This is a genomic window from Stenotrophomonas sp. 28608_Sma, from assembly GCF_056486185.1.
In genome coordinates this window covers 3686785-3802127 of record NZ_CM151308.1, presented here as the reverse complement: position 1 = coordinate 3802127, position 115343 = coordinate 3686785, and the positions used below count along the sequence as shown (strand labels likewise).

Annotated in this window: 96 protein-coding genes and 1 riboswitch (2 of these 97 only partly in view); of the genes, 56 read left to right on the top strand and 40 right to left on the bottom strand. The window is 66.5% G+C overall.

Annotated features, from left to right (window positions below; all coding sequences use genetic code 11):
• The 4 genes from mrcB to ACZLHH_RS17920 form a co-directional block, all read left to right on the top strand.
• On the top strand, positions 1-1712 hold the 3' portion of the coding sequence (mrcB, locus tag ACZLHH_RS17935; protein ID WP_180844975.1) for a penicillin-binding protein 1B. It extends 727 nt beyond the left edge of the window; only the last 1712 of its 2439 coding nucleotides appear in the window; its start codon lies beyond the left edge, outside the window; its stop codon occupies positions 1710-1712.
• A complete protein-coding gene (locus tag ACZLHH_RS17930; protein ID WP_428999591.1) occupies positions 1709-2248 on the top strand; it encodes a hypothetical protein in 540 nt (179 codons plus the stop codon). The genes mrcB and ACZLHH_RS17930 overlap by 4 nt, the downstream gene beginning before the upstream one ends.
• A gap of 159 nt (positions 2249-2407) precedes the next feature.
• A protein-coding gene (locus tag ACZLHH_RS17925; RefSeq protein ID WP_132809301.1) for an IS3-like element ISStma2 family transposase occupies positions 2408-3759 on the top strand; the annotation gives its coding sequence in 2 pieces (ribosomal slippage) (positions 2408-2855 and positions 2855-3759; 1353 coding nt in all).
• A 449-nt stretch (positions 3760-4208) separates the two neighbouring features.
• Positions 4209-5171: an IS110 family transposase gene (locus tag ACZLHH_RS17920; RefSeq protein WP_440977487.1), complete on the top strand. Its 963-nt coding sequence runs from the start codon at positions 4209-4211 to the stop codon at positions 5169-5171.
• 151 nt (positions 5172-5322) lie between these two features.
• On the opposite strand, the gene ACZLHH_RS17915 is transcribed toward ACZLHH_RS17920, so the two are convergent.
• A protein-coding gene (locus tag ACZLHH_RS17915) for an IS3-like element ISStma2 family transposase (protein WP_440566552.1) occupies positions 5323-6674 on the bottom strand; the annotation gives its coding sequence in 2 pieces (ribosomal slippage) (positions 5323-6227 and positions 6227-6674; 1353 coding nt in all).
• A 192-nt stretch (positions 6675-6866) separates the two neighbouring features.
• Between ACZLHH_RS17915 and ACZLHH_RS17910 the strand changes: the two genes are divergently transcribed.
• Entirely contained in the window at positions 6867-8915 is a 2049-nt protein-coding gene (locus ACZLHH_RS17910) for a DNA repair helicase YoaA (protein WP_049461889.1), read from the top strand.
• A 9-nt stretch (positions 8916-8924) separates the two neighbouring features.
• The gene (tsaB, locus tag ACZLHH_RS17905; protein WP_134950714.1) at positions 8925-9638 is read left to right on the top strand and encodes a tRNA (adenosine(37)-N6)-threonylcarbamoyltransferase complex dimerization subunit type 1 TsaB; all 714 of its coding nucleotides are present in this window, start codon (positions 8925-8927) and stop codon (positions 9636-9638) included.
• Between the two features lie 500 nt (positions 9639-10138).
• Here tsaB and ACZLHH_RS17900 read toward each other — a convergent pair whose 3' ends face one another.
• Both ACZLHH_RS17900 and gshB read right to left on the bottom strand, forming a co-directional pair.
• Positions 10139-11023 carry an energy transducer TonB family protein gene (locus ACZLHH_RS17900; RefSeq protein ID WP_049422140.1) on the bottom strand — a complete coding sequence of 295 codons (885 nt, stop codon included), beginning with the start codon at positions 11021-11023 and terminating at the stop codon, positions 10139-10141.
• Positions 11023-11970, bottom strand: a complete 948-nt coding sequence (gshB, locus tag ACZLHH_RS17895) for a glutathione synthase (RefSeq protein WP_049400397.1) — start codon at positions 11968-11970, stop codon at positions 11023-11025. Before gshB ends, ACZLHH_RS17900 begins: the two co-directional genes overlap by 1 nt.
• Before the next feature lie 240 nt (positions 11971-12210).
• Between gshB and pilG the strand changes: the two genes are divergently transcribed.
• From pilG to ACZLHH_RS17860, 7 genes are all read left to right on the top strand, one after another.
• Positions 12211-12612 carry a twitching motility response regulator PilG gene (pilG, locus tag ACZLHH_RS17890; protein WP_005418455.1) on the top strand — a complete coding sequence of 134 codons (402 nt, stop codon included), beginning with the start codon at positions 12211-12213 and terminating at the stop codon, positions 12610-12612.
• 18 nt (positions 12613-12630) lie between these two features.
• On the top strand, positions 12631-12993 hold the full coding sequence (locus ACZLHH_RS17885; RefSeq protein WP_005410717.1) for a response regulator: 363 nt from the start codon (positions 12631-12633) through the stop codon (positions 12991-12993).
• On the top strand, positions 12993-13523 hold the full coding sequence (locus ACZLHH_RS17880; RefSeq protein ID WP_005410716.1) for a chemotaxis protein CheW: 531 nt from the start codon (positions 12993-12995) through the stop codon (positions 13521-13523). Before ACZLHH_RS17885 ends, ACZLHH_RS17880 begins: the two co-directional genes overlap by 1 nt.
• Before the next feature lie 41 nt (positions 13524-13564).
• Positions 13565-15601: a methyl-accepting chemotaxis protein gene (locus ACZLHH_RS17875; RefSeq protein WP_032130100.1), complete on the top strand. Its 2037-nt coding sequence runs from the start codon at positions 13565-13567 to the stop codon at positions 15599-15601.
• A gap of 100 nt (positions 15602-15701) precedes the next feature.
• On the top strand, positions 15702-22394 hold the full coding sequence (locus ACZLHH_RS17870; protein WP_180845172.1) for an Hpt domain-containing protein: 6693 nt from the start codon (positions 15702-15704) through the stop codon (positions 22392-22394).
• Entirely contained in the window at positions 22381-23721 is a 1341-nt protein-coding gene (locus ACZLHH_RS17865) for a chemotaxis protein CheB (RefSeq protein ID WP_132810643.1), read from the top strand. The genes ACZLHH_RS17870 and ACZLHH_RS17865 overlap by 14 nt, the downstream gene beginning before the upstream one ends.
• Complete coding sequence (locus ACZLHH_RS17860; RefSeq protein WP_032130103.1) at positions 23718-24182, top strand: chemotaxis protein CheW; 465 nt, start codon at positions 23718-23720, stop codon at positions 24180-24182. The genes ACZLHH_RS17865 and ACZLHH_RS17860 overlap by 4 nt, the downstream gene beginning before the upstream one ends.
• 108 nt (positions 24183-24290) lie before the next feature.
• On the opposite strand, the gene ACZLHH_RS17855 is transcribed toward ACZLHH_RS17860, so the two are convergent.
• Complete coding sequence (locus ACZLHH_RS17855; RefSeq protein WP_164081220.1) at positions 24291-25028, bottom strand: 16S rRNA (uracil(1498)-N(3))-methyltransferase; 738 nt, start codon at positions 25026-25028, stop codon at positions 24291-24293.
• Positions 25019-26410 carry an adenosylmethionine--8-amino-7-oxononanoate transaminase gene (gene bioA / locus ACZLHH_RS17850; RefSeq protein ID WP_071228212.1) on the bottom strand — a complete coding sequence of 464 codons (1392 nt, stop codon included), beginning with the start codon at positions 26408-26410 and terminating at the stop codon, positions 25019-25021. Before bioA ends, ACZLHH_RS17855 begins: the two co-directional genes overlap by 10 nt.
• 77 nt (positions 26411-26487) lie before the next feature.
• Between bioA and nudE the strand changes: the two genes are divergently transcribed.
• From nudE to ACZLHH_RS17830, 4 genes are read left to right on the top strand one after another with little or no spacing between them, the layout of a single operon-like run.
• Positions 26488-27051 (top strand): ADP compounds hydrolase NudE, encoded by a 564-nt coding sequence (nudE, locus tag ACZLHH_RS17845; RefSeq protein WP_005418435.1) that lies wholly within the window; start codon positions 26488-26490, stop codon positions 27049-27051.
• Positions 27048-27851, top strand: a complete 804-nt coding sequence (gene cysQ / locus ACZLHH_RS17840; RefSeq protein WP_032130106.1) for a 3'(2'),5'-bisphosphate nucleotidase CysQ — start codon at positions 27048-27050, stop codon at positions 27849-27851. Before nudE ends, cysQ begins: the two co-directional genes overlap by 4 nt.
• A 13-nt stretch (positions 27852-27864) precedes the next feature.
• Entirely contained in the window at positions 27865-28704 is an 840-nt protein-coding gene (gene mazG, locus ACZLHH_RS17835) for a nucleoside triphosphate pyrophosphohydrolase (protein ID WP_071228211.1), read from the top strand.
• Complete coding sequence (locus ACZLHH_RS17830; RefSeq protein WP_032130110.1) at positions 28701-29030, top strand: YnfA family protein; 330 nt, start codon at positions 28701-28703, stop codon at positions 29028-29030. The genes mazG and ACZLHH_RS17830 overlap by 4 nt, the downstream gene beginning before the upstream one ends.
• 94 nt (positions 29031-29124) lie before the next feature.
• Here the strand turns inward: ACZLHH_RS17830 and ACZLHH_RS17825 are convergent, their stop codons facing one another.
• The gene (locus ACZLHH_RS17825) at positions 29125-30087 is read right to left on the bottom strand and encodes an IS110 family transposase (protein ID WP_107314971.1); all 963 of its coding nucleotides are present in this window, start codon (positions 30085-30087) and stop codon (positions 29125-29127) included.
• 388 nt (positions 30088-30475) lie between these two features.
• On the opposite strand from ACZLHH_RS17825, the gene ACZLHH_RS17820 reads away from it, so the two are divergent.
• The 5 genes from ACZLHH_RS17820 (at position 30476) to gcvH (ending at position 34330) form a co-directional block, all read left to right on the top strand.
• Complete coding sequence (locus ACZLHH_RS17820) at positions 30476-30778, top strand: Mpo1-like protein (protein WP_049422150.1); 303 nt, start codon at positions 30476-30478, stop codon at positions 30776-30778.
• Positions 30779-30844: 66 nt separating this feature from the next.
• Positions 30845-31804 (top strand): SPFH domain-containing protein, encoded by a 960-nt coding sequence (locus ACZLHH_RS17815; protein WP_005410704.1) that lies wholly within the window; start codon positions 30845-30847, stop codon positions 31802-31804.
• A 1-nt stretch (position 31805) separates the two neighbouring features.
• Positions 31806-32240 carry an NfeD family protein gene (locus ACZLHH_RS17810; protein ID WP_180845392.1) on the top strand — a complete coding sequence of 145 codons (435 nt, stop codon included), beginning with the start codon at positions 31806-31808 and terminating at the stop codon, positions 32238-32240.
• A gap of 488 nt (positions 32241-32728) precedes the next feature.
• Complete coding sequence (gene gcvT, locus ACZLHH_RS17805; RefSeq protein ID WP_107431345.1) at positions 32729-33841, top strand: glycine cleavage system aminomethyltransferase GcvT; 1113 nt, start codon at positions 32729-32731, stop codon at positions 33839-33841.
• A 93-nt stretch (positions 33842-33934) separates the two neighbouring features.
• Positions 33935-34330 (top strand): glycine cleavage system protein GcvH, encoded by a 396-nt coding sequence (gene gcvH / locus ACZLHH_RS17800; RefSeq protein ID WP_005410701.1) that lies wholly within the window; start codon positions 33935-33937, stop codon positions 34328-34330.
• A gap of 292 nt (positions 34331-34622) precedes the next feature.
• Here gcvH and ACZLHH_RS17795 read toward each other — a convergent pair whose 3' ends face one another.
• Positions 34623-34922: a hypothetical protein gene (locus ACZLHH_RS17795; protein ID WP_125895567.1), complete on the bottom strand. Its 300-nt coding sequence runs from the start codon at positions 34920-34922 to the stop codon at positions 34623-34625.
• Between the two features lie 183 nt (positions 34923-35105).
• On the opposite strand from ACZLHH_RS17795, the gene ACZLHH_RS17790 reads away from it, so the two are divergent.
• Positions 35106-35624 carry a hypothetical protein gene (locus ACZLHH_RS17790; RefSeq protein WP_032130057.1) on the top strand — a complete coding sequence of 173 codons (519 nt, stop codon included), beginning with the start codon at positions 35106-35108 and terminating at the stop codon, positions 35622-35624.
• A 119-nt stretch (positions 35625-35743) separates the two neighbouring features.
• Here the strand turns inward: ACZLHH_RS17790 and ACZLHH_RS17785 are convergent, their stop codons facing one another.
• The gene (locus ACZLHH_RS17785; protein WP_049463542.1) at positions 35744-36637 is read right to left on the bottom strand and encodes a LysR family transcriptional regulator; all 894 of its coding nucleotides are present in this window, start codon (positions 36635-36637) and stop codon (positions 35744-35746) included.
• 114 nt (positions 36638-36751) lie between these two features.
• Here ACZLHH_RS17785 and ACZLHH_RS17780 point away from each other — a divergent pair, with 114 nt between their 5' ends.
• Positions 36752-37510, top strand: a complete 759-nt coding sequence (locus ACZLHH_RS17780; protein ID WP_180845390.1) for an SDR family NAD(P)-dependent oxidoreductase — start codon at positions 36752-36754, stop codon at positions 37508-37510.
• A gap of 36 nt (positions 37511-37546) precedes the next feature.
• On the opposite strand, the gene ACZLHH_RS17775 is transcribed toward ACZLHH_RS17780, so the two are convergent.
• Positions 37547-38509 (bottom strand): IS110 family transposase, encoded by a 963-nt coding sequence (locus ACZLHH_RS17775; protein ID WP_132808894.1) that lies wholly within the window; start codon positions 38507-38509, stop codon positions 37547-37549.
• A gap of 312 nt (positions 38510-38821) precedes the next feature.
• Entirely contained in the window at positions 38822-40219 is a 1398-nt protein-coding gene (locus tag ACZLHH_RS17770; protein WP_032130059.1) for a serine hydrolase domain-containing protein, read from the bottom strand.
• Between the two features lie 286 nt (positions 40220-40505).
• Between ACZLHH_RS17770 and ACZLHH_RS17765 the strand changes: the two genes are divergently transcribed.
• Positions 40506-41834 carry an NTP/NDP exchange transporter gene (locus ACZLHH_RS17765; RefSeq protein WP_180845389.1) on the top strand — a complete coding sequence of 443 codons (1329 nt, stop codon included), beginning with the start codon at positions 40506-40508 and terminating at the stop codon, positions 41832-41834.
• A 78-nt stretch (positions 41835-41912) separates the two neighbouring features.
• Positions 41913-42260 carry a DUF1304 domain-containing protein gene (locus ACZLHH_RS17760; protein WP_180845388.1) on the top strand — a complete coding sequence of 116 codons (348 nt, stop codon included), beginning with the start codon at positions 41913-41915 and terminating at the stop codon, positions 42258-42260.
• 29 nt (positions 42261-42289) lie between these two features.
• Here the strand turns inward: ACZLHH_RS17760 and ACZLHH_RS17755 are convergent, their stop codons facing one another.
• The 4 genes from ACZLHH_RS17755 to ACZLHH_RS17740 form a co-directional block, all read right to left on the bottom strand.
• On the bottom strand, positions 42290-42673 hold the full coding sequence (locus tag ACZLHH_RS17755) for a hypothetical protein (RefSeq protein WP_256200917.1): 384 nt from the start codon (positions 42671-42673) through the stop codon (positions 42290-42292).
• A gap of 27 nt (positions 42674-42700) precedes the next feature.
• Positions 42701-43180: a hotdog fold domain-containing protein gene (locus ACZLHH_RS17750; RefSeq protein WP_180845387.1), complete on the bottom strand. Its 480-nt coding sequence runs from the start codon at positions 43178-43180 to the stop codon at positions 42701-42703.
• 75 nt (positions 43181-43255) lie between these two features.
• The gene (locus tag ACZLHH_RS17745; RefSeq protein WP_032130064.1) at positions 43256-45733 is read right to left on the bottom strand and encodes an acyl-CoA dehydrogenase; all 2478 of its coding nucleotides are present in this window, start codon (positions 45731-45733) and stop codon (positions 43256-43258) included.
• The gene (locus tag ACZLHH_RS17740) at positions 45730-46647 is read right to left on the bottom strand and encodes an alpha/beta fold hydrolase (RefSeq protein WP_071228205.1); all 918 of its coding nucleotides are present in this window, start codon (positions 46645-46647) and stop codon (positions 45730-45732) included. The genes ACZLHH_RS17745 and ACZLHH_RS17740 overlap by 4 nt, the downstream gene beginning before the upstream one ends.
• 141 nt (positions 46648-46788) lie before the next feature.
• On the opposite strand from ACZLHH_RS17740, the gene ACZLHH_RS17735 reads away from it, so the two are divergent.
• The gene (locus tag ACZLHH_RS17735) at positions 46789-47391 is read left to right on the top strand and encodes a TetR/AcrR family transcriptional regulator (protein ID WP_006464233.1); all 603 of its coding nucleotides are present in this window, start codon (positions 46789-46791) and stop codon (positions 47389-47391) included.
• A gap of 150 nt (positions 47392-47541) precedes the next feature.
• Here ACZLHH_RS17735 and ACZLHH_RS17730 read toward each other — a convergent pair whose 3' ends face one another.
• From ACZLHH_RS17730 to hslO, 3 genes are all read right to left on the bottom strand, one after another.
• Entirely contained in the window at positions 47542-50295 is a 2754-nt protein-coding gene (locus tag ACZLHH_RS17730; RefSeq protein WP_049401415.1) for a TonB-dependent receptor plug domain-containing protein, read from the bottom strand.
• Positions 50296-50677: 382 nt separating this feature from the next.
• On the bottom strand, positions 50678-51526 hold the full coding sequence (locus ACZLHH_RS17725; RefSeq protein ID WP_049420960.1) for an XOO1806 family protein: 849 nt from the start codon (positions 51524-51526) through the stop codon (positions 50678-50680).
• Positions 51527-51642: 116 nt separating this feature from the next.
• The gene (gene hslO, locus ACZLHH_RS17720; protein WP_032130068.1) at positions 51643-52536 is read right to left on the bottom strand and encodes an Hsp33 family molecular chaperone HslO; all 894 of its coding nucleotides are present in this window, start codon (positions 52534-52536) and stop codon (positions 51643-51645) included.
• 77 nt (positions 52537-52613) lie between these two features.
• Between hslO and mtgA the strand changes: the two genes are divergently transcribed.
• The 4 genes from mtgA to ACZLHH_RS17700 all read left to right on the top strand — a co-directional run bounded on the left by mtgA (position 52614) and on the right by ACZLHH_RS17700 (position 56440).
• Positions 52614-53363, top strand: coding sequence for a monofunctional biosynthetic peptidoglycan transglycosylase (mtgA, locus tag ACZLHH_RS17715; protein ID WP_032130069.1), 750 nt, complete (start codon positions 52614-52616; stop codon positions 53361-53363).
• 57 nt (positions 53364-53420) lie between these two features.
• Complete coding sequence (locus ACZLHH_RS17710; protein ID WP_049401430.1) at positions 53421-54440, top strand: glycosyltransferase family 2 protein; 1020 nt, start codon at positions 53421-53423, stop codon at positions 54438-54440.
• The gene (locus tag ACZLHH_RS17705; RefSeq protein WP_019336409.1) at positions 54400-54831 is read left to right on the top strand and encodes a CBS domain-containing protein; all 432 of its coding nucleotides are present in this window, start codon (positions 54400-54402) and stop codon (positions 54829-54831) included. The genes ACZLHH_RS17710 and ACZLHH_RS17705 overlap by 41 nt, the downstream gene beginning before the upstream one ends.
• 694 nt (positions 54832-55525) lie before the next feature.
• Positions 55526-56440, top strand: a complete 915-nt coding sequence (locus ACZLHH_RS17700) for an IS110 family RNA-guided transposase (RefSeq protein ID WP_180844144.1) — start codon at positions 55526-55528, stop codon at positions 56438-56440.
• Between the two features lie 187 nt (positions 56441-56627).
• Here ACZLHH_RS17700 and ACZLHH_RS17695 read toward each other — a convergent pair whose 3' ends face one another.
• The 4 genes from ACZLHH_RS17695 to ACZLHH_RS17680 all read right to left on the bottom strand — a co-directional run bounded on the left by ACZLHH_RS17695 (position 56628) and on the right by ACZLHH_RS17680 (position 62092).
• A complete protein-coding gene (locus tag ACZLHH_RS17695) occupies positions 56628-58601 on the bottom strand; it encodes an AsmA family protein (protein WP_180844182.1) in 1974 nt (657 codons plus the stop codon).
• Between the two features lie 83 nt (positions 58602-58684).
• Positions 58685-59323: a PAQR family membrane homeostasis protein TrhA gene (gene trhA / locus ACZLHH_RS17690; protein WP_005410682.1), complete on the bottom strand. Its 639-nt coding sequence runs from the start codon at positions 59321-59323 to the stop codon at positions 58685-58687.
• A gap of 213 nt (positions 59324-59536) precedes the next feature.
• Positions 59537-61141, bottom strand: a complete 1605-nt coding sequence (locus tag ACZLHH_RS17685) for a peptide chain release factor 3 (RefSeq protein WP_014038155.1) — start codon at positions 61139-61141, stop codon at positions 59537-59539.
• Between the two features lie 66 nt (positions 61142-61207).
• On the bottom strand, positions 61208-62092 hold the full coding sequence (locus ACZLHH_RS17680) for a M23 family metallopeptidase (RefSeq protein WP_071228094.1): 885 nt from the start codon (positions 62090-62092) through the stop codon (positions 61208-61210).
• Between the two features lie 149 nt (positions 62093-62241).
• A riboswitch (SAM riboswitch) is annotated at positions 62242-62360 on the top strand.
• Between the two features lie 77 nt (positions 62361-62437).
• Here ACZLHH_RS17680 and metX point away from each other — a divergent pair.
• From metX to ACZLHH_RS17665, 3 genes are read left to right on the top strand one after another with little or no spacing between them, the layout of a single operon-like run.
• Positions 62438-63469, top strand: a complete 1032-nt coding sequence (gene metX, locus ACZLHH_RS17675; RefSeq protein WP_049401407.1) for a homoserine O-succinyltransferase MetX — start codon at positions 62438-62440, stop codon at positions 63467-63469.
• Complete coding sequence (locus ACZLHH_RS17670) at positions 63466-64701, top strand: O-succinylhomoserine (thiol)-lyase (RefSeq protein ID WP_049401406.1); 1236 nt, start codon at positions 63466-63468, stop codon at positions 64699-64701. Before metX ends, ACZLHH_RS17670 begins: the two co-directional genes overlap by 4 nt.
• Positions 64698-65765 carry a homoserine dehydrogenase family protein gene (locus ACZLHH_RS17665; RefSeq protein ID WP_180844183.1) on the top strand — a complete coding sequence of 356 codons (1068 nt, stop codon included), beginning with the start codon at positions 64698-64700 and terminating at the stop codon, positions 65763-65765. The genes ACZLHH_RS17670 and ACZLHH_RS17665 overlap by 4 nt, the downstream gene beginning before the upstream one ends.
• A 48-nt stretch (positions 65766-65813) precedes the next feature.
• On the opposite strand, the gene ACZLHH_RS17660 is transcribed toward ACZLHH_RS17665, so the two are convergent.
• Both ACZLHH_RS17660 and ACZLHH_RS17655 read right to left on the bottom strand, forming a co-directional pair.
• Positions 65814-66809, bottom strand: a complete 996-nt coding sequence (locus ACZLHH_RS17660; RefSeq protein ID WP_180844184.1) for an alpha/beta fold hydrolase — start codon at positions 66807-66809, stop codon at positions 65814-65816.
• Between the two features lie 122 nt (positions 66810-66931).
• Positions 66932-68314 carry an L-serine ammonia-lyase gene (locus ACZLHH_RS17655; protein WP_024956918.1) on the bottom strand — a complete coding sequence of 461 codons (1383 nt, stop codon included), beginning with the start codon at positions 68312-68314 and terminating at the stop codon, positions 66932-66934.
• A 100-nt stretch (positions 68315-68414) separates the two neighbouring features.
• On the opposite strand from ACZLHH_RS17655, the gene ACZLHH_RS17650 reads away from it, so the two are divergent.
• Positions 68415-68645 (top strand): glutaredoxin family protein, encoded by a 231-nt coding sequence (locus ACZLHH_RS17650; RefSeq protein WP_032127830.1) that lies wholly within the window; start codon positions 68415-68417, stop codon positions 68643-68645.
• A gap of 99 nt (positions 68646-68744) precedes the next feature.
• Here ACZLHH_RS17650 and ACZLHH_RS17645 read toward each other — a convergent pair whose 3' ends face one another.
• The 3 genes from ACZLHH_RS17645 to ACZLHH_RS17635 are packed head-to-tail and all read right to left on the bottom strand — an operon-like array spanning position 68745 to position 70536.
• Positions 68745-69317 carry a YceI family protein gene (locus ACZLHH_RS17645; protein ID WP_010482754.1) on the bottom strand — a complete coding sequence of 191 codons (573 nt, stop codon included), beginning with the start codon at positions 69315-69317 and terminating at the stop codon, positions 68745-68747.
• A 3-nt stretch (positions 69318-69320) separates the two neighbouring features.
• A complete protein-coding gene (locus tag ACZLHH_RS17640; protein ID WP_005410672.1) occupies positions 69321-69893 on the bottom strand; it encodes a cytochrome b in 573 nt (190 codons plus the stop codon).
• A 10-nt stretch (positions 69894-69903) separates the two neighbouring features.
• Positions 69904-70536 (bottom strand): YceI family protein, encoded by a 633-nt coding sequence (locus ACZLHH_RS17635; RefSeq protein WP_110713196.1) that lies wholly within the window; start codon positions 70534-70536, stop codon positions 69904-69906.
• Positions 70537-70701: 165 nt separating this feature from the next.
• Between ACZLHH_RS17635 and ACZLHH_RS17630 the strand changes: the two genes are divergently transcribed.
• Complete coding sequence (locus ACZLHH_RS17630; RefSeq protein WP_197573203.1) at positions 70702-74247, top strand: sensor histidine kinase; 3546 nt, start codon at positions 70702-70704, stop codon at positions 74245-74247.
• Between the two features lie 96 nt (positions 74248-74343).
• Complete coding sequence (locus ACZLHH_RS17625) at positions 74344-77871, top strand: hybrid sensor histidine kinase/response regulator (RefSeq protein ID WP_107431908.1); 3528 nt, start codon at positions 74344-74346, stop codon at positions 77869-77871.
• A gap of 698 nt (positions 77872-78569) precedes the next feature.
• Here the strand turns inward: ACZLHH_RS17625 and mdtD are convergent.
• From mdtD to ACZLHH_RS17600, 5 genes are all read right to left on the bottom strand, one after another.
• Positions 78570-79979 carry a multidrug transporter subunit MdtD gene (mdtD, locus tag ACZLHH_RS17620; protein WP_010482759.1) on the bottom strand — a complete coding sequence of 470 codons (1410 nt, stop codon included), beginning with the start codon at positions 79977-79979 and terminating at the stop codon, positions 78570-78572.
• Positions 79980-80071: 92 nt separating this feature from the next.
• Positions 80072-81154 carry a uroporphyrinogen decarboxylase gene (gene hemE / locus ACZLHH_RS17615; RefSeq protein WP_032127799.1) on the bottom strand — a complete coding sequence of 361 codons (1083 nt, stop codon included), beginning with the start codon at positions 81152-81154 and terminating at the stop codon, positions 80072-80074.
• A 26-nt stretch (positions 81155-81180) separates the two neighbouring features.
• Positions 81181-81420, bottom strand: coding sequence for a WGR domain-containing protein (locus ACZLHH_RS17610; RefSeq protein WP_032127800.1), 240 nt, complete (start codon positions 81418-81420; stop codon positions 81181-81183).
• A gap of 143 nt (positions 81421-81563) precedes the next feature.
• Positions 81564-82676, bottom strand: a complete 1113-nt coding sequence (gene aroB, locus ACZLHH_RS17605) for a 3-dehydroquinate synthase (RefSeq protein ID WP_180844185.1) — start codon at positions 82674-82676, stop codon at positions 81564-81566.
• Positions 82673-83215: a shikimate kinase gene (locus ACZLHH_RS17600; protein WP_180844186.1), complete on the bottom strand. Its 543-nt coding sequence runs from the start codon at positions 83213-83215 to the stop codon at positions 82673-82675. Before ACZLHH_RS17600 ends, aroB begins: the two co-directional genes overlap by 4 nt.
• 98 nt (positions 83216-83313) lie before the next feature.
• On the opposite strand from ACZLHH_RS17600, the gene ACZLHH_RS17595 reads away from it, so the two are divergent.
• Positions 83314-83517 carry a dodecin family protein gene (locus ACZLHH_RS17595; RefSeq protein ID WP_005410663.1) on the top strand — a complete coding sequence of 68 codons (204 nt, stop codon included), beginning with the start codon at positions 83314-83316 and terminating at the stop codon, positions 83515-83517.
• A 6-nt stretch (positions 83518-83523) separates the two neighbouring features.
• Here ACZLHH_RS17595 and ACZLHH_RS17590 read toward each other — a convergent pair whose 3' ends face one another.
• A complete protein-coding gene (locus ACZLHH_RS17590) occupies positions 83524-84351 on the bottom strand; it encodes a kinase (RefSeq protein WP_125431738.1) in 828 nt (275 codons plus the stop codon).
• 40 nt (positions 84352-84391) lie between these two features.
• Between ACZLHH_RS17590 and pdxH the strand changes: the two genes are divergently transcribed.
• The gene (gene pdxH, locus ACZLHH_RS17585) at positions 84392-84991 is read left to right on the top strand and encodes a pyridoxamine 5'-phosphate oxidase (RefSeq protein WP_049401396.1); all 600 of its coding nucleotides are present in this window, start codon (positions 84392-84394) and stop codon (positions 84989-84991) included.
• 9 nt (positions 84992-85000) lie between these two features.
• On the top strand, positions 85001-85348 hold the full coding sequence (locus ACZLHH_RS17580) for a YqfO family protein (protein WP_125895329.1): 348 nt from the start codon (positions 85001-85003) through the stop codon (positions 85346-85348).
• A gap of 78 nt (positions 85349-85426) precedes the next feature.
• On the opposite strand, the gene prpR is transcribed toward ACZLHH_RS17580, so the two are convergent.
• The gene (gene prpR, locus ACZLHH_RS17575) at positions 85427-87010 is read right to left on the bottom strand and encodes a propionate catabolism operon regulatory protein PrpR (RefSeq protein WP_180844187.1); all 1584 of its coding nucleotides are present in this window, start codon (positions 87008-87010) and stop codon (positions 85427-85429) included.
• Positions 87011-87163: 153 nt separating this feature from the next.
• On the opposite strand from prpR, the gene prpB reads away from it, so the two are divergent.
• From prpB to ACZLHH_RS17540, 7 genes are all read left to right on the top strand, one after another.
• The gene (gene prpB, locus ACZLHH_RS17570) at positions 87164-88057 is read left to right on the top strand and encodes a methylisocitrate lyase (RefSeq protein ID WP_180844188.1); all 894 of its coding nucleotides are present in this window, start codon (positions 87164-87166) and stop codon (positions 88055-88057) included.
• A 36-nt stretch (positions 88058-88093) separates the two neighbouring features.
• Positions 88094-89251 carry a bifunctional 2-methylcitrate synthase/citrate synthase gene (gene prpC / locus ACZLHH_RS17565; protein ID WP_014038133.1) on the top strand — a complete coding sequence of 386 codons (1158 nt, stop codon included), beginning with the start codon at positions 88094-88096 and terminating at the stop codon, positions 89249-89251.
• Positions 89252-89348: 97 nt separating this feature from the next.
• Entirely contained in the window at positions 89349-91967 is a 2619-nt protein-coding gene (gene acnD / locus ACZLHH_RS17560; RefSeq protein ID WP_180844189.1) for a Fe/S-dependent 2-methylisocitrate dehydratase AcnD, read from the top strand.
• 100 nt (positions 91968-92067) lie between these two features.
• Positions 92068-92325, top strand: coding sequence for a type II toxin-antitoxin system ParD family antitoxin (locus ACZLHH_RS17555; protein ID WP_006384133.1), 258 nt, complete (start codon positions 92068-92070; stop codon positions 92323-92325).
• Complete coding sequence (locus ACZLHH_RS17550) at positions 92312-92638, top strand: type II toxin-antitoxin system RelE/ParE family toxin (RefSeq protein WP_180844190.1); 327 nt, start codon at positions 92312-92314, stop codon at positions 92636-92638. Before ACZLHH_RS17555 ends, ACZLHH_RS17550 begins: the two co-directional genes overlap by 14 nt.
• Before the next feature lie 23 nt (positions 92639-92661).
• Positions 92662-93840, top strand: a complete 1179-nt coding sequence (gene prpF, locus ACZLHH_RS17545; protein ID WP_180844191.1) for a 2-methylaconitate cis-trans isomerase PrpF — start codon at positions 92662-92664, stop codon at positions 93838-93840.
• A 151-nt stretch (positions 93841-93991) separates the two neighbouring features.
• Positions 93992-95452: a bifunctional 2-methylcitrate dehydratase/aconitate hydratase gene (locus ACZLHH_RS17540; RefSeq protein WP_180844192.1), complete on the top strand. Its 1461-nt coding sequence runs from the start codon at positions 93992-93994 to the stop codon at positions 95450-95452.
• 196 nt (positions 95453-95648) lie between these two features.
• On the opposite strand, the gene ACZLHH_RS17535 is transcribed toward ACZLHH_RS17540, so the two are convergent.
• On the bottom strand, positions 95649-96671 hold the full coding sequence (locus ACZLHH_RS17535) for a WD40 repeat domain-containing protein (protein ID WP_049463112.1): 1023 nt from the start codon (positions 96669-96671) through the stop codon (positions 95649-95651).
• A 503-nt stretch (positions 96672-97174) separates the two neighbouring features.
• Here ACZLHH_RS17535 and ACZLHH_RS17530 point away from each other — a divergent pair.
• Both ACZLHH_RS17530 and pbpC read left to right on the top strand, forming a co-directional pair.
• Positions 97175-102082 (top strand): alpha-2-macroglobulin family protein, encoded by a 4908-nt coding sequence (locus ACZLHH_RS17530; protein ID WP_180844193.1) that lies wholly within the window; start codon positions 97175-97177, stop codon positions 102080-102082.
• A 64-nt stretch (positions 102083-102146) separates the two neighbouring features.
• Positions 102147-104528 carry a penicillin-binding protein 1C gene (gene pbpC, locus ACZLHH_RS17525; protein WP_180844194.1) on the top strand — a complete coding sequence of 794 codons (2382 nt, stop codon included), beginning with the start codon at positions 102147-102149 and terminating at the stop codon, positions 104526-104528.
• Positions 104529-104642: 114 nt separating this feature from the next.
• On the opposite strand, the gene ACZLHH_RS17520 is transcribed toward pbpC, so the two are convergent.
• Positions 104643-105218 carry a ferritin-like domain-containing protein gene (locus ACZLHH_RS17520; RefSeq protein ID WP_049421227.1) on the bottom strand — a complete coding sequence of 192 codons (576 nt, stop codon included), beginning with the start codon at positions 105216-105218 and terminating at the stop codon, positions 104643-104645.
• Between the two features lie 29 nt (positions 105219-105247).
• Positions 105248-105730, bottom strand: a complete 483-nt coding sequence (locus ACZLHH_RS17515) for a peroxiredoxin (RefSeq protein WP_032127816.1) — start codon at positions 105728-105730, stop codon at positions 105248-105250.
• Between the two features lie 260 nt (positions 105731-105990).
• On the opposite strand from ACZLHH_RS17515, the gene ACZLHH_RS17510 reads away from it, so the two are divergent.
• The gene (locus tag ACZLHH_RS17510) at positions 105991-106884 is read left to right on the top strand and encodes a DnaJ C-terminal domain-containing protein (protein WP_032127817.1); all 894 of its coding nucleotides are present in this window, start codon (positions 105991-105993) and stop codon (positions 106882-106884) included.
• An 88-nt stretch (positions 106885-106972) separates the two neighbouring features.
• Here the strand turns inward: ACZLHH_RS17510 and pilH are convergent, their stop codons facing one another.
• Together pilH and ACZLHH_RS17500 are read right to left on the bottom strand one after the other, a co-directional pair.
• The gene (gene pilH / locus ACZLHH_RS17505) at positions 106973-107344 is read right to left on the bottom strand and encodes a twitching motility response regulator PilH (RefSeq protein ID WP_005410644.1); all 372 of its coding nucleotides are present in this window, start codon (positions 107342-107344) and stop codon (positions 106973-106975) included.
• An 88-nt stretch (positions 107345-107432) separates the two neighbouring features.
• Complete coding sequence (locus tag ACZLHH_RS17500) at positions 107433-108428, bottom strand: YhdH/YhfP family quinone oxidoreductase (RefSeq protein ID WP_180844195.1); 996 nt, start codon at positions 108426-108428, stop codon at positions 107433-107435.
• 153 nt (positions 108429-108581) lie between these two features.
• Between ACZLHH_RS17500 and hflK the strand changes: the two genes are divergently transcribed.
• From hflK to ACZLHH_RS17475, 5 genes are all read left to right on the top strand, one after another.
• The gene (hflK, locus tag ACZLHH_RS17495; protein WP_049401370.1) at positions 108582-109715 is read left to right on the top strand and encodes an FtsH protease activity modulator HflK; all 1134 of its coding nucleotides are present in this window, start codon (positions 108582-108584) and stop codon (positions 109713-109715) included.
• Entirely contained in the window at positions 109712-110575 is an 864-nt protein-coding gene (hflC, locus tag ACZLHH_RS17490; RefSeq protein WP_010482785.1) for a protease modulator HflC, read from the top strand. The genes hflK and hflC overlap by 4 nt, the downstream gene beginning before the upstream one ends.
• 67 nt (positions 110576-110642) lie before the next feature.
• Positions 110643-110828, top strand: a complete 186-nt coding sequence (locus ACZLHH_RS17485) for a DUF2065 domain-containing protein (protein ID WP_005410640.1) — start codon at positions 110643-110645, stop codon at positions 110826-110828.
• A gap of 444 nt (positions 110829-111272) precedes the next feature.
• Positions 111273-112565, top strand: coding sequence for an adenylosuccinate synthase (locus ACZLHH_RS17480; protein ID WP_049421231.1), 1293 nt, complete (start codon positions 111273-111275; stop codon positions 112563-112565).
• A gap of 117 nt (positions 112566-112682) precedes the next feature.
• The gene (locus ACZLHH_RS17475; protein ID WP_180844196.1) at positions 112683-113351 is read left to right on the top strand and encodes a hypothetical protein; all 669 of its coding nucleotides are present in this window, start codon (positions 112683-112685) and stop codon (positions 113349-113351) included.
• On the opposite strand, the gene ACZLHH_RS17470 is transcribed toward ACZLHH_RS17475, so the two are convergent.
• Both ACZLHH_RS17470 and ACZLHH_RS17465 read right to left on the bottom strand, forming a co-directional pair.
• Positions 113287-113964, bottom strand: coding sequence for a M23 family metallopeptidase (locus tag ACZLHH_RS17470; RefSeq protein ID WP_180844197.1), 678 nt, complete (start codon positions 113962-113964; stop codon positions 113287-113289). The two genes, ACZLHH_RS17475 and ACZLHH_RS17470, sit on opposite strands and share 65 nt — an antisense overlap.
• Before the next feature lie 4 nt (positions 113965-113968).
• Positions 113969-114931, bottom strand: a complete 963-nt coding sequence (locus ACZLHH_RS17465) for a L,D-transpeptidase family protein (protein ID WP_180844198.1) — start codon at positions 114929-114931, stop codon at positions 113969-113971.
• Between the two features lie 234 nt (positions 114932-115165).
• Between ACZLHH_RS17465 and ACZLHH_RS17460 the strand changes: the two genes are divergently transcribed.
• Positions 115166-115343, top strand: partial view of a methyl-accepting chemotaxis protein gene (locus ACZLHH_RS17460; protein ID WP_180844199.1) — the start only. Its footprint extends 1949 nt past the window's final position; 178 of the gene's 2127 nt are visible here — the first part of the coding sequence; the start codon lies at positions 115166-115168; the stop codon falls past the right edge of the window.

The following is a 115343-nucleotide window of genomic DNA, read 5'->3' as shown; positions in this document are numbered from 1 at the left end:
TCGGCATCGGCAAGGAGCAGACGGTTACCCGCAAATTCAACGAAGTGCTCTACGCGCTGATCATGGAAGCGCGCTACGACAAGCGCACCATCTTCGAGGCCTACCTCAACCAGGTGTACCTGGGCCAGCGTGGCAGCCAGGCGATCCATGGCATGTCCTCTGGCGCCGAGTTCTGGTTCGGTCGCGACCTGCAGTCGCTGGAGACCGAGCAGATCGCTCTGCTGATCGGCCTGGTCAAGGGCCCGTCCTTCTACGACCCGCGGCGCAATCCGGAACGCGCGCTGGATCGCCGCAACTTCGTGCTGGGCAAACTGCACGAAGCCACGCTGATCGATGACGCCGAGTACCAGCGTGCGTTGAAGGCCCCGCTGGGCGTGCCCAAGACGCCGGGCCTGGTTGCCGCCAACCGCTTCCCCGCCTATGTCGATCTGGTCCGCCGCCAGCTCGGCCATGACTATCCGGAATCTGCCCTGCAGGGCGCCGGCCTGAGCGTGATGACCGGTATGTCGCCATCCGCGCAGGCCTATGCCGAAGGCGCGGTGACCCGCACCATCAAGTCGCTGGAGAGCAAGCGTCGCCCCGAACTGCAGGCCGGCATGGTGCTGACCGACGTGCACAACGGTGACGTGCTGGCGGTGATCGGCAGCCGTGAAGTGTCCGAAGTCGGCTTCAACCGCGCCATCGAGGCACAGCGCCCGGTCGGCTCGTTGCTCAAGCCGTTCGTGTACCTGCTGGCGTTGGCGCAGCCGGACCGCTACTCGCTGGCCAGCTGGGTCGACGATTCACCGGTGACCGTCCAGCTCGGCCGCGGCCGCAACTGGAGCCCGGGCAACGCGGACAACCGCAGCCACGGCACCGTGCGCCTGATCGACGCGCTGGCGCATTCCTACAACCAGGCCACGGTGCGCGTGGGCATGCAGGTCGGCCCCGAGCGTGTGACCCAGCTGATCCACGTGCTGGCCGGCATCAAGGCCGAAGCGAATCCGGCGGTGATTCTCGGTTCGACCGACCAGAGCCCGTACGCGATGGCCCAGCTGTACCAGTTCCTCGCGTCCGGTGGCGAAATCCAGCCGCTGCATGCGGTGCGTGGCGTGCTCGATCCGCAGGGCAAGCTGCTCAAGCGTTACGACAAGACCCCGGCACCGGCCCAGGAAGGCGACTCGATTGCCGCCAACCTGATCAGTGTCGGCCTGCAGCAGGTGGTTGCCAGCGGCACCGCGCAGCGGCTCAACGCCGATGGCCTCGGCCGCCTGCAGCCGGCCGGCAAGACCGGTACCACCAACGATGGCCGCGACAGCTGGTACGCCGGTTATACCGGCGATCATCTGGCGGTGATCTGGATCGGCAACGACCAGAACGAGCAGGCCGGCCTGTACGGTGCCACCGGCGCGATGCGGGTCTGGTCGGGCATCTTCCAGCGCCTGCCGAGTGCGCCGCTGCGGGTCAGTAACAAGGGCCTGGACTGGCAGTCGGTGGCGCCGACCGGACTCAACAGCACGGATGAAGGCTGTCCGGGCGCGCGTCGTTTCCCGTTCGTGGTGGGCTATGCGCCGGCCTATGCACCGTGTGCGCCGGCGGTGTCGCCGGACGGGCAGGGTGCCGAAGGCGAGGGCGGTGGCTGGCGTAGCTGGTTCGGCCTGGACCGCAAGCCTGAGCCGCCTGCTGAACCTGCCGCGGCGCCCGCCGCCGCCACTCCTCCCCCGAGCCGATGATGCCGATGAACATGCGATCCCTGCTGCAGCCCCTGGCCCTGACCGGCCTCAGCCTGGCCCTGGCCGCCTGCGTCAGCAGCGCACCGCCGGTGGCCAAGCCGCCGGTTGATACCACCACGCCGGCACAGCGCCTGGCTGCGGTGGAAGCGGCCGCAGGTCCGGACGACAAGGAGCTGTCGGTGCAGCCGCTGCGTGATTCGCAGGTGGAGGACCTGCGGGTGACTGCACAGACGCAGCGTCAGGCCAACGACCTGGCCGGCGCCGCCAGCAGCCTGGACCACGCGCTGGAAATCGTGGCCGGTGACCCGGCGGTGTTGCAGGAGCGTGCCGAGCTGGCGCTGCTGCAGGGCCAATGGGCACAGGCTGAGACGTTCGCGCGCAAGGCGGTGGATCTGGGCTCGAAGACCGGGCCGCTGTGCCGCCGGCACTGGGCGACGATCGAGCAGTCGCGTCTGGCGCGCGGCGAGAAGGAGAACGCGGTGTCCGCGCATGCGCAGCTGGAAGGCTGCACGGTGCCGGGGATCAAGCGGTACTGAGGTATTCCACTCCATCGGGCGCTGCCCCCTCTGCGGCGCGCGCTCGCACTGATGGATACAGGTGATGGGCCGGGTAGGTGGGGCGTGCAGGACACGCCGTAAACCCATCCTTGAAGTGACCCCCGGGAGTTGGACGCTAGATCCAACCCCGAGGGATACATGAACAAATACGACGCGCGTTTCAAACTGCAGGTCGCCAAGGAGGCCTGCAAGACCTCCACATCGGTCAAAGCCATTGCCCGTCGCCACGGCCTGGAGTTCTCCACGGTCAGGCGCTGGGTGGCGACCTATCGGCTGCATGGTTGGCGGGGATTTCATCGCCAGGCCCGGTCCTATGACCTCCCGTTCAAGCTGGCTGTCCTGGAGAAGATGAGCCAGGACGGCCTGTCCGGGCGCGAGGCCACCACCTACTTTCAAATTGGCGATGCCGGCGCGGTGGGGCGATGGCGGCGCCTGTATGCTCAAGGCGGTGCCCAAGCGTTGGCACCCCCTCCGCCGCCGCCCCGAAAGCCGATGAAGAAGACCCGTTCGTCCAAGCCGCCTGAAGATATGAGCCGCGATGAGCTGCTCAAGGAAGTCGCCTATCTGCGTGCGGAGACCGACTACCTAAAAAAACTCGATGCCTTGATCCGGGAAGAGCAGGCGGCGCAGGACGCAAAGCGCAAGCCGTCCAAGGATTGAGGCAGGTTCATACGCTGTCGCTTCTGCTCGAAGCAGCTGAGCTGTCACGCAGTACGTTCTATTACCAGAACCATGTCCTGGCCCATCCGGATCAGGATGAGGCAGCCCTGTGCGAGCGCATCCGTGCAATCTACGATCAAAGCCAAGGGCGCTATGGCTATCGCACGGTGACGCTGGAATTAGCCAATCAGGGTCATCGGACCAATCACAAGCGGGTTCAGCGCCTGATGGGGGAGATGGGGCTGAAATCGCGGGTGCGTGTGAAGCGCTACCAGGCCTTCAAGGGGGCGGCCAATGTTGTGGTTGGCAATGACCTCAATCGCCAGTTCCATGCAGAGCGGCCCAACCAGAAGTGGGTGACTGACGTGACCGAGTTCAAGGTGCAGGGTATGAAGCTGTACCTGTCGCCGATCATGGACCTCTACAACGGCGAAATCGTGGCTTATCAGATCAAGCGTCGGCCCGTATTTGATCTGGTGGGTCAAATGCTGGAGGAGGCCATCAAGAAGCTTTCCCCGGATGAGCGCCCCATGATCCACTCCGACCAGGGCTGGCAGTACCAGCATGAAAACTACCGGCACATGCTGGAAAAGCACTCGTTGAAGCAAAGCATGTCCCGGCGCGGCAACTGCCTGGACAATGCGGCGATGGAGAGCTTCTTTGGAACGCTGAAGTCGGAGTTCTTCTACCTGAACAGCTTTGACAGCCTCGAGAGTCTGGAGGCTGGGCTGGTGGAATACATCCAGTACTACAACGAAGAACGCATCAAACTGAAACTGAAAGGTCTGAGCCCGGTAAAGTACCGGGAGCAGGCCCAATCGGCCGCCTGACCCCGTCCAAGTCTCGGGGGTCACTTCACCTTGGGGGCTCGATGGCGCCATCCATGGCGCCAACGGTCCTGCACGCCCCACCCACCCGGCCCGCTATACATCGCGCGGGCCGCAGGCAAGAACAAAATCAAAATCAAAAGCGGGTCGCGCGCTGCGCGCGCTCGCGGTAATTCGTCCTCTTTTCCCGTTCCCTCAACCGCTTTTGACATCCCAGTCGAGCAAGCTTGTATGTTCCTCCCGGCTCCTACGAGGTATGTAGGAGCCAGGGTGGAGGGACCGTCAAGCATGCATCTGCGGATACTAGCCGACAGACGAGTCGAGCGATCCCCATCCCGCACACGAACGTCGATAAAGGATCGTACGGCCCCCAAAGGGGATCGTCGATGTAGGCAAGCTAACGTCGGTGCGGTACCACCCCAGCCCCTTAAAGATAGCTGGGAGCCGTACAAATGTCTGATTCTCTCGATATTGGCGTGGACGTGGACTCCAAGGAGTTCGTACCGGCAGTGGCCGACCGCAAGGCCGGCGACAGGATCGCCAACACCCGGGCCGGCATAGCCCAGTGGCTCAACACCTTGCCCCAGCGATGCCGGATTGGCATGGAGGCGACGGGGCGGTACTACGAGTTGTTGGCTCGGATGGCTGGCCAGGCAGGCCACGTTGTCTATGTGATCAATCCACGTCTGATCAAGCACTACGGCCGGGCGACGGGCTCGCGTGGCAAGACGGACGCCATGGACGCCGAAGCGATCGCCCGATACGTGAAGAAGGAGAACGATCGCCTGCGTGAATACGTACCGCGTACCGACGAGCAGCAGCAAATGCACGATTTGCTGCGCAAGCGGCAGACGCTGGTAAAGACACGCGCGCGCCTGGAGCAATCCTTCGGGGTAAGCAAAAGTGCCCCCGGGGAGCTGTCAGATCTGTTCTGCGCTCTGGCTGGGACGCTGTCCGAGCTGGAAAGCGAACTGCAGCGCTTGGGTCGCGATGGAGAGCATGGCGCGCTCTACAAGCGCCTGTTGACCATCCCTGGTATCGGCCCTGCCGTCGCCGCTCACCTGATTTACTACATGACGCGCTGGCCGTTGGCCAACGCCAACGCGTGGATCGCCTGCACGGGCCTGGATCCCCGGCCCAACGAGTCTGGCGGCAGAACGGGACGGCGTCGGCTGTCCAAACAGGGCGCGCCAGTGCTGCGCCAGATGCTCTACATGGCCGCCATGGGGCTCAAGCGGTGTCGCCGGGGGCAACCGCTCTACGACGAGCTGTCAAAACGCGGTCACCCCAGCACCGCCGTCTTCAACATCCTGGCCAGAAAGCTGGCCAGGATCGCCTGGGGTCTCTTCAAAAGCGGCCGGGACTTCGATCCGGCCATGCTGAAGGTGGGTCAAGCCTGCTTCCAGCAGGCTTGACCACGAACATAGGATCTCGACTCTACGAAGCGCGTGCCTCCGTCACCGGGGCACTGTCGAAGGTGGGGGACTGTGGGTTTGCGGGGTGTCCGCGGCATGGATGCCGCGGCCAAGCCCCCAAGGTGAAGTGACCCCCGAGACTTGGACGGGGTCAGGCGGCCGATTGGGCCTGCTCCCGGTACTTTACCGGGCTCAGACCTTTCAGTTTCAGTTTGATGCGTTCTTCGTTGTAGTACTGGATGTATTCCACCAGCCCAGCCTCCAGACTCTCGAGGCTGTCAAAGCTGTTCAGGTAGAAGAACTCCGACTTCAGCGTTCCAAAGAAGCTCTCCATCGCCGCATTGTCCAGGCAGTTGCCGCGCCGGGACATGCTTTGCTTCAACGAGTGCTTTTCCAGCATGTGCCGGTAGTTTTCATGCTGGTACTGCCAGCCCTGGTCGGAGTGGATCATGGGGCGCTCATCCGGGGAAAGCTTCTTGATGGCCTCCTCCAGCATTTGACCCACCAGATCAAATACGGGCCGACGCTTGATCTGATAAGCCACGATTTCGCCGTTGTAGAGGTCCATGATCGGCGACAGGTACAGCTTCATACCCTGCACCTTGAACTCGGTCACGTCAGTCACCCACTTCTGGTTGGGCCGCTCTGCATGGAACTGGCGATTGAGGTCATTGCCAACCACAACATTGGCCGCCCCCTTGAAGGCCTGGTAGCGCTTCACACGCACCCGCGATTTCAGCCCCATCTCCCCCATCAGGCGCTGAACCCGCTTGTGATTGGTCCGATGGCCCTGATTGGCTAATTCCAGCGTCACCGTGCGATAGCCATAGCGCCCTTGGCTTTGATCGTAGATTGCACGGATGCGCTCGCACAGGGCTGCCTCATCCTGATCCGGATGGGCCAGGACATGGTTCTGGTAATAGAACGTACTGCGTGACAGCTCAGCTGCTTCGAGCAGAAGCGACAGCGTATGAACCTGCCTCAATCCTTGGACGGCTTGCGCTTTGCGTCCTGCGCCGCCTGCTCTTCCCGGATCAAGGCATCGAGTTTTTTTAGGTAGTCGGTCTCCGCACGCAGATAGGCGACTTCCTTGAGTAGCTCATCGCGGCTCATATCTTCAGGTGGCTTGGACGAACGGGTCTTCTTCATCGGCTTTCGGGGCGGCGGCGGAGGGGGTGCCAACGCTTGGGCACCGCCTTGAGCATACAGGCGCCGCCATCGCCCCACCGCGCCAGCATCGCCAATTTGAAAGTAGGTGGTGGCCTCGCGCCCGGACAGGCCGTCCTGGCTCATCTTCTCCAGGACAGCCAGCTTGAACGGGAGGTCATAGGACCGGGCCTGGCGATGAAATCCCCGCCAACCATGCAGCCGATAGGTCGCCACCCAGCGCCTGACCATGGAGAACTCCAGGCCGTGGCGACGGGCAATGGCTTTGACCGATGTGGAGGTCTTGCAGGCCTCTTTGGCGACCTGCAGTTTGAAACGCGCGTCGTATTTGTTCATGTATCCCTCGGGGTTGGATCTAGCGTCCAACTCCCGGGGGTCACTTCAAGGACGGGTTTACGGCGTCCCCGCAAACCCACAGTCCCCCCCAGCCCTCAGTGCAACCCAGAGCCATGACCGCTGTTGCCGTTGCTTGTGCTCTGGCTTGAAACGGGTGCCGGGCAGCGCCCGGCCGGGTATCCTTTCCCTCTGATGTCCGACCTTGTCCATGCCAGCCGCGAAGCCCTCAGCGACGGCGGCGCGCTCGCCTCGCACCTGGATGCATTCGTCCCGCGTCCGGCACAGCTGCACCTGACCGAAGCCATCGCCGATGCGCTGCAGCAGCGTGATCTGCTGCTGGCCGAGGCCGGTACCGGCACCGGCAAGACGTTTGCCTATCTGGTGCCGGTGCTGCTGTCCGGGTTGCGCACCATCATCTCCACAGGCACCCGCGCGCTGCAGGACCAGCTCTACCACCGCGATCTGCCACGGGTGCGCCAGGCACTCGGGGTCGGCCTGCGCAGTGCGCTGCTGAAAGGGCGTGCGAACTACCTGTGCCGCTATCGCCTGCAGCAGGCGCGCGGCGAACCGCGGTTTTCCAGTCCCGAGCAGGCCGCGCAGTTCCAGCGCATCCTGGCCTGGTCCGGTCGCTCGGAGTTCGGTGACATCGCCGAGCTCGACGGGCTGGCCGACGACTCCCCATTGCTGCCGATGGTCACCTCCACCGTCGACAACTGCCTGGGCACCGATTGCCCGTTCTGGGATGACTGCTTCGTGGTGCGTGCGCGGCAGCGTGCACAGGCTGCCGATGTGGTGGTGGTCAACCATCACCTGCTGCTGGCCGATCTGGCCCTGAAGCAGGATGGCTTCGGTGAACTGCTGCCGGGCGCCCAGGCCTTCGTCATCGACGAGGCACACCAGTTGCCCGAACTGGCCGCGCAGTTCTTCGGCGAGGGTTTTGGCATGCGCCCGTGGCAGGAGCTCGGGCGCGATTGCCTGGCTGAAGCACGCGGTGTGGGCGGCGCGCAGTCGGCGCTGCAGGAACCGGTCGACCAGTTGCAGCAGGCGCTGCTGGCGCTGCGTTCGGCGATGGAGGGACTGCCGCCGCGTGGCACGCAATGGCGCGCGCTGGCGATGCCACAGGTGCGCGACGGATTCGATACGGTGATGGCAGGGTTGGTGACCCTGGAGCAGGCATTGCAGCCGCTGCGCGAAGCGGCGGCGGGTCTGGATGCCTGTCATGCGCGGGCGCGCGAGGCGGTCTCGCGGCTCAGCCGCTGGCTGGGCGATGACGAACCCACTCTCGATTTCGACACCGATCCGTCGGAAGCGAGCAGTGCGGCCGATGTGCTCTGGTACGAGCTTACGCCGCGTGGTTTCCGTTGCCAGCGCACGCCGATGGATGTGTCCGGTCCGCTGCGTGAGCATCGCGAGCGCAGCCGTGCCGCGTGGATCTTCACTTCGGCAACGCTGACCGTTGGCGGTGGTTTCGATCACATCGCCACCCGCCTGGGCCTGGACGATCCGCACACGCTGGTGCAGCCAAGCCCGTTCAATTGGCCCGAGCAGGCGCTGTGCTACCTGCCCGAAGGCCTGCCCGATCCGGCGGCGCGCGGGTTTGGCACCGCGCTGATCCAGACCTTGCGGCCGGTGTTGCAGGCCTCGCAGGGCAGGGCCTTCCTGTTGTTCGCCTCGCACCGTGCATTGCGTGAGGCCGCCGAGGCATTGCGCGACGGGCCATGGCCGTTGTTCGTGCAGGGCGAGGCGCCTCGCGCGACGCTGCTGCAGCGCTTCCGCGAATCCGGCAACGGCGTGCTGCTCGGCTCGGCCAGCTTCCGCGAGGGTGTGGACGTGGTCGGCGAAGCGCTGAGCGTGGTGATGATCGACAAGCTGCCGTTCGCGGCGCCGGACGATCCGGTGTACGAGGCGCGGCTGGAGGCGATCCGCAGCCAGGGCGGCAATCCGTTCCGCGACGAGCAGTTGCCGCAGGCGGTGATCGCATTGAAGCAGGGTGTCGGCCGCCTGATCCGCAGCGAGAGCGACCGTGGCGTGCTGGTACTGTGCGACCCGCGCCTGCTCAACCGGGGCTATGGCCGGGTCTTCCTCGATTCGCTGCCGCCGTTCCGGCGTACCCGCAGCCTGGCCGATGTGCAGGCCTTCTTTACGCCACAATGGGCGCCCGTGTCCGATGATGCGGCTGCCCCAGTCGCTGTTGCGACCGGCCCTGAGCCGGCGCCCGGTGCCACGTTCCCCCTGTTTTGACCCGATCCGATGAAACTGCTCGCCTTTGAAACCGCCACCGAAGCCTGTTCCGTTGCCCTGCATGTCGATGGGCAGGTGCTGGAACGCTTCGAGATCGCCCCGCGCCGGCACGCCGAACTGAGCCTGCCGTGGGCGGAGGCGCTGCTGGCCGAAGCCGGCATCAGCCGCCGCCAGCTGGACGGCATCGCGCTCAGCCGCGGCCCCGGCGCGTTCACCGGCGTGCGTCTTGCGATCGCGATTGCCCAGGGCATTGCGCTGGCCCTGGACCGTCCGCTGTTGCCGGTCTCGACGCTGCAGGTGCTGGCGTTGCGGGCACCGACGGAAGAAACGCAGATCCTGTCAGCGATCGATGCGCGGATGGGCGAACTCTACGTTGCCCGCTTCGAGCGCGTGGACGGCCTGCCGGTGGCGCGTGATGCCGAGCGCGTATGCGCACCCGCTGCGGTATCGCTGCCGGAAGGGCTGTCCGCTTACGGCGTTGGTACCGGGTTTGGTGCGGCCGAGGGCGCGCTTGTTACGCAGTTGGGCGCTGGCCTGCGCGGCGTTGATGCCACTGCGTTGCCGCGGGCATCGGACGTGCTGGCGCTCGCGGTGCCGGCCTTCGCGCGCGGTGAAGCCATCGCACCGGAGAAGGTCGAGCCGGCGTACCTGCGTGACAACGTGGCACTGACCCTGGTCGAGCAACAGGCCGCGCGCGAGGCGAAGGCGAAGGCCAACGGCTGAGCCCCTCGTGGCGGGGGTGGTTGCGTAGATCAAAAGCCGTGGTTTGGCCGGGCGGGTGGGCTGCGCAGGGGGCGCTGCAAGTACGTCCCTGTAAGCTCGGTCGCCGCATCCATGCGGCTCACGCCCCTGCGCAGCCCACCCGCCCGGCCTCTGACAGTTCCCGTGTGCGTCCGCCACGGAAAATCAAAAAAAGAAAAGTCAAAGTCAAAAGCGGGTCGCTTCGCTCGCATCCACGCGTGGCGTGGATGTGTGTCGACCAAGGTCGACACCTACCAATAGCAAAAATGCGCCGCGATCTGTCAAAGGTGGGGCGGTGTGGGCTTGCAGGACCGTTGGCGCCATGGATGGCGCCATCGAGCCCCCAGGGACGGGTTTACGGCGTGTCCTGCAAGCCCACACCGCCCCGCCAAACCCAAAGCCCAACCGCAGCTCTTGATCCTGCTTTTGCAGTTGCTTGGGCTTGCAGCGGGTCCCGGGCCGCAGGCCCGGGCAACAGAACCCTATCGATCGTCGTGCAGGGTGCCGCCCGGCAGGAACACCCACGTGCGGGTGACCTGCAGGATATCGATCTCATCCTCGGTCTTCGGCAACGGCGGGAACGGCTGCGCCAGCTTCACCACCCGCAGCGCCGCCTCATCCAGCAACGGCGTCCCGCTCGAACGCAGGATCCGGCTGCTTTCCACGCTGCCATCGCGGCGCACACCCACGCTGATCACCACCTGGCCACCCAGGCGGCGCTGCCGGGCCTCGTCCGGGTAGTTCAGGTTGCCGACGCGCTCGGCGCGATCGACCCAGGCACGCAGGTAGTTGGCATAGGCATATTCGCGCGTGCTGGCCGACACGAACTTGCGGTTCGGACGCTTGGCGTACTGCGCCGAGCGCAGGTGCACTTCGGCGGCCAGGCGCGCCATCTCCACGTCGCGCTGTTCGCGTGCGCTCAAGGGCGCATCCGGTTCGGGCTGATCCGGCGTGGGCCGGGACTGTGCCTGCGCGACCACCTCTTCGCCATTGCGGCTGCTGACCACCCGCGCCTGCGGCGGCGGAACCGGTGCGGCCGATTGCTGCTGCTGCGGAATCGGGCTGATTCCGGACTGGGCCTGCGGCACGATGCCGGCCTGGTTGTCACGCGGACGCTGTGCGCGGTCGTGTTCGCCACCGCCTTCCTGGTTGGCTGCGGCCAGGAAATCAGCCTGCTTCGGCGTCAGTGCGGTGCGGGTCTGGCTGAAGATCACTTCCAGCGTCGGCACCAGCGGCGCATCGCCCTTCACGGCGAAGCCCACGCCCAGGATCAGCAGGGCGTGGACCAGCACCGACAACGCGATGGTCGCCCCCAGCCGTTGCGCTTCGCGCGGCGGCGGGGGCAGGACGGCAGGGGCGGACGGCATCAGCGCAGGCCGGCCTCGAGTGCGTCGAACAGGGTGCCAGCGATGTTCAGCCCGTACTGGGCGTCCAGTTCGCGCACGCAGGTCGGGCTGGTCACGTTGACCTCGGTCAGGTAATCACCGATCACGTCCAGGCCGACGAAGCGCATGCCGCGACGCTTCATCTCCGGCCCGACCTGGGCGGCGATCCAGCGGTCGCGCTCGCTCAGCGGGCGGCCTTCGCCGCGGCCACCGGCGGCGAGGTTGCCGCGGAATTCATCACCCTGCGGGATGCGCGCCAGGCAGTAGTCGACGGGCTCGCCATCGACCAGCAGGATGCGCTTGTCGCCGGCGGTGATGTCGGGAATGAACTTCTGTGCCAGCGCCATCCTGTGGCCGCCGTCGGTCAGGGTTTCCAGGATCACATTCAGGTTCGGATCGCCCTTGCCGCTGCGGAAGATCGAGCGGCCGCCCATGCCATCCAGCGGCTTCAGCACGGCCTGGCCGTGTTCCAGGGCAAAGGCCTTCAGCGCCTTGGCATCGCGGCTGACCAGGGTCGGCGGGCAGCACTGCGGGAACAGCAGGGCGGCCAGCTTCTCGTTGTAGTCGCGCAGGCCCTGCGGGTTGTTGACCACGCAGGCACCGGCAGCGGCGGCCACGTCCAGCACCTGGGTGTCGTAGATGTACTCGGCGTCGACCGGCGGGTCCTTGCGCATCAGCACGATCTGGCCGGGACCGAACTCGGTACGGCTGAACGCACCCAGCTCATACCAGCCGGCCGGGTCGTCGCGCACCTGCAGCGGTGCGGTCTGGGCCACCGCCACGCCACCTTCCAGGGCCAACCCGCCCGGGCGCACGTAGTGCAGGGCATGGCCGCGGCGCTGGGCTTCCAGCAACATGGCGAAGGTGGTGTCCTTGGCGATCTTGATGTGGGCGATGGGGTCCATCACCACGATGACGTTCAACGGCATGGGCGCACCTGTCTGGCAAGGCGTTGATGGTAGCGGCAACGTCGGTCGCGCGCCTCCCCGCCGTACTGCAACGCAGCGTCCGCCCGGCGGTCGCGCACGCATTGCGAAACCCGTCACGTTCAGGAGGGTGCCATGCCCCGCGCCATGGGGCGGCCTTGAAGCGGGCGCGGAAAGTGCGATATAGATACGCTTTCGTAGCGGCCCCCGCCAGAGATCGGGCCGTGCGCTTGGGGATAGGCAATGACTGAAAACACGACTGCGGGCGGGGAACTCGCAGGACTCCGGGTGATGGTCATCGATGATTCGAAGACCATCCGCAGGACTGCGGAAACGCTGCTCAAGCGCGAAGGCTGCGAGGTGGTCACCGCCACCGACGGCTTCGAAGCGCTTGCGAAGATCGCAGACCAGCAACCGCAGATCATCTTCGTCGACATCATGATGCCGCGCCTGGACGGCTACCAGACCTGTGCGCTGATCAAGGGCAACCAGCTGTTCAAGGCGACCCCGGTCATCATGCTGTCGTCCAAGGATGGCCTGTTCGACAAGGCGCGGGGACGCATCGTCGGCTCGGAGCAGTACCTGACGAAGCCTTTCACGCGTGAAGAACTGCTGGGTGCCATCCGCACATACGTCAACGCCTGACCAGGGGGGAAAGGCACAATGGCTCGTATCGTTCTGATCGAGGATTCACCGACCGACCGCGCGGTGTTCACCCAGTGGCTGCGCCGTGCCGGCCATGAGGTGCTGGAAGCGGACAACGCCGAGGATGGACTGCAGCTGGTCCGCGACCAGGTGCCGCAGCTGGTGCTGATGGACGTGGTACTGCCCGGCATGAGCGGCTTCCAGGCCACCCGCGCGATGGCCCGTGACGCAGCGATCAAGCACATCCCGGTGATCATCGTCAGCACCAAGGCGATGGAAACCGACAAGGCATGGGGCCTGCGCCAGGGCGCAGCCGATTACATCGTCAAGCCGCCGCGCGAGGATGAACTGATCGCGCGGATCAACGAACTGGTGGCCTGATGCGCTCGCCCTTCGACATCCTCGAAGCCTATGAACGGCGCAGCCTGGCCCATGCGGTGCAGCTGCCCGAGCGGCAGTTCGCCCAGGACCTCTGGCGTGGCGTGGGCTACCGCGTCGGCCAGCGCCGGCTGGTATCCGATTTCCGCGAAGTGGTGGAAATCGTGCCGATGCCGCCGGTCACCCCGGTGCCGTGCGCGCAGCCGTGGCTGCTGGGCGTGGGCAACCTGCGCGGCAACCTGTTCCCGGTGGTCGACCTGAAGTACTTCCTGGAAGGCACGCGTACCGTGCAGCAGGAAGGCCAGCGCGTGCTGATCATGCGCCAGGCCGGCGGCGACGTCGCGCTGACCATCGATGAACTGTTCGGCCAGCGCAGCTTCGAACTGGACCAGCAGATCGCGGCCGGCACGCTGGCCGAAGGACGTTACGGCCACTTCGTCGATCGCGCCTTCCACGCCGACGGCCACGACTGGGGCGTGTTCTCGCTCTCGCTGCTGTCGCGTACCCCTGAATTCCGGCAAGCCGCGGCCTGAGGCCGGGCATCGCCCCCTGCATTGAAGATCGAGGTTGAACGATGAGTACTGCTTCGGACGCCACCAAGACCGGCAAGCTGCGGCTGGGCGGCAGCAACCTCTGGTTGTTCCTGCTGCTGGCATCGATGATCCTGTTCGGCGTCAACACCGGCGTCGCCACCTGGCAGGGCAGTCGCCTGGCCGATGCCGGCTCCAAGGCGGCCGACCTGCAGGTGCTGTCACAGCAGCTGGCCAACCAGGGCCGTGATGCGGTGGGCGGCAACGCGCAGGCGTTCACCGCCTTCAAGGCCACCCGCAACGCGATCGAACAGAACGTGTCGACCCTTCAGGGGCGCTACGGCAAGGAACCGGGCGTGTCCGGTGCGATCGCCACCCTGGCCGAGACCTGGGCGCCGCTGGGCAAGCAGGCCGGGCAGCTGGTTGCCAGTGAACCGGCGGTGCTGGCGCTGGCCGGCAATGCCAACAACTTCACCGGCGCGGTGCCGGGCCTGCAGGCCCAGCTGAACGAGCTGGTGCGCGCGATGTCCGCCTCGGGCGCGCCGTCGTCGCAGGTGTACAGCGCACTGCAGCAGGTCGTGGTGGCCGGTTCGATGGCCCGCCGCGTGACCGAAATGCGTGCCGGTGGCAGCGCCGCTGCCACCTCGGGCGATGCACTGGCACGCGACATCACCGTGTTCTCGCAGGTGCTCGACGGCCTGCGCAACGGCAACGAGGAACTGGGCATCACCGCCGTGCGCGGTGCCGCCGCCGTGGCCGCGCTGGAGCAGTCGCAGCAGAAGTGGGAAGCGATGAAGCAGGACGCCGATGCGATCCTGGCCAGCTCGCGCCAGCTGTTCGCCGCCCAGTCCGCCGCCACCGCGCTGGGCCAGGGATCGGCGCACATGCTGGACGACAGCCGCAAGCTGTTCGAGGCGTTCTCCTCGTTCGGCTCGGTGTCCGATACCCGCCTGTTCCCGAACTTCTGGATCGGCGTGGTCTCCGGTGCGCTGTCGCTGATCGCGATCATCGGCTTCGTCTCCACCAACGTGCGCAGCCGCTCGCGCGAGCAGGAACTGCGCTACCAGACCCAGGTGGAATTCAACAGCCGCAACCAGCAGGCGATCATGCGGCTGCTGGACGAAATCTCCTCGCTGGGTGAGGGCGACCTGACCGTGAAGGCCTCGGTGACCGAGGACATGACCGGCGCCATCGCCGACGCGATCAACTACGCGGTGGACGAGCTGCGCCACCTGGTGACCACCATCAACGACACCTCGGCCAAGGTCGCGCTGTCCACCCAGGAAACCCAGGCCACTGCCATGCAGCTGGCAGAGGCGGCGGGCCATCAGGCCAACCAGATCACCTCGGCCTCGGACCGCATCGGTGAAATCGCGGCGAGCATCGAACAGGTGTCGCGCAACTCGGCCGAGTCGGCCGACGTGGCACAGCGCTCGGTGGTGATCGCTGCCGAAGGTGCCGGCGTGGTGCGCGAGACCATCCAGGGCATGGACCAGATCCGTGACCAGATCCAGGAAACCTCCAAGCGCATCAAGCGCCTGGGCGAGTCGTCGCAGGAAATCGGCTCGATCGTGGAACTGATCAACGACATTTCCGAGCAGACCAACATCCTGGCATTGAACGCGGCGGTGCAGGCGGCTTCGGCCGGTGAAGCGGGCCGCGGTTTCGCGGTCGTGGCCGACGAAGTGCAGCGCCTGGCAGAACGCACCTCGGGCGCAACCCGACGCATCGAGAACCTGGTCCAGGCCATTCAGGCCGATACCAACGAAGCGGTCACCTCGATGGAACAGACCACCGCCGAAGTGGTGTCCGGTGCACGCCTGGCCGAGGACGCCGGCACCGCACTGACCGAAATCGAGCGCGTGTCCAATGCACTGAACACCCTCATCAAGAACATCTCCATCGCCGCCCAGCAGCAGTCGGCTGCGGCCTCGGACATCACCCGCACCATGGGCGTGATCCGGCAGATCACCGGCCAGACCTCGCAGGGTGCCGGGCAGACCGCCGAATCGATCGGTCACCTCGCGCAGCTGGCGGCCGACCTGCGCCGTTCGGTCGCCGACTTCAAGCTGCCGGCGTGACGCGGGCAGGGCGGCGAGCAAGGAACCAGTCGATGAAGCATTTCCATTTCCCACGCCAGAACTCGCGCGGCCACCGCGCGGCGGCGAACGGAGCGCGTCCATGAGCAGTCTGCGCGATGCGATGAGCCACGCAGCGCTGGGCTGGGTCAAGCCCGAGCTGGACGAGACCCTGCGCCAGGTGCGCAACGAGGTCGAGTACTACGCGGAAGACCCGGCCGATGCCAGCCGCATGCGCATCTGCGCCGGCTACCTGCACCAGGTGCAGGGCACCCTGCGCATGGTCGAGCTGTATGCCCCGGCGATGGTGGCCGAGGAGCTTGAACAGCTGGCCAATGCCATCGGCGCCGGTAGCGTGGCTGATCGGGATGAAGCCTGCGCGACCCTGATGCGCGGCAGCGTGCTGCTGCCCGATTACCTGGAGCGCCTGCAGAACGGTCATCGCGATATTCCGATCGTGCTGATGCCGCTGCTCAACGAGATCCGTGCCGCGCGAGGCGAGGAAGGTGTGCATGACAGCGTGCTGCTGGCGTTCGCGCCGGACAGTGTCAGTGCCACCGAGGCCGAGCTGGACCATGCCCGTGGCAGCCTGAGCGGGCGCAACCGCGAGCTGCTGGATACCGTGGGCAGCGCGGTGAAGGAAGAACTGCTGCGCATCAAGGATGCGCTGGACCTGCACCTGCGTACTGGCGGTGCGCCCGAACAGCTGCAGACCCAGGCCAACGAACTTGGCGCCGTGGCCGATACGCTGGGCATGATGGGCCTGGGCGTTGCCCGCGGCGTGGTCGTGCAGCAGCGCGATGCGCTGCGTGGCGTGGTCGAAGGGCGCCAGCAGATCGACGAGAACCTGCTGCTGGATATCGCCGGAGCATTGCTCTACGTGGACGCGTCGCTGGACGACCAGGTCGCCCATCTGGGCGCCGGCGGCAGTGGCGAAGATGACCCCAGCGCGGTGGAGAACCGGCGCACGGTGGAGGTGCTGGCACATGAGGCCATCGCCAACTTCGCCGCCGCCCGCGAGCATTTCGTCGCTTTCATTGAAACCAGCTGGAACCATGCCGAGCTGCAGGACGTGCCGCGCCTGCTGGGCGATGTCTCCGGTGCGCTGCGCATGCTCGACCTGAACACCGCCGCCGATTACCTGCGCGGTGTGCAGCAGTACATCGAAGCCGAGCTGATCGGTCGCCAGCGCGTGCCCAGTGGCCGCCAGCTGGACACCCTGGCCGATGCCATGGCCAGCCTGGAGTACTACCTCGAGGCTCTGCGCGACCGCCGCCCGGGCCGCGAGGACATCCTCGACATCACCCGCAGCAGCCTTGAAGCGCTGCGCTATTGGCCGTTGCCGGACCGCAATGCGGTGGAGCCTGTTGCCGCCGCGCCGATTCCGTTCGCATCGCTGCTGGTGGACCGCGAGCCGATCGCACTGCAGGCCGAGCCGGTGCAGCCGGAGCCCATCGAGATTCCAGTGCAGCCGGCCGCGCCCGCCGCCGGCACGGTGCCGGTGCCGCTGCCGGACTTCACCTTCGATCCGCCACCGGCCACGCCTGCACCGGAGGTGGTGGACAACCGCCTGATGTTCGGGGCGCTGGGGAGCGTCGCCTCCACACCGCTGTCGCTGCATGACGACGCGGATGCACCGCTGGTCTTCGCCGCCTCCAGCGCGCCTGCGCCCGAGGTACCGCAATGGGATCTCGCACCGTTCCATCCGGACTCCGAGCCGACCGCGAGTGCCGAAGACGAGCGCAGTCCGACCTTCGCCAGCTTCGACCCGGTCAGTTTCGAACGGGCCGAAACCAGCGTGGAACCGGCGCCGCAGTGGACACTGTCGGAGGCAACACCGCCGGCATTGGCCGATGTGGCTGTGATGGATGTCGAGGACGACGTCGACGCGTCGGTGCCCTTCGACACCGCTGACGTTGCCGCGCCCGTGTTCGACCCGGTGGCTGCCGAGCACGATGTGGTCGCCGCCGGTGACGACGTGGTGTTCCGTTTCGACGCCGATGCGCTGGACAATGCCGACGACGTGCTGTCGCTGCACGCGATGGAGACGCTGTCGCTGGACGACGACGCCGGATTGCACCCGGCGCTGGAGATCGTCGATCCCGCGGCATCCGTGCGGGTGGACGAAAGCCCTGTGGTTGCCGAAGCGGACGCGGTTCCGGCGGATGTGCAGGAGGACGTGCCCGCGCCGATGGCCGAGGTGCTGACGCCGGTCTCCGATGCACCGGCACCGGCGGTGTCGGTGATTGATATCGACACCATCGCGCCCATCGACTTCAGCGAAGCCGACGCGCAGTTCTTCGCCGAGCTGAGCGCCGCGGCGGCCGATTTCAATCCGCAGGCCATGGCGGCTCCACCCGCTGCGGACATCCCGGTCGTGGCCGGCACCGAGACCGGCTTCGAGGCCGGCTTCGACGACGATGCCGAGAACATCGACGAGGACATCCGCGAGGTGTTCCTGGAAGAGTTCGACGACGAGCTGGCCAACCTGGGCACGCTGCTGCCGGCATGGCGCATGCAGCTGGACAACATGGACCGGCTGCGGCCGATCCGCCGCATCTTCCACACCCTCAAGGGCAGTGGCCGCCTGGTGGGTGCACGCACCCTGGGCGAGTTCGCCTGGAAGATCGAAGGCATGCTCAATCGCGTGCTCGATGGCAGTCGCCCGGCGACTCCGGCGGTGCTGGCGATGGTCGACAACGCCCATGCCGCGCTGCCGCAGCTGAACGCCGCGCTGCGCCATGGCCAGCGCATCAGCGTGGACCTGCAGGCGATGCAGGCCATTGCCGATCGGGTCGGTGCCGGCGAGGAGACCTTCTACGTGCCGTTGCCGGCTGCGGCCGCACCGGCAGCGACACTGGCCGAGTCCGAAGGCGAAGACGAAATCAGCCGCCTGCTGGAAGCCGAGGCCGCTGCGTCGGCGCAGGCCGATGCCACGGCGGTGGCGGAAGACGCCGGTACCCCGGCCAACATCGACAGCGTACTGCGCGAGATCCTCGAGGCCGAGGTCGAAGTCCACCAGGCGACCCTGCAGGAATGGCTGCGTTCGGCGCAGCAGGCACCGCAGCCGGTCAGCGACGCACTGCTGCGTGCGGTGCACACCATGAACGGCGCCTTCGCGATGACCGAAGTGCCGGAAATCACGGCGGTCACCGGCGGTGCCGAGTCCTACATCAAGCGTGCACTGGCCGCCGACGTGGTGCCTGGCGACGAGGGCGTAGCCGCACTGGATGCGACCGCGCAGGCGATCACCGCGACCATGGAGGCGCTGCAGGAGGAACAGCCGCGGATTGTTCCGCAGGGCGCGCTGGTGCAGCGGCTGCAGGCATTGGCCGGCGAGCTGCCGGAAGCGCGCTGGCCGCTGTTCGCGCTGGAAGACGAGGACGAAGAGGGCGTCGAGCTGGCGCCTGATGCCGAGCAGGCATCCGCGGCCGAAGCGCCGCTGGCCGGGCTGGACACGCTGGACGAAACCAGCATGCCGTCCGCTTTCGATGCGGCGACCGATTTCATTGCCGAGCCGCAGTCGCATGCCGAAGATGCGCTGGAACCGGTTCCAGCTGCAACCGGGCTGGAGGCGCTGGACGTCGCAGCCGACAGCGGCCTGGACGTGGGTGAGCTGACCGCCAGCGACGATCTTTCGCGTTACTTCGACGCCGGCTGGCCGTCGGTGCCGGGCGAGGGTGAACCTGCCGCGGACGACACCGGCGCGATTGAATCGATCCAGCCGATTGAAAGTGCGCCTGATGTTGCCCAGCACGAATCAGATGCCGTGCCGGCGATCGCGACGGTCGACGACGCTGACCTGACCATGGCGGACGATCTGTCGCCGTACCTCGACGCCAGTGCGCTGCCGGTGGATGACCGCGACGCGGAAGAGTTGCCGGTGTCTGCGGAAGTTGACGCGATCGACCTGAATACGCCGTTGCCGTTTGATTCGGACAGTGACGATGACAACGTCATTGACGACGCTGCTGCACTGCCACTCGACAGCGAGCTGTCGAGCCTGCAGGATGAAATGGCTGTGCCGGGTTTTGCAGAACCGGTCACGCTGGCAGCCGCGCTCGAGGCCGGCCTGCACGTGATCGAGGAGGAGCAGACCCTGGACGACGACGGGCAATGGCCCGTGATCGGCCTCCAGGCCAGCGAACTCGCGCCGGGCGAGGCAGATGCCTTTGCCGAGGATGCGGACGTCGGCGGGGAGGCGGCGGTCGGTGAAGGAGAGAGCGCCGATCAGCCGTCCCCGGCGACGGTGATTGAGGAGATCACCGCGGAGGCGCCGCAGGGCGGCACTGCTGCGGTGCGCTTCTTCGAAATGGAAGACGCACCGGGCCAGGGCACGGTCGATACCGATGCACAGGTTGCAGCGACCGACATCGTGCCGCGTGCGCCGCACCACGAGCAGGCACCTGTTGCGGCGGATGCCGAGGACGGCGCCGATGCACTCGACTTCAGCGTGTACGACCGCGAGCTGGTCGATATCTTTGTCGAGGAAGGCAAGGACCTGCTCGACCACTGCGATGGCCTGATCAGCGAGCTGCGTGATGCGCCGCAGGACCGCGAGGTGCTGGCCGGCCTGCAGCGTGATCTGCACACCCTGAAGGGTGGCGCACGCATGGCTGGCATCAATGCCATCGGCGATCTTGGCCACAGCATCGAATCGCTGCTGGAGGCGGTGGCCGCTGGCCGTACCGAGATCGAACGTCGCGACGTGCAGCTGCTGGAGCGTGGCTTTGACCGCCTGCACCAGTTGCTCACCCGCACCGGCGCGCACCGCGTGGTGGAGCCGGCGCAGGATCTGGTCGAAGCCTTCGAGGTCCGCACCACCATCGATATCGCCGCAGCCGCTGCGGCCGCGCGTGTGGCAAGCGAGATCGAGACCGTGCCCGCACAGGCCGCGGGCCCGCTGGCGACCCTGATCGAAGCGCCGCTGTCGGCTCCGCTTCCGGCCGAGGGCGTGGTCGATGAAGATCCGCTGGCGCGTCCGCAGCAGGAGCAGGTGCGAGTGCGTGCCGACCTGCTCGACCGCTTGGTCAACCATGCCGGTGAAGTGGCGATCTACCGCTCGCGGCTTGAACAGCAGCTGGGTGCCTTCCGTGGTGCCATGGGCGAACTGGAGCGCACCAATGCGCGACTGCGCGACCAGCTGCGGCGACTCGACCTGGAAACCGAGGCGCAGATCGTCGCCCGCTACCAGCGCGAACAGGACCAGGCCGACCAGAAGTTCGATCCGCTGGAGCTGGACCGCTTCTCCACCCTGCAGCAGCTCAGCCGTGCGCTGAACGAGTCGGCGGCCGACCTGGGGGGCCTGCAGGGCGTGCTGGACGATCTGTCGCGCCAGTACGATTCGCTGCTGCAGCAGCAGTCGCGCGTCAGCTCCGAGCTGCAGGATGGCCTGATGCGCGCGCGCATGGTGCCGTTCGATGGCCTGGTGCCGCGCCTGCGCCGCGTGGTCCGCCAGTCCGGCATGGATACCGGCAAGCAGGTCCACCTGACCCTGGAAGGAACCCACGGCGAACTGGACCGCAACGTCCTCGACCGCATGGTCGCGCCGCTGGAACACATGCTGCGCAACTCCGTGGCCCATGGCCTGGAAGCGCCGGAACAGCGCCGCGCCGCCGGCAAGCCGGAGGAGGGCGAGATCGCCATCCGCCTGCACCGCGAAGGTTCGGAAATCGTGCTGGAAGTGGCCGATGACGGTGCTGGCCTGGACCGCGAGGCGATCCGCCGCCGCGCCATCGACCGTGGCCTGCTGGCCGCCGATGCGCAGCCGAACGAGCAGGAGCTGGACAACCTGATCTTCGCGTCCGGCTTCACCACCGCCGACCAGGTCAGCCAGCTGGCCGGTCGTGGCGTGGGCATGGACGTGGTGCGCAACGAAGTGCGCCAGCTCGGTGGCTCGGTCGACATCCAGTCGGTGCGGGGCCAGGGCGTACGCTTCACCCTGCGCCTGCCGCAGACGCTGGCCGTCACCCAGGCGGTGTTCGTGCAGATCGGCGAAACCACCTTCGCGGTGCCGGTGGCCTCGGTCAGTGGTATCGGCCGCCTGTCGCGCGAGCGTTTCGAAGCCGCCGACAGCAGCTACCGTTACAGCGGCGAAGACTATCCGCTGTACGACCTCGGCAGCCTGGTCGGGCAGGCCCCGGCGCGTGCCGATGGCCAGGACCAGGTGCCGCTGCTGCTGGTCCGTGCCGGTGATCTGCGTGCCGCCGTGGCGATCGACCAGGTGCTGGGCAACCGCGAAATCGTGGTCAAGCCGGTCGGCCTGCAGATCGCGTCGGTGCCGGGCATCTACGGTGCCACCATCACCGGCGATGGCCGCGTGGTGGTGATCCTGGACGTGGCGCCGCTGGTGCGCCGCTTCCTCGCCAACCCGACGCTGCCTGTGCTGGCCAACGCACCGCGCCAGGAGCGCCAGGTGCCGCTGGTGATGGTGGTCGACGACTCGCTGACCATGCGCAAGGTCACCGGCCGCATCCTCGAACGCCACAACTTCGAGGTCAGCGTCGCCCGCGACGGCGTGGAAGCGCTGGAACGCCTGGAAGAGCGCGTGCCGGACCTGATGCTGCTGGATATCGAGATGCCGCGCATGGATGGCTACGAGCTCGCCACCGCGATGCGTGCCGACCCGCGCTACAGGGACGTGCCGATCGTGATGATCACTTCGCGCAGCGGTGACAAGCACCGCCAGCGCGCCTTCGAGATCGGTGTCCAGCGTTACCTGGGCAAGCCGTACCAGGAACTGGACCTGATGCGTAACGTGTACGACCTGCTGGGGATCGCCCGTGTCCGTGAGTGAAACCCAAGCGGCTCCGGCCGTGGCCCTGCTGGCTCGTCCCGGCGCGGCGCGTGAGCGCCTGCGTGAGGCGTTGTCGCACGCCGATGTGCAGCTGGTGCTGGAAGATGATCCCAACACGCTGGAGACGCGGGTCCTGCAGGAGGCGCGCCCACAGTTCGTGGTGATCGCGCTGGAAGCCGCCATCGAGGACGCCTTGGAGCGCCTGGAAGCGGTGCTGTCCGCACCGGGCCTGACCCTGGTCTTCGACGAGGCCGAACTGGCTGCACGTCGTGATGGCTGGGAGGCTCAGCGCTGGGGCCGTCATCTGTCCGCCAAGCTGCATGGCCACCAGCAGGTGTTGCCGCCGGGGGCCGAAGAAGAACCCAGCCTGCAGTTGGAGCCGGGCCACCCGGCACCGCCACCGGCGCCGCAGGAAGAAGCGCTGCAGCCGCACCTGGAGCAGGCATTGAGCTGGGCCGACGAGGTCCCCGCTGACACTCTGTACTCGCCGCCTGTACAGCTGCACGAACCGATCGCGCTGGAACAGGCGCTGGCGGCCTTGCAGCCGGTGGTGCCTGAGCGGCTGGAGGCCCCCGCACTGCCGTCGCTGGCAGAGACCGCGTCCGCAGCACCGCCGCTACCGCCGGTCTCCTTCGACCACACCGCCTGGTCGCTGGTCGAGGACGAGGCCGATGCCTCGGCAACCGCTCCGCACCACGCTGCCGTGGAGGCTCCGCTGCCTTCCTTCGATACCGGTCATCTGAGCCTGGTCGATCTGGATGCCGCAGCGCCCGTGGGCGCACGCGCCGGATCGCTGCTGGTGCTGGCCGGCATCGGTGGCCCGGATGCGCTGCGTCGCCTGCTCGGCGCGCTGCCGCCTTCGCTGAGCGTGCCCGTCCTGGTGCACATGCGCCTGGATGGCGGGCGCTACGGCAACCTGGTCAAGCAGATGGCACGCGTGTCGCCGTTGCCGGTGCAGCTGGCTGAAGCCGGCCAGCGTGCAACTCCGGGTGAAGTGCACGTGCTGGCCGATGACATCGGCGTGCAGGCAGCCAGTGACGGCCTGCATTTCGTCAGCGACGCGCAGGGCATTGCGATTGCCGCGCTGCCAGCTGACCACACCGCGCTGGTCCTGCTCAGCGGCGCTGACCTTGCGCATGTTGGTCCGGCGCTGGATCTGGCCGCCGCCGGTGCATGGGTGGCCGGGCAGGTGGGCGAGGGCTGCTACGACCCGGCTGCAGCCACGGCGGTGGTTGCTGCCGGCATGGTGGCCGGTGAACCGCAGGAACTGGCGCAGGCGATTGCCGCGCGCTGGGGTGAGCAGGACGACAACGGAGAAGCACCATGAGCTATGCCAGCAATGACGAAATCCGTGGCGTCCTGATCCAGGCCGGCAACGCGCGCGTGCTGCTGCCCAATGCCACCGTGGCCGAAATGATGTCGCGCGTGCCGGTGCAGCCGGTCTCCGGTGCGCCGCGCTGGCTGGTCGGCGAGATCGGCTGGCATGGCTGGCAGGTGCCGCTGGTGTCGTTCGCACGTCTTTCGGGACTGGGCGAAGAAGCCGTGGGCGGCCACAACAAGGTGGTGGTGCTGAAGGCCCTCAGCGGCAACGCGCAACGCCCGTACTACGCCCTGCTGACGCAGAACTTCCCGCAGCTGATTTCGGTGCCGCGCGACGGCCTGCTGGCTGACGCCTCGGAAGAAACCCTGCCGGACATCGTGCACATGCGTGTGCTGCTGGGCGAGCAGAGCGCGCTGCTGCCGAACCTGGACGCGCTGGAAGCCGCCCTGGATTCGCTGGCGGCCTGATCGGACATCCGCCGGGCATTTTGAATTCCCGGTAGTGCCGGCCGCTGGCCGGCATCCACGGAATCATGCGGTTGCCGGCCAGCGGCCGGCACTACCAGGAATCGGGCCTTACCCCAGATCCCCCAACCGCGCCTGCAGTGCTGCAATCGCGGCCAGGCCGGCCGTTTCCGTGCGCAGGATGCGCGGGCCCAGCTGCAGGCCCTGGAAGCCCGCGGCTGCCAGTTGATCACGGTCGCGTGGCGACCACCCACCTTCCGGGCCGATCGCGATCACGATGCCGCCTGCCGGAGCGGCCGCCAGCGTCGACAAGCGATGTGTGCCCAGCGGGTCCAGGGTCAGCCGCAGCGTATCGGGCGGCAGCGCCGCTGCCGCCTGCGCCAGCGACAGCGGGGATCCCACGTGCGGAATGCGCGCGCGCCCGGACTGGCCGCAGGCCGAGGTCACCACATTGTTCCAGTGCGCCACGCGCTTCTCCGCCCGTGCTGCATCCAGCTTCACCTCGGTGCGCTCGGCGTTGACCGGAATGATCGCCGCCACGCCCAGTTCGGTGGCCTTCTGCAGGATCAGGTCCATCTTCTCGCCGCGGGCGATGCCCTGCAGCAGGGTGATCGCCAGCGGCGATTCGGTGTCGATGGCCTGCACGGCGTCGATGCGCACCTGCACTTCGCGCTTGCCGGCCACGGTCAGCGTGGCGCTGTAGTCATGGCCGTCGCCGTTGAACAGCACGCAGGTATCACCCTCGCGCAGGCGCATCACCCGCACCAGATGGTTGGCCGTCTCTTCCGGCAGGGTCACGGTCTGGCCGCTGTGCAGCGCCAGGTCGATGGGGCAGCGGGTCACGCGCATGCAATCGCCTCGTCAATCGCCGCCAGCGTGGTATGTGCCAGCAGCTCCAGTTGTTCGTCATCCACGCAGTAGGGTGGCATCCAGTACAGCACGTCGCCCAGCGGACGCAGCACCACGCCACGTTTCAGGGCAGCCTTGTAGGCGTGCAGGCCCAGCCGCATGGCCGGGTCGAACGGTGTGCGCTTGTTGCCATCGCGCGACAGCTCGAACGCCACCACCATGCCGGCCTGGCGCACGTCGGCCACGTGCGGATGGTCGCTGAACGGTGCAGCCAGCGTGCCCATCACCGAGGCGATGCCGCGGTTGCGCGCGATCACATCGTCGTCGCGGAAGATGTCCAGCGTCGCCAGCGCGGCCGCGCAGGCCAGCGGGTTGCCGGTGTAGCTGTGCGAATGCAGGAACGCGCGCTCGCGCGAGTCGTCGAGGAACGCGTCGTACAGGGCCTGCGTGGCCAGTACCGCGGCAAGCGGCAGGAAGCCGCCGGTCAGGCCTTTCGAGAGGCACATCAGGTCCGGCATCACCCCGGCCTGCTCGCAGGCGAACAGGGTGCCGGTGCGGCCAAAGCCTGCGGCGATCTCGTCGGCGATCATGAATGCACCGTGCGCATCGCACAGTTCGCGCACGCGCTGCAGGTACACCGGGTCGTGCATGCGCATGCCGCCGGCGCACTGCAGGCGCGGTTCCAGGATCACCGCGCAGATCTCGCCCGGGTGCTGGTCGAACAGCGTGGCCAGTCCATCCGCGGCCTGCCGCGCGCGATCTGCCGCACTCTGGCCCGGCTCGGCCAGGTAAGCGTCGGGCGAGGGCGCGAACAGGCCTTCGGCCAGCAGCGGTGCATAGACACGGCGGTACAGGGGGATGTCGCCCAGCGCGAGCGCGCCCAGGGTCTCGCCGTGGTAGCCGTTCTCCAGCGCGATGAAGCGCGTGCGGCGCGGCTCGCCACGGTTCTGGAAATACTGGAAGGCCATCTTCAGCGCCACTTCCACGCCGGCGGAGCCGTTGTCGGCGTAGAACACCTTGGCCAGCGGTTCGCGGCCAGGCTGGCGCGGGGCCAGCGCCAGCAGGCGTTCGGCCAGGGTGATGGCTGGCTCATGACCGAAGCCGGCCAGCATCACCTGTTCCAGCTGCGTGGCCTGGGCGGCGATGGCACCACCGATGCGAGGTTCGGCATGACCGAACAGGTTGGTCCACCAGCTGCTGACCGCGTCCAGGTAGCGGTTGCCGTCGTGGTCGAACAACCAGGCGCCCTGGCCGCGTGCGATCGGGACCAGTGGCAGGGTGTGCGGATGCTCGCGCATCTGCGTGCACGGGTGCCACAGCACCTGCAGGTCGCGCTGCCGCCAGTGCTCGACCAGCGGGGAGGGGGTTGGGTCTGCTAGCATTTCGGGCTCATGAACATGTTGCTGCCTGCACATTCTATCGGCCCCGGCGCAGGCGCCGGCCGCCGCGGAGATTCCGCATGAACGATGACCGTGCCGGCCGTCGCTTGCCGATCATCCATCGGATCACCGATGAGGAGAACGGTCCCTTCCAGCGCCAGCACCTGGACTTGGAGTTCTCCAACGGCGAACGCCGCCGCTTCGAGCGGCTGGTCAGCCGGGGGCATGGCGCGGTGGTGGTGGTGCCGATGCTCGACGACGAAACCGTGCTGCTGGTACGTGAATACGCCGCCGGCATGCACCGCTACGAACTGGGCTTGGTCAAGGGCCGGATCGATGCCGGCGAGACCCCCGAGCAGGCCGCCGACCGCGAACTGAAGGAAGAGGCTGGTTACGGCGCGCGCCGGGTGGACGTGCTGCGCGCGATGACCCTGGCCCCGACCTACATGAGCCACCAGTCGTGGCTGGTGGTGGCGCGCGACCTGTACCCGGAAAAGCTGGCCGGCGATGAGCCGGAAGAGCTGGAAGTCGTTCCGTGGAAGCTGGCCGAGCTGGACCAGCTGATGCTGCGCGAGGACTTCTCCGAGGGACGCTCGCTGGCAGCGCTGTTCATCGCCCGCCAGTGGCTGCAGGGAACGCGATGATCAAACTGACCACGGACCTGCGCGAGACCGCCATCGCCATTGCCCAGGAAGCCGGACAGGCCATCATGCAGGTCTATGCCGACGGCTTCGACGTGCAGATCAAGGATGACAACAGTCCGGTCACCGCAGCCGACCTGGCCGCCAACCAGGTCATCGAGCAGGGCCTGCAGCAGCTGACCCCGGATCTGCCGATCCTGTCCGAGGAATCGGCGCAGGTCCCCTGGGAACAGCGCCGCCACTGGGGCGCCTACTGGCTGGTCGATCCGCTCGATGGCACCCGTGAGTTCGTCAAGCGCAACGGCGAGTTCAGCGTCAACATCGCGCTGATCTACCAGGGCGCACCGGCCTTCGGCGTGGTGCTGGCCCCGGTGACCGGCATCGTCTGGCATGCCATGCGCGGGGAGCTGGCCTATCGCCGGCAGGGCCTGCACGACACCGTGTTGCGCACCCGCACGCCGGCCACCGCACCGCTGCGGGTTGCCGCCAGCCGCTCGCACCGCTCACCGGAAACCGAGGCGCTGCTGGCGCGCATGGGCCGCATCGAGACCATCGCACAGGGCTCATCGCTGAAGTTCTGCCGGATCGCCGAAGGCGGGCTGGATGTCTATCCCCGGCTGGGCCCGACCTCCGAATGGGACACCGCCGCCGGCCAGTGCGTGCTGCACGCCGCCGGTGGCGCGGTGCTGTCGGCGGCGACCGGCAAGCCGTTCCGCTACAACCGCCGCGAGACCCTGTTGAACGGTGATTTCATTGCCCTTGGTGACACCAGCCTGCCCTGGCGCGACTGGTTGTCCGATTGACCCTGGAGACCGCATGAGCGCGCACGACACCCCCACCACCGGCAGTGCCGCCAGCAACGAATTGGAACGCCTGCTGTCGATCATGGCGCGCCTGCGTGATCCGCAGGGTGGCTGCCCCTGGGACCTGGAACAGAACTTCGCGACCATCGCGCCGTACACCATCGAGGAAGCCTACGAGGTGGCCGATGCCATCGATCGGGGCGACCTCGATGATCTCTGCGATGAGCTCGGCGACCTGCTGCTGCAGGTGGTGTTCCATGCGCGCATGGCCGAGGAGCAGGGCGCCTTCGCCTTCGCCGAGGTCGCGCGCGCGATCAGCGACAAGATGCAGCGCCGCCACCCGCACGTGTTCGCCGATGTCAGCGTCGATGACGCCGATGGGGTGACGCGTAACTGGGATGCGATCAAGCGCGCCGAGCGAGTCGCCAAAGGAGAGCAGGACACTTCCGCGCTGGCCGGCATCTCGCGTGGCCTGCCCGAATGGCAGCGAGCGGTGAAGCTGCAGTCGCGCGCGGCCAAGGTCGGTTTCGACTGGCCGGGCCCGTTGCCGGTGCTGGACAAGGCGGCGGAGGAACTGCAGGAGCTGCGCGAGGAGTTCGAGCGCGGCGATATTGCCGGCAACAAGGCGCGCCTGCAGGAAGAGCTGGGCGATCTGCTGTTCGTCTGCGCCAACCTGGCACGCCACGCCGATATCGATCTGGGTGCGGCGCTGCGCGGGGCCAACCACAAGTTCGAACGCCGCTTCCGTGCGATGGAAGCGCAGGCTGACGCCCAGGGTGGAGCGCTGGCGTCGATGGACCTGGATGCGCAGGAAGCACTGTGGCAGCACGCCAAGGCGGCGGAGAAGGCGTGAAGACGCTCGCGCTGTTCCTGCTGACCGCGCTGGCCGAAATTGTCGGCTGCTACCTGCCGTGGTTGTGGCTGCGCAAGGGCGGCAGCGTGTGGCTGCTGCTGCCGGCTGCCGCCAGCCTGGCCCTGTTCGCCTGGCTGCTGACCCTGCACCCGACCGCCAGTGGCCGGGTCTATGCGGCCTACGGTGGTGTCTACATCGGCACCGCGCTGTTCTGGCTGTGGCTGGTCGATGGCATCCGCCCCAGCCGCTGGGACCTGTTCGGCGCAGCCCTGTGCCTGGCCGGCATGGCGGTGATCATGTTCGGGCCGCGCACGCCCCCGGTGTAGCGTCGAGCCATGCTCGGCCGCTTCGGCTTTTGTAGCGTCGAGCCAGGCTCGACCGCTTCCGCTCTTATGTAGAGTCGAGATCCTATGTTCGTGGTCAAGCCTGCTGGAAGCAGGCTTGACCCACCTTCAGCATCGCCGGATCGAAGTCCCGGCCGCTTTTGAAGACACCCCAGGCGATCCTGGCCAGCTTTCTGGCCAGGATGTTGAAGACGGCGGTGCTGGGGTGACCGCGTTTTGACAGCTCGTCGTAGAGCGGTTGCCCCCGACGACACCGCTTGAGCCCCATGGCGGCCATGTAGAGCATCTGGCGCAGCACTGGCGCGCCCTGTTTGGACAGCCGACGCCGTCCCGTTCTGCCGCCAGACTCGTTAGGCCGGGGATCCAGGCCGGTGCAGGCGATCCACGCGTTGGCGTTGGCCAACGGCCAGCGCGTCATGTAGTAAATCAGGTGAGCGGCGACGGCAGGGCCGATACCAGGGATGGTCAACAGGCGCTTGTAGAGCGCGCCATGCTCTCCATCGCGACCCAAGCGCTGCAGTTCGCTTTCCAGCTCGGACAGCGTCCCAGCCAGAGCGCAGAACAGATCTGACAGCTCCCCGGGGGCACTTTTGCTTACCCCGAAGGATTGCTCCAGGCGCGCGCGTGTCTTTACCAGCGTCTGCCGCTTGCGCAGCAAATCGTGCATCTGCTGCTGCTCATCGGTACGCGGTACGTATTCACGCAGGCGATCGTTCTCCTTCTTCACGTATCGGGCGATCGCTTCGGCGTCCATGGCGTCCGTCTTGCCACGCGAGCCCGTCGCCCGGCCGTAGTGCTTGATCAGACGTGGATTGATCACATAGACAACGTGGCCTGCCTGGCCAGCCATCCGAGCCAACAACTCGTAGTACCGCCCCGTCGCCTCCATGCCAATCCGGCATCGCTGGGGCAAGGTGTTGAGCCACTGGGCTATGCCGGCCCGGGTGTTGGCGATCCTGTCGCCGGCCTTGCGGTCGGCCACTGCCGGTACGAACTCCTTGGAGTCCACGTCCACGCCAATATCGAGAGAATCAGACATTTGTACGGCTCCCAGCTATCTTTAAGGGGCTGGGGTGGTACCGCACCGACGTTAGCTTGCCTACATCGACGATCCCCTTTGGGGGCCGTACGATCCTTTATCGACGTTCGTGTGCGGGATGGGGATCGCTCGACTCGTCTGTCGGCTAGTATCCGCAGATGCATGCTTGACGGTCCCTCCACCCTGGCTCCTACATACCGCGTAGGAGCCGGGAGGAACATACAAGCCATGCTCGACTGCAACTGGGAGGGCCAGTCGAGCATGGCTCGCCTCTACAAAGGCAGCGCGGATCATGCACTGCCTTGTCAGAATCGGCCACGCTGTCCAGGCCGCTTTCCCTCCCGGGAAGGCGCATGATGGCGGTGACCACGGCCCCCGGAACACGCACATGTCCCGCTTCGCCAGCTTCCGCGAGTTCTATCCGTTCTATCTCAGCGAGCACCGCCACCCGGTATCGCGCCGGCTGCACTTCGTCGGCAGCTGCGGCGTGCTGCTGCTGGTCGTTGCAGCGATCCTGCGCGGGCAGCCGGTGCTGTTGCTGGCCGCCCTGTTCTGCGGTTACAGCTTCGCCTGGGTCGGCCATTTCTTTTTCGAGAAGAACCGACCGGCCACCTTCCAGCACCCGCTGTACTCGTTCATGGGCGACTGGGTGATGTTCGCCGACATCCTGCGCGGGCGCGTGCCCTGGTAGCTCCGCTGTGAATGTGGCCTTCACGCGCTATGCTGGGGCCTGGACGTCATAGATAAGGAAAGCAAGATGTTCCCGACCATGTTCTTTACCGTGGTACTGGCCTTCGTGGCCGTGGTGATCCTGTTCAAGGCAGTACGGATGGTGCCCCAGGGCTACGAGTGGACCGTCGAGCGCTTCGGGCGCTACACGCACACCATGACCCCCGGCCTGCATTTCCTGATCCCGATCGTGTACGGGGTGGGGCGCAAGGTGAACATGATGGAGCAGGTGCTGGACGTGCCCAGCCAGGAAGTGATCACCAAGGACAACGCCGCCGTGCGCGTGGACGGCGTGGTGTTCTTCCAGGTACTGGATGCCGCCAAGGCCGCCTATGAGGTGGCCAACCTGGAAGTGGCGATGATCGCCCTGGTGCAGACCAACATCCGTACGGTGATCGGTTCGATGGATCTGGATGAATCGCTCAGCCAGCGCGAGGTGATCAATGCCCAGCTGCTGAGCGTGGTCGACCATGCCACCAATCCCTGGGGCGTGAAGGTCAACCGCATCGAGATCCGCGACATCCAGCCGCCGCGCGATCTGCTGGATGCGATGGCGCGGCAGATGAAGGCCGAGCGCGAAAAGCGCGCGCAGATCCTCGAGGCAGAGGGTTCACGGCAGTCGGAGATCCTGCGCGCCGATGGCGAGAAGCAGGCCACCGTGCTGGAAGCCGAAGGCCGTCGCGAAGCCGCGTTCCGCGATGCCGAGGCGCGCGAGCGCCTGGCCGAGGCCGAAGCGATGGCGACCAAGGTGGTGTCGGCGGCGATTGCCGAGGGTGACGTGCAGGCGATCAACTATTTCGTCGCGCAGAAGTACGTGGAAGCGTTCAAGGAGCTGGCCAGTTCGCCGAACCAGAAGCTGGTGCTGATGCCGATGGAGGCCAGTGGCGTGATCGGTTCGATCGCGGGCGTGGCCGAACTGGCGAAGCAGGCGCTGGCCAGCCAGGACAACAAGGCCGCCGGCAAGCGGCCGCCGCCGCTCGGAGGCTGACATGCGCTGGGAAGTCGTCGGTTGGGGCGCGCTGGCGCTGCTGCTGTTCGCGGCCGAAGCGCTGGCGCCGGGTGCGTTCATGCTGTGGATCGGCATTGGCGCGGCGGCAGTGTTCGTACTGGTTGCGGTGTTCAGCGACATTCCACTGATGTGGCAGGTGATCGCCTTCGTCCTGCTGAGTGTGGTCTCGATCCAGTGCTACCGGCGCTGGGGGAGGCCGCGGGCACGGCCCAGCGATGCGCCGTTGCTCAACCGCCGTGCCGAGCAGCTGGTCGGCCGGGAGGTCGCATTGCAGCAGGCCATCATCGGCGGCCAGGGACGGGTCAGCATTGACGATGCGTCCTGGCAGGTGAGCGGTCCGGAGCTGCCTGCAGGTACGTGGGTACGGGTGGTGGCGGTGCAGGGCAGCACGCTGCTGGTCGAAGCGGTGGCCTAGGGGTTCCCAGCCAACGGCGGAGCCCCTCGTGGGTGGTCGCGGAAGGTGGTTCATGTGTCTGGGTCGGGCGGGTTGGGTTAGCGGGACACGCCGTAGACCCCGCTCCGCGGTCCGGCCCAGCCGCTGGCGGCTGCGCGTTCGGTCGCTTGCGAAGCAGTGCTTCGCAAGCAAAGCGCCCTCACCCATGGGGGCTCGATGGCGTCATCCATGGCGCCAACGGTCCCGCGAACCCAACCCGCCCGGCCCCCGACAGTTTCCGTGCGCGTCCAGCCCACGGAAAAAGAAAAAGAGCAAAGAGCAAAAGCACTCGCTCCGACCCGCCCAGGCCGAGTCAATCCAGAGCCGATGAACTCAGGCTTTGCGCTCCAGCTGTAGAAAGCGGCGCCGGCCGCAGGCCGACCAAACACCCCGCTGCGCTGCGGCGCGACCTGCGGGCGACCGATCTGGGATAATGGGGATTCTTGTTTCCTCTGCTGCCGGACCCGGTCATGACCCAGAAGACGCTGCTCAACGATACCCACCGCGCCCTTGGCGCCAAGATGGTCGATTTCGGGGGTTGGGACATGCCCATCCACTACGGCTCGCAGCTCGACGAGCACCACCTCGTTCGTCGCGAGTCGGGTGTGTTCGACGTCAGCCACATGACTGTGGTCGACCTGCGCGGTGACCAGGTCAAGCCGTTCCTGCGCCGCCTGCTGGCCAACTCGGTCGACAAGCTGAAGGTGACCGGCAAGGCGCTGTACTCGTGCATGCTGAATCCGCGCGGCGGCGTCATCGACGACCTGATCGTCTACTACCTGGGCGACGATTTCTTCCGCATGGTGGTCAATGCCTCTACCCGCGAGAAGGACCTGGCCTGGCTGCGCGAGCAGGCTGCACCGTTCGGCGTCACCGTCGAGCAGCGCCCGGACCTGGCCATCCTCGCCGTGCAGGGCCCGCAGGCGCGCGACATCGTGATCGGCCTGGCCCGCGAAAGCGATCGCGCAGCGCTGGCCAAGCTGGGCCGTTTCGCCGCCCTGCAGGTGCGGTCCGATGATGGTGTCGAACTGTTTGTCGCCCGTACCGGTTACACCGGCGAAGACGGCTTCGAAATCCTGCTGCCGCAGGACGCCGTGGTCGCGTTCTGGAACCGCCTGCTGGCGGCGGGCGTGAAGCCGGCCGGCCTCGGCGCACGCGACACGCTGCGCCTGGAAGCCGGCATGAACCTGTACGGCCAGGACATGGACGAAGAGATCAGCCCGTACGAAGCGGCGCTGGCCTGGACCGTGTCGCTGGACGAAGGCCGCGACTTCATCGGCCGCGAGGTGCTGGAAGCGCAGAAGGCCGCTGGCACCGCACGCCAGATGATCGGCCTGGTGATGGACGAGAAGGGCGTACTGCGCCACGGCCAGGCGGTGACCACCGCCGGCGGCCAGGGCGAGATCCTGTCCGGCACCTTCTCGCCGACCCTGGCCAAGGGCATCGCCTTCGCCCGTGTACCGGCCGGTGAACTGGGCGAGGTCACCGTCGACATCCGTGGCCGGCAGGTGCCGGTGCGCGTGGTCAAGTTCCCGTTCGTGCGCGAAGGCCAGGCCCAGCCCGGCGTGCTCGCCGACGCCTGATCCGAAACTGCCGATCGTCACTGACAGCAGTGGCGGCCGGTTGGTTACACTAGCCCCGTTTTTTCCACCCCTGCATATCTCTGGAGCAGTCCCATGAGCGAGATCCCCGGCGACCTCAAGTTCCTCAAGTCCCATGAGTGGGCCCGTGTCGAAGGCAATGGCCGTGTCACCGTCGGTATTTCCGACCACGCCCAGGGCCTGCTGGGTGACCTGGTCTACGTCGAACTGCCGGAAGTCGGCGCCGACGCAAAGGCTGGCGAGCAGATCGCCGTTGTCGAGTCGGTGAAGGCCGCCTCGGACGTCTACAGCCCGATCAGCGGCAAGGTCGTCGAGGTCAACTCGGCGCTGTCCGACAAGCCGGAAACCATCAATGAAGATGCCTACGGCGAAGGCTGGATGTTCGTGGTCGAACTGACCAACGCCGAAGAGGTCAACGAACTGCTGGATCCGGACGCGTATGCCGAAGCCCTGGAAAACGACGACCACTGAGTCGTCACTTCCGGGTTCTGGAACGGCCACCTTCGGGTGGCCGTTTTTGTTTTGGCGAGTGCGTCGGACTCATGACGGCGGGTTCGCTCTGCACCCTCGGCGTGGCATCAGCCGACAGACGAACGGTGCCGATCAGCGTGCGCAGTTTTGCGCAAATCCGCGTTTCCGCCCCGCGCCAAAGCGATCGAATGTGAAAACTTTTCGCCCCCCGTTGCGGCCCCGTTGTGCTGGCGTTGGCGACGGTGCCGGTGACCATCGGCGATGCACGTGCGCTGTTGTCCGGAACATGTGCCTATCTGCGCAGAGTGCTTATTTCAAGTGTTTTTTGTTCAGAGAGCGCATCGACTTCGTCGTATGCGGCGCGCGTGCGCGCCGCTTCAATGGTCGTTGCAGGGCGCGCACGGCGGTGGCGAGGGCGGCGTCCGGGATGGCGCGGATGTGAAAATTTTTCGCGGGGGTTGTTGACAGTAAAAAAAACCGTGATTAGGTTTCGCCTCAGCAGACCTTGCCTGCCCAACCGAGTGCGCAGAATCAATCGTCCGATGCGAAGCAGCCCCTTCAAGACCACCGCGACCCTGATGACGGTGGACATGGCCCCGCTTCCCCCGGAGAAATGCAAGGCAACTCCCGTTCCGATGTCCGCTCCGCCGATCGAGGCGGGCATTGCCGCATCCGTAACGGCGCGCCTGACGCGCCGGCGGTCCCCGCACGCAGCATCCGCGGGTTTGATCCACCTGGGCGTTTCAACTCCCTATCACTGACGAGGAGCCATCCCATGGCAACCAAGAAAGCTGCGAAGAAGAAGCCCGCCGCCAAGAAAGCGGTGAAGAAGGTCGCGAAGAAGGCCGCTGCCAAGAAGGCAGTGAAGAAGGTCGCGAAGAAGGCGACCGCCAAGAAGGCAGTGAAGAAGGCTGCGAAGAAGGTCGCCAAGAAGACCACTGCGAAGAAGGCAGTGAAGAAGGCGGCGAAGAAGGTAGCCAAGAAGTCCACTGCCAAGAAGGCCGTCAAGAAGACCGCGAAGAAGGCCGTCAAGAAGGTAGCCAAGAAGGCCACCAAGAAGACTGCCAAGAAGGCAACGGCCCGCAAGCCGGCCAAGAAGGTCGCGAAGAAGGCTACTGCCAAGAAGGCCGTCAAGAAGACCGCCAAGAAGGCAGTAAAGAAGACCGCGAAGAAGGCGACCAAGAAGGCTGCCCCGAAGAAGGCAGCGAAGAAGGTTGCCAAGCGCAAGCCGGCCGCCCGCAAGAAGAAGGCTGCTCCGGTCGCTCTGCCGGCAACCCCGGCGCCGCTGATCTAAGTACTTCCCGATAGCCGCATCCTGAAACCCCCTTCCCTGACTGCCCAGCGGGGAGGGGGTTTTTTTATTGGCCGTTTGCAGGGTCGAGCCGTGCTCGACTGCTTTTCTGACGGTCGACGCTAGCGGTGCGGCGCCGGTGGAAAGCGCTCCACCAGGAAGTCCAGGAAGCTGCGCAGGCGGGTCGAGTGGTAGCGATCGTGGGCGTAGACCACGTGCATCGGCCGACCGGTCTGGCCGAACTCCGGGAACAGCTGCACCAGGCGTCCGGTGTCGATGTCGGCAGCCAGCAGCAGTGCCGACTGCAGCACGATGCCCAGCCCGTGCAGCGCTGCCGTGCGCAGCGCTTCGCCGTTGTTGATCTGCAGCCGGCCGCCGGGCACACGCTCGAGTTCGCCAGCATCGGCCTGCAGCCACTGTGCGAGTGCGCTCGGTTCGAAGGACAGGCACTGATGCAGGGCGAGGTCGCGCAGGCTGCGAGGCGTGCCATGCCTGGCCAGGTACGCCGGCGATGCGCACATCATCAAGCGATACGGTGCCAGCGCACGCGCCACCAGCATGCTGCTGTCGGCCAGCGTGCCGATGCGCAGCGCCGCTTCGAAACCCTCCTCGGCGAGGTCGACCACGCGGTCGCTCAGCGTGACTTCGACCCGGACATCCGGATGGCGCGCCATGTATTCGGCCAGTGCCGGTACCAGTGCGTGCGTGCCGAAGATCACCGGCGCACTGATGCGCAACGTGCCCGCCGGTGCCAGCTGCTGGTGCTGCGCCTGTGCGTCCGTTTCTTCCACCAGCCGCAGGATCTCCCGGCAGCGGGTGTAGTAGTCCTCGCCGAAGGGCGTCATGTGCTGGCGTCGGGTGGTACGGCTCAACAGCTGCATTCCCAGCCGTGCTTCCAGCGCACGCAGGTGCTTGCCGGCCATCGTCGCCGAGATATCCATCGCCGCCGCCGCAGCGCTGAGGCTGCCCTTGTCCACGATCAGCACGTAGACCTGCATGCTCTCCAGCAGATTCATCTGACACCCCGGGTGTTGAATGCTGAAACCTGCGCGGAGTTTATCAATCAGGGGTGATCAAACAGCATGTACTGGACGGGCCGGATGTACCGGCTGGCGGATTGGGAGAACATCATGGATCTGGGGCTTGAAGGGCGTACCGCGCTGGTCACCGGGGCGGGCAGTGGCATCGGTGCCGGTGTGGCCAGGCTGCTGGCGGCCCAGGGAGTACGCATTGCGCTCAGCGCACGGCGTGCCGAGCCGCTGCATGCACTGGCGGCGGAGATCGAATCTGCAGGCGCGCCGGCACCGATCGTCCTGCTGGGCGACCTCACCGATGCGGAGCAGGTACGCCACATTGCGGATGCAGCCTCGGCGGCACTGACGCGTGTCGACATCCTCGTCAATGCGGCTGGAGGAGGCCGGCCGACCACGGTGGATGCGGGGGACGATGTCTGGGAGGAAGCCATGGCCTTGAACTTCTCTTCGGCACGACGCCTGACCCAGGCACTGCTGCCGGCGATGCAGGCGCAGGGCTGGGGGCGGGTGATCAACCTCAGCGGTTCAATGGAACCGCGCGCGGTGAATGCTGCCACGGCGGCGAAGGCGGCGTTGCATCTGTGGAGCAAAGGGCTGTCGTCGGCGCTGGCCTCACAGGGCATCACGGTCAATGCAATCGCGCCGGGACGCATCAACAGTGCTCAGATCCGGGACCGCCTGCATCCAACCGAGGAAAGCCGGCGTGAGTTCATCGAACGCAACATTCCGATCGGGCGTTTTGGTGATCCGGAGGAAGTGGCGCCGCTGGTGGCCTTTCTGGCCTCGCCCTTGGCCGGCTACATCACCGGCGCGGTGATTCCGGTGGATGGCGGCATGCACTACTTCGCGCATTAGCCTTCCGTTTGTAGAGTCGAGATCCTATGTTCGTGGTCAAGCCTGCTGGAAGCAGGCTTGACCCACCTTCAGCATGGCCGGATCGAAGTCCCGGCCGCTTTTGAAGACACCCCAGGCGATCCTGGCCAGCTTTCTGGCCAGGATGTTGAAGACGGCGGTGCTGGGGTGACCGCGTTTTGACAGCTCGTCGTAGAGCGGTTGCCCCCGACGACACCGCTTGAGCCCCATGGCGGCCATGTAGAGCATCTGGCGCAGCACTGGCGCGCCCTGTTTGGACAGCCGACGCCGTCCCGTTCTGCCGCCAGACTCGTTAGGCCGGGGATCCAGGCCGGTGCAGGCGATCCACGCGTTGGCGTTGGCCAACGGCCAGCGCGTCATGTAGTAGATCAGGTGAGCGGCGACGGCGGGGCCGATACCAGGGATGGTCAACAGGCGCTTGTAGAGCGTGCCATGCTCTCCATCGCGACCCAAGCGCTGCAGTTCGCTTTCCAGCTCGGACAGCGTCCCAGCCAGAGCGCAGAACAGATCTGACAGCTCCCCGGGGGCACTTTTGCTTACCCCGAAGGATTGCTCCAGGCGCGCGCGTGTCTTTACCAGCGTCTGCCGCTTGCGCAGCAAATCGTGCATCTGCTGCTGCTCGTCGGTACGCGGTACGTATTCACGCAGGCGATCGTTCTCCTTCTTCACGTACCGGGCGATCGCTTCGGCGTCCATGGCGTCCGTCTTGCCACGCGAGCCCGTCGCCCGGCCGTAGTGCTTGATCAGACGTGGATTGATCACATAGACAACGTGGCCTGCCTGGCCAGCCATCCGAGCCAACAACTCGTAGTACCGCCCCGTCGCCTCCATGCCAATCCGGCATCGCTGGGGCAAGGTGTTGAGCCACTGGGCTATGCCGGCCCGGGTGTTGGCGATCCTGTCGCCGGCCTTGCGGTCGGCCACTGCCGGTACGAACTCCTTGGAGTCCACGTCCACGCCAATATCGAGAGAATCAGACATTTGTACGGCTCCCAGCTATCTTTAAGGGGCTGGGGTGGTACCGCACCGACGTTAGCTTGCCTACATCGACGATCCCCTTTGGGGGCCGTACGATCCTTTATCGACGTTCGTGTGCGGGATGGGGATCGCTCGACTCGTCTGTCGGCTAGTATCCGCAGATGCATGCTTGACGGTCCCTCCACCCTGGCTCCTACATACCTCGTAGGAGCCGGGAGGAACATACAAGCACTGCTCGATTGCTTTGCTCTACAACTGCCACTAAAAAGGGCGACCCGCAGGCCGCCCTTCGCACACACGATGAAGCCCGCCAACTCAGCGCGGCGAGGCCACCGCACGGTTGCTCGAAGCACCCTTGCCCTTGCGCTTGTCCTGCTGTGCCGGGCTCGCGCCTTCGGCCATCAGGTTGTCGCTGCCGAAGTCGGTGTCCACGTCCAGCCAGCGCTGCGTCGGCAGGCCGAGCGCGGAATCGAGCACCGTCGGCAGCAGGCCGCTGGGCAGGCCGCTTTCGCCGTTCCACATGATGGCGATGCCGAGATCGCGTTCCGGCACCAGCGCGACCAGGCCGCGATAGCCCTGCACGGCACCGGCATGGAACACCACATCGTGGCCGGCGTAGTCGAAGGTGCGCCAGCCCAGTGCGTAGCCGGCCGAATGCAGGCGCTCGCGGCGCCAGCCCGAACGCATTTCGCCCGGGGTGTTGATCAGGCTCGAATGCAGGGTGGCCAGCAGCGGTGCCGGCAGCACGTCCGGGCGATGGCCGGTGTGGGCGAGCAGCCACTGCGCCATGTCGCTGGCGCTGGCGTTGACGCCGGCGGCCGGGGCGACGCGGTAGTAGGTCGGCTTCGGTGTCAGCGACACCCAGCCATTGCGGCTGCGCACGTGCGGACGCGCCCAGCGCGAGCTGGCCTGGATGCCGGCCAGGCCGAGGCTGGCATCGTTCATGCCCAGCGGCTTGAAGATGCGGCGCTCGACCGACTGCTCGTAGAAGCTGCCCGAGGCGGCATAGACGACGTCGCCGATCAGGCTGAAGGCCACGTTCTGGTAGGCGTAGCAGTCGCCCGGCAGGCACTTCAGGCTGGTATTGGCCAGCTTCTGGGTGAGTGCGTAGTACTCGGCGTTGCCTTCGATGTCGCGGTCGTAGGCGTTGTACGGCAGGCCGACGCGGTGGCTGAGCACGTCGGCCACGGTCAGGCGATCGGTCGCTTCCGGAGAGTTCAGGCGGAAGCCCGGCACATAGTCGGTGACCTTGCTGTCCCAGCGCAGCGTGCCATCGTTGACCAGCAGTCCGGCCATGGTGCCGGCGAAGGCCTTGGACAGCGATGCCAGGCGGAACACAGTGTGGGCGTCGACCGGCAGCGGGTTGTTGACGTCGGTAACCCCATAACCACGCGCGCTGAGTACGCGGCCACCCTGCACGATGGCCACGGCCATGCCGGGCACACGCTCGCCATAGGTGAGTTGCTGCGCCATCGATTCGATGTTGGCCACGTTGAAGCCGGCCGCCGGCAGCTGCACCTGCGGCACCAGGCCGGTGCGGTAAGCGGCGGGCTGGGTGTGGGCGACGGCGGTGGCGGCGGATTCGATGTTGGCCGGCATCGGCGGCAATGGCGGCGGGGTCTGCGCGGTGGTGGACAAGGCAACGGGCATCAACATGCCCAGCAAACCGGTGGCCGCCGAACGGATCGGACGACGCAGGCTGTTCTTTTTCATCGTGGAGACCCGTGCGCGACTGCTGATGGCGATTCTAGCGCCGCTTTTCCCTTGTGCACAAACAAAGCGAAGATGAATGCGCATCTCGTTGAAAAAGTTGGAATTTTGACGCCCCGAAAGCATGTATCGGAACGTGTCGTCCGGGCGGGGCCGTGACACTGCGTTGCGGCCTTCTGCGTGGCTGCTGCTGGCGATGTTGCAGTGCATTGGCTAACGTACGCGCTTCACCGCCCCCGGAGCCTGCCATGCCGCTGTCCAACCGCCGTCTTCTGGCGAGGGACACCGCGTGAGCGCGGTGAAGGGCAAGGGGCCGTTGCGTGGGCTGACGGCGGCACTGCGTGAGTCGCCGGCGCTGTGGTGGTCGTTCCTGTACTTCTTCTGCCTGCTCAGCGGCTACTACGTGCTGCGCCCGGTGCGGGAGGCGATGGCCGCCTCGGCCGACCTGGAAACGGTGTTCCCGCCGATGCTGATCGCCTGGTTCGCCAGTCATGGCATCGCGCTGAAGGATTTCGTCCTGCAGTTCCTGTTCTCCTGCGTGTTCGTGATCATGCTGGTGCTGCAGCCGGTGTACGGCTGGCTGGTCAGCCGCTTCCCACGGCGGGTGTTCCTGCCGGCGGTGTATGGGTTCTTCATCGTCACCTTGCTGGGTTTCTACGTACTGTTCGACAGCGGTGTGCCGGGCCGCGGCATGGCGTTCTTTTTCTGGATCACCGTCTTCAACCTGTTCGCGGTGGCGGTGTTCTGGAGCTTCATGGCCGATGTGTTTTCCAACGCGCAGGCACGAGCCTTCTACGGTTACATCGGCGCGGCCGGCACCATCGGTGCCTTTCTCGGGCCGATCATCACCGGTGCCCTGGTGCAGCGTCTGGGCATCGCCAACCTGATGCTGGTCTCGGCTGGATTCCTCGCCATCTGCCTGTTGAGCATCTGGCGGCTACGGCACTGGGCGGTGCTGCGTGAGCAGGAGCAGCAGCTGGTATCCGGCGAGCAGCCGATGGGGGGCAGCGTGCTGGACGGTCTGAAACTGATCGTGCGTGAGCCGTTGCTGCGCTGGCTGGCGATCATGGTGGTGTTCGGCGTGGGCGTGGGCACCCTGCTGTACAACCAGCAGGCCAGCATCGTGCGTGCGGCGTTCAACGATGCAGGCGCTGCCACGGCCTTCTTCTCGCGTATCGACCTGGCGGTGAACGCACTGGCGCTGCTGATGCAGCTCGGCCTGACCCGCTGGCTGCTGTCGCGCCACGGTATCGCGCCGGCCCTGTTGATCCCTGGTTTTGCGATCCTGATCGGCTTTTCGGTGCTTGCCGCTTCACCCATGCCGTTGATGGTCGCAGTGGTGCAGGTGATGACCCGCGCCAGCGAGTTCGCATTGGCCAAGCCGGCACGCGAAACCATCTATACCCGCGTGGACCGGCAGTGGCGCTACAAGGCCGGTGCGGCCATCGATACCGTGGTGTACCGCGGCGCGGACCTGAGCTTTGCGTGGGTGCACAAGGGCTTGTCGCTGTTTGGTTCACACGTGGTGTTCATCGGCGGCGTGGTCGTTGCCGCGTGCATGACCGCCGCCGCATTCGGTGTGCTGCGCGAAGAAAAGAAGCTGCCGCGCGACCGCTGAGCCGCGCGGGGTCGGCTCCCTCTCCCACGGAGAGGGCTCTGACCCCATCACCCCATTCATCTATCCAAGGAACCGCCCATGTACTGGATCGCACTCGCCCTGACCCTGCTGGTCGCCCTGCTGCACGTCTATTTCCTGGTGCTGGAGATGTTCCTGTGGACCCGCCCGCTGGGCCTGAAGACCTTCGGCAACACGCCCGAGAAGGCAGAGACCACGCGCGTGCTGGCGGCCAACCAGGGCCTGTACAACGGCTTCCTGGCGGCGGGCATCGTGGTGGGGCTGGTGATCGATCAGCCGGTGCTGGTGACGTTCTCGCTGGCCTGCGTGGTGGTGGCCGGGTGCTATGGCGCGTACAGCGTGAGCCGGCGCATTTTCATGATCCAGGCCGTACCGGCCATTCTGGCGCTGGTGTCGCGAGCGCTCTGACGTGGGCGCGTGCTGGCAGGCGCCGCCGCTCAGCGGCTGATGGCGCGCATGAAGCCCAGCCACATTGGCACGGCATGCAGCGCCGCACCCAGCACGAACAGGCCCGTCAGCAGGTGTACGCGCCAGTCGTTGATGCGCAGGAAGACGAATTGTTCAAGCGCGCGGCCCACCCAGAACACCGCCATGAAACCCAGCAGGACCAACCCCAGACGAGTGCCGACCAGGTCCGGGGCAAAGATCAGCGCGATCAGCCCCATTCCCAGGAACACATAGATCACGCGCAGATTGAGGATCTGCATGATCGCGCGGTTGACCGTGCCGAGCTGGGCGAGCTCGCGTTTCCAGCCGAACAGCCGCCAGAACGCCAGATGGAAGGCGGCAAACCCCAGGCTGTGAATGCCTGCCAGGCGCACAAGCAGTTCAGCGGTCGTCATGGTTGATCAGCCTGTGCGCGGAGGGCGCGGCGATACCCACATTGCGATGGTCGCATGGAACACCTCGGTCCCTGCCGCATCGGTCACGCTGACCTTCACGGGCAGGTCGTAGCCGTCCGCAGCACTGACGATGGACAACACTGGCGTCGCCACGGCCTTCAACGTGCCCAAGGCCTTGGCCTGGTATTTCACTTCCATGCCCTTGGGGATCCAGCGCATGTCTGCCGGCAGGCTGGCGTCCACCATCACCCCGCCGACCAGCTCGGCCAGGTTGCACATCGCGATCGCATGTACCGTGCCGATGTGGTTGTTGATGCGGCGGTGCTGGCGGATCACGCCTTCGCAGCGGCCTGGCTCCAGTGCGGTGATGGTGGGTGCGATGCTGGCGAAGTAGGGCGCCTTGAAGCACACCGCGCGCGAGAACAGCCAGTTGCCGGCAGGCCAGCGCTGCAGGCGGTGGTAAAGCGAGAGCAGGGGCGTGGACATGGTTGATGTTCCGGTCGGCGGATAAAGCGACGGCGGGCCGAGGCCCGCCGTCGTGGCAACGCGTGTCGCGGGCGATCAGGCCGCCTGCGAATGCGGGTCCTTGTGCTGGCGGTCGTAGTAGCTGGCCGCGCGCAGTTCGTGGGTGTCGAAGTCGTCCACGGTGATGGTGTCCAGGGTCAGCGTACGCAGTTCTTCCAGCAGGCTGCGCTCGTCCTGGGTGATCACGCCTTCGGCCACGGCCTCGTCCAGCTGGCTCTTGAAGTCCAGCGCTTCGATGCCCTTGCTCTTCAGCGCCTTCAGGAACTTGCGCTCCACCGGCTCGGCCATGATCGCCTTGCTCAGGTAGCTGTTGATACGACCGCCCGGGTTGTTCTCGCACGGGGTCAGGAACACGCCGCTGGCCAGACGGTCGCGGGCTTCGTTCGGCGCCATCAGCAGAGCTGCAACACGGCGGCTCAGGCGGTCGCCGGGGGCCTCGGCACGACGGCCCAGCGGGAAGATCAACGCCCACATCAGCCAGCCGATCGGACGGATCGGGAAGTTGCGCAGCGCGGCCGACAGCGATTCTTCGATCTTGTGCACGCTGTCATGGAAGGCCCAGGCCAGCAGCGGCTGGTCGGCCTGCGGTGCGCCTTCGTCGTGGTAGCGCTTGAGCATGGCGCTGGTCATGTAGACGTGGCTCAGCACATCGCCCAGGCGGCCGGACAGCGATTCCTTGAACTTCAGCTTGCCGCCGAGGGTCATCATCGAGATGTCGGCCATCAGCGCCAGGTTGGCCGAGTAACGGTCCAGCTTGCGGAAGTAGCGGCGGGTGTAGGCGTCACCCGGGGCAGCACCGAAGCGTGCACCGGTCAGGCCGAACCAGAACGAACGCACGGCATTGGAGAGGCCATAGCGGATGTGGCCGAACAGGCTGCGATCGAACTCCTGCAGACCGGCACGGGTATCCGGATCCTGCGCAGCCTTCATTTCCTTCAGCACCCACGGGTGGCAGAGGATCGCACCCTGGCCGAAGATCAGCAGGCTGCGGGTCATGATGTTGGCGCCTTCCACGGTGATCGCGATCGGCGCGGCCTGCCAGCTGCGGCCGGCGAAGTTGCGCGGCCCCAGGATGATGCCCTTGCCGCCGATCACGTCCATCATGTCCGAGATCACTTCGCGGCTCATGTTGGTGCAGTGGTACTTGGCGATCGCCGACGGCACCGACGGCACGTCACCACGGTCAACCGCCGCGGCGGTGGCCTGCGACAGCGCACTGATCTTGTAGGCCTTGCCGCCGATGCGGGCCAGCGCTTCTTCCACACCTTCGAAGCGGCCGACCGACAGGCCGAACTGCTTGCGGATGCGCGCATAGGCGCCGGTCACCGCGGCACCGGCCTTGGCACCGCCGCTGGCGGTGGACGGCAGGGTGATCGAGCGACCCACGGCCAGGCACTCGTTGAGCATGTTCCAGCCCTTGCCGGCCATGGCAGCGCCACCGATCAGCTGGGTCAGCGGAATGAACACGTCCTTGCCGCGGATCGGACCGTTCTGGAACGTCGAGTTCAGCGGGAAGTGGCGACGGCCGATTTCAACGCCGGCGGTGTCGCGCGGCAGCAGGCCCAGGGTGATGCCGATGTCGCGGGTATCGCCGATCAGGCCATCCGGATCGTACATGCGGAAGGCCAGGCCGATCAGCGAAGCGACCGGGGCCAGGGTGATGTAGCGCTTGTCGAAGGTCAGCTTGACGCCGAGCACCTGCTCGCCGTTCCACTCGCCCTTGCAGACGATGCCGTAGTCCGGAATCGAGGTGGCGTCGGAGCCGGCGAACGGACCGGTCAGGCCGAAGCACGGCACTTCGCGGCCATCGGCCAGGCGCGGCAGATACTGGTCCTTCTGTTCCTGGGTGCCGTAATGCACCAGCAGTTCACCCGGGCCCAGCGAGTTGGGCACGCCGACGGTGGAGCTGACCACCGAAGACACCGACGCCAGCTTCTGGATCACCTTGTGGTGGGCCAGCGCAGAGAAGCCCAGGCCGCCGTACTCCTTCGGGATGATCATGCCGAAGAACTTGTTCTTCTTGATGAAGGCCCACAGTTCCGGCGGCAGGTCGGCGTGGACGTGGGTGATTTCCCAGTCGTTGACCATGGTGCACAGCTCTTCCACCGGGCCATCGAGGAAGGCCTGTTCTTCGGCGGTCAGCTGCGGCTTGGGATAGTTGAGCAGGATGTTCCAGTCCGGATCACCGGTGAACAGTTCACCCTCGAAACCGACCGAGCCGGTTTCCAGCGCGATGCGCTCGGTCTGCGATAGTGGCGGCAGCACCTTGCGGAACACCTTCATCATCGGGCCGGTCAGCAGCGGCTTGCGGATGAACGGCAGCAGCAGCGGCACGGCGATGACGGCCAATACAGCGGCTGCGACGATCGTGGCGGTCTGGTTGACGTAGGGAATGAACCAGCAGGCGGCCAGCAGGGCCACGCTGATCAGCGTCCAGGTAACCAGCCGCATGCGGTGGTAGGCGACGAACGCGCCTGCCAGCAGCAGGGCGAGGAAGGGAAGAACGATGCTCATGAGCGTGCTCCGGTGACGTGCTCGTTTGTGGCGGACGAAGCCGCAGCGTCTGCTGCGGGCAACACGTCCAGATAGTCCAACACAGTAGCGGTAAAGGCGTCGTTGTCATCGCCGGCGACCATGTGCGTGGCCTGCGGCAGCTGTACATGACGCGCGTGCGGCGCCAACGCCAGGAATTCGGCCACGGTCTGCGGCGTGACCAGGTCGCTGCGACCACCGCTGACCAGCAGCAGCGGGCACTTCACCTGGCGCGCGGCTTCGGCCAGTGCGTCCTGGTGCTGTTCGCTGTCGCGGGCCAGTTCGGCCACCAGGCGCGGATCCCAGTGCCAGCGCCAGCGGCCGTGACCGTCTTCGCGCAGCAGCGCGCGCAGCGACTGCTCGGATTTGCGCGGACGGTGCGGCATGTAGGCCGAGATCACGTCGGCAGCCTGGCTCAGCGAGGCGAAGCCGTCGGGATGGGCGGTCATGAAGGCGAGGATGCGCTCGACACCGGCGGTATCCCAGCGCGGGGTGATGTCGACCAGCACCATCGCCGAGAACAGGCCCGGCCAGCGCGACTCGGCCAGCAGGCCGAACAGGCCCCCCATCGAGGCCGCAACCAGCACCGGCGGGCGCGGCTGTTCACCGGCCAGCACGATCAGGTCATCGGCGAACTGTTCGCCGTGATAGGGCAGGTCGGCGGCATTCCAGTCCGAATCGCCGTGACCACGTGCGTCATAAGCCAGCGTCTGCAGGCCGGCTGCAGACAGGGCACGCGCGGTGGCATTCCAGGCGTGACGGGTCTGGCCGAAACCGTGCGCGAACAGCACCCGGCCACGACGACCGTGGTCGCTGGCAGTGGCGGCGAGGCGGGCACCATGGGCCGCCTCCAGGTCCAGGTCATGGAACGCAGCGGGAGTAGGGGACGTAACCATACTTGCTAGTATGGATCGCTTGTGAGGGAAGTCAATACTGCATCGTATGGTGCGGTGCGGCAGCCCTGCGGGAGAGCCCTTTGACGGTTTCGCCCGCAACGGCGTACTGCAACGAACCCCGGCGTATGGTTAAATCAGCCCATGAATCAACCTGACGCTTCCGCCGGCGAACCGCGCGCCGGCCGCAACAGCCGCCTGAGTGCCGAAGACTGGGCCCAGGCGGCCCTCGACCTGATTGCTGAACAAGGCGTAGGCGCCGTTGCGGTGGAACCGCTGGCGCGGCGCCTCGGCGTGACCAAGGGCAGTTTCTATTGGCATTTCCCCTCGCGTGACGCCTTGCTGCAGGCCGCGCTGGAACGCTGGGAACTGTTCGAACAGGAACAGGTGTTCGGCAGCCTGGAAGACGTACCGGACCCGCGCGTGCGCCTGCGCCAGCTGTTCCAGATGGTGGCGCATGAAGTGCAGCCGCACATCATCTACAGCGAGCTGCTGAAGGCATTGGACCATCCGATGGTGCGTCCGGTGATCGACCGCGTGTCGCAGCGCCGCCTCGACTATCTGATCGCTTCGTTCCGCCAGGCAGGGCTCAGCTCGACCGATGCGCGCCACCGCGCACGCCTGGCGTACGCGGCCTATGTCGGCTTCCTCCAGCTGTCGCTGCAGTTGCAGCAGCCCAAGCAGGCGCGCGAGGATTTCGAGGCCTATGTCGAGCATCTCATCGAGACGCTGATTCCGAACGGTTGAAGATCGCCGTACTGGTCACGAGAAAGCCGCGGCATTGCCGCGGCTTTTTTCTTGCGTGCCATCCTTGCGTGCCATCCACGTATTGCCGGAGGCACAAAGAACAACGGCCCCTTGCGGGGCCGTTGCTGCATCAGCTGATCAGTGGATCGATCAGAACTTCTGCTTGTACTGCATGTACATGTAGCGGCCCGGCAGGTCGTACTGCGGGTCGAACATGTTGTACGAGGTGTAGTACGAAACCGGCGGGCTCTTGTCCCACGCGTTGTTCAGGCCGACCATGATGGTGCCCTTCCACGGCGTGTTGTAGCGGAACTGGATGTCGTGGTAGGTCGTGGCACCAATGTGGTTCGTTCCCTTCGCGCCATCAGAGCAGTATGCGAAGGTTTCCGGTTCCTTGACTGGATCAAACGGGCACGGTTCGGTCATGCCGGACTTGTAACGAATGCCGTAGTTGACCCCGAAGTCCCCGTAGGACCAGTCCACATACAGATTGGAACGGATGCGCCAGTACGGATCCTGGTCGAGATAGCGTCCCTGGCGACCCTCGATCGGAGCATCCTGAGTCGACTTGGTATCCCACTTGGACAGGTAGGTGCCGTCCAGAGTGATGGTGAACTGGCCGATCGAAGTTTCCGGCAACTTGTACAGGATGCCCAGATCCCAACCTTCCACCTTGTACGACGCCAGGTTCTGCAGCGGCATGTTGACGTTGGTGATGGTGTAACGCTGGTTGGTGCTGCCGTAGTTCGGGTCACGCGTGATCAGGCCGCAGTTGGCTGCCTGCTCCTGCGCGGTGCCGCCATAGCAACGATCCATGATGTCCTGGATGGCCGGACGGGTGATGGCGTCCTCGATCTTGATCTGCCACCAGTCCAGGGTCACGTTCAGACCCTGCACGAAGCTTGGGCTCCACACCAGGCCCAGCGTCTTGCTGGTCGAGGTTTCCGGCTTCAGGTTCGGGTTGGCCTGCCAGGTGAACGGCTCAGGAGTCTGCTTCGCACCACTACCAGCGCCCGGCTGAACGAAGCCGATCGGCACGCCCTCTGCCGCACATTGTGCCGCGATAGCGCCGGTACGGCGACCAGACGTTGAGGAGCACGGATCGATGTAGCTCTCGAACGAGTCAGCATCACCGCGATACAGGTTGTTGATGCTCGGGGCGCGGAAGCCTTCCGAGTAGTTACCACGCACCATTAGGTCGTCGATCGGCTTCCAGCGGAAACCGAACTTGTTGTTGGTGGTGTTGCCGAAGTTGCTGTACTTCGAGTAGCGGGTTGCCGCGCTGAAGTCGAGCAGCTTGGCGCCCGGCAGGTCAGCCAGCACCGGGATCGACAGTTCCAGGAAGAACTCGTCCAGGTCATAGCTACCCTTGGTGGGGGATGCTCCGTTGCCGGTGCTCAGGCCAGAGGCGATGAAGGCGTCCGGATCGAACTGACCGGTTTCCTTGCGATATTCGTAACCAGCTGCGAAGCCCAATGCACCCGCCGGCAGCTGCACGATTTCGCCGGAGATGTTGGCGTAATAACCCTTGGACACCAGGCTGGCGGAGTCATGCGCGGTGAACGAGGTGTAATCCAGTGCCTCCTGCGAGATCGAACCCATCCCACCCAGCGGATTGATCGGGGCGCAGCCCGGAATGATTGCGCCAGCGGAGTTGAGGCACACAGCCTTGCCATCGCGGATCGCCGAGGGACCATATGCCTCGGCCAGACGCTGCTTGTTGAACAGGCCGTAGGTCAGATCGTTCTGGTCGGTCTTGTCGTAGCGGTAGCCGACATCCCAGTCGAAATTGCGGTCGGCGAATTCGAAGAAGCCCTCGAAACCACCGTAGAAGTGCCAGTTCTTGACGTTCTGGTTGAACGAACGTCCACCGGTTTCGTTGAAGCGGCGCGCGACGCCAGTCAGATCAACGCCGTACGGATTGTACATGCTGCCCGCGCTGAGGCGCTGGCCGGTGACCGGCATGGCAGCCAGCAGCTGTTCGGACTTGCGTTCGTTGTACATCGCCTCGGTGCGGAAGGTGATGTTGTCGGTAACGTTGTAAGAACCCACCGCGAACAGCGAGGTGCGCTCGTTGGGGGTCAGCAGGTAGTTGTCCGGCGCGGTGTTGTAGCCGTGAACATTGGGATCGAACGGCGTTTCAACGCCGTTGAGGATGATGTAACGCTCGTCGTTACGCAGATACGAACCCGGAATACCGGTGCTGCTCTGGCCGCTGAAGAAAGGCGGGCCACCGGCGGAGATCTTGCGATCGCCGGCCATCACGGCCTTTTCGTTGACGTAGGAGACGCCCAGCACCAGCGAAGCGCGGTCAGTGGTGGTGCCCAGAGTGAAGTCGGCCGCTTCGCGGTCGCCGTCACCGGCGCTGTACTGGCCCTTGTAGAAGTTGGCTTCCGCGCCATCGAAGTTCTGCTTGGTGATGATGTTCACCACGCCGGCGATCGCGTCCGAACCGTAGATGGTCGATGCGCCGTCCTTCAGGATGTCGATGCGCTCGATCATCGCGGTCGGGATGGTGTTCAGGTCGACGCTGCCATCCAGGCCGGTGGTCCAGCGGCGGCCATTGACCAGCACCAGAGTGCGCTCGGAACCCAGGTTGCGCAGGCTGACGCCGGCAGAACCGTCACCGCCGTTGTTGTAGGTACGGTTCAGGGCGGCACCGTTGGCGGCAACGCGCTGCAGGATGTCGGCGACCGAAGTCACGCCCTGCTTGTCGATGTCGGCGCGGGTCAGGCTCAGGACCGGCTGCGAGGTTTCGATGTCGGTGCTCTTGATGCGCGAACCGGTGACCGAGATGCGGTCAAGGTTGGTCGCTTCCTGGGCCTGGGCGGTGGCAGTGGACGCCACACCGGCAACGAGCGCGACCAGAACGGCATCGCGCAGCTTGTTGGACTGGAAATTCATTGGCTCTCTCTCTCCAAGAAATCTTGGCTGGGTTAATGCCCGGCGGGGGAGCGAAAAGCGCTCCCAAATCGCGAGGCTGAGCCGATAGTAGCGGGCGTTCGCCAAGAATTAAAGCTGCGTTAATCAAGTCTATGATTTTGGTAAAAATGAAAATTGATGCACGAAATCAAGGGGTTGAATCGCAGGTGACATCACTCTGTCTCGTTTGTTAGCGCAAAGTGACGAAAAAAGTTTCCGTTGATGTGTATCGCAGTGTGTCGACGTGAATTGCGCGGTATCCAATTCGTCGAAAAGCGCTCTGCGTGTATCACGATCGCGCATACGCAACGGGCGCCTTTCGGCGCCCGGGAGAAGTCACTGCAGGAGGGCCCGCGTGGGGGGGTCAGAGATCCTGTTCGTAACGCACATACGGCACAGTGCCGTCGTCGTTGCTTTCATTGCGCGGGGAGAACGGATTCTTGCCGCGGCTGATCACGTTCTCGGCGCCAACAGTAAGCTGGCCAGACCACGGGGTACGCCAGGTCAGGCCGATGCCCAGGCCCTCCCACTTGCCGGGCTTGCCCGGCACATCGATCACGCGGCCGATGATGCTGCCGGTGAAATTGCCGTACCCGGCGCCGATGCTCAGGCTCTTGCTGTCCCAGCGGTCGACGATGGACGGTGCGGCGTCGGCCAGCGGCACCAGGCGCGCCTTGGCGTAGGTACCGGCAATCGAGACAAAGCCCTCGCGGCCGATGTTCTTCTGCGCGAATACGGTCAGGTCGTTCTGCTCGGCGCGCAGCGAGGGGGTCTTGTTCGGGCCGGACAGCCACGCCGGCAGCGTTTCACGGCCGGTGCCGGCGGTGATGCCGAGACGGCTGCTGCCGCGGTTCAGCGCGGCGGTACCGGTGAAGCGGCGGCTGTTGAGGTCGTCGTCGTCACCCAGGCTGGCCAGCATGCAGTGACTGGCCAGGCCGCTCATGCTGGTCCCGCTGCTGCTGTTGCAGAGCAGGCCCAGCGAATCGCCGGAGGACAGGCCGAAGGCCGCATCCAGCGAGTTGCGGCCGAAGTGCCAGCGGGCGCCGGCGGCCTGTTCACCGGTGGGCTCCAGGTACAGCAGGGCCTCGACCTTGCCGCTGCCCTTGTTCCATACCGGCAGCACGGTCCGGGTGTCCTTGCTCTGCGCATGCACGCCCGTGATCGCGCCAAGGGCGATCAGCAGGGCCAGCGGTAGACGCAGGAAGGTACGCATCGGACCAGTTCAGACAGGGACGGACAACGGAAGTTCCCGCGGAGACGGGAACTTGATCCTAGGGTGTTTATGAATTCTTAACAAGCCTTGATCCCCCCAGATGCAAGACAAGCCGTTTACTGAAGCCGTTCAGGCGCCGGTACAGTCCCCTCGGCACCGTGGAACAGTATGCCGAACTCCGTCAAAGGAAAGTGATACTCCCGCCCGCAGAATTCGCAACGGACCTCGACGGCGCCGGTGTCCGCGGCTGCGGCACGGGCCTCGTCCTCGCCCAGCGACTGCAGCATCGACGCGACCCGCTCGCGGGAACAGGAGCAGGCGAAGGACAGCGGCTTGCCGCCCATCAGTTCCGGCTTCTCTTCGTGGAACAGGCGGTGCAGCAGCTGCTCGGCCGGGGTCGCCAGCAGCTCGGCTTTGCCCAGGGTCTCGAACAGGGCGCTGGCACGCGCCCAGCCGTCCTCGTCACCCTCGTCGCCCGGCAGCTTCTGCAGCAGCAGGCCGGCGGCGCCGTTGCGGTCGGCGGCCAGCAGCAGGCGGGTCGGCAGTTGTTCGGACTGGCGGAAGTAGTCCTCGAAGGCCTCGTCCAGCTCCGGTGCGGTCAGCGCGACCAGGCTCTGGTAGCGCTGCGGCTCGCGCGGGTCCAGGCCCGGGTTCTCGATGGTGATCGCGAGCAGGGCGTCATCACCCAGGCTGGACAGGTCGCGCGGCGCATCGGCGCCGTCGCTGAGCTGGGCGATGCCGCGCAGGGTACCGGCGGCGGTGCACTCGGCAAACAGGGTGCGCAGCGCGGTGCTGCTGCGCAGCTGGATCGAAAGGCGGCCATCGATCTTGGTGTGGCCGGTGAACAGCGCCGAGGCCACGCAGGCCTCGCCGAGCAGTTCGGCGGCGGTATCCGGGTACTCGGCGTGGGACAGGATCTCCTGCCAGGTCGCCTGCAGGCGCACGTGGACGCCACGGACGCCAGCGTCGGGAAGCAGGAAGCGGATCAGGGAATCGGGGTTGGCGGTCATCGGCTCACATCGCGCGTAAACGAGGGCGGTTGCCGGATAATGCGCCGACAACCGGATAGAAGAAGGATGCACCAGTAATGGGGGCAGGGGGAGAGCAGCACAAGGTGGAGGCCATCGCGGAAGTCCCGCGCCGCAGGCGCTGGCGCTGGAAACGGCTGCTCTGGCTGCCGCTGCTGCTGGCCGCTTTCAGCTGCCTGCAGGTACTGGTGCTGCGGTTCATCGACCCGCCGGTATCCACGGTCATGCTATGGCGCTATGGCGAGGCATTGGGGGAGGCCGACTGGTCCTATCGCCTGCATTACCAGTGGCGCGACCTGGACCAGATGGCAGCGAGCCTGCCGATCTCACTGGTGGCCGCGGAGGACCAGCGCTTCCCCGACCACAATGGCTTCGACCTGCAGGCCATCGAGAAGGCCCGCGACCACAACGCCAAGGGCGGACGCCTGCGGGGGGCCAGCACGATCAGCCAGCAGGTCGCCAAGAACCTGTTCCTCTGGCAGGGCCGCAGCTGGATCCGCAAAGGCTTGGAAGTCTGGTACACGGTGCTGATCGAAGCACTGTGGCCGAAGGAACGGATCCTGGAGATGTACGCCAACATCGCCGAGTTCGGCGACGGCGTCTATGGCGCGCAGGCGGCGGCGCAGACGTTCTGGGGCAAGGATGCGTCCCGCTTGAGTCCGGCCGAGAGTGCACGGCTGGCGGCGGTGTTGCCGGCACCGCGGCGCTACAACGCGGCAAAGCCAGGGCCGTACGTGCAGCGGCGCGCGGCATGGATCCAGCGCCAGGCACGGCAGCTGGGCGGCGCGGCTTACCTGTCGGAAGACTGAGGACACCTGCCCTCGGGGCGGCAGGCCATGCACCTGCAGGCAACGTACAATCCGGGCATGAACCGCGAACGCCTTACTTTCGTCATCGCCGCCTACAACGAGGAGCAGGCGCTGCCGTGCCTGCATCCCCGCCTGTGTGCGGTGCTGGACGGAATGCCCGACATCGATGGCCACATCCTGTATGTGGACGATGGCAGCCACGACGGTACCTGGCAGGTGATCGCAGGATTGGCGCAGGACGACGCGCGCGTATCGGCGTTGAAGCTGTCGCGCAATTTCGGCAAGGAGGCCGCGCTGACTGCCGGCCTGGATCTGGTGCGCGACGGCGCGGCGATGATCCTGGATGCCGATGGCCAGGACCCGCCGGAACTGGTGCCGCAGTTCGTTGCGCGCTGGCGCGAGGGCCATGACAACGTCTATGGCACACGCATGGCCCGCGATGGCGAAGCCTGGATCAAGCGCGCCACGGCGGCGGCGTTCTATCGGGTGATCGGTCGCCTGTCACGCACGCCGATCCCTGCCGACACCGGTGATTTCCGTCTGTTGTCGCCACGCGCGCTGAGTGCGCTGCGCGAGATGCGTGAACGCCACCGCTTCATGAAGGGCCTTTTCAGCTGGGTCGGATTCAAGCGTATTGCTGTGCCCTACCACCGTCACGCGCGGGTGGCCGGCTCCAGCAAGTTCAGCCTGTGGCGGCTGTGGAACTTCGCGCTGGAGGGCATCACCGGGTTCTCGACCGTTCCCCTGCGGGCGGCGACCTACATGGGCCTGGCAACGGCGGCGGTGGCCTTCGTATTCGGCGTGTGGGTGATTGCCAAGGCGGCCCTGTACGGTGACCGGGTGGCGGGTTGGCCGACGATGATGGCGGTGATCCTGTTCCTGGGCGGGGTGCAGTTGATCGCGCTGGGCCTGATCGGCGAGTACCTGGGACGGCTGTACGAGGAATCCAAGCAGCGCCCGTTGTACCTGGTTGACGCGTGGCTAGCATCCGCCGTGGCAGACTCGGCCCTGCAACCCACCCTCGGAGGGCAGGCAGATGACCACGGTACGGCAACTGTTGGACGGCAAGTCTCCTGAAGTACATGCGGTCGCGCCGGATGCGGCGGTGATCGATGCGATCCGGTTGATGGCGGAAAAGGGCATTGGCGCGGTGCTGGTGATGGACGGTCCGCGGCTGGTCGGGATCCTTTCGGAGCGCGATTACGCGCGCAAGATCGTGCTGCGTGATCGTTCGTCGCGGGATACGGCGGTGGCCGAGATCATGACGGCGAAGGTGGTGACGGTCTCGCCGGGCGAGCAGGTGGAGCACTGCCTGCAGCTGGTGACCGACTACCGCATCCGCCACCTGCCAGTGGTGGAGGGGGCACAGGTGCTGGGGGTGATTTCCATCGGCGACCTGGTGAAGTCGGTGATCGATGCGCAGCGGCGCGAGCTGGATCAGCTGCAGCAGTACATCGTGGCAGGGTGAGTTGTTCGCTGGCGGGCCTGCGGCCCGCCGGCCCGCTTTTCGAAGCTCAAAGCCGCGCCTTCCTGCTACGTCGGAGGGCGGAGGGCATGGCCGTGCAGGACACGCCGTAAACCCCGCTCCGCGGTCCGGCCCAGCCGCTGGCGGCTGTGCGTTCGGGCGCTTGCGAAGCAGTGCTTCGCAAGCAAAGCGTCCTCACCCATGGGGGGCTCGATCGGCGCATCCATGCGCCTCACGGTCCTGCCCAGCCGCACCCTCCGCCTCTGGACACGTTCCTGCGAGCGCGGTGCGCACATGCGCGGTGCCTCGCCTTTGGTAGCTGCCAACCTTGGTTGGCAACAGCTTTTGAATTTGCTTTTTTCTTCTGACTTTGAATTTCCGCTCTCGTTCCGCGCGCAGGAACCTGTCCGGAGCCGAAGCAAGGCGGCAGGCAGGACCGTGAGGCGCATGGATGCGCCGACCGAGCCTTATCTGATCGGAATCTGGCAGCGTAGGCGTCGAGAGCCGGCGTGGGCCGCCGTGCGAGCCTAGATCTCGACGATCCGTAACCAGGATCGCGACGATCGCCATGTAGCTTGGCGCCCACGCCGGAATCTCCCTTGATCCGCCCGAACAGTTGCTGGAGCGACCACTCGAAGCGATAAGACTGGGCAAGCGGGGGAGCTCTCGACCCTTCCAGACTATACGGAGTCAGGTGATGAACGGGATCGGGATTGATGTCAGCAAGCGTCAGCTGGATATCGGTACGACGGACGGAGAAACCCTGCAGGTCGGCAACAACCGCTCCGGGTTTTCTGAACTGGATGTTTGGCTGAAGAAGCGTCCGACCCGCCAGATCGTGCTTGAAGCCACAGGTGGCTATGAGCAGCCGGTGCTGGATTTCCTGCACAAGGCCGGTCATCCGGTGGTCCGTGCCAATGCCTTGCGCGCCCGGAAACTGGCTCAGGGGTTGGGTCAGATTGCCAAAACCGACCGTTTGGATGCCTACGCGTTGGCGCAGATGGCCGCCCTGGTGAAGCTGCCTCCCTATCAGCCGCTGCAGTCTTGGCAGCAGAAGATGCGGGAGTTCGTTCGGGCACGTCGGCAGGCGATGGACGCCCTGACCATCGCGCGGCAGCAGCAGGAAATGGTGCTTGATCGTGAACTGCGCCGACTACTGCAGGGCAACATCACCCGCCTACAAACGTTGGTTGAGCGTCTGGGCAAGCAGATCGTCGAGCAGGTTGGTCAGCAGCCTCAACTGAAGATGCTGAAGTCGATGAAGGGCGTAGGGCCTGTGCTGCAGGCAGTTCTAGCCAGCTATCTGCCAGAGCTTGGCAGGATCACTGGCAAGCGCATCGCCAGCCTGGTCGGGGTAGCCCCGATGTCCCACGACAGCGGCACGATGAGAGGAAAACGAAGCATCCACGGTGGAAGAGCCGAAATCCGGCAAGTGCTCTACATGGCGGCAATGTCGGCCATGCGGCATGAACCTCGGCTGCGCGATTTTTACCAGTCGCTACGAGCCCGCGGCAAGGAAGGCAAGGTGGCCATCGTGGCAGTAATGCGGAAGATGCTGGTCATCCTCAACGCCCGTGTGCGCGACGCTGAAAGCGAGCTAGTCCCCGCCTGAGGCGAGCCAGGGCGAAAGACCAAAGGCTGCCGGCCAGCGGCCGGCACTACCGTGCCCGTTTACCTGACGGGCCTGAGACTCTCCAGCAACACAGTTGCTACAGGGACGTATTTACGGCGTGTCCTGCCTGTCGCCTTGCTCCGGCTCTACGCGCGGGAAAAGAGGCGCCGCGAACAACGCTGTAACCCTACTTCGCATACTGCCCCCCGCAGTCGGCATCCTTGCCCGGCCCCAGTTCGATGGTCGCCAGCAACGCCGCCGGCGGGGCAATGCTGCCCAGTACCAGGGCCACCGCGCCACGAATCCCCAATGCCTTGAAGTCCGGGCGGAACGAGGGATCCTTGAAGGTGCCGGAGATGTGCAGCGGCGAGCGCAGTACCAGGATGCTCTTGTCCTTCGGGCGCGGTTTCAGCAGCAGGTCCAGGGTCTCGTCGCGCAGGCTGACCGTGCCTTCGCCGATGAGGATCGTATCGGTAGTGTCCACCGCCAGCGCCTGGCTGGTCATCAGGCCGTCGCGCACGCCGAAGTCGGCGAAGGCGCAGCGCAGGGGAATCTGTTTGTCGCCGGTCACCAGGAATTTCAGTGATTCGGTGATGTCCAGCCCTGCAAGTTCCATCACCAGGTTGCCGACATGGCCGCGGCCCATCGCCAGGCCGACCTTGCCACTGCTGCTGCCGAGCATCGCGGCGATCGAGTTGCCGCGGCCGCTCAGGTCCACCTCGCCGCCGATGCCGCCCTTGGCCTGCTCGGCCAGTTTCGCGTCCGGAAACAGCTGGCCGAGCTGCACGCCGCGCACGCTGGCCTTCAGGGCGGTGCTGATCTGCGGACGGCGCGCGTCCATGCGGATCGTGCTGCGGATATCGCCTCCGGCCACGCCGAAGTTCAGCGGGTCCAGCCGCAGTACGCCGTCATCCAGCAACAGGTGCGCATCCATGTCATCCAATGGCAGCGATGGCGCGTTGATGCGGTGGGCCTTCCAGCGCACGTCGGCATCCATCGCGCGCAGCTTGCCGAGGTTGTAGGGTGTGTCGGGCAGCACGCGTGCGCGGGCGGCAACCCGTGCGGCCTCGGCCTTCTGTTCGGCGTTGGCGGTTTCACCGCCGCCGGTTTTCGGTGGGGCACCGACGAAGCCGGCAAGGTCATCGAAGTCCAGGCGCTTGGATTCCAGCGTGGCGGTCAGCCGCGGCCGCGCACCGCCCACTTCGAACTGCAGATTGCCACCGAGGTCGCTGTCGCCGACCTTGCCGGTGAAGGCGTCGTAGCGCCAGACGTTGTGGTCACGCTTGAGCCGGCCGTTCAACGCATAGGGTGGCGACGGCGGAATGGCAATGCCGAGCAGCGGATAGAGGTCGGCGAGGTCCTGGCCGCTGAGCGCAAACTGCAGATCGAACACGCGCAGCTGGAAGGGGTTGGTCAGCGTGCCACTGGCTACCGCGTGGGTGGCGCCTGCTCGGCCATCGAGATGGATGCGGAACGGATGGTCGCTGTCGGTCAGCTCCAGCGGTGATTCCGTGCCGCCACGCAGGGTGAACGGATTGCCCTGCCAGTGTCCCTTGCCCTGTACCAGCAGCGGTGGCGCCGCATCGGCCTGTTTCGGCCGGCCGCTGCTCACGTCCACGCGGATATCGGTACGGCCGAGCGCGTCGAGGAACTGCAGGCGACCGTCATCGATGCGCAGCCGTTTGAGCTGGGGGCTGGTCCCGCCGGCGCTGTCACCGAGGAAATCCCAGTTGCCCGGTTCGCCCTTGCGCGGGGCGGTTTCCAGCAGCACGTCCGGGCGGGTCAGGCGCACTTCGGGCAGCTGCACGCTGCCGCGCAGCAGCGGCCACACCCGCACGTCGATCTCGACGCGGTCTGCGGTGGCCATATCGGGTTGCTTCGCCCAGCTGGCATTGGCGAAGGTGATCGCATCGGCGCGGATCGTACTGGTGCGGCCGAGGTCGACATCAAGGTTCCCGATGTGCAGCGCACGGCCGGTGCGTGCCTGCACCGCGCGCTCAACCGGTCCCTTGAACCAGTTCCAGTCCCACAGCGCGATCAGCAGCAGGAGTGCCGCCAGCAGGAAGATCAGGATCGTGAGCCAGCGCCGGCCTCGTGGGCCGGGGCGGCGGAGGCGCCAGCGGGCCGTGCGCTTTGCGGCAGGGGAGGCGGCAGCATTCACGCCGCCATGGTTGCCCCCTCTTCGTGGACAGGGCGCGAAGCGTCCATGTGCGTGGTGTGCACACGCCGCGTTCGAACGCTGGTTTACAGCACCTGCATGGTGACCGCGACGAAGTGGCAGACGCTGCCACCGATCACGAACAGGTGCCAGATCGCATGCGAATACGGGATCGATTCACGGTGGTAGAAGTAGGTCCCCAGCGTGTACGACAGGCCACCGGCGAACAGCCAGGTGAGGGTGCCGCCGTCGATCGAAGCCCACATCGGCTTGATCGCCACGACCACCAGCCAGCCCATGGCGATGTAGATCACCGTTGAGAGCACCTTGAAGCGGCCGGTGTAGAACAGCTTGAACACCACGCCGCCCAGCGCCAGCGCCCAGATCGCGGTGAACAGGCCCCAGCCCCACGGACCACGCAGGCCGATCAGGGTGAACGGGGTATAGGTGCCCGCGATCAGCACGTAGATCGCACAGTGGTCGAACACCTTCAAGCGGCCCTTGGCGACCGGATGCTGGATGGCGTGATACAGGGTGGAGGCGGTGTACAGCAGCAACAGCGCGATACCGAATACGATCGCACTGGCCAGCTGCCAGCCGTCGCCGTAGATCGCAGCCAGGGTGATCAGCACCGCGCTGGCTGCCAGGGCGAACACCGCGCCCAGGCCATGGGTCAGGGCGCTGGCGATTTCTTCACGGATCGAAGCAATGGACGTCGTGGACATGGGCATGGGCATCGTTCACGGGGAGGGGGACCCGCGTCCCCCTATCATCGCCGCGATGGCCGCCGTGTGCACGCCCGTCACCGTATGGTGGGTGAATCCCTGCGTTGCGCCGATGAATCCGTGAGCGGTAGATCCACGCCATGCGTGGATGAACCACCCGCGACGGCCGGGGCAGAGCCCTTTCCTTGCGGAAAGGGATCCGGCCCGCTGGCATCAGCCCACCGAAACCGTATGCGCCGCTTCGCGGGTGGCCGAGAAGCGCACGTCCGGCGAGCGTTCCTGGGCCAGCTGCAGGTTGACCCGGGTCGGTGCCAGGTAGACCAGGTGGCCGGCCGCATCCAGCGCCAGGTTCAGCGCATTCTTCTCGCGGAACTCTTCCAGCTTCTTCTCGTTGCTGCAGTGGACCCAACGCGCAGTGGTCACGCTGACCGGCTCGAAGGTGGCTTCCACGCCGTACTCGTCCTTCAGGCGGTAGGCGGCCACGTCGAACTGCAGCACGCCGACCGCACCCAGGATCAGGTCGTTGCTGGTCAGCGGGCGGAAGAACTGGGTCGCACCTTCTTCGGACAGCTGGGCCAGGCCCTTCTGCAGCTGCTTGAGCTTGAGCGGATCGCGCAGGCGTGCGCGGCGGAACAGTTCCGGGGCGAAGTTGGGGATGCCGGTGAAGGTGACTGCTTCGCCTTCGGTGAAGGTATCGCCGATGGAAATGGTGCCGTGGTTGTGGATGCCGATCACATCGCCCGGCCACGCCTCGGCGGCGATCTCGCGGTCGCTGGCCATGAAGGTCAGCGCGTTGGCCAGCTTCATTTCCTTGCCGGTGCGCACGTGGAAGGTCTTCATGCCGGCGCTGAAGCGGCCCGAGCAGACCCGCATGAACGCCACGCGGTCACGGTGCTGCGGGTCCATGTTGGCCTGGATCTTGAAAACGAAGCCGGTCAGCTTGTTCTCTTCCGGGGCGATCTCGCGGCCGGTGGTGGAACGCGCCTGCGGCGACGGGGCATGTTCGACGAAGAAGTCCAGCAGCGGCTGCACGCCGAAATTGTTCACGCCCGAGCCGAAGAACACCGGGGTCTGCTTGCCGGCGCGGTAGGCGTCCAGGTCGAACGGATGGCTGGCGCCCTGCACCAGTTCCAGTTCGTCGCGCAGGTCGGCCAGCATCTGTGCACCGATCTTCTCGGCCAGGCCGGGCGCATCGATGGACGGGAAGATGGTCGAGTCCTGGCGGGTGAAGTTGCGGCCCGGTTCGTACAGGTGCACTTCGCCGGTCAGCAGGTGGACCACGCCCTTCAGGCGCTGGCCCATGCCGATCGGCCAGGTCACCGGCGCGCACTGGATGCCCAGCACGGTTTCCACTTCATCCAGCAGCTCGATCGGGTCCTTGCCCTCGCGGTCGAGCTTGTTGATGAAGGTCATGATCGGGGTGTCGCGCAGGCGGCAGACTTCCATCAGCTTGATGGTGCGCTCTTCCACGCCCTTGGCCACGTCGATCACCATCAGCGCCGAGTCCACCGCGGTCAGCACGCGGTAGGTGTCCTCGCCGAAGTCGGCGTGGCCGGGGGTGTCGAGCAGGTTGACGATCTTGCCTTCGTACGGGAACTGCATCACCGAGGAGGTTACGGAGATGCCGCGCTCCTTTTCCAGCGCCATCCAGTCGGAGGTGGCGTGGCGGGCGGCCTTGCGGCCCTTGACCGAACCGGCCATCTGGATCGCGCCTCCGAACAGCAGCAGCTTTTCGGTCAGCGTGGTCTTGCCGGCGTCAGGGTGGGAGATGATGGCGAAGGTGCGGCGACGCGACGCTTCGTTGGCGACTTCGGACATGGCAGTGGCGCCCGCCCGGGGCGCTTTTCAAAGAGATAAGCGCCCGATTATACCGGCCGGGGCCGTTCAGCGCCCGATGCCGCCCTCGACCTTGTCCTGGCGGGCGAACTGCAGTTGGCCCTGTTCGGCGAAGATGCGTGCCGGCACCGAGCGCAGGCCCATGCCGCGGTTGACCTGCACCACGAAGTGCAGGTGCGGCGCGCTGCTGAAGCCGCTGTTGCCTGACAGGCCGAGCGGCTGCCCGGCCCCCACCGCCTGGCCGCGACGCACGCGCATGCCGCCGGCCTGCAGGTGGCCGTACAGCGCCATGCTGCCGTCGCTGTGCAGCACACGGATGAAGTTGGCGCGGGCACCATCACGTTCGCGGTCCTGGCCGTTGCCACGAAAACCATCCTGGATCTGCATCACCGTGCCCTCGCGCGCGGCCAGCACCAGCGTGCCCTCCGGCAGTGCGAAGTCGACCGCATCGCGGTTCTCCTCGTCATCGTGGCTGAACCGGCCCTGCGGCGCCTGGTCCACGCGCGGACGGGCCGCATCGAAAGGCAGGCGATAGGCGACATCTTCGGCCTGTGCGGCCGGGTTGCCCGGCACCGACTGCAGGCGCAGATCCAGCGTGCGGCCATCGAGCGGGGCGGGCAGGTGGCCGACCACCAGGCTGCTGTCGCCCTGGATCAGCGATTGCAGCGGCAGCCCTTCGACCGGGCGTCCGGGTGCAGCGCGCAGTTCGATCTGCAGCGGTCCTGCCAGCCCATTGTCGATCCGGGCCTGCCATTGCGTGCCGACCGGCTGCAGGCGCAGCCGGGCCATGGGGGCGGCGCCCTCGGCACTGCCAGCGTGGGTGGTTGGGGTGGCGGGGGAAACCAGTCCCCAGCCCTGGCGCCAGTCACCGGCGCTGGCCGTCGTGCTCGCCAGCAGGGACATCAGCAGGCAGGTCAGGGGCAGGCGCAGCATCAGTGGTTCCAGAGGGTAGGGACCGCCGGGACTGTAGCCGATCCTGAACAGGACGACCGCGACCGCCTTCGCATAGTCACGTTGAAAATATTCATCGCTTTATCCGCATGAAGGGATTGACAGTGCCGGAAAGGGCTGGCATCGTGGCTCCACCATCGAGACCGGCAGAGGGACAGGCCCTTTGAAGCCGGGGCAGCCCGCGGATGCGAAAGCGTCTGCGTAGGTGCCAAATCCTGCGGGGACCGTGGCGTCCGCCGAAAGATGGTTCGAACCATGCACCCCACGTGCATCTCGAACGCGGGCCCCGCGAAGGCTCGATGGCCGATTCCCCAACCGGATCCCGCCATGAGCTTCGCCGCCAGTACCGCGCTTCGCCCCGAACCCTTTGTCCCCGTCAGCGTGCCGGTCGAAGACCGCGTGCATGCCGAGCGCGGTGAGTTCGCCGCGGTGCTGTCGATGCGTCACGCCGGCCCCAGCCCGGTGCGCCTGCGCTATGAGTGGGTCGGCCCGGCCAATGCGCCGGTGGTGGTGCTGGCCGGTGGCATTTCCGCCCATCGCCACGTGGCGTCCAATGCACAGTTCAGCGAGAAGGGCTGGGCCGAAGACCTGGTCGGCAGCGGGCGCGCGCTGGATCCGCAGCAGCTGCGTGTACTGGCCTTCGACTTCATCGGCGCCGATGGTGCACTGGATGTGCCGATCGATACCGCCGACCAGGCCGATGCACTGGCGCTGCTGCTGGACCATCTCGGCATCCGCACGCTGAAGGCGTTCGTGGGCTACTCCTACGGGGCGCTGGTCGGCCAGCAGTTCGCGATCCGCCACCGTGCACGCGTGCGCCAGCTGGTGCTGGCCAGTGGCGCGCATCGCCCGCATCCGTATGCCGCCGCCTGGCGCGCATTGCAGCGCCGCGCGGTCGCGCTGGGCCAGCTGCAGTGCGGCGAAGACCACGGTCTGGCGTTGGCCCGGCAGTTCGCCATGCTCAGCTACCGCACCCCGGAAGAGTTCGGCGAGCGCTTCGATGCCGCGCCGGAAGTGATCAATGGCCGCGTGCGCGTGGCCGCCGAAGACTATCTCGACGCTGCCGGTGCGCAGTACGTCGCGCGCACGCCGGTGACTGCTTACCTGCGCCTGTCCGAATCGATCGACCTGCACCGCGTCGACCCCACCGCGATCCTGCCGCCCACCGTAGTTGTCGCGGTGGAGGGTGACCGCCTGGTGCCGCTGGCCGACCTGGTCGGTCTGGTCGAAGGGCTGGGCCCGCGCGGCAGTCTGCGCGTGCTGCGCTCGCCCTACGGCCACGACGCCTTCCTCAAAGAAACCGATCGCATCGACGCGATCCTCGCCACCGCCTTCCGCACTTCTGGAGAGTCCGCATGAGCCTGCACGCAAACGAGCCGTCCTGTAGTCGCACCACTGCCGCCGTCCGTGCCGGCATCGATCGGGACACCGCGCATGGTGCGGTCACTCCGCCGATCGTGCTGTCGTCGAACTTCAGTTTTGAAGGCTTCGGCAACAAGCGCCAGTACGACTACACGCGCAGTGGCAACCCGACCCGTGACCTGCTCGGCGAGGCGCTGGCGGAACTGGAGGGCGGCGCCGGCGGCGTCATCACCGCCACCGGCATGGGTGCGATCAACCTGGTGTTGAACGCATTGCTGCAGCCGGGCGACACCCTGGTGGTGCCGCACGATGCATACGGCGGCAGCTGGCGCCTGTTCAATGCGCTGGCGAAAAAGGGCCACTTCGAACTGGTCACCGCCGACCTGACCGATCCGCGCGCACTGGCGCAGGCGCTGGCCACGCAGCCGAAACTGGTGCTGGTGGAAACGCCGTCCAACCCGCTGCTGCGCATCACCGACCTGCGCTTCGTCATCGAGGCCGCGCACAAGGCCGGCGCACTTGTGGTGGTCGACAACACCTTCCTGTCGCCGGCCCTGCAGCAGCCGCTGTCGTTCGGTGCCGACCTGGTGCTGCATTCCACCACCAAGTACATCAATGGCCACAGCGATGTGGTCGGTGGGGCGGTGGTCGCGCGCGATCCGGCGCTGCACGAGCAGCTGGTTTGGTGGGGCAACGCGCTGGGCCTGACCGGCTCGCCGTTCGATGCGTTCCTGACCCTGCGCGGCCTGCGCACGCTGGATGCGCGCCTGCGCGTGCACCAGGAGAACACCGCGTCGATCGTTGCCCTGCTGGACCAGCATCCGGCGGTCGGCACGGTGTACTACCCGGGCCTGGCCGATCACCCGGGCCACGCCATCGCCGCGCGCCAGCAAAGCGGCTTCGGCGCGATGCTGTCGTTCGAACTGGCCGACTGCGAAGGCGATGATCCGCATGCCGCAGTGCGTGCCTTCGTCGATGGCCTGCGCTGCTTCACCCTGGCCGAATCGCTGGGTGGCGTCGAAAGCCTGATCGCGCACCCGGCCACCATGACCCATGCGGCGATGACCGCTGAAGCGCGCGCGGCCGCCGGCATCAGCGAAGGCCTGCTGCGCCTGTCGGTCGGCATCGAGGCCGAGCGTGACCTGCTGGCTGATCTCGGCGCAGCGCTGCAGCGCGCCGAAGCCGTGATTGATGCGGCTGCGCGCCGCAAACAGGTGGTGGATGCATGAGCGCGCTCGCTGCTGACATTCCTGCGCTGGGCGCGGGGCGCCTGGCGCTGCTCGGCACCGGCACGGTCGGCTCAGCCTTCGTGCAGCGCTACCAGGCGTTGCAGGCACGCGGGTTGGAACTGCCCAGCGTGCAGTGGCTGGCCAATTCGCGCACCGCACTGGCGATCGACCGTGATCTGGCGTTGCCGCTGGAGCTGGCACGACGCGCACCGCGTGACGGTCTCAGCTCACCGCCATGGGCGAGCGCCGAAGGGCTGGAACGGGGTGACGTGGTGGTCGATGCCACTGCCAGCGAAGATGTGGCCGCACGTCACGTGCAGTGGCTGGCGCGTGGGGTGCACGTGGTCACCGCCAACAAGCTGGGCCGCGGTGCGCAGCTGGCACGTGCCACGGCCATCGCCGAGAGCTGCGCAGACAGTGGCGCACGCTATGGCGACAGCGCCACCGTCGGTGCCGGCCTGCCGTTGCTGAGCAGCCTGCGCGCGCTGGTAGCCGGTGGCGACCACATCCACGCCATCGAGGGCGTGCTGTCCGGCTCGCTGGCGTGGCTGTTCCATCGCTATGACGGCCAATCGCCGTTCTCGGCGGCGGTGCGCGAGGCGCTGGCGGCCGGTTATACCGAACCGGACCCGCGTCTGGATCTGTCCGGCGAGGACGTGCGCCGCAAGCTGCTGATCCTGGCGCGCAGCAGCGGGCTGGCGCTGGATGCTTCGCAGGTGCAGGTGGATTCACTGGTGCCTGAAGCGCTGGCAGCGCTGCCGCTGGAGGATGCGGTGGCTGCGCTCGAGCAGCTGGATGCGCCGCTGCAGGCGCGCTGGCAGCAGGCACGCGACAATGGTCGTGTGCTGCGTTTCGTCGGCCGCGTTGATGGCGAGGGTGCGCAGGTAGGCCTGCGCGAGTTGCCGGCCGATCACCCCTTGGCGCAGGGTGCAGGCACCGACAACCGCGTGGCCATCCACAGCGATCGCTATCACCGCCAGCCGTTATTGATCCAGGGGCCGGGCGCGGGTGCGGAAGTCACTGCGGCCGCGTTGCTGGATGACGTGCTGCGGATCGTGGGTTGATGTCCGTGCTGCTGCGCTCGCCGGGCCATGCCCGGCGGGCCCGCAATCTCAACGCGACCTCAACGCCTTCAACAATGCCGCATTGAACTGCTTCGGGTCCTGCACCTGCGGCGAATGGCCCAGTTCGGCGAACTCGACCAGCGTCGCGCCCGGAATGGCCGCGGCCGCTGCTCTGCCCAGCTCCGGATAATTGCCGAGCGTCGCCTTCACCGCAGGCGGCGCCAGGTCACGGCCGATCGCGGTGCGGTCCTTCTGGCCGATGAACAACGTGGTCGGCACCTGCAGATTCTTCAGTTCGTAGACCACCGGCTGGTTGAACACCATGTCCGATGCCAGTGCCTGGCTCCATGCAACGACCTGCTTGCCCGGGCCTTCATACATGCCCGACTGCATCCGCGCCCACGGTTCATACGCCGGCTTCCACTTGCCGTCGTAGTACACGTCCAGCTGGTAGCGGCGGATGCTGTCATAGCTGATGTTCATTTCGCCGGCGTACCACGTATCCACGCTGCGCCAGGGAACACCCAGCGCCTTCCAGTCTTCCAGTCCGATCGGGTTGACCAGTGACAGACTGCGCAGGTCCTGCGGGTACATCAGCGCATAGCGCACTGCCAGCATGCCGCCCATCGAATGGCCGACCAGATGCACCGGTACATCACCCAGCTGCAGCTGCTGCAGCAGCGCATGGGTGTTGGCCGCCATCTGCGCGAACGAGTACTGGTAGCGCTCGGGCTTACTGGACTTGCAGAAGCCCACCTGGTCCGGGGCGATCACCCGGTAGCCGGCGTTCAGCAGCGGCGCGATGGTCTGCTGCCAGGTGGCTGCGCAGAAATTCTTGCCGTGCAGCAGCACCACCACGCCGATGGCGCGGCGTTTGGGCAGGACATCCAGATAGGCCATTTCCAGTGGCTGCCGCTGCGATTCCAGCCCGAAAGTCTTCACCGGATAGCCGTAGTCGAAACCTTCCAGCCGCGGACCATAGGTCGGCGCGGCAAGCGCGGACAGCGGCAGGCAGGCAAGCAGGGCAGCAGCGATCACGCGCATGGGGCCAATCCGGGGCGGGGGAGCCCCGAGCCTAACCGGAACGCGGTGACGGTGTCGTCCGATGTTGAGCCGGGCTCATGCCCGGCTGCAGGGTAGAGCCAGGCCATGCCTGGCTGCGGCCATCAGCACTCGATGACGTTCACCGCCAGGCCACCGCGGCTGGTTTCCTTGTACTTGTCCTGCATGTCGCGGCCGGTATCGCGCATGGTCTTGATCACCTTGTCCAGCGACACCTTGTGCTTGCCGTCGCCGCGCATCGCCATGCGCGAGGCATTGATCGCCTTCACCGCACCCATCGCATTGCGCTCGATGCACGGGATCTGCACCAGGCCGCCGATCGGGTCGCAGGTCAGGCCCAGGTTGTGTTCCATGCCGATTTCCGCAGCATTCTCGATCTGGCTCGGGTTGCCGCCCAGCGCCGCGACCAAGCCGCCGGCCGCCATCGAGCAGGCCACGCCCACTTCGCCCTGGCAGCCCACTTCGGCACCGGAAATCGAAGCGTTTTCCTTGTACAGGATGCCGATCGCCGCCGAGGTCAGCAGGAAGTCGAACACACGCTGCTCGTTGGCGCCGGGGCAGAAACGGTCGAAGTAATGCAGCACCGCCGGCAGCACGCCGGCTGCACCGTTGGTCGGCGCGGTCACCACGCGACCACCGGCGGCGTTTTCTTCGTTCACCGCCAGTGCGTACAGGTTGACCCAGTCCAGCGTGGTCAGCGGATCGCGCATCGCCGCTTCCGGCTTCGACGACAGCTCGCGGTACAGCGCCGGTGCACGACGGCCGACCTTCAGGCCACCCGGCAGCACGCCTTCCTCGCGGATGCCACGCGCGACGCACGACTGCATCGCGCTCCAGATCTCGCGCAGGTTGGCGCGGATCTCGTCTTCGCTACGCCAGCACTTCTCGTTCTCGAACATCAGCTGGGCAATGCTCAGGCCGCTGCGTGCGGTCTGCGCCAGCAGCTCGTCGCCGCTCTTGAACGGGTAGGGCAGCGGGGTCTCGTCGGGCACGATGCGGTCATCGGCCGCGTCGTCCTGGTTGACCACGAAGCCGCCACCGACCGAGTAGTAATCGCGGGTGGCGATCACTTCGTCCTCGGCGTTGTACGCGGTGAAGCGCATGCCGTTGGTGTGGTACGGCAGCTTCTGGCGCTTGTTCATGCCGAGGTCGCGCTTCTCGTCGAAGGCGATCTCGTGCTGGCCCATCAGCTGGATGCGCTTGCTGCTGCGGATGCGCTCCAGCGTGGCCGGGATGATGTCCGGGTCGATCAGGTTCGGCCGCTGCCCTTCCAGGCCCAGCAGGATCGCCTTGTCGGTACCATGGCCGCGGCCGGTCAGCGCCAGCGAGCCATAGACATCGGCGCGGATGCGCGCGACCTCGTGCAGGCGGCCCGGGTCGAGCAGCCAGCGGTGGATGAATCGCTCGGCGGCCTTCATCGGCCCGACGGTGTGCGAGGAGCTCGGGCCAATGCCGATCTTGAAAACGTCGAACGTGCTGACAGCCATGGTTGCCGTACTGCGGGTACCGGAAGAGACCGCTATTCTAGCGGTTCACGCCGCACTTCAATGGCTGCGGCGCAGCATTTCCACCAAGGGGACCCTGCCGGTGTTGACTCTGTTCCAGCGTGACGACTGCCACCTGTGCGACATGGCGCTGGCCGAGCTGGCCAAGGCCCGGGCGCCGGAATTCGAATCGGTGTTCCTGGATGACCAGCCAGCGCTGGAATCGCGCTACGGCGCGCGGGTGCCGGTGCTGCGCGACGAGCGCGGCGACCGTGAGCTGGACTGGCCGTTCGACGCGGCTGCGGTTCAAGCCTGGCTGGCCGTCGAACGGTAGTGCCGGCCGCTGGCCGGCACCTGCCCGCATCGGTGAGGTTGCCGGCCAGCGGCCGGCACTACCGGAGATGATGGCCGGGGCGGTGCCCCGGCCTGTTGATCATTTCGCGTCGAACTTCACGATCGTGCTGATCGCGGTTTCGTCCGGGATGGTCTTGGTGTCGGCCCAGTCACCGCTGCCGACGCCGAAGTCCAGGCGCTTGACGGTGGCCTTGCCGGTCAACACCGGCTGGGTGCCCGGCTTCCAGGTGAAGGTGAGGGTGACCGGCTTGCTGACGCCGCGCAGCTCCAGCGTGCCGTCGGCGGCGAACTGGTCGTTGCCCACCGCACGGAAGCCCTTGGCGGTGTAACGCGCAGTGGCGAACTTGCCGACGTTGAAGAAGTCGGCGGTCTGCAGGGTCGAGTCGCGGTCGCTGTTGCCGCTCTTGGCACCGGCCAGCGGAATCACCACGTCCAGCGAACCGGCGGCCGGGTTGGCCGGGTCGAAGCTGAGCTTGGTGGCAAAGCCCGGGAAGCTGCCGGTGAACACTTCGCCGTCGTACTTGGTGGCGAACACCAGGATCGAGCCGGCGCCGGGGGCCTGCGCGTAGTCCGCGGCGAGCGCCGGGGCGGTGGCCAGCATGCCGGCCAGGGCGGCGGCCACGGCGGCCGGAGTGGTCAGTTTCAGGTTCATCGGTCAGTCCTTCTGAGGGGAGGCGAGCCAGCCGCGCGGCAACATGCGGGACAACGTTGCATCGCGCTGGAACAGGTGGTGGTAGAAGGCAGCGCCGGCATGGGCCAGCACCACCGCGATCAACAGCCAGAAGCCGTATTCGTGGATGGCGTGGGACACCGCCACGACCTGCGGATCCGGGCCACTCAGCTTGGGCACATCAACCAGGCCGAACCAGCGGAACGGGCGCAGGCCACTGGCCGAGTCGTACAGCCAGCCCGACAGCGGGATGGCGAACATCAGCACATACAACAGCACGTGGGTGGCGCTTGCGATGCGCTCCTGCCAGCTGGGCACGCCCGGCACCGGCTTGGGGGCGCCGGCGTACAGGCGCCAGCCGAGGCGGAACAGGACCAGCGCCAGTACGGTGATGCCGATCGACTTGTGTGCGGTGTAGACCCAGAAGTACTTGGGCGTCTTGGGCAGTTCGCCCATGGTCAGGCCGACCACGCCCAGGGCGAGGATCAGCAGTGCGATCAACCAATGCAGGATCTGGCTGACACTCCCCCAGGCGGCGGGGGTGTTCTTGGCGGTCATGAAAGGTCCTCTAGCGGGCCGTCTTGGGGTCGGAGTGCGGAACGGGAGCGGGAGTTCCCGGGGCGTCGCTGCGGTCGAGGGTGGCTTCAGCCTCGATCCTCAGCTGTACTGCATCACCGATGACGCCCGGCCAGGCGGTGATGCCGAACGCGCGCCGGCTCAGCGTGGTGCTGGCGGAGAAACCGGCGGTGCGTCGGAACGGGGGGAGGGGGTAGCGCTTGATGGCGTTGAGGGTCACGTCCAGGGTGACTTCCTGGCTGACGCCGCGCAGGGTCAGGGTACCGATCACGTGCGCACGCTTGGCATCGATCGGTTCGACCCGGCTGGAGACGAAGCGCGCGCTGGGGAAACGCTCGCCGTCGAGCAGGCTGCGGGCCAGCGTGGCCTGGTTCCATTTGGCATCACCTAGGTCCAATCGCGACACGGGGACCTCGACATCCAGTGTGGCCTCGCGCCAGTTGTCGGGATCGAACTGCAGGCGGCCCTCACTGCCGGAGACCGTCCCCATCGCCTGCGAGTAACCCGCGTGGTCGATGGTGAACAGCACACGCGTATGCACCGGATCGAGGCGATAGGTATCTGCATCCGCCCAGGCGGGGGCGGTGGCGAGCAGCATCGGCAGCAGGGCCAGGCAGGGACGCATCGATGGCGGGCTCCGGAAGGGGGACGTTGCGATCATACGCACAGCCCCCCGCCAACGTTGCGTGCATGGCTGCAACAGTTCGTGGTGGGTACACCGGTGGAAACAGCCTGTTGCAGCCATGAACCCGGCCCTGTGTGACAATCGGGACAGGACAGGGGGTTCAGGATGACGAGCGGTTGGCGCCTGTGGTGCCGAGGCATCGCGGGAATGGGGCTGCTGCTGATGGCGTTCGCCACGGCGGCCACGGCCCTCGACATGGCGGAAACACCGCGCCTGCGCCGTTTCGGTGCAGCTGAAGGCATGCCCTCGCGCATGGTGCTGGCGCTGGCCGAGGACCGCCAGGGCCATATCTGGGCGGCCACCGATGGTGGCCTGGTGCGCTATGACGGCGGCAACCTGCGGGTCTGGGAACATGATCCGGAGCAGCCGGGCTCGCTGCCCGGCAACGAGATCGAGACCCTGCTGGTCGATCCCCTGGACCGCGTCTGGGTCGGCATCAATGGCAAGGGCGTGGCCCGGCTGGATGCCGACCGCGAACGCTTCAAGACCTTCGATGCGGTCAACGGCCCCTGCATGAGCCAGTTCTGGACGCTGGCCTACGCCGAGGATGCACTGTGGATCGGCACCAGTGGCCATGGCGTCTGCCGTTTCGGTGAAGACGGCAGCCTGCGCTTCTTCGAGCATGATCCGGCCCGTCCTGGCGGGTTGCCCAGCAATACCATCTACAGCAGCCTGGTCGATGCGCAGGGGCGACTGTGGATCGGCACCGAGGCGGGCATTGCGCGCTGGAACGGGACTGGATTCGAGGCTGTCGCGCCGCGCGAACTGGGGGCGCTGAGTGTATTGCGCCTGAGCCGCGACCCCGATGGCTCGATCTGGGCCGGCAGCCAGAATGACGGCCTTTACCGTATCGACGCGCAGGACCGGGTCAGCCGTCCGCGCTGGGCCGACAGTGCGCGCCTGCGTTCGGCACTGGTGCTGGCCGATCGCCAGGGCGGTTACTGGGCGGGCACCTCCGATGGCCTGTTGCGTGGAGATGCCAGCATGCTGCGGCGGCTCGACGGCGACCGCGGCAGTGGCTTCCTCACTGCCCAGAGCGGTGTGCTTGATCTGATGCAGGACCATGAGGGCGGATTGTGGGTGGCGCTGCTGACCCAGGGCCTGGCCTACCTGCCGCCGGACTGGCGCCGGTTTTCGATCTGGAACCAGCTCGACGGCAAGCCGCTGGACAGCCAGTACCTGCTGAGTGCAGCCAGTGATGGCCGGAATTACTACGTCGGCTCAGCGCATGGCGTGTACCAGCTGGACGCGCAGGGAGTACTGAAGTTGCTGGCCAGCGATCGCGAGATCGGCAGCGGGGCGGTGTGGTCGGTGCTGCCGCGGCCGGACGGGCGCCTGTGGCTGGGGCGTGCCGGCCGCATCAGCGTGTACGACCCGGCCACCCGCGCGCTGCACGATTGGCATATCGATGGGGGAGCCGATCTGCGCCAGCGCATCGATCTGATGCGGCAGGCCCCCGATGGCACGGTCTGGCTGTCGGTGATGAACCTGGGCCTGCAGCAGCGCAGCGCCGATGGCCGCGTGCTGCGTAGTTACCCGCTGGAGGATCTCCGCAAGACCGCCGATTCACCGGTTGAGCAGATCCGCTTTGATGCACAGGGCAAGGCCTGGGTGATGGGCGACATGGGGATCTGGCGTGAACAGGCCGGGCGCTTCGAAGCGGTGCCGGGCGTTTCGCGCGGGCTGATCTACGATCTGGTGTGGGTGGATCCACAGCAGCTGTGGCTGGCCCGGCAGGGCGCGCTGGAACGCTACCAATGGGATGGCATGAGCCTCCGCCTGATCCAGCGCATCGATGGCAGTGCTGGCGTACCCTCGGTCAGCATGGGAGGACTGGCGCTGGCCGAAGACGGCCGCCTGTGGGCGACCACGCCACGTGGCCTGCTGCGGTGGGACCCGAAAACGCGCCGCCTGCAGCAGTTCAACGAACGCGATGGTCTGCCCGACGCCGAGTTCACCAGCAGGCCGCCGGCGGTGAATGTCGATGGTCGCGTGCTCGCGGTTGCCCAGACCGGCCTGGTCGTGTTCGATGTGAATGCTGCCGATGCGGTGCTGCCGCCGTCGTCGCTGGTGATCGCCGAGGTCCGCGTGCGGCGTGATGATGCCCGCGGCTGGCAACCGCTGCCGACCACCGGCACGCTGTTGCTGGGCCCGGATGATCGTGATCTGCAGATCGATGCGCGACTGCTTTCCTATGCCAATCCGCAGGGCAACCGTTACCGCTTCCGGGTGCAGGGCTACGACCAGAACTGGGTGGAGCAGGGCGGTGACGGCCAGCGCACGCTGTCGCGGCTGCCGACCGGCAGCTACGTCATTGAAGTCCAGGCGGCAACGGCCAGTGGCACGTGGACGCCTTCACAGCAGTTGCAGGTGAAGGTGCTGCCACCCTGGTGGCGCAGCGGCATGGCGATCTTCGGCTACCTGCTGATCGGCTCGCTGCTGCTGCTTATCCTGGTGTGGTCGATCCGTGCGCGCCTGCGCCGCCGCCAGCAATGGCAGTTGACCGTGCACAAGCAGCAACTGGCAGAGCAGGCCTCCCAGGCCAAGAGCCGGTTCCTGGCCACGCTGGGCCATGAGGTGCGCACCCCGATGACCGGTGTGCTCGGCATGAGTGAGTTGCTGCTGGCCACCCCGTTGGATGCGGTGCAGCGCAGCTATGCAGGCTCGATCCAGCAGGCTGGCAGCCACCTGCTGCGGCTGGTCAATGACGCACTGGATCTGGCCCGCATCGAGGCCGGCCGGCTGGAGCTCGACCTGCGCCCGTTCGATCTGGCTGGCCTGCTCGACCAGGTGCAGGCGTTGATGGAGCCGATGGCGAAGCAGCGCAACCTGGGGTTCCAGCGTGGGAGCGATCCGCTGGGGCCGATCAGCGTCAGCGGCGACGAGATGCGCGTGCGGCAGATCCTGCTCAACCTGCTGGGCAATGCAATCAAGTTCACCGAGCGCGGGCACGTCGGCCTGGCCGTGCGCCTGGAAGAGAACGGTGGCGGACTCTGCTTCGAAGTGCATGACACCGGCCCGGGCATCAACGCCGAGCAGCAGGACCGGCTGTTCCATCGCTTCGAACAGGCGGACGGCCCGCGCACCGCGTCGCGCTATGGCGGCAGCGGGTTGGGCCTGGCGATCTGCCAGGAGCTGGCCGTGGCCATGAACGGACGCATCGAAGTGGACAGCCAGCCGGGCAAGGGCGCGCGATTCCGGGTGTGGTTGCCGCTGCCCTGGATCCGGCAGGCCGCCAATGCGCCGGGCGAGTCGCCGGTGCTGCCGGTGCTGCCGCCGCTGCGCATCCTGCTGGTGGAAGATGACGCGACCGTGGCCGAGGTCATCGCCGGCCTGCTGCGTGGCCGTGGCCACGACGTGGTGCACGTGCTGCATGGCCTGGGCGCGCTTTCGGAGATTGCCACCGATGGTTTTGACGTGGGCCTGCTCGATCTCGATCTGCCCGCGCTGGACGGCACCGCCATCGCTCGCCAGCTGCGCACCATGGGCTATGAACTCCCCCTGGTTGCGGTCACCGCGCGCTCCGATGCCTACGCCGAGCCCCAGGTCCTGGCGGCCGGGTTCGATGGCTTCCTGCGCAAGCCGGTGACCGGTGACATGCTGGTGACTGCCATTGCCCAGGCGCGCGCAAAACGACAAACCGCCCTTTGAATGCGCCAGCGCCGGGCGTGAACGGCGCGACTTTCGGTTTACCATGCCGACGCCCGTAGTGCGGGAATCATCAGAAGCAGCGTGAGGAGGCAATCGGTGGTGTATCTGCGGGCGGCGATGCTGCTGCTGGTCCTCCTGTGCTGCCTGTCGCCCGCTGCGGCGCAGCCGGTGCCACCGAGCCCGCGTCAGGTGACGGTGTTCGACGGCTTGCCGTCCAATACCGTGAACCGCATGGCCGAGGATCGTTACGGTTACCTCTGGATCGCCACCAACGACGGTCTGGCCCGCTACGACGGGCGCAACTACCGGATCTGGCGCTCGGAAGACGGCCTGCGCGACAACCGCATCTGGACGGTGCTGGTCGATGCCCGCAACCAGCTCTGGATCGGCACCGAGAACGCGGGCCTGGTACGGATGTCGGCCGATCGCCGCCAGCTGCATTTCTACGACCGCAGCAGCCAGCCGTTGATGGGCACCAACACGGTCTGGAGCCTGGCCACCACGCCGGATGGTTCGGTCTGGTTCGGCACCCACGAAGGTGGTCTGTACCGCCTGGACAACCAGGACCGGCTGCAGCGCTTCCTGCCCGAAGCGAACAACCCACGCAGCCTGCCGGCCGCATCGGTGCCTTATCTGGCAACCCTGGCCGATGGCAGCCTGTGGATAGGCACCAAGCATGGTGTCGCGCGCTGGACCGGCACGGACTTTGAACGGGTTGGTGCCGGCATCGTTCCCAGCCTGCTGATCAATGGCCTGACGGCCGAGCCCGATGGCAGCCTCTGGATCAGCACGATGGCCGGTGCCATCGTGCGTCGTCCCGATGGTCGTTTTGAGGCACCGTCCTGGAAGCTGCCCGAAGGCGAACAGGTGCTGGGCATGATGCTGCGCGACGAGCAGGGCGGGCACTGGCTGGACACCCGCACCGGCCTTGGCCGCGCGGTCGATGGCCAGTACCAGGCCGTGCCGCTGTACAGCGCGGTGGCGCGTGGCCCGGTACGCCCGAACTGGACCGGCGCCTACGAGGATCGCGAGGGGGGCATCTGGCTGGCCAGCACCAACGCCGGCCTGTGGCACCTGCTGCCGCGCTGGTGGCAGTTCTCGGTGCTGTCGCGGCTGGAGGACGACCCGCGCTCGCTGCGCAATGCCTTCGTGCTGGGTACCAGCCCGTCCAGCAACGGCGGCATCTGGACGGTCGGCAGCCACGGCGCGCTGGACCGCTTCGATCCGAAGACCGGCCGCATCGAACAGCACCGCACCTGGGTCAACGGCATGCACTGGCTGACCTCGGTGCGCGAGGATCGCCGCGGCCAGGTCTGGATCGGCTCCAACGACGCGCTGCTGCGCTACGACCCGAAGCGGCGTGATCTGCGCCGCTGGGGCCGGGATGCCGGCGCCGACGCGACCATGGAAGGGGTCATCGAATCGATGATGACCTGTGATGGTGACAGCCTTTGGCTGATGCTGCCGTCGGGTCTTCAGCAGCGCGATCTGGATGGGCGCCTGCGGCGCCAGCTGGACAATGGCCAGCGCGGATTGCAGCAGGGCCAGCTCAATCTCGATGTGGAATGCGGGCCGCAGGACCATATCTGGCTGGCCAGCAGCCGAGGCCTGCTGCAGTGGCTGCCGGAAAGCGAGCGCTTCCAGCCGGTGCCGGGCGCACCGGCGACCGCGATCCATGCACTGCACGTGGGCAGCGATGGCCAGGTCTGGCTGTCCGAGGATGGCCGCCTGTCGCGCTACCGCTGGAGCCAGGGCCGGCTGGAGCGGCAGGCCGTGATCGGTGCCGAGCAGGGCTACCCGGCGATCTCCGCTTCGGGGCTGGTGGTCGATGCACAGGGGGTGGCGTGGGCAACCAGCGCGCGTGGCCTGGTGCGCATCGGCGCCGATGGCCAGAGCGTGCGCCTGTATGGCGTGCATGACGGCCTGCCGAGCCAGGAATTCCGCGAGCACACGCTGGTGATGTCGGGAGACGGCCATCTGGTGGCGGGTACGCCGGCCGGTGTGGTGGTGTTCGACCCGGAGCAGGTGCGGCCCTCGATGCGGCGTGCGCCGCTGGTGATCGAGCGGGTGGAGGTGCGCCGCAACGAGCAGGTGCTGGACCTCACCCACGACACGCCGTTGCAGATCGCCGATGGCGACCGCGATCTGCGCATCGTCGCGCGCCTGTTGTCGTTCGCCGATTCGGCGTCCAATACCTATCGTTACCGGTTGGCCGGCTATGACCCGGACTGGGTGGAAGTGGGACCGGCCGGTGAGCGCCTGTTCTCGCGGCTGGCACCGGGCAGCTATCGGCTGGAAGTGCAGGCGCGGTCGGCCGACCATGTCTGGTCACGGGTGCAGAGCCTGGAATTCCGCGTGCAGCCACCGTGGTGGCGCAGCCTGTCCGGCCTGCTGGTGCTGGCCTCGTTCGCGCTGCTGCTGACCAGCTGGTTCGCCTGGCTGTACCGTCGCCGCCTGCAGCGTCGCCACGCCTATCAGCTGGCGCTGCACAAGCAGGAGCTGGCCGAGCAGGCGTCGGCGGCCAAGACCCGCTTCCTGGCCAACCTTGGTCATGAGATCCGCACGCCGATGACCGGTGTGCTCGGCATGAGCGAGCTGCTGCTGTCCTCACCGCTGGATCCGCAGCAGCGCGGCTATACACAATCAATCCGCCACGCCGGCGAGCACCTGCTGCATCTGGTCAACGATGCGCTGGACCTGGCGCGGATCGAATCGGGCCGTCTGGAGTTGCAGTCCAAGCCGTTCGCGCTGAGCTGCCTGCTGCAGGACCTGGCGGCGCTGATGGGCCCGTTGGCTGCACAGAAGGGCCTGCGCTTCACCCTCGACAACCAGTTGCCGCCCGGCCTGCAGGCCACCGGCGACGCGATGCGGGTACGGCAGATCCTGCTGAACCTGCTCTCGAATGCGGTCAAGTTCACCAGCCGCGGCACCATCACCCTGCACGCGCGCAGCGACGCCGAGCTGCGATCGCTGCATTTCGAAGTGCGCGACACCGGCCCCGGCATCAGCCAGGAGCAACAGCAACGCCTGTTCCGCCGCTTTGAGCAGGCCGATGGTGCACGTACCGCGGCGCAGTACGGCGGCAGTGGCCTGGGCCTGGCGATCTGCCGCGAACTGGCGCATGCGATGCAGGGGCGGATCCAGGTGGAGAGCCAGCTTGGTCGCGGCACCTGCTTCGGCGTGACGTTGCCGTTGCCGATGGTGGTCGATGCCGATGCCGAAGCAGATGGTGAAACGCACCGCGAGGACGCGGCCAACATGCCGCCATTGCGGGTACTGCTGGTGGAGGACGACGCGACTGTGGCCGATGTGGTGCGCGGGCTGCTGAGTGCGCGCGGGCACGAGGTGGTACATGCGGGCCATGCGCTGGCGGCACTGCGTGAGATCAGTGCCGGTGATTTCGACGTCGGCCTGCTGGATCTCGACCTGCCGGGCCTGAGCGGCTTCGAGCTGGCCCAGCATCTGCGCAACCAGGGCTACATGCTGCCACTGCTGGCGGTGACCGCACGTACCGACCCGGACCTGCAGCAGCAGGTGGAGGCGGCCGGCATCGGTGGCTTCCTGCGCAAGCCGGTGACCGGGGAACTGCTGGTGGAAGCGATCGCCCGGGTGATGGGAAGGTAGGGATTATTGCAGGGCTTGCAGCCCTGCACCTGCAGAAGCAACGTCAACGTCAAAAGCGTGCAATCCGTGGGATGGCGGGGTGGGTCCGGTTGCGGGGGACGCTGCAAGTCCCCCTCCGGGGCCCGGCCCAGCCGCTGGCGGCTGTGCGTTCGGGCGCTTGCGAAGCAATGCTTCGCAAGCAAAGCGCCCTCACCCATGTAAGCTCGGTCGCCGCTTGCTCGTGTGCGCTGTCCTGCGCACACGGCAAGACCGGGGTTGGGCCTCCTGCCCAACTCGCCCGAGGCATGCCTCGGGCCCATGCGGCTCACGCCCCCGCAACCGGACCCTCCCCGCCTTCGACAGTTTTCCGCGATCTGTCGGAGCACGGGGTCGGATCCCGTTGGCGCGCAACGGGCTCTGACCCCAATCTGGAATTCGATATCTGACAGATGTGTCGACCAAGGTCGACACCTACCAACAACCGCGCGTTCCAACAGTCGCCGTTACCCACAGCCGCGTGAACCTGTCAGAGGTGGGGCGGTGTGGGCTTGCAGGACCGTTGGCGCCATGGATGGCGCCATCGAGCCCCCATGGACGGGTTTACGGCGTGTCCTGCAAGCCCACACTGCCCCGCCATCCCACGGAATGCTCGCTGTTGCTGTTGCTGTTGCTTCGGGTTGGGCCTCTGCGGGTGCAGGGTGCAACCCTGCCGAACCCCCTCACTCCGCGACGTGCTCGACCTGCCGTGGCTCCGGCTTGGTATCGGGCAGCTGCCAGAAGATCATCGTCGAGGTCAGGGTGATCGCGCCCACGCACAGGAACGTGGCATGCAGCGCGGCGGTGGCGCTGTTGCTGTCCAGGTGGTTGCCGAACGCGGCCAGCAGGCTGCCGGCCGCAGCAGCACCAAAGCCGGCGGCGAGCATCATCACCATCGACAGCAGGCTGTTGCCGGAACTGGCGAACTCGCGGTCCAGATCCCGCAGCGTCACGGTGTTCATCACGGTGAACTGCAGTGAATTGACCGCACCGAAGAACGCCAGCTGCAGCAGGCGCCAGGCCAGGTGCTGGCCGGGCGTCATCAGGATGAAGCTGGCCATCGCCAGGCCCACCAGCACGGTGTTGACCATCAGCACGCGGCGGTAGCCGTAGCGCTCGACCAGCTTCACCGCCAGCTTCTTCGACACCATGCCGGCCGCCGCCACCGGCACCATCATCAGGCCGGCGTTCATCGGGCCAAGGCCCAGGCCGACCTGCAGCAGCAGCGGGATCAGCATCGGCATGGCGCTGCTGCCGATGCGCGAGAACAGGTTGCCAAGGATGCCGATGCGGTAGCTGGGCACGCGGAACAGGGCCAGCGAGAACAACGGCGCGGTGGAGTTGGCGGCATGCAGCCAGTAACCGACCAGTGCGGCCAGGCCGGCCACGGTCATCAGCATCACCAGCGCATGTGGCGTTCCGAGCCCGGAGATGCCGTCCAGCGCCAGCGACAGCACCACCATCGCAAAGGCCAGCATGATGTAGCCGCGCAGGTCGAAACGGGTGCGATGGCTGGCGTAGTGGTCGGGCATGATCTTCATCGCGGCGATGAAACCGATCACGCCGATCGGCAGGTTGATCAGGAACACCCAGTGCCACGACGCGATCTCGACCAGCCAGCCACCCAACGTCGGGCCGATCAACGGGCCGACCAGCGCGGGGATGGCGATGAAGCTCATCGCGCGCAGGAAGTCCTCGCGTGGCACCGAACGCATCACTGCCAGGCGTCCGACCGGCAGCAGCATCGCACCGCCGATACCCTGCAGCACACGTGCCCCAACCAGCTGGTGCAGGTGCTGGGCCAGCGCGCAGGCCAGCGAGCCGAGGGTGAACAGGATGATCGCTACCAGGAAGGTACGACGCGTGCCGTAGCGGTCGGCGATCCATCCTGAGGCGGGAATGAAGGTGGCTACCGCCAATGCGTAGCTGAACACCACCGACTGCATCTGCAGCGGGCTTTCGCCCAGGCTGGCCGCCATCGCCGGCAAGGCCGTGTTGACGATGGTCGAGTCCAGCATCTGCATGAAGATCGCCAACGAAACCAGCCACAGCAGGGGGCGCTGGCGGTTGTAGGTCGATGGCGATGTGGACATGGGGTGTGGCCGGTGCAGCGTGGGGGACGTCATGATCGCGCACTGCGGGTCACGGCGCGATCAACATCGCGCCGCAACCGCATGCGCAATGCTCAGCGCTGGCTGTGCGCGTGCACCGCGTCGACCAGCACCTGCACGTGCGCCGGGTCCATGTCCGGCGACATGCCGTGGCCGAGGTTGAACACATGGCCCTCGCGCGAACCACCGTTGCCGGCGGCATAGGTGTCGAGCACGCGTGCTGCTGCGGCGGCGATCGCATCCGGCGAGGCGTACAGCGTGGTCGGGTCGAGGTTGCCCTGCAGGGCGACGCGGCCGCCGGTGCGGCGCATCGCCTCGTCCAGATCCAGCGTCCAGTCCAGGCCCAGCGCATCGGCACCGGTCTGCGACAGCGCTTCCAGATGCAGGCCGGTGCCCTTGCCGAACAGGATCAGCGGGGTGCGCTCGTTGCCTTCGCCGCGCTCCAGGCCCTCGGCAATCCGCTGCAGGTAGCGCAGCGAGAACTCGCGGTACATCGACGGCGACAGCACGCCACCCCAAGTATCGAATACCTGCAGCGCCTGTGCACCGGCCGCGCGCTGCGCGCCGAGATAGGCGATCACCGCCTCGGTGGTGACCTCCAGCAGGCGGTGCAGGGCCTGCGGATGGTTCAGTGCCATCGCCTTGATCCGCGCGAAGTCCTTGCTGCCGCCGCCTTCCACCATGTAGCAGGCCAGCGTCCACGGGCTGCCGGAGAAACCGATCAGCGGCACCTGGCCGTCCAGCTCACGGCGGATCAGGCGCACCGCGTCCATCACGTAGCCCAGGTCCTGTTCCATGTCCGGCACCGCCAGCCTGGCGATGGCCGCTTCATCACGCACCGGGTGGCGGAACTTCGGGCCTTCGCCTTCGACGAAGTACAGCTCCAGGCCCATCGCATCGGGAATGGTGAGGATGTCCGAGAACAGGATGGCCGCATCCAGCGGGAAGCGGCGCAGCGGCTGCAGGGTAACCTCGCAGGCAATCTCCGGATTCTTGGCCATGGCCAGGAAGCTGCCGGCCTTGGCCCGGGTCGCGCGGTACTCCGGCAGGTAGCGGCCGGCCTGGCGCATCAGCCAGACGGGGGTGCAGTCCACCGGTTCGCGGCGCAGGGCGCGCAGCAGGCGATCGTTGCGGAGAGGGCTGGTCACGATGGGCATTCCTTGGACGAAAGTTGGCAGCGGCGTCAGTCGCCGTGCGAGAGGATCTGGAAACCGCGATGCAGTTCGGCATCGCGGGCCTTCTCGAAGGCATGGCGGGCTTCGTCGGCCTGCAGGAACAGCTCGCGCCGCAGCTGCGAGCGGCTGCCGACGCGGCCGCTCTCGCGCAGCAGTTCCCAGCCGCCGAACAGATCCGGCTGCAGGCTCAGGCGCAGGAAGCGCGGTGCCTGCGCACCGGCGTCGGGATGTTGCAGGTAGACGTGCATGGCGCCGATTGTAGCGGGGCCAGGGTGACCCCGGCCGCAACGCGGTGGTGCCGGCCGTTGGCCGGCAACGTCATGAGCGGGGAAGCCGGCCAGCGGCCGGCACTACCAGGCTGCGCGGCAGGATTGCCGGCCAGCGGCCGGCACTACCGGGCCGACAGTACCTTCAGCACCGCCGCCTCATCCACGTCCGGCACCACTTCGGCGCGGCCCATGCCACGCCACAGCACCAGGCGCAGGCGGCCGGCCACGTTCTTCTTGTCCAGCCGCATGCGGCCGAGCAGGGCCTGCGGATCCAGTCCTGCGGGGATCGTCACCGGCAGGCCCAGACGCTCCAGCAGTGCCTGCAGGCGCACGCGGTCGGCATCGTCGGCCAGGCCCAGGTCGGTGGACAGCGTTGCCGCCAGCACCATGCCCACCGCCACCGCTTCGCCGTGGTTCAGCGCATCGCGGCCCGGGGCCGAGTAGCCCTGTTCGGTCTCGATGGCATGGCCGAAGGTATGGCCGAGGTTGAGCAGGGCACGTTCCCCCTTCTCGAACGGATCGCGCTCGACGATGGCGGCCTTGTGCCGGCAACTGCGCGCGATGGCTTCGGAAAGCACGTTGTCTTCGCCGGCCAGCAGCGCATCGGCATGCTGCTGCAGCCATTCGAAGAACACCGCGTCGCCCAGCGCGCCGTACTTCACCACTTCGGCCAGGCCGGCGCGCAGCTCGCGCGGTGGCAGGGTGGCCAGCACGCGGGTATCGGCAATGACCGCGCGCGGCGGATGGAATGCGCCGACCAGGTTCTTGCCGGCCGGAATGTCGACCGCGGTCTTGCCGCCCACGGACGAATCGACCATCGCCAACAGGGTGGTCGGCAGCTGCACGCAGTCCACCCCGCGCATCCAGCAGGCGGCAGCGAAACCGGCAAGGTCACCGACCACGCCGCCGCCGAGGGCGAACACGCAGGCGTCGCGGGTGGCACCGAGCGCGGCCAGTGTTTCGATCGCGCGGCCGAACTCGGCCAGGGTCTTGGAGGCTTCGCCGGCAGCCAGCACGTGCTCGCCGATGATCAGGTCCGCGCGTGCGGCCAGCAGCGTCTGTTTGACCGATGCCAGATAGCGCGGGGCGACTTCACTGTCGCTGAGCAGCAGCACATGACGGCCGCGCACGTACGAGGCCAGTGCGGTGCCGTCGGTCTGGGCACCAGCGCCGATGGTGATGGAGTAGGGGCGGTCGCCGCCAACGGCGACCTGCAGCAGGGCGGGGGAAGTCATGCGGTCAGGTCCTGGCGCTGCCATTGCGTGGCCAGCTTGACCACCAGGTGGGCGGTCGCGTCGGCAGCGGTATACGGGTCGGTATCGAGGGTGAGGTCGGCCAGTTCGCGGTACAGCGGGTCGCGGTGAGCAGCCAGATCGTGCAGCACCTGCTCGCGGTCCGGGCGCTGCAGCAGTGGCCTGCCTTTGTCGCGGGCCAGGCGTTCCAGCTGCGCGGTAACGCTGACCCGCAGGTAGACCACGAAGCCGCGCTGGGCGATCAGCGCACGGTTGTCCGGATCCAGTACGGCGCCGCCACCGGTGGAGACCAGCTGGCCGCGGCCTGCCAGCACACGGGCCAAGGCTTCGCGCTCATGGCTGCGGAAGCCGGTTTCACCCGAGTGCTCGAAGATGGTCGGGATGCTGGCGCCGGCGGCATCGACGATGGCCTGGTCGACATCGACGAAGTCCAGCGTGAAGCGCTCGGCCAGGCGGCGGCCGATGCAGGTTTTGCCGGCGCCCATCGGGCCGATCAGGATCAGGTTCGGAGCAGGATTCATGCCCTCTGATGCTAACACCTCCGTGCCCTTGCCTTTACGTTCTTCACGTCAGGCTAGGCGTTCCTGCGGGGTCTCCCGCGCCAGCCGGAGTACAGGCCATGACGGTCGCCAAGGTCATCGAAATCACCGCCTCCTCGCCGAAGAGCGTGGAGGACGCCGTGCGCAGCGGTCTGAAGAAGGTCTCCGAGACGGTCAAGGGCATCCAGGGCGCCTGGGTGAACGAGACCAAGGTGGTCACCAACGGCAGTGGCGAGATCACCGAATGGCGGGTCAACCTGCGGGTGACCTTCCTGGTGGAATAGGCGTGCTCAGCGCACGTCCTGCACCTGGCGCTGGCCGTCCAGCACCACCACGTGGTCGGCCAGGGCGGGCAGGGCGTGCAGTGCCTGCCGGCTGACCCGCTCGTAGTACTGCACGAAGCGCTCCAGCTGTGGCCGGCTCATGCCGTGCCGGCCCGGCTGCGCGGCCTGCAGGTTCTGTTCCTGCTGCCAGCGCCAGCGTGGTACCACCGAGAAATCCGGCGGCTGCAGGAACCAGAGGCGGTCGCAGCGCTGCCACAACGCCGGGTAGTCGCGGGCCAGCGCCTGGTTGCACCAGCGGCGCCAACGGCCATCGGCGTCGGCCTCGCGCTCCAGTGCGTTCAGCGGGCTGTCCAGTGCGTTGTCATCCTGCGCGGGTGTGCCCAGGAACCAGCCTTCGAAGACCAGCAGGTCCAGCGGTTGCTGCAGCTGCGGCCATTGCGCTTCGGGCAGGCGCTCGTCGGCCAGCTTGTCGAAGCGCGGCATTGCGAAGGGCTGGCGTGCGGCCACCGCGTCCAGCACGGCGTGGGCCAGCGGCAGGTCGTGGGTGCCGGGCGGCCCGCGGGTGATCAGCAGCGGATGCACCTGGCGGGCCAGTCGTTGGCGCTGTGCGCGGGTCAGGTAGACGTCATCGATCGACAGCGTGGCCGCGTTCAGGCCGCGTGCCTGGGCGCGCGCCACCACCTGCGCGGCCAGCGTCGATTTGCCGCTCCCCTGCAGGCCGCTGATCGCCAATACTGGAACCGCTGCGCCGCTGCCCAGCGCATCATCCAGCGCCTGTTCGGCCAATGTTTCGGGGAATCCTTTCACCTGGGGCATATACGCAGCAGCGGCCATGCAGCCACAATAGCCCAATCCGTGTGAGAAGAACGCAATCATGAGCGACCTGTACGCCGAAGCCCTGTCCACGTTTGCCGGCCTGTTCGACGAGGCCAAGCAGAGCCGCGAAGTCGAGCCGAACGCGATGACCGTGGCCACTGCCGATACGCAGGGCCGCCCGTCGGCGCGCACCGTGCTGCTGAAGGCGTTCGACGAGCGTGGCTTCGTCTTCTACACCCACCTGGACAGCCACAAGGGACAGGAGCTGCAGGCCAATCCGCAGGCCGCGCTGTTGTTCCTGTGGCGCAGCCTGCGCGAGGCGGGCATCCAGGTGCGCATTGAAGGCCGCGTCGAGCAGGTCGCCGATGCCGAGGCCGACGCCTATTTCGCCAGCCGCCCGCGCATGAGCCAGATCGGCGCCTGGGCCTCGCAGCAGTCGAAGACGCTGGCAACGCGCGAGGAATTCGATGCGCGCGTGGCCGAGGTCGAAGCCCGCTTCGAGGGCAAGGACGTGCCGCGCCCGGAGGGCTGGAGCGGCCTGCGCGTGGTGCCTGACCGCATCGAGTTCTGGTATGGCGCGCAGTTCCGCCTGCACGAACGCTGGTGCTATGAAGCCGGTGCCGAAGGGCGCTGGAGCAAGCGCCTGCTGTATCCGTAAGGCAACCTGATGCAACGCCTGCCGCTGTACCGTGTGGTGGTGTTCGTGCCGTCGGCAGCACTGGATGCAGTGAAGCAGGGCATCCTCGCGGTGGACGCGCTGGCGGCCGGCGACTACGAGCACGGGATGTGGTGGTCGGCGCCGGGGTTCGAGCAGTTCCGCCCGCGCGTGGGTGCGTCGCCCGTGCAGGGTGAGGCGGGCCGCACCGAAGTGGTCGACAGCGTGCGCCTGGAATTCTGCCTGCCTCGGAATCCGCAGCGGCTGCAGCGCATCTTCGAACAGGGCATCGTGCCGCATCACCCGTGGCAGGTGCCGGTGGTGCAGGTGGAGGAAATCGAGCTGCTGCTGGCCAGGTAGATCCACGCCATGCGTGGATGAGATGCTTGACGGAAGAGCGGTGCGAACCAAGGTTCGCACCCACCAGGCAACGAGTGGTTACAACCCCTCCGCGCGCAGCCAGCGCCACAGCGTGGTGCGTGAGACGCCCAGCGCCTGCGCCATCCCCTCGCGATCATTGCGATGTTCCTGCAGCAGCGTCTCCAGCTGCGCACGCGGCGGGCGCTTCCCGTTGCTTTCCACCGGCAATGCTACAGCGCCCTCATTCACCAGTTCGGGTGCCAGCTGCAGCAGTCGCGCAGCATCAATCAGCCCTTCACCGGGCTGCCAGTGGATGCGCAGCCGATCCACCAGATTACGCAGCTCACGCACGTTGCCTGGCCAACTGGCGGCGGTCAGCACCGCCAGCGCATCCTCATCCAGTGGCGCATCGATGCCACGCAGCTGGCGGAAGAAGTGCTGCGCCAGCAGCGGGATATCACTGCGCCGCGCGCGCAGCGGCGGCAGGGCAATGCGCAGTGCGGCCAAGCGGTAATACAAGTCGCGACGGAAGCTGCCGGTTGCTGCGCGCTGCTCCAGCGACTGCAGGGTGGCGGCCACCACGCGCAGGTCCACCGGGGTCGGTTCGGTGGCGCCCACGCGCAGTACCTCGCGTTCTTCCAGCACGCGCAGCAGGCGGGTCTGCAGCGGTAGCGGCAGTTCGCCGATTTCGTCCAAGAACAGCGTCCCGCCGTCTGCGGCTTCGACCAGGCCGACACGGCCACCACGGCGTGCGCCGGTGAAGGCGCCATCGCTGTAGCCGAACAGTTCCGCCTCAAGCAGCGATTCGCTGATCGCGCCGCAGTTCAGTGCCACGAAGCGTCCACGACGGCCGCTGGCGGCGTGCAGCTGGCGCGCCACCAGTTCCTTGCCGGTGCCGGTTTCGCCGCTGACCAGTACGGTGCTGTCATGTGGGGCGTACAGCGCGATCTGCGCGCGCACCTGCGTCATCGCGTCGCTGTCGCCGAGCAGTTCATGCGCATCGGCGCGCGCTGCCGGGCGCCGACGTGGGCTAGGCCGATTGCCACTGGAACGTGCCAGGGTCTGGGTCAGTTCCAGCGCATGTTCGAACGCCTGCCGCACCGAGTCGGCGGAGTACAGCAGCACCCCGGGCAGGCCGGCCTGTTCGGCGTGGTCGATGGCCATGCCGGTGCCGACGATCACTTCGATGCCGTTGGCGCGCAGATCGGCGATGCAGTCGCGCGCATCCTCGCGGGTGACGAAACGCCGATGCTCGATATCCAGGCCGAAACTCTGCTGGAAGTTGCTGAACACCGGCACGTCGCTGGCGTGGGTGACCAGGCCGATGCGGCTGGCGATGCGGCGGGCACGGGCCAGTGCTTCCATCAGGTCGAAGCCGTTGGCCTGGATCGGCACCAGTGGCAGCTCCAACCGGCCACGCAGCCAGGCGGCGTTGGAGCCGCCGGCAATCACCACATCGCAATGCTCGCGGCGCAGGCGCTGGCCGATCACCTCCACCGCTTCCTCGAAGCCGAGGTTGATCTGCTCGATGCGCGCGCGGCGGTCGAACTCGGGAATGACGTCGCCGAGCAGGCCGGTCAGTCGCGAGACGCTGACCGTCCAGATCACCGGTCGGCCGGGGTCGGCATCGGCATGGCGCAGGGGCGAGCGGGGCAGGTACATGGCGGCGGGTTCAGATGGGGTGTTTCATGATACATCCGTTTCAATGTTTCATTTGTTTCGCGGTTGCGTGTCGGTCATCCCCGTGAAATCAATCGCTTGCAGCTTGGCATGGTGCTTGCGCCTACCCATCCGTTCTTCAACCTGGATTGCCGCATGACTGCTTCCGCCTCTTTCTCCGCCGGTGCCCGTTTCCGTGAGGCGCTGGCTGCCGAGTCGCCGCTACAGGTGATCGGCGCGATCAACGCCAACCACGCCCTGCTGGCCAAGCGCGCCGGCTTCCGTGCCATCTACCTGTCCGGCGGCGGCGTTGCCGCAGGCTCGCTGGGCCTGCCGGACCTGGGCATCAATACCCTGGAAGACGTGCTGGTGGACGTGCGCCGCATCACCGATGTCAGCGACCTGCCGCTGATGGTCGACATCGACACCGGCTTCGGCCCGAGCGCGTTCAACATCGCGCGCACCGTGAAGTCGCTGATCAAGGCCGGCGCGGCCGCCTGCCACATCGAGGACCAGGTCGGCGCCAAGCGCTGCGGTCACCGCCCCGGCAAGGAGATCGTCTCGCAGGGTGAAATGGTCGACCGCGTGAAGGCGGCCGCCGATGCCAAGACCGATCCGGACTTCTTCCTGATCGCGCGCACCGACGCCATCCAGGTGGACGGCGTGGACAAGGCCATCGAGCGCGCCATCGCCTGTGTCGAGGCCGGTGCCGATGGCATCTTTGCCGAGGCCGCCTACGACCTGGACACCTACCGCCGCTTCGTCGACGCGGTGAAGGTACCGGTGCTGGCCAACATCACCGAATTCGGTGCCACCCCGCTGTTCAGCCGTGATGAACTGGCATCGGCCGGCGTCGCCATCCAGCTGTTCCCGCTGTCTGCGTTCCGTGCGGCCAACAAGGCTGCCGAGAACGTCTACCAGGCGGTGCGCCGCGATGGCCACCAGCGCAATGTGGTTGAGACCATGCAGACCCGCGAAGAACTCTACGACCGCATCGGCTACCACGCGTTCGAGCAGCAGCTCGATGCACTGTTCGCCGCCAAGAAATAAGCAGTACCCTGCACCATCAAGTTTTCGGAGGGAAACATGAACGATACGACCGCAACCCCGACCTTCAAGCCGAAGAAGTCCGTCGCCCTGTCCGGCACCGCCGCCGGCAACACCGCGCTGTGCAGCGTGGGCCGTAGTGGCAACGATCTGCACTACCGTGGCTACGACATCCTGGACCTGGCCAACACCAGCGAGTTCGAGGAAATCGCCTACCTGCTGGTGCACGGCAAGCTGCCGACCCGCGCCGAGCTGGTTTCGTACAAGGCCAAGCTGAAGTCGCTGCGTGGCATCCCGGCCGCGGTGAAGGCGGCGCTGGAAGAACTGCCGCCGTCGGCGCACCCGATGGACGTGATGCGCACCGGCGTGTCCGTGCTCGGCTGCGTGGCGCCGGAGAAGGATGACCACAACCATCCGGGCGCGCGCGACATCGCCGACAAGCTGATGGCCTGCCTCGGTTCGATGCTGCTGTACTGGTACCACTGGAGCCACAACGGCCGCGCCATCGACGTGGAAACCGACGATGACTCGATCGGTGGCCACTTCCTGCACCTGCTGCACGGCGAGAAGCCGCAGGAATCGTGGGTGAAGGCGATGCACACCTCGCTGATCCTGTACGCCGAGCACGAGTTCAACGCCTCGACCTTCACCTGCCGCGTCATCGCCGGTACCGGCAGCGACATGTACAGCGCGATCTGCGGTGGCATCGGCGCGCTGCGCGGCCCGAAGCACGGCGGCGCCAACGAAGTGGCGTTCGAAGTGCAGAAGCGCTACGACAACCCGGATGAAGCCGAGGAAGACATCAAGGCCCGCGTCGAGCGCAAGGAAGTGGTGATCGGTTTCGGCCACCCGGTCTACACCGTCTCCGATCCGCGCAACAAGGTGATCAAGGACGTGGCCCGCGAGCTGTCCGAAGAACAGTCCAGCATGAAGATGTACGACATCGCCGAGCGCCTGGAATCGGTGATGTGGGACATCAAGAAGATGTTCCCGAACCTGGACTGGTTCAGTGCCGTCAGCTACCACATGATGGGCGTGCCGACCGCGATGTTCACCCCGCTGTTCGTGATCGCCCGCACCGCCGGCTGGAGCGCGCACATCGTCGAGCAGCGCATCGACGGCAAGATCATCCGCCCGAGCGCCAACTACATCGGTCCGGAAGACCGCGACTTCGTCGCCATCGACAAGCGCGTCTGATCCACCTGCTGTACCCATCCGGCCGGCCCCATGCCGGCCGGATGCTTTCGCCGCCGCACCGCCGGCACCCGGCCCGCCTCAAGCACTCCGCCAGCCCATGAATACCGATTACCGCAAGAACCTCCCCGGCAGCACGCTGGACTATTTCGACGCGCGCGCCGCTGTCGATGCGATCCAGCCTGGCGCCTATGCCACCCTGCCGTACACCTCGCGCGTGCTGGCCGAGAACCTGGTGCGTCGCTGCGATCCGGCCACGCTCAGCGATTCGCTGAAGCAGCTGATCGAGCGCCGCCGCGACCTCGACTTCCCGTGGTTCCCGGCGCGCGTGGTCTGCCACGACATCCTCGGCCAGACCGCGCTGGTGGACCTGGCTGGCCTGCGTGATGCGATCGCTGACAAGGGTGGCGACCCGGCCAAGGTGAATCCGGTGGTGCCGGTGCAGCTGATCGTCGATCACTCGCTGGCGGTGGAGTGCGGTGGTTTCGATCCGCAGGCGTTCGAGAAGAACCGCGCCATCGAAGATCGCCGCAACGAAGACCGTTTCCACTTCATCGACTGGACCAAGCTGGCCTTCGAGAACGTGGACGTGATTCCGCCGGGCAACGGCATCATGCACCAGATCAACCTGGAGAAGATGTCGCCGGTGGTCTACGTGCAGGACGGCGTGGCCTTCCCGGATACCTGCGTGGGCACCGACAGCCACACCCCACACGTGGATGCGCTGGGCGTGATCGCGATTGGTGTTGGCGGCCTGGAAGCGGAGAACGTGATGCTGGGCCGCGCGTCCTGGATGCGCCTGCCCGACACCGTCGGTGTCGAACTGAGTGGCCGCCCGCAGCCGGGCATCACCGCCACCGATGTGGTGCTGGCCCTGACCGAGTTCCTGCGCAAGGAACGCGTGGTCGGTGCGTGGCTTGAATTCTTCGGCGAGGGTGCCGCGGCACTGACCATCGGTGACCGCGCCACCATCTCCAACATGTGCCCCGAATACGGTGCGACCGCCGCGATGTTCTACATCGACGGGCAGACCATCGATTACCTGCGCCTGACCGGCCGCGAGGAATCGCAGGTGGCGCTGGTGGAGAACTATGCCCGCACCACCGGCCTGTGGGCCGATGATCTGGCCACCGCGCAGTACGAGCGCGTGCTGCGCTTCGATCTGTCCAGCGTGGTGCGCAACATGGCCGGCCCGTCCAACCCGCACAAGCGCGTGGCGACCGCCGAGCTGGCCGAGCGCGGCATTGCCGACGAAGCCAAGCTGGAAGCGGGCAGAGCCGAACAGGCGCAGGGCCTGATGCCCGATGGCGCGGTGATCATCGCCGCCATCACCAGCTGCACCAATACCTCCAACCCGCGCAACGTGATCGCCGCTGCACTGCTGGCGCGCAACGCCAACGCGCGTGGCCTGCAGCGCAAGCCGTGGGTGAAGTCGTCGCTGGCGCCGGGTTCCAAGGCCGTGCAGTTGTACCTGGAAGAGTCCGGCCTGATGCCGGACCTGGAGCAGCTCGGCTTCGGCATCGTCGCCTTCGCCTGCACCACCTGCAACGGCATGAGCGGTGCGCTGGACCCGAAGATCCAGCAGGAGATCATCGACCGTGACCTGTATTCCACCGCCGTGCTGTCGGGCAACCGCAACTTCGATGGCCGCATCCACCCGTATGCGAAGCAGGCCTTCCTGGCTTCGCCGCCGCTGGTGATCGCCTATGCCATCGCCGGCACCGTGCGCTTCGATATCGAGAAGGACGTGCTGGGCGTGGACACCGACGGCAACGAGGTGCGCCTGAAGGACATCTGGCCGAGCGACGCCGAGATCGACGCGGTGGTGAAGGCCTCGGTGAAGCCGGAGCAGTTCCGCCGCGTCTACAACCCGATGTTCAACGTGCGCGTGGAGCACGGTGCGGCGGTCAGCCCGCTGTACGACTGGCGCCCGCAGAGCACCTACATCCGCCGTCCGCCGTACTGGGAGGGCGCACTGGCCGGTGAGCGCACGCTGTCTGGCATGCGCGCGCTGGCGGTGCTGCCGGACAACATCACCACCGACCACCTGTCGCCGTCCAACGCGATCCTGGCGTCCAGTGCCGCCGGTGAGTACCTGGCGAAGATGGGCCTGCCGGAAGAGGACTTCAATTCCTACGCCACCCACCGCGGTGACCACCTGACCGCGCAGCGCGCCACCTTCGCCAACCCGAAGCTGTTCAACGAGATGGTGCGCAACGACGACGGCAGCGTGAAGCAGGGTTCGCTGGCGCGAGTGGAGCCGGAAGGCAAGGTGATGCGCATGTGGGAAGCGATCGAGACCTACATGGACCGCAAGCAGCCGCTGATCATCATTGCCGGTGCCGACTACGGGCAGGGCAGCTCGCGCGACTGGGCCGCCAAGGGCGTGCGCCTGGCTGGCGTGGAGGCGATCGCGGCCGAAGGCTTCGAACGGATTCACCGTACCAACCTGATCGGCATGGGCGTGCTGCCGCTGGAGTTCAAGCCGGGCACCACCCGCCTGACCCTGGGCATCGATGGCACCGAGACCTTCGACGTGATCGGCGAGCGCACCCCGCGCGCTGACCTGACCCTGGTCATCCACCGCCGCGACGGCCAGGACGTGATCGTGCCGGTCACCTGCCGCCTGGACAGCGACGAGGAAGTGGCGATCTACGAAGCCGGCGGCGTGCTGCAGCGCTTCGCCCAGGACTTCCTGGAAGGCGCCAAGGTGGCGTGATGCCGGACTGAATGCCTGCCCCCGGAGGCCGGGGGCGGGCTTGTCCGACACCAGGGCAGGGCGCACACTGACTTGGCAAAAACTGCCAAAGGAGAGTTTCATGGCCACCATGAACATTTCGCTGACCGATCCGCTCAAGCAGTTTGTGGACGAGGAAGTGCGCGAAGGCGGCTACTCCAGTACGTCGGATTATGTGCGTGACCTGATCCGCCAGCGTCAGCGCAGCAAGGCTGAAGAGCTGCTCAAGCAGCTGATTGCCGAGGGGCTGGCGTCGGGACCTGCCGTTCCGGTGACAGCGGCCACATTCGAGCGGATGCGTCGCGAACTGACCGAAAGGATGGAGCGTGAAGGCGATTGAATGGAGGCCCCGGGCCGAAGCCGACGTAGCCGATGCCGCGCTGTGGTTCGCAAGGCAGGGTGGCCTGGTACTGGGTCGGCGCTTTCTCGCCGAGTTGGAGGCCACGCTTCAACGCATCGCGGTGTTTCCATGCTCGGGTTCCATCCGGCACGCCGATCTTGCAGCACAGCTGCCGGTGCCTTTGCGCTTCATGCTGGTTCCTGGCTTCGAACGCTACCTCGTCTATTACCTCGATCTACCGGACCGCGTGGACGTCATGCGGGTGTGGTGCGTTGATCGTGGCCTTGACGCACTGATGCAAGACATTTCCTGAAATCCAAACGCTTGGATCCGACGATGAATTTTCTTCCGCAACTCCGTATTCCCGCTACCTACATGCGCGGCGGCACCAGCAAGGGCGTGTTCTTCCGCCTGCAGGATCTTCCCGAAGCCGCGCAGGTGCCGGGCGCCGCACGCGATGCGCTGCTGATGCGCGTGATCGGCTCGCCCGATCCGTATGGCAAGCAGACCGACGGCATGGGCGGCGCCACCTCCAGTACCAGCAAGTGCGTGATCATTTCCACCGCTTCGGTGCCTGACCACGACGTGGACTACCTGTATGGCCAGGTGTCGATCGACACCGCCTTCGTCGACTGGAGCGGCAACTGCGGCAATCTCAGCACTGCGGTGGGTCCGTTCGCGATTGCCAATGGTCTGATCGATCCGGCCCGCGTGCCGCGCGATGGCCTGTGCACCGTGCGCATCTGGCAGGCCAACATCGGCAAGACCATCATCGCGCACGTGCCGATGCGCGATGGCGAAGTACAGGAGATCGGCGATTTCGAGCTGGATGGCGTGACCTTCCCGGCCGCCGAGATCCAGCTGGAATTCATCGATCCGTCCGATGACGGCGATGCGGGCGCGATGTTCCCGACCGGCAACCTGGTCGACACCCTCGATGTCCCCGGCGTGGGCAGTTTCGAGGTGACGATGATCACCGCGGGAATCCCGACCATCTTCCTCAACGCCGCCGACCTCGGCTACACCGGCACCGAGCTGCAGCCGGCGATCAATGAGGACAAGGCCGCACTGCAGAAATTCGAGACCATCCGCGCACATGGCGCGCTGCGCATGGGCCTGATCTCGAAACTTGAAGACGCAGCAACCCGCCAGCACACGCCGAAGGTGGCCTTCGTGGCGCCGGCGCAGGACTATGTGTCGTCCAGTGGCAAGGCAATCCCGGCGTCTGCCATCGATCTGCACGCACGTGCGTTGTCGATGGGTAAGCTGCACCACGCGATGATGGGCACCGCCGCCGTGGCGATTGGTACCGCCGCGGCGATTCCGGGCACGCTGGTCAATCGTGCGGCCGGCGGCGGCGAACGCGAAGCGGTGACCTTTGGTCACCCCTCCGGCACGTTGCGCGTGGGTGCGCAGGCCGGGTTCGTTGACGGACAGTGGACGGTGACCAAGGCCATCATGAGCCGCAGCGCCCGTGTGCTGATGGAAGGCAAGGTGCGGGTGCCGGCCGAGTAACCAGCCGGTCGGCGCTGGCATCACATGCTTCGGTAGATGCCAACCTTGGTTGGCATGGCATTGGCACCGCCCGGGCAATGTCCAGCGCCAACCACGGTTGGCGACTACCGGGAGGCGCGGCCTGACCTGCTTTCTGAAGAGGAGATCGACGATGTCTGACAGCCACACCCCATCCAACGAGCGTGCAGCGTGGGATGCGCTGCTGGTGGACATCGTCGATTACGTGCGCGACGCCCGTATCGACTCACCGCTGGCGTTCCAGACCGCGCACCACTGCCTGCTTGATACGCTGGGCTGCGGGCTGGAAGCACTGTCCTTCCCGGCCTGCAGCAAGCTGCTCGGGCCACTGGTGCCAGGCATCAGCGTGGTCAACGGCGCGCGCGTTCCGGGCACCCACTACGTGCTGGACCCGGTGCAGGCGGCGTTCAATCTGGGCGCGATGGTGCGCTGGCTCGATTTCAACGACACCTGGCTGGCCGCCGAATGGGGCCATCCGTCGGACAACCTGGGCGGCATCCTTGCCGTCTGCGATTGGCTGGGTCGCAACGCGCAGGCCCTGCGCCGCCCGCCGCCGACCGTGCAGGACGTGCTGCTGGCGATGATCAAGGCGCATGAGATTCAGGGCGTGTTGGCGCTGAAGAATTCGTTCAACCGGGTCGGGCTGGACCATGTGGTGCTGGTCAAGGTCGCCACCACCGCTGTGGTGGCGCAGCTGCTCGGGCTGGATCGCGAACGCATGCTCAATGCAGTGTCGCTGGCCTGGGTCGATGGCCAGGCGCTGCGGACCTACCGGCACGCGCCCAACACCGGTTCGCGCAAGAGCTGGGCCGCCGGCGATGCCACCAGCCGTGGCGTACGCCTGGCGCTGATCGCGGCAACGGGTGAAATGGGCTATCCGAGCGTGCTCAGTGCACCGACCTGGGGCTTCGAGGCTGTGTCCATGCATGGACAGGCACTGACGCTGGAGCGGCCGCTGGGCAGCTATGTGATGGAGAACGTGCTGTTCAAGATCAGCTACCCGGCCGAGTTCCACGGCCAGACTGCGGTGGAGGCAGCGATCGCGCTGCACCAGCAATTGCGCGCGATGGGGCGGCAGGTCGAGGATATCGCGCACATCGCCATCCGCACCCAGGAAGCCTGCATCCGCATCATCGACAAGAGGGGCCCACTGCACAATCCGGCCGACCGCGACCACTGCGTGCAGTACATGATCGCCATCGCGCTGCTGCATGGGCGGCTGGTGGCCGAGGACTATGAGGACGACGTCGCCGCCGATCCGCGCATCGACGCGCTGCGCGCAAAGATGGCCTGCCACGAGGATCCGCAGCTCAGCGCCGATTACCTGGACCCGGAAAAGCGCAGCATCGCCAACGGCCTGAGCGTGCGCTTCACCGATGGCACCGAGCTGCCCGAGGTACTGGTGGAATACCCGCTGGGCCACGCGCGCCGACGTGAGGAGGGCATTCCACTGCTGATGGACAAATTCCGCCGGCACCTGGCCCACCGCTTCCCGACCAGCCAGCAGCAGCGCATCCTGGCCGCATCGCTGGACCCGGTGGCCCTGGCGGCAATGCCGGTGACCGACTACGTGGACCTGTACCTGCCGGTGTAGCAACGCTTTGGTGGATCTGACACCACGCCTGCTCGCCGGGCACGTGGCTGCACCTGCTTTGGTAGGTGCCAACCTTGGTTGGCACGGCCGACGCCAACCAGGGTTGGCATCTACCGGGATGCTTTGGTCCACGCTGCAGTCTGCAGAGGTTCCTCAGAGATAGTGTAATCCCGCGATAGCGATAGACTAAGCCGGATCAGATCGCATATGTGGAAAGGCATCCATAGTCGGTGCGTACCGAAATGGCATTGTCTCCCGTCCATGCAATATGCGCGGTACGCACCACATGATCGACGGGAAAGCGTCGAATTTCCCTCATATCCGTGAAGTCATGAAGGGCAATATGTCCACGGTGCAGGATGGCGAGTCGCTTGCTATCGCTATCCAGTGCAAAGTCAGTTCGTGTCATGTCAGCGAACTCCGGCCACCCGGGGCGGGATTCGCCTGTTGCCGCGTCCAGGCACAGCAGGCGCCACCGTCCATACTCTTCCAACGCCAACAACCAGCGCCCATCCGCGCTCCACTCCATCTTGACGATCATTTCAAAATCAGCCTGATGTCGGCGCACGGTCTTGGCCTGGGCGACATCGATGTACTCGATCTCACCCGGATTGGCACAGCAGGCAAGCATCGTGGCATCCGCTGAGAGCGTGCCCATCATCTGCTCGGAATGCCCGCCAACCATCGCAGGGGAGCGCGCCAGCTGCATGATGTGCCTTCCATCGTCGAGTCTCATTACCGTTACCTGCTCACCGTCATGCCATGCGGCATGCCCGTTGGACCTTGTCAGGAAGGGCGATGACAGTACGGATGCATCGCTGATCCGCTGGGGAGGACTGCCATCTGAAGTCCAAAGGTAGATTCCAGAGTCGAATCGAATCAGGAATCCTGTCCGGTCATCCGTAGGTAGTGCCGACCAGGCAAGGTCCGTCTTGCTTGATCGCCAACCATGGATGATCTCAGCGTCTTCACCAATGAGCAGCAACATGTCGGTTGCCGCACCATGCGTGTCTTCGTCCTGGTGCTGATTGGTCGCCAGCTTCCCATTGCAACCCGCAATCATCAGGGCTCCCGTGTACCCCCCGCCAATGTAACGATGCATGCAGGGTTCGCCTGCGGCAGCAGCAGGGTTCACGAGTACGAAGCCCTTTTTCAGCCGCGACCACTCCTGTTTGATGGCCCATTTCAGTGCCTCGTCGGGACTCGGGAAGTCTTTCAACTGTGACTTCAGCTTCCCGGGGCTTCCGGAGGTGACTTCGACAGTACCTCGGTCACATCGCGTACCCCAGACCTTACCGGTCGCTGGATCCTGAATCATGCGTACTCGTGTCATTGCAATGTTCACTGCTGTTCAGAAGGCCTGATGCCGATGCTACAGCGGCGATTGAAGGCCGATTGGGAAGTCGCTCAATCGAGGGTTGAACCCGTCACTTTGGGGCGACTTCGGCCTTCTCTCCGCCGGGACATTGCGCGCCACGATTGGGGGAGCGCCCGATCCCAAGCCAGACAGGTTGCCGGCATCGGCCTGTGCCTGGCGCGGCGGGGGAGGGGCGCTTGGGTAGGTGCCAACCTTGGTTGCCACGGCTATCGCCAACCGAGGTTGGCGGCTACCGGTCCTGCCGGCCAGCGGCCGGCACTACCCGCCCCGGGCAATTGCCGAATTCGCGTCAACACCTTGACGCGGCCTGCCTATAATGGCCGCCTCGATCAAGGAGTGACGACATGAGCGGTCCGGCACGGCGGAAGCGGTGGGGATGGGCGGCGGCTGTACTGGCAGGAGGCCTGTTGCTGGGCCTGGCCGGTTGCCGCAACGACAGCGGGCAGCTGCCCAAGGCCAGCGGTGAAGCGATCACCACCCGGGCCGAGCAGGTGAAGGAGTTCACCCTGCTGCGTGCCTACCCGGACCAGAAGAATGACGGCCTGTCGCTGGCGCTGGAGTTCTCGCGCCCACTGGTCGGCACCCAGGATTTCGACAAGCTGGTGCGCTTCGAAGAGAAGGTCGGCACCGACGACAGCAGCTGGACGCTGTCCGATGACGGCCTGACCCTGCGTTACCCGTTCGTCGAGGCTGGCAAGGAGTTCAGCCTGGTGGTCTCGCCGGACCTGCTGGCCGCCGATGGCAGCCGCCTGGGCAAGGAACTGAAGCAGAAGGTGTTCAGCGGCGAGCTGAAGCCGGTGGTCGGTTTCGCCTCGCAGGGCAGCGTGTTGCCGGCCAAGGACAGCCGTGGCCTGCCGGTGGTCTCGGTGAACGTGCCCGAGGTTGACGTCGAATTCCTGCGCGTGCGCGAGAAGGACCTGCCGACCTTCTTCAGCCAGTACCAGCGCGGCGGCCGCCGCGGCAGCTGGGAGCTGAGCAGCGACTACGAGCGCAGCCCGATCAACAAGCTGGCCGAGCCGGTCTACGTCAACCGCTTCATCCTGGGGGGCAAGAAGAACGAGCGGGTGCTGACCTACCTGCCGACCCAGGACATCAAGGAACTGCAGGAGCCGGGCCTGTACTTCGCCCTGCTCAAGCGCACCGGTGACTACGAAGGCGAGTTCGATACCGCGTTCTTCTCGGTCAGCGACATCGGCCTGCATACCCGTGCCTACAAGGACAAGCTGTTCGTGCACACCGCCGGCCTCAAGGACGGCGCGCCGCTGAAGGGCATCGACCTACGCGTGCTGGATGCCAAGGGCGAAGTGGTGCTGAAGGGCAGCACCGACGGCAACGGCAATGCGCTGCTGAACTACACGCTGGATGCCACCCACGTGCTGGTCGCCAGCACGGGCAAGGACACCAGCTTCCTGCCGTTCAACCAGCCGGCGCTGGACCTGAGCGAATTCGCCGTGGCCGGCCGTGACAATGCCTGGTTCGACGTCTATGCCTGGTCCGGGCGCGACCTGTATCGCCCGGGCGAAACCGTGCGCCTGTCCGCCCTGCTGCGCGACAACGATGGCAAGCCGGTCAAGGCTCAGCCGGTGTTCCTGCGCCTGAAGCAGCCCGACGGCAAGACCTTCCGCGAGACCCGCCTGCAGCCGGGCGAGCAGGGCTACATCAATTTCGAGCAGGTGATCCCCGCCGAGGCGCCGACCGGGCGCTGGCAGGTCGAGTTCCGCACCGACCCGGCGAGCAAGGAAGCGATCCAGGGCATTACCCTGCGCATCGAGGAGTTCCTGCCCGAGCGCATGAAGCTGGACCTGGACAGCGCACAGAAGACGCTGAAGCCGGGTGAGGACCTGCGCCTGCAGGCCAATGGCGCCTACCTGTACGGGGCGCCGGCCGACGGCAACCGTTTCACCGCGCGCATGGCGGTGGCCGCCGAGCAGCAGCCGGTCGAGGGCCTGCCGGGCTACTTCTTCGGTGACCCGACCCTGCAGCTGCCGCGCGAAGCCAAGGACGTGATCGATACCACGCTGCCGGCCAATGGCCAGCTGCGTGAGGACGTTGCGTTGCCGGAAGAGGCGGCCAAGGCCAAGGCACCGGTCGCCGTGGTGCTGTCCGGCAGCCTGTATGAAACCGGTGGCCGCACGGTCACCCGTACCCTGAAGCGGGTGATGTGGCCGGCCAACGCGCTGGTCGGCGTGCGCCCGCTGTTCAACCCCGAGGATGGCGCCGACTCCAACGGCAATGCACGCTTCGAGCTGATGCGCGTGGATGCTGCGGGCACACCGCAGCCGGCCAAGGGCCTGAAGATCACCCTGGTGCGCGAGCTGCGCGACTACCACTGGACCTTCAACGACAACCGCTGGGACTACGATTTCACCCGCCGCTTCGAGAACAAGGAAACGCGCACCGTCGACGCCGGCAGCAGCGCGGTCGCCTTCGATTTCCCGGTGGAGTGGGGCGAGTACCGGGTGGACGTGTTCGATCCGTCCACCGGCCTGACCAGCCGCTACCCGTTCCGTGCCGGCTGGAGCTGGGGCGATGACAACCGCGGCCTGGACGCGCGCCCGGACAAGGTCAAGCTGGGCCTGGACAAGACCGGGTACAAGGCCGGTGACACGCTGGAGGTGACGGTGACCCCGCCGCATGCCGGCAAGGGCATCCTGATGGTCGAGACCGACCGCATGCTGTACGTGCAGGACATCGAGGCCAAGCCGGGTTCGACCTTCAAGATTCCGGTCACCGCCGACTGGGAGCGCCACGACGTCTACATCACCGCACTGGTGTTCCGCGGCGGCAGCGCGCCGAGCAAGATCACCCCGGCGCGTGCCGTGGGCGTGGTGCATGTGCCGATGGACCGCAAGGGCCGCACCGTGGCGGTCGGCCTGGTGGCGCCCAAGCAGATGCGCCCGGAACAGGACCTGCCGGTGACGGTCAGTGCACCGCAGCTGGCCGGCAAGATGGCGCACGTCACCGTCTCGGCGGTGGACGTGGGCATCCTCAACATCACCCGCTTCCCGGTGCCCGATGCCGGTGCGCACTTCTTCGCCCAGCGTCGCCTCGGCATTGATGCCTATGACATCTACAGCCGGGTGATCGAGAGCTTTGACGGCGGTGCCGGCAAGCTGAAGTTCGGTGGCGACATGGCGCTGCAGGCATTGCCGCAGGCCAAGCGCCCGACTGCGCGCGTGCAGACCGTGGACCTGTTCTCCGGCCCGGTGCAGCTCGATGCCAAGGGCATCGCCCGCATCCGCCTGAAGGTGCCGGACTTCAACGGCACCCTGCGGGTGTCGGCACTGGTCTACAGCGATGACCAGTACGGCAAGCGCGATGTGGAAACCGTGGTGCGCGCGCCGATCCTGGCCGAAGCCAGCATGCCGCGCGTGCTCGCCCCGGGCGACCGCAGCACCGTGACCCTGGACGTGCAGAACTTCACCGGCAAGCCGGGCCAGTTCAACGTGAAGGTGGAAAGCGAAGGCCCGCTGAACCTGGGCGAGGGCAGCCGCAGCGTGCAGTTGAATGCCGATGCCAAGACAACGCTGAGTTTCCCGCTGTCCGCGCGTGAGGGCCACAGCGTGGCCAAGGTGCGGGTGCGGGTGGACGGCAACGGCTTCAAGGCCGATCGCCGTTACGACCTGCCGGTGCGTGCGGCGTGGCCGCAGGTGCTGCGTTCGCAGGTGCGCACGCTTGATCCGCTGGCCGCGGTCAGCCTCGACAACAGCCTGACCGATGGCCTGATGTCCGAGTCGGTGAATGCCCGCCTGCTGGTCAGCCCGCTGCCGCCGATCCCGTTCGCCAGTGCGCTGCAGGCCGCGCTGAACTACCCGTACGGCTGTGCCGAGCAGACCACCAGCAAGGGCTACGCCGCGCTGATCCTGGACCAGGCGACGTCGTCGATGCTCGGTGCCGATGGCCTGGATGCCAAGACCCGCCGCGAGCGCATGGAAGGTGCGTTCGGTCGCCTGGCGTCGATGCAGGTGGCCAACGGCAACTTCTCGATGTGGGGTGACGACGGCTACGTGAACCCGTGGCTGACCCCGTACATCACCGAGTTCCTGCTCGATGCCAAGGACGCCGGTTTTGCGGTGCCCGACAACGTGCTGCAGAAGGCGCTCAACCGTCTCAGCGAGGATCTGCTGTCCGGTGGCAATCAGTTCTACGGCCAGGACGACCGCGAGAAGCTGAAGTTCGCCAATCAGGCGTATTCGGGCTACGTGCTGGCCAGGGTCAACCGTGCGCCGCTGGGTACCCTGCGCACGCTGTACGACAACGAGCGCAGCAAGGCGGTCGGCGGCCTGTCGCTGGTCCATCTGGGCGTGGCGCTGTCGCTGCAGGGTGACGCCAAGCGTGGCCAGGCTGCGCTGGCCGCAGCCTTCGCCAAGTCCAGCAGCGAACGTCCGTCGTACTTCGGCGACTATGGCAGCGCCATCCGTGATGACGCGCTGATGATCGCGCTGACGCACGAGAACAAGCTGGCCAAGCCGGCCTGGGATGCCCGTGCGGTTGACCTCGGCCGAGGCCTGGATGCGCGCCGCAATGCCGGCTGGATGTGGCTGAGTACGCAGGAGCAGGTGGCCATCGCCCGTCTTGGCAAGGCCCTGGCCGCCAACCAGAAGGCACTGGTGGCCGGTGAACTGGTGATTGGTGGCAACACCGAAGCCATCGGTGAGCGCAAGCTGTTCGGCCGCAACTTCAGTGCCAGCGAACTGGCCAGTGGCGTGCGCTTCACCCCGCAGGGCCAGCCGCCGATGTTCGCCAGCATCGACGTGGCCGGCATCCCGCGCAGTGCGCCGGCACCGGACAACAGCGTGCTGGGCATTGAGCGCAGCTACTTCGGCACCGATGGTAAGCCGTGGTCGCCGCGTCCGCTGAAGGAAGGCGAAGCGCTGATCGTGCGCGTCACCGTCACCGCCGACACCACGATGCCCGATGCACTGCTGACCGACCTGCTGCCGGCCGGCCTGGAGATCGAGAACTTCAACCTGGGCGATGCCAAGCAGTGGGCCGACGTGGTGGTTGATGGCATCACCATCAGCGACCGCGGCGAAGCTGCCGACACCAAGCACGAAGAGTTCCGCGACGACCGCTATGTGGCTGCGCTGAAGCTCTCGCGTGGCAGCAAGGCCAACGTGTTCTATCTGGTGCGTGCGGTGACCCCGGGTACCTACTCGGTGCCGCCGCCGCTGGTGGAGGACATGTACCGGCCGCAGCTGCGTGGCGTCGGCCGTAGCAACCCGACCACGATCACGGTGGTACAGCCGTGACCGCGCGGACGGGCCGCGACGGCGCGGCCCGTCCCGCTGGCAAGCTCCAATCCGGCACGCTGCAATGAAGAAGACGATGTCGATCCGGCTGGCGGCCCTGCGCCGCCGGTTGCGGCCGCTGTGGCCGTGGCTGCGCTGGGGCACGGCCGCCACGCTGGCGCTGCTGCTGGTGCTGGATTTCGCCTTCCCGCCGCCGCTGCCGAAGCAGCGCGATACCAGCACCCTGGTGGTGGCTGCCGACGGTACGCCGCTGCGTGCGTTCGCCGATGCCGAGGGCGTGTGGCGCTATCCGGCATCGATCGACAGCGTCTCGCCGCTGTACCTGCAGGCGCTGCTGACCTACGAGGACCGCTGGTTCTGGCGCCATCCGGGCATCAACCCGCTGGCCATCCTGCGTGCCAGCGGCCAGCTGCTGCGCGGCGGCCGCATTGTGTCCGGTGGCTCGACCCTGACCATGCAGGTCGCGCGCATCCTCGATCCGCATACGCGCACGCCCTGGGGAAAGCTCAAGCAGATGCTGCGCGCGGTGCAGCTGGAAGTGCATCTGAGCAAGCAGCAGATCCTGGCCCTGTATCTGGAGCGCGCGCCCTACGGTGGCACCATCGAGGGCGTGGAAGCGGCCAGCTGGGCCTATCTGGGCAAGCCGGCGGCGCAGCTGTCACATGCCGAGGCCGCGTTGCTGGCGGTACTGCCACAGGCACCAAGCCGGCTGCGCCCGGACCGCCACCCGGAAGCCGCGCAGAAAGCGCGCGACAAGGTGCTGTCACGCATGGCCGAACTGGGCGCGTGGACGCCGGAGGAAGTGCAGGATGCGCGCATCGAGAACGTGGTGGCACGCTCGCTGCGACCTCCGATGCACGCCGCGCTGCTTGCGCAGCGCCTGCATTCGGCGCATCCAGGACAGGCACGCATCCAGAGCAGCATCGACATCGGACTGCAGCGCACGCTGGAAGAGCGCGTGGCCAGCTATTTCTCGACGCTGCCCGAGCGCACCTCTGCCGCGTTGCTGGTAGTCGACAACCAGACCCTGCAGGCGCGTGCCTATGTCGGCACGTTGTCCTTCGGAGACCGTCAGCGGCTCGGCCACGTCGACATGGTGCAGGCCTGGCGCTCGCCGGGCTCCACGCTGAAACCGTTCCTGTATGCAATGGCGCTGGACGATGGCCTGATCCATTCGGAAAGCCTGCTGGTTGATGCGCCACAGAGTTTCGGCAGCTACCGGCCCGGCAATTTCGACATGGCCTTCAATGGGCCGATCGGCGCGTCCAGTGCGTTGCGCCTGTCGCTCAACGTGCCCTCGGTGGACCTGCTGCAGCAGGTCGGGGCCGCGCGCTTCGCCGCGCGCCTGTCGCACTCCGGCATCCAGCTGCGTTTCCCGCCGGGCAGCACGCCCAACCTGTCTTTGATTCTGGGCGGCACCGGTGCGCGGCTGGAAGATCTGGTCGGTGCGTTCGCCGCGCTCAACCGCAACGGCATCGCCGGGCGCGTGCGCTACACCGATGACGAACCGATGATCGAGCGGCGCCTGGCCTCGCCGGGCGCAAGCTGGATCGTGCGCGAGATGCTGGAATCGAACCCTCGCCCGGGCTACAGCGTCGGCACCTTCGATGTCGGTGGACGCCCGCGCGTGGCGTGGAAGACCGGCACCAGTTACGGGTACCGCGATGCGTGGGCGATCGGCAGCACGCGCCACTACACCGTGGGCGTGTGGGTGGGCCGGCCGGACGGCACACCGCTACCGGGCCAGTACGGCGCGGTGACCGCGCTGCCGCTGATGTTCGAAGTGGTGGACAGCCTGCCGCGCCAGCGCGGCGATTCGGCTGCTGCACCGATGCCGGCCAGTGTCAGCCAGGAAGACATCTGCTGGCCCACCGGCGAACGCGCCGAAGGCCTGCCGACGGCACTGTGCCAGCGGCGGATGTCGGCCTATCTGCTGGACGGCGCGGCACCACCGACCTTCCCCGAGCGCGAGGCGCGGCGCTGGCAGCCGGGGCGGCAGCGTTACCTGGCCGACGCGCGGACCGGACTGCGTGTATCGGCCGATTGCCGTAATCCACATGAGGAAGTAGCGCGCGAGATCGCGCGCTGGCCGGCGTTGTTGTCACCGTGGCTGCCCAAGGCCACGCGCGCTGCCTCGCAGTTGCCGGCGCTGTCGCCGGATTGCCGCGACGACGGGCGTGAGGCCAGCGTGGCCCTGCACATCGATGGCCTCAATGATGGCGCCACGCTGGCGCGTGCGCCAAACTCGGAACATGGCGTGCGCCTGCAGCTGCGCGCGCTGGGCAGCGAACAGGTGGTGGACTGGTTGCTGGATGGACGCTGGATCGCACAGACCCACGGCGCGCAGTTGATGCAGCGCGAATTCGCCGAGCCGGGTGCACACACCCTGACCGCGCTGGCGACCGACGGCGCGTGGACGCAGGTGCGGTTCAACGTTCTCCGCTAGATGCCGGCCTTGGTCGGCGCGCGGCCCAACGCCAACGACACCGCCGTGCTCTGGTAGGTGCCAACCTTGGTTGGCACGCGGCAAAGACGCCCACCAAGGTGGGCATCTACCAGATCATTCCCCGATCCACCCATCCAACAGGTCGGCGAACTCGTCGGCGTGTTCCTCTTCCTGCGCCAGTATCTCTTCAAGGATGCGCTTGGTGGTGGTATCGCGGTCGCCGATGAAGTTGATCATCTCGCGGTAGCTGTCGATGGCGATGCGTTCGGCCACCAGGTTCTCGCGCACCATGTCGCGCAGGTCGCTGCCTTCCTTGTACTCGGCATGCGAGCGCGCGGTCAGCGTGTCGGGGTTGAAGTCCGGCTCGCCGCCGAGCTGGACGATGCGCTCGGCCAGCTTGCCGGCGTGCGCCTGTTCCTGCTGTGCATGTTCGAGGAATTCGGCTTTCACCGCGTCGGCCAGCATGCCCTTGGCCATGAAGTAGTGCCGGTAGTAGCGCAGCACGCATACGTACTCGGTGGCCAACGCATCGTTGAGCAGCTTGATCACGACCTTGCGGTCGGCGCTGTAGCTGTCGGTGATCGCACCGTCTTCGATATTGCGACGGGCGCGTTCGCGCAGGGTCTTGCGGTCACTGATGCCGGGCACCTTTGCGGCAGGCTTTGCGGCTTTGGCTGGCTTGGTGGACATGGCTGGCCGTTTCCTCTTGCGGTGGAAGATCAGGTTGGCAGGTGCTCCAGCACGTATTCGGCCGAAGACACTTCGAACTGGCCGGGCTGCTCGATCCAGGCCGCACGCACCACGCCATCCACCACGTACAGGGCGAAACGGCGTGAGCGGATGCCCATGCCCGAGGCGCTGGCGTCGAGCTCCAGGCCGAGCGCACGGGTCAGTTCGGCATTGCCGTCGGACAGCATCAGCAGGCCGTCGGGCACGCTCTGGTCGGCGGCCCAGGCCTTCATCACGAACGGGTCGTTGACCGCCATGCAGTAGACATCGATGCCGCGCTGGCGGAACGCCTGGAATTTCTCGACGTAGCCGGGCAGGTGGCGCGCCGAGCAGGTCGGGGTGAACGCGCCGGGCACGGCGAACAGCACCACCTTGCGTGCGTCGAACAGCGAATGCGTATCGAGCGTTTCAATGCCCTCGCGGATGCGCTTGAGGGTCACTTCCGGAATGCGGTCGCCGACATGGATGGTCATGGGGAACTCCTTGCTGGGGCAGGCTAGTGGGCCGGATGGGACAGGGGCGTCAAGACATTGGAAAACCCGTGTGCAGGCCCCATCTTCAGGCTTTGCGGCGGGGGCTTCCAGCCACAGCGTGGCGCATGGGGATGGCAGTCGCATTGCGCAGGATCAGTCGGCCTCACCGTGGCCGCACGAGGGGCGGCGTAGCATGCCGGCGCGTAGAATGAACCCGGGGCGGCGCCACCGGCGCGGCCGAAGCAGATCGAGGTAGCTGGATGGAATTCAAGGATTACTACGCCACCCTGGGGGTGGAACCGAGCGCGGGCGAGGCGGAGATCAAGACCGCCTACCGCCGGCTGGCACGCAAGTACCACCCGGACGTCAGCAAGGAGGCCGGGGCCGAAGACAAGTTCAAGGCGGTCAACGAGGCCTACGAGGCGCTGCGCGATCCGGAAAAGCGCGCGGCCTACGACCAGCTGCGCGCGCAGGGCTATCGCCCGGGCGAGGAGTTCAACGTGCCGCCGAACTATGGTGGTGCTGGCGGTTTCAATTTCGAGGAAGTATTCGGCGGTGGCGGCCCCAATGGAGGCTTCAGCGACTTCTTCGAGAGCCTGTTCGCGCGCCAGCGTGGCGGTGGTGGCGCTGGTCCGGGGCCGGGCTTCAGCAGCCAGGGCCACGCGCCCAACCGCGACACCCGCGCCAAGCTGTCGGTTCCGCTGGAAGCGGCCTACAGCGGCGACAGCCTGCGCATCACCGTCAACGGCAAGCAGCTGGACGTGCGCGTGCCCAAGGGTATCCGCCCGGGCCAGGTGATCCGCCTGGCGGGGCAGGGCAACCATGGCGGCAACCTCCTGCTGGAAGTGGAATACGCCGCCCACCCGCAGTTCGAGGTCGATGGCCGCAACATCCTCTACACGCTGCCGGTCACGCCGTGGCAGGCCGCGCTGGGCACCAGCATCAGCGTGCCGACCCTGGGTGGAGCGGTGGAATTGAAGATTCCGGCCGATTCCGATGCTGGCCGCAAGCTGCGCCTGCGTGGCCGTGGGCTGCCAGGCAATCCGGAGGGCGACCAGATCGTCGAGATCGAGATCGTGGCCCCGGCCGCGACTGACGAGGCGCAGAAGAAGGCGTACCGGAACCTGGCCAAGGCCTTCGGCGAGACCATTTGAAGGTAGTGCCGGCCGCTGGCCGGCAACTTCATTGCCCGGGACGGTGATGCGTGGTTGCCGGCCAGCGGCCGGCACTACCGCGCGTGCCTCAGCCCTGCCCGGCGAACACCCGTTCCAGCACCTCGGACAGCTCGTCTTCCGAGAACGGCTTGGTGATGTAGGCCTTGGCGCCCTGGCGCATGCCCCACATGCGGTCGGTGTCCTGGTCCTTGGTGGTCACCAGGATCACCGGGATATGCCGGGTCGCCTCGTCGCGGGCGAGGGTGCGGGTGGCCTGGAAGCCATTGAGGTTGGGCATCACCACGTCCATCAGGACCAGGTCGGGCAGCTCGGCCTTGGCGGTTTCGACCCCGGCGGCGCCATCGGTGGCGGTCAGGATCTGGTGCCCGAGCTTCTCGACGATGCGCTGTATCCCCAACAGCTGCGACGGTGAGTCGTCGACGATCAGAATGCGTGCCATGTTGTTCCCCATGTAATGCCCGCAGTGTAGTGCGGGCCCATTACTGGCGGGAGGGGCGCATCTGCCGTCCGTCGCCTGCCTGCGACGTTCAGTCGATCCGCACCACGGTGCGGCCCAGCGAACCGCCCGCCAGCATCCGTTCGAACACGGCAGGAAGGCCATCGAGGCCGACTTCGGCGGTGCAGATGCGGTCCAGCTGCTGCGGCTTCCAGTCACTGCCCAGCCGCGACCACACTTCTTCGCGCAGCCCGCGCGGTGCATTGGCCGAGGACACGCCCAGCAGTGACACGCCGCGCAGGATGAACGGCATCACCGTCATGTCCAGCGTCGGGCTGGCCGCGAGGCCGGCACTGACCACGCTGCCGTAGGGCACGGTCTGCGCCAGCAGGCTGGCAAGCATGTCGCCTCCGGCATTGTCGAGGCCCCCGCCGAAGCGGGCCGACTGCAGTGGGCCGGTATCGGACAGTGCCTCGCGCGGCAGTACTTCGCTGGCGCCGATGTCGTGCAGGAAACCGGTCTGTTCGGGTTTGCCGCTGACCGCGTGCACGGTGTAGCCGGCACGGCTGAAGATGGACAGCGCCAGCGCGCCCACACCGCCGCTGGCGCCGGTGACCGCCAGCGGGCCGAGCTCCGGGGTCTGCCGGTTGTCCTGCAGGCGCAGCAGCGCCAGCGCTGCCGTGAAGCCGGCGGTGCCCAGCACCATCGCCTCACGCGGGGTCAGTCCGGCCGGCTGGGCGATCACCGCACGCGACTCCAGCCGCACATACTGGCTGTAGCCGCCATCGCGGGTCTCGCTGAGGCCGCAGCCGGTGGCCAGTACCGCATCGCCTTCACGCCAGGCCGGGTCGGTGCTGGCGACCACGGTACCGGCTACGTCGATCCCGCCGACCAGCGGGAAACGGCGCAGGATCCTGCCTTTGCCGGTGCCGGCCAGGGCATCCTTGTAGTTGACTGAAGACCAGTGGGCGCGGATCAGTACCTGGCCGGGGTTGAGGTCGTCGACATTGAGCTGGGCCAGGCCGCTGCGGTAGCCGGCGTCGTCGTTTTCGATGCGGAAGGCGGTGAACGGGGTGGTGGGGGCCATCGGCGTTGCCTGACTTCGAGGAAAACGCCACCTTACCCCGTTGCCCCCCTTTCGATCCTGCCGATCCGCCCCATCTTGTATGATCGGTGATGGTTTCACGGCTGGTGGTGCGGGAAGGGCCCGCGCCGCAGCCCAAATCTTGATGGAGCGTGCATGGCCTGGAATACACCCGGCGGCAACAAGGGCGGACAAGGCCCCGAGGACAATCGACGCGGGCCCTTCGGGTCGCGCGGCGGTGGCAATGGTGGTGGCTGGGGCGGACTGCCCGGGCCGCTGAAGGACCTGTTCGACGGTGGCATCATGCGTTGGGTGGTGGCGGCTGTCGTGTTGCTGGTGCTGTTCTCCAGCTTCCAGCTGATCGGCGAACAGCAGCGTGGCGTGGTGCTGCGCTTCGGCCAGTTCTCGCGCATCCTGCAGCCCGGCCCGAACTTCAAGCTGCCGTGGCCGATCGAATCGGTCACCAAGGTCAATGCCACCGAGATCAAGACCTTCTCGATCCAGGTGCCGGTGCTGACCCGCGACGAGAACATCGTCAACGTCTCGCTGAACGTCCAGTACCGCATCGACGACCCGCAGCAGTACCTGTTCGGCACGGTCGATGCCAACCAGGTGCTGGAGCAGTCGGCGCAGAGCGCGGTGCGCGAGGAAGTCGGCCGTGCCGACCTCAACGCGGTACTGAACAACCGTGGCCCGTTGGCCGTGGCCGCCGAGGAGCGCCTGCAGGCGCTGCTGAAGGCGTTCAAGACCGGCCTGACCGTGACTGGCCTGACCCTGCAGGACGCCCGTCCGCCGGAGGAAGTGAAGCCGGCCTTCGACGAGGTCAACGGTGCCCAGCAGGTCAAGGAACGCCTGATCAACGAAGCCCAGGCCTATGCCGCCAAGGTCGTGCCGGAAGCCCGAGGCCAGGCCTCGCGTGCCCGTACCACCGCCGAAGGCTACAAGCAGGCCGTGGTGTCCAAGGCCGAGGGTGACGCGCAGCGCTTCAGCCTGTTGCAGGCCCAGTACAAGGACGCCCCGGAAGTGACCCGCAAGCGCCTGTGGCTGGAGACCGTGCAGCAGGTGCTGAGCGAGAACCGCAAGGTGATCGGTGGCGATGGCCGCCAGCTGATCTACGTGCCGATGACCGGCGATACCCGTCCCACCACCTCGGCGCCGCCGGGAGTGACCAATCCGGAGGTGGTGATGCCGTCGCTGCCGGGTGCAGCGGCGGAAGCTTCCCGTGATCCGGGCCGGCCGGTGGGCCGCCCGACCGGGCGACCGAGCGGCCGTGAGGAGGGCAGCCGATGAAGAGTCCTATCTGGATCGCCGTGATCGTGGCGGTGGTGCTGGGCCTGCTTGGCTCGGTGTACGTGGTCCGTGAGGACCAGACCGCCATGGTGCTGAACCTGGGCAAGGTGGTGCGTTCGGACATCAAGCCGGGCCTGCACTTCAAGGTGCCGGTGGTGGAAACGGTGAAGGTCTTCGACCGCCGCTTCCAGGTGCTCGACACCGCCCCGGCGCGTTACTTCACCGCCGAGCAGAAGGACGTCAGCGTCGACTTCTTCGCCATCGGCTACATCTCCAACGTGGGTGACTACTTCCGTGCCACCGGTGGCGATCCGCGCATCGCCAATGCCCGCCTGGCACCGATCATCACCGACTCGCTGCGCAACCAGATCAACTCGCGCACCCTGCAGCAGCTGGTCTCCGGCGACCGCAGCGAGCTGATCGCCGAGCAGCTGAAGGGGATCAACGAAGCGGTGGCCGGCCTCGGCATGCAGATGATCGACCTGCGCATCAAGCAGGTGGACCTGCCCACCGACAGCCAGGTGATCAATGACGTGTACGAGCGCATGCGCGCCCAGCGCAAGCAGGAAGCGGCCAAGCTGCGTGCGGAGGGCGAGGAGCAGTCGCTGACCATCCGCGCCCAGGCCGACCGTGACAGCACCGTGCTGATCGCCGAAGCCGAGCGTGATGCCCAGCGCCTGCGCGGTGAAGGCGATGCCGATGCGGCGCGCATCTACGGCAAGGCCGGCTCGGCCGACCCGTCGTTCTATGCGTTCTACCGCAGCCTGGAGGCCTACCGTGGCTCCATGACCGACGGCAACGGCGTGATCGTGCTCGACAAGAACGACCCGTTCCTGCAGTACCTGAAGAACGACCGCTGAGGTCGCAGGGCAGTACCCCACGGGGCCCGGCCAGATGCCGGGCCCCGTGCTTTTTCCGGAGTCCCCCATGAAAGATCTGTTCGCCGCCGTCTGCCTGGTGGCGGTGCTGGAAGGCCTGTTCCTGTTCGTCGCCCCGTTCGCCTGGAAGCGCATGGCCGAGCGCCTGCTGGACCTGCCCAGCCCAGCCCTGCGCAGCTTCGGCGGGCTGGTGCTGCTGGCCGGCCTGAGCCTGCTGTGGTGGGCGCGGCATTGAAAGGGTAGTGCCGGCCAGCGGCCGGCACGACCGGGAGGTGCCTGACCGGCCGGTACATGCGTGGCCCGGCTCTGGTAGCTGCCAACCTTGGTTGGCATTGCCGGCCAGCGGCCGGCACGACCGGGAGGTGCCTGACCGGCCGGTACATGCGTGGCCCGGCTCTGGTAGATGCCAACCTTGGTTGGCATTGCCGGCCAACGGCCGGCACGACCGGGCGGGGCGGCTGACCGGCCGGTGAAGCCGTCCGTCGGAAAGGTGGCACCCGACCCCGGAAACCCGGATAATGCACAAAAGCCGGACGGGCCTCCCCGTTCGGCTTTTTCCGTGTCTGGGCCTTCCATCGCCGGCTGCTCCCCGTTTGGAGCCGCCCTCCAGGTGCTGGCCAGCCCCGCCACGGTTCAACCGTCCGCGGCCCCGATGGCCGCAACATATGAGGAGCCCGTCATGGGTCAGTCTGTCGTAGTGTTGGGTGCCCAGTGGGGCGATGAAGGCAAGGGCAAGATCGTCGATCTGCTCACTGAGGAAATCGGCGCCGTCGTGCGCTTCCAGGGCGGCCACAATGCCGGCCACACCCTGGTCATCAACGGTAAGAAGACCGTCCTGCACCTGATCCCGTCGGGCATCCTGCGTGACGATGCGCTGTGCCTGATCGGCAACGGCGTGGTGATCTCGCCGGCCGCGCTGCAGAAGGAAATCGCCGAGCTGGAAGCCTCCGGCGTGGAAGTGCGTTCGCGCCTGAAGATCTCCCCGGCCGCGCCGCTGATCATGCCGTACCACATCGCCCTGGACCAGGCGCGCGAGCGCGCTGCCGGCGGCAAGGCGATCGGCACCACCGGCCGTGGCATCGGCCCGGCCTACGAAGACAAGGTGGCGCGTCGCGGCATCCGCATCGCCGACCTGCATTACCCGAAGCAGCTGGAAGAACTGCTGCGCACCGCGCTGGATTACCACAACTTCGTGCTGACCAAGTATCTGAACACCGATGCGGTCGATTTCCAGAAGACCTTCGACGAAGCGCTGGCCTTCGGCGAATACGTGCAGCCGATGAAGTCCGACGTGGCCGGCATCCTGCACGACCTGCGCAAGCAGGGTAAGCGCGTGCTGTTCGAAGGCGCGCAGGGTGCGCTGCTGGACATCGACCACGGCACCTACCCGTACGTCACCAGCTCCAACACCACCGTCGGTGGTGCACTGGCCGGTTCCGGCGTCGGCGCCGATTCGATCGACTACGTGCTGGGCATCGCCAAGGCCTACGCCACCCGCGTTGGCGGCGGCCCGTTCCCGACCGAACTGGACGACGAAGTCGGCCAGGGCATCCGTGACCGCGGCGCCGAGTACGGTGCCTCGACCGGCCGTCCGCGTCGCTGCGGCTGGATGGACATCGTCGCGCTGAAGCGCGCCGTGGCCATCAACGGCATCAGCGGCCTGTGCATCACCAAGCTGGACGTGCTGGATGGCATGGAAAAGCTGAAGGTCTGCATCGCCTACGAATACAACGGCAAGCGCACCGAGTACGCGCCGCTGGACGCGCAGGGCTGGGAAGACTGCACCCCGGTGTACCTGGAGTTCCCGGGCTGGAGCGAGAACACCCACGGCATCACCCAGTGGGACGAGCTGCCGCCGGCGGCACGCGCCTACCTGCGTTCGCTGGAAGAGCTGGCCGGCTGCCCGATCAGCATCGTCTCCACCGGCCCGGACCGCGACCACACCATGGTCCTGCAGGATCCGTTCGCCTGAGGTAGCGCCGGGCGCTGCCCGGCGTAGGTGACAGTAAGAGCCCCGCGAAAGCGGGGCTTTTTCGTTACTGTGTCGGCACGGCCAGCAGGGAAATGACGTGATGACCCGGATGTCAGCGTGAAGGGCGTAACGGTGGTGCGGATCACCCTGTGGGTGATGTGGAGCCTGTGGGCGCTTGCCTGCGCGGTGCTGGTGCTGGGCGCGATCGCCAACCACATGGCCTCACGCACGCAGGTGCTGCCTCTGGTGCTGAGCCCGGGTGCGACGGCCGAGGTCACGGTCTACCGCTTCATCGATGACCAATTGCGGCTGCGCCTGCGTTACGCGGATGACGGTACTTCCACGGCGATCGATCCTGAGGTGCGCCTGCGCGTGGAAACCCCGACAGATCAGACCGACTTCCGCGCCGAAACGCGTTCGGGCGTGCCGGGTTCCGGCATCACCCGCGCGCTGGAATCGGTTGAGCCTGCTGGATTTGCCGCCTCGTACTTCGGTTATGGCCGGGGGGATGCGCTGCCGCGCGGGCGCTCGTGGCTGCGGCTGACTGTGCTGGAGGTCGACCCGGCGCTGGCCGGTCGCACGGCCTCGGTGGAACTGCTGCCACCGATGGACGTACTGAAGCTGACCGACCTGGACTACGCGTGGCTGTGGCCGTTCTTCTTCTGGAAGGTGGCGGCGTTGTTCCTGCTGATTCCGGGCGCTGCGCTGGTGGCATTCACCATCACCTTGCGGCACTGGCAGCGTCAGGCGTCGAAGCCGCCTGTTTCAACAGCGGATACGGATTGATCGACTCTCCCTTCCACCACTGTCTTTCCGGGCCCAGCACGTGCACCTCGAAATGCAGGTGCGGGGCCTCGGCGCTGGCGTTACCGGTGCTGCCCACGTAACCGATCACCTCTCCGCGCTTGATCACCTGCTTCTCCGCCAGGCCATCGGCGTAGCGCTGCAGATGCGCGTAGTAGTAGCACCAGCGCCCGCTGGGCTCGAACTGGTAAATCGTCAAGCCGCCGCGCTCGCTGTCGAACAGTTTTTCAACCGTTCCATCGGCCACCGCCAGCACCGGCGTACCGGTATCGGCCATGATGTCGATGGCATCGTGCACGCGACCCTCGCTGCGCGCATCGGTGAACGTGTCGCGCAGCTGGGAGGCCAGGACGCCCTGTACCGGCAGCAGCAGACCCGACGGCGCATCCGCAGTCCGCGCGGCTGACGGTGCGGTGGCGGCGGGGGCAGGGGCCGTGTCGAGCGGCGCTACGGATCCCTTGGCCGGCGCCACAGCTGCTGCCGGTTGTGCTTCCGGCAGCGATTCGGCTACCGGCTCGCCTGCATCGCGGCGCAGCCACCAGCCTGCACCCAGCCCCAGCAGAACGCCCAGCACGATCAGTTGCGAAAGGCGCATCGGCTCACTCCTGCATCACCACGGGTACCGAGGTATCCACGGCATCGGCCACGCGCAGCGCATCCCAGTTGGTCATGCGCACGCAGCCATGCGATTCGGTCTTGCCCACATGGCCGGGTTCGGGCGTGCCATGCAGGCCGTAATGCGGCTTGGACAGATCGATCCAGACCCGCCCGACCGGATTGTTCGGGCCCGGTGCCAGGGTGGCCTTCTTTTCGCCCTTGCGGGCATCCCAGAACAGTTTCGGGTTGTAGTGGAACGGCGGGTCGCGGTAAACGCCCAGGATCTTCCATTCGCCGATCGGTAACGGGTCGTGCTGGCTGCCCGACGACACCGGCACCTGTGCGATCACCTTGCCCTGCGCATCCAGCAGCTGCAGCGTGGAGTCGGATTTGTCGACCACGATCTTCGCCGCCTTTGGCAATGCGGCCAGTGCGATGTTGGGTACCTGGATGCGGCTGCCAGCCTTGGTCAGGTCCACGCCGGGATTGAGCGCCTTCATCAGCTCAGGGGAGGCATGGAAGCGCTCGCCGAGGGCTTCTTCCACACTGCCGTAGCCCAGCGATGTGAGCTTGGCCTGGGCGGCGGGCCCTTTCGGAGTGGCCTGGAACGGACCGGCGACATCCTCAGCAGTCAGCGTGTAGCTGGCCAGCGGCCCAACGGTATCGGCCTGCAGGGCCTTCCAGGTGGTGTCGTCCAGTTCGCCCGTTACGTCCAGCCCATGCGCTGCCTGGAAACCCGACACCGCGCGTCGCTGGTTGCTGCCCACTTCGCCGTCGATCTGGCCAGGGGAGAAGTTCGCGCGATCCAGCAGCACCTGGGCGTGCAGCGCGGAGTGGGGTGCGGTGTCCGGTCCGGCCGTTTCGGCAATGGGTGCGGGCAGGTGGGGCGGCGGCGCCTGCGCGAAGGCTGGCGACGCCAGCAGCGAGAGAGCGAGCAGGGTGGATCGGGACACGGGCAAGGGCATTGGGATCTCCAGCAGGTCACGCCACCACCTTGCCCGCAGCAGCCGCCGAGCCACCGTGAAAGGGATCTGACGTCCGCATGAGCAGTCGCGCCCACCGCAGTCAATTCCCGTGTCCAGAAGCGGCCGGGCCGGGGCTCACCAAGGTGAACGGTGGCCGACGCTATCGACGGACGGCGATCAAGATTGCCTGCCGGGCCGCCGATAAGGGCGCATCCCCCCGTTTTGGATACCCCCATGAACTACTTGAGGAACGTCAGGGTTGCCTGGCGTCTTGGGCTGGGCTTTGGCCTGTTGCTGCTGCTGGTTGCCGCCGTGGTGGCCACCGGCGCCACCGCCAGTGTCGTGCAGAAGCGCGCGATGCAGCAGGTGGTCGACGTCAGCGTAGCCAAGGTGCGCCTGTTGTCGCAGATGC

Coding starts and splice junctions, on each gene's coding strand:
- ACZLHH_RS17930 (WP_428999591.1), top strand. CDS start 1,709: ATGATGCCGATGAACATGCGATCCCTGCTGCAGCCCCTGGCCCTGACC.
- ACZLHH_RS17920 (WP_440977487.1), top strand. CDS start 4,209: ATGTCTGATTCTCTCGATATTGGCGTGGACGTGGACTCCAAGGAGTTC.
- ACZLHH_RS17910 (WP_049461889.1), top strand. CDS start 6,867: ATGTCCGACCTTGTCCATGCCAGCCGCGAAGCCCTCAGCGACGGCGGC.
- tsaB (WP_134950714.1), top strand. CDS start 8,925: ATGAAACTGCTCGCCTTTGAAACCGCCACCGAAGCCTGTTCCGTTGCC.
- ACZLHH_RS17900 (WP_049422140.1), bottom strand. CDS start 11,023: ATGCCGTCCGCCCCTGCCGTCCTGCCCCCGCCGCCGCGCGAAGCGCAA.
- gshB (WP_049400397.1), bottom strand. CDS start 11,970: ATGCCGTTGAACGTCATCGTGGTGATGGACCCCATCGCCCACATCAAG.
- pilG (WP_005418455.1), top strand. CDS start 12,211: ATGACTGAAAACACGACTGCGGGCGGGGAACTCGCAGGACTCCGGGTG.
- ACZLHH_RS17885 (WP_005410717.1), top strand. CDS start 12,631: ATGGCTCGTATCGTTCTGATCGAGGATTCACCGACCGACCGCGCGGTG.
- ACZLHH_RS17880 (WP_005410716.1), top strand. CDS start 12,993: ATGCGCTCGCCCTTCGACATCCTCGAAGCCTATGAACGGCGCAGCCTG.
- ACZLHH_RS17875 (WP_032130100.1), top strand. CDS start 13,565: ATGAGTACTGCTTCGGACGCCACCAAGACCGGCAAGCTGCGGCTGGGC.
- ACZLHH_RS17870 (WP_180845172.1), top strand. CDS start 15,702: ATGAGCAGTCTGCGCGATGCGATGAGCCACGCAGCGCTGGGCTGGGTC.
- ACZLHH_RS17860 (WP_032130103.1), top strand. CDS start 23,718: ATGAGCTATGCCAGCAATGACGAAATCCGTGGCGTCCTGATCCAGGCC.
- ACZLHH_RS17855 (WP_164081220.1), bottom strand. CDS start 25,028: ATGCGCGTGACCCGCTGCCCCATCGACCTGGCGCTGCACAGCGGCCAG.
- bioA (WP_071228212.1), bottom strand. CDS start 26,410: ATGCTAGCAGACCCAACCCCCTCCCCGCTGGTCGAGCACTGGCGGCAG.
- nudE (WP_005418435.1), top strand. CDS start 26,488: ATGAACGATGACCGTGCCGGCCGTCGCTTGCCGATCATCCATCGGATC.
- cysQ (WP_032130106.1), top strand. CDS start 27,048: ATGATCAAACTGACCACGGACCTGCGCGAGACCGCCATCGCCATTGCC.
- mazG (WP_071228211.1), top strand. CDS start 27,865: ATGAGCGCGCACGACACCCCCACCACCGGCAGTGCCGCCAGCAACGAA.
- ACZLHH_RS17825 (WP_107314971.1), bottom strand. CDS start 30,087: ATGTCTGATTCTCTCGATATTGGCGTGGACGTGGACTCCAAGGAGTTC.
- ACZLHH_RS17820 (WP_049422150.1), top strand. CDS start 30,476: ATGTCCCGCTTCGCCAGCTTCCGCGAGTTCTATCCGTTCTATCTCAGC.
- ACZLHH_RS17815 (WP_005410704.1), top strand. CDS start 30,845: ATGTTCCCGACCATGTTCTTTACCGTGGTACTGGCCTTCGTGGCCGTG.
- ACZLHH_RS17810 (WP_180845392.1), top strand. CDS start 31,806: ATGCGCTGGGAAGTCGTCGGTTGGGGCGCGCTGGCGCTGCTGCTGTTC.
- gcvT (WP_107431345.1), top strand. CDS start 32,729: ATGACCCAGAAGACGCTGCTCAACGATACCCACCGCGCCCTTGGCGCC.
- gcvH (WP_005410701.1), top strand. CDS start 33,935: ATGAGCGAGATCCCCGGCGACCTCAAGTTCCTCAAGTCCCATGAGTGG.
- ACZLHH_RS17795 (WP_125895567.1), bottom strand. CDS start 34,922: ATGTCCACCGTCATCAGGGTCGCGGTGGTCTTGAAGGGGCTGCTTCGC.
- ACZLHH_RS17790 (WP_032130057.1), top strand. CDS start 35,106: ATGGCAACCAAGAAAGCTGCGAAGAAGAAGCCCGCCGCCAAGAAAGCG.
- ACZLHH_RS17785 (WP_049463542.1), bottom strand. CDS start 36,637: ATGAATCTGCTGGAGAGCATGCAGGTCTACGTGCTGATCGTGGACAAG.
- ACZLHH_RS17780 (WP_180845390.1), top strand. CDS start 36,752: ATGGATCTGGGGCTTGAAGGGCGTACCGCGCTGGTCACCGGGGCGGGC.
- ACZLHH_RS17775 (WP_132808894.1), bottom strand. CDS start 38,509: ATGTCTGATTCTCTCGATATTGGCGTGGACGTGGACTCCAAGGAGTTC.
- ACZLHH_RS17770 (WP_032130059.1), bottom strand. CDS start 40,219: ATGAAAAAGAACAGCCTGCGTCGTCCGATCCGTTCGGCGGCCACCGGT.
- ACZLHH_RS17760 (WP_180845388.1), top strand. CDS start 41,913: ATGTACTGGATCGCACTCGCCCTGACCCTGCTGGTCGCCCTGCTGCAC.
- ACZLHH_RS17750 (WP_180845387.1), bottom strand. CDS start 43,180: ATGTCCACGCCCCTGCTCTCGCTTTACCACCGCCTGCAGCGCTGGCCT.
- ACZLHH_RS17745 (WP_032130064.1), bottom strand. CDS start 45,733: ATGAGCATCGTTCTTCCCTTCCTCGCCCTGCTGCTGGCAGGCGCGTTC.
- ACZLHH_RS17740 (WP_071228205.1), bottom strand. CDS start 46,647: ATGGTTACGTCCCCTACTCCCGCTGCGTTCCATGACCTGGACCTGGAG.
- ACZLHH_RS17735 (WP_006464233.1), top strand. CDS start 46,789: ATGAATCAACCTGACGCTTCCGCCGGCGAACCGCGCGCCGGCCGCAAC.
- ACZLHH_RS17730 (WP_049401415.1), bottom strand. CDS start 50,295: ATGAATTTCCAGTCCAACAAGCTGCGCGATGCCGTTCTGGTCGCGCTC.
- ACZLHH_RS17725 (WP_049420960.1), bottom strand. CDS start 51,526: ATGCGTACCTTCCTGCGTCTACCGCTGGCCCTGCTGATCGCCCTTGGC.
- hslO (WP_032130068.1), bottom strand. CDS start 52,536: ATGACCGCCAACCCCGATTCCCTGATCCGCTTCCTGCTTCCCGACGCT.
- mtgA (WP_032130069.1), top strand. CDS start 52,614: ATGGGGGCAGGGGGAGAGCAGCACAAGGTGGAGGCCATCGCGGAAGTC.
- ACZLHH_RS17710 (WP_049401430.1), top strand. CDS start 53,421: ATGAACCGCGAACGCCTTACTTTCGTCATCGCCGCCTACAACGAGGAG.
- ACZLHH_RS17705 (WP_019336409.1), top strand. CDS start 54,400: ATGACCACGGTACGGCAACTGTTGGACGGCAAGTCTCCTGAAGTACAT.
- ACZLHH_RS17700 (WP_180844144.1), top strand. CDS start 55,526: ATGAACGGGATCGGGATTGATGTCAGCAAGCGTCAGCTGGATATCGGT.
- trhA (WP_005410682.1), bottom strand. CDS start 59,323: ATGTCCACGACGTCCATTGCTTCGATCCGTGAAGAAATCGCCAGCGCC.
- ACZLHH_RS17685 (WP_014038155.1), bottom strand. CDS start 61,141: ATGTCCGAAGTCGCCAACGAAGCGTCGCGTCGCCGCACCTTCGCCATC.
- ACZLHH_RS17680 (WP_071228094.1), bottom strand. CDS start 62,092: ATGCTGCGCCTGCCCCTGACCTGCCTGCTGATGTCCCTGCTGGCGAGC.
- metX (WP_049401407.1), top strand. CDS start 62,438: ATGAGCTTCGCCGCCAGTACCGCGCTTCGCCCCGAACCCTTTGTCCCC.
- ACZLHH_RS17670 (WP_049401406.1), top strand. CDS start 63,466: ATGAGCCTGCACGCAAACGAGCCGTCCTGTAGTCGCACCACTGCCGCC.
- ACZLHH_RS17665 (WP_180844183.1), top strand. CDS start 64,698: ATGAGCGCGCTCGCTGCTGACATTCCTGCGCTGGGCGCGGGGCGCCTG.
- ACZLHH_RS17660 (WP_180844184.1), bottom strand. CDS start 66,809: ATGCGCGTGATCGCTGCTGCCCTGCTTGCCTGCCTGCCGCTGTCCGCG.
- ACZLHH_RS17655 (WP_024956918.1), bottom strand. CDS start 68,314: ATGGCTGTCAGCACGTTCGACGTTTTCAAGATCGGCATTGGCCCGAGC.
- ACZLHH_RS17645 (WP_010482754.1), bottom strand. CDS start 69,317: ATGAACCTGAAACTGACCACTCCGGCCGCCGTGGCCGCCGCCCTGGCC.
- ACZLHH_RS17640 (WP_005410672.1), bottom strand. CDS start 69,893: ATGACCGCCAAGAACACCCCCGCCGCCTGGGGGAGTGTCAGCCAGATC.
- ACZLHH_RS17635 (WP_110713196.1), bottom strand. CDS start 70,536: ATGCGTCCCTGCCTGGCCCTGCTGCCGATGCTGCTCGCCACCGCCCCC.
- ACZLHH_RS17630 (WP_197573203.1), top strand. CDS start 70,702: ATGACGAGCGGTTGGCGCCTGTGGTGCCGAGGCATCGCGGGAATGGGG.
- mdtD (WP_010482759.1), bottom strand. CDS start 79,979: ATGTCCACATCGCCATCGACCTACAACCGCCAGCGCCCCCTGCTGTGG.
- hemE (WP_032127799.1), bottom strand. CDS start 81,154: ATGCCCATCGTGACCAGCCCTCTCCGCAACGATCGCCTGCTGCGCGCC.
- ACZLHH_RS17610 (WP_032127800.1), bottom strand. CDS start 81,420: ATGCACGTCTACCTGCAACATCCCGACGCCGGTGCGCAGGCACCGCGC.
- aroB (WP_180844185.1), bottom strand. CDS start 82,676: ATGACTTCCCCCGCCCTGCTGCAGGTCGCCGTTGGCGGCGACCGCCCC.
- ACZLHH_RS17600 (WP_180844186.1), bottom strand. CDS start 83,215: ATGAATCCTGCTCCGAACCTGATCCTGATCGGCCCGATGGGCGCCGGC.
- ACZLHH_RS17595 (WP_005410663.1), top strand. CDS start 83,314: ATGACGGTCGCCAAGGTCATCGAAATCACCGCCTCCTCGCCGAAGAGC.
- ACZLHH_RS17590 (WP_125431738.1), bottom strand. CDS start 84,351: ATGGCCGCTGCTGCGTATATGCCCCAGGTGAAAGGATTCCCCGAAACA.
- pdxH (WP_049401396.1), top strand. CDS start 84,392: ATGAGCGACCTGTACGCCGAAGCCCTGTCCACGTTTGCCGGCCTGTTC.
- ACZLHH_RS17580 (WP_125895329.1), top strand. CDS start 85,001: ATGCAACGCCTGCCGCTGTACCGTGTGGTGGTGTTCGTGCCGTCGGCA.
- prpR (WP_180844187.1), bottom strand. CDS start 87,010: ATGTACCTGCCCCGCTCGCCCCTGCGCCATGCCGATGCCGACCCCGGC.
- prpB (WP_180844188.1), top strand. CDS start 87,164: ATGACTGCTTCCGCCTCTTTCTCCGCCGGTGCCCGTTTCCGTGAGGCG.
- prpC (WP_014038133.1), top strand. CDS start 88,094: ATGAACGATACGACCGCAACCCCGACCTTCAAGCCGAAGAAGTCCGTC.
- acnD (WP_180844189.1), top strand. CDS start 89,349: ATGAATACCGATTACCGCAAGAACCTCCCCGGCAGCACGCTGGACTAT.
- ACZLHH_RS17555 (WP_006384133.1), top strand. CDS start 92,068: ATGGCCACCATGAACATTTCGCTGACCGATCCGCTCAAGCAGTTTGTG.
- prpF (WP_180844191.1), top strand. CDS start 92,662: ATGAATTTTCTTCCGCAACTCCGTATTCCCGCTACCTACATGCGCGGC.
- ACZLHH_RS17540 (WP_180844192.1), top strand. CDS start 93,992: ATGTCTGACAGCCACACCCCATCCAACGAGCGTGCAGCGTGGGATGCG.
- ACZLHH_RS17530 (WP_180844193.1), top strand. CDS start 97,175: ATGAGCGGTCCGGCACGGCGGAAGCGGTGGGGATGGGCGGCGGCTGTA.
- pbpC (WP_180844194.1), top strand. CDS start 102,147: ATGAAGAAGACGATGTCGATCCGGCTGGCGGCCCTGCGCCGCCGGTTG.
- ACZLHH_RS17520 (WP_049421227.1), bottom strand. CDS start 105,218: ATGTCCACCAAGCCAGCCAAAGCCGCAAAGCCTGCCGCAAAGGTGCCC.
- ACZLHH_RS17515 (WP_032127816.1), bottom strand. CDS start 105,730: ATGACCATCCATGTCGGCGACCGCATTCCGGAAGTGACCCTCAAGCGC.
- ACZLHH_RS17510 (WP_032127817.1), top strand. CDS start 105,991: ATGGAATTCAAGGATTACTACGCCACCCTGGGGGTGGAACCGAGCGCG.
- pilH (WP_005410644.1), bottom strand. CDS start 107,344: ATGGCACGCATTCTGATCGTCGACGACTCACCGTCGCAGCTGTTGGGG.
- ACZLHH_RS17500 (WP_180844195.1), bottom strand. CDS start 108,428: ATGGCCCCCACCACCCCGTTCACCGCCTTCCGCATCGAAAACGACGAC.
- hflK (WP_049401370.1), top strand. CDS start 108,582: ATGGCCTGGAATACACCCGGCGGCAACAAGGGCGGACAAGGCCCCGAG.
- hflC (WP_010482785.1), top strand. CDS start 109,712: ATGAAGAGTCCTATCTGGATCGCCGTGATCGTGGCGGTGGTGCTGGGC.
- ACZLHH_RS17485 (WP_005410640.1), top strand. CDS start 110,643: ATGAAAGATCTGTTCGCCGCCGTCTGCCTGGTGGCGGTGCTGGAAGGC.
- ACZLHH_RS17480 (WP_049421231.1), top strand. CDS start 111,273: ATGGGTCAGTCTGTCGTAGTGTTGGGTGCCCAGTGGGGCGATGAAGGC.
- ACZLHH_RS17470 (WP_180844197.1), bottom strand. CDS start 113,964: ATGCGCCTTTCGCAACTGATCGTGCTGGGCGTTCTGCTGGGGCTGGGT.
- ACZLHH_RS17465 (WP_180844198.1), bottom strand. CDS start 114,931: ATGCCCTTGCCCGTGTCCCGATCCACCCTGCTCGCTCTCTCGCTGCTG.